At 60.8% G+C, this 115,343-nt stretch carries 91 protein-coding genes, 28 tRNA genes and 1 pseudogene (1 of these 120 running past the window's edge); 82 read left to right on the top strand and 38 right to left on the bottom strand.

The window, feature by feature from the left end; translation table 11 throughout:
• The 39 genes from ACQK2L_RS00600 to katG all read left to right on the top strand — a co-directional run.
• Positions 1-386 carry the 3' portion of a DUF6714 family protein gene (locus ACQK2L_RS00600; RefSeq protein WP_425394992.1) on the top strand. 91 nt of this gene lie to the left of the window's left edge, so only the last 386 of its 477 coding nucleotides appear in the window; its start codon lies off the left edge, out of view; the stop codon is at positions 384-386.
• 652 nt (positions 387-1,038) lie between these two features.
• Positions 1,039-1,623, top strand: coding sequence for a hypothetical protein (locus tag ACQK2L_RS00595; RefSeq protein ID WP_425394991.1), 585 nt, complete (start codon positions 1,039-1,041; stop codon positions 1,621-1,623).
• Positions 1,624-2,207: 584 nt separating this feature from the next.
• Positions 2,208-2,747, top strand: a complete 540-nt coding sequence (locus tag ACQK2L_RS00590; protein WP_425394990.1) for a sigma-70 family RNA polymerase sigma factor — start codon at positions 2,208-2,210, stop codon at positions 2,745-2,747.
• The gene (locus tag ACQK2L_RS00585) at positions 2,744-4,582 is read left to right on the top strand and encodes a hypothetical protein (protein ID WP_425394989.1); all 1,839 of its coding nucleotides are present in this window, start codon (positions 2,744-2,746) and stop codon (positions 4,580-4,582) included. The genes ACQK2L_RS00590 and ACQK2L_RS00585 overlap by 4 nt, the downstream gene beginning before the upstream one ends.
• Before the next feature lie 79 nt (positions 4,583-4,661).
• Complete coding sequence (locus ACQK2L_RS00580) at positions 4,662-5,645, top strand: LamG-like jellyroll fold domain-containing protein (RefSeq protein WP_425394988.1); 984 nt, start codon at positions 4,662-4,664, stop codon at positions 5,643-5,645.
• A gap of 111 nt (positions 5,646-5,756) precedes the next feature.
• Positions 5,757-7,979: a glycerophosphodiester phosphodiesterase family protein gene (locus ACQK2L_RS00575; RefSeq protein ID WP_425394987.1), complete on the top strand. Its 2,223-nt coding sequence runs from the start codon at positions 5,757-5,759 to the stop codon at positions 7,977-7,979.
• Positions 7,970-8,986 (top strand): DUF1559 domain-containing protein, encoded by a 1,017-nt coding sequence (locus ACQK2L_RS00570; protein ID WP_425394986.1) that lies wholly within the window; start codon positions 7,970-7,972, stop codon positions 8,984-8,986. Before ACQK2L_RS00575 ends, ACQK2L_RS00570 begins: the two co-directional genes overlap by 10 nt.
• A gap of 8 nt (positions 8,987-8,994) precedes the next feature.
• Positions 8,995-9,438 (top strand): hypothetical protein, encoded by a 444-nt coding sequence (locus ACQK2L_RS00565; protein ID WP_425394985.1) that lies wholly within the window; start codon positions 8,995-8,997, stop codon positions 9,436-9,438.
• 686 nt (positions 9,439-10,124) lie between these two features.
• Positions 10,125-10,196, top strand: a tRNA-Phe gene (locus ACQK2L_RS00560).
• A 703-nt stretch (positions 10,197-10,899) separates the two neighbouring features.
• Positions 10,900-10,971: transfer RNA gene (locus tag ACQK2L_RS00555), tRNA-Glu, on the top strand.
• Positions 10,972-10,980: 9 nt separating this feature from the next.
• A tRNA-Pro gene (locus ACQK2L_RS00550) sits at positions 10,981-11,053 on the top strand.
• Positions 11,054-11,236: 183 nt separating this feature from the next.
• Positions 11,237-11,308: transfer RNA gene (locus ACQK2L_RS00545), tRNA-Lys, on the top strand.
• A 19-nt stretch (positions 11,309-11,327) separates the two neighbouring features.
• Positions 11,328-11,400 (top strand) — tRNA-Ile (locus ACQK2L_RS00540).
• A gap of 13 nt (positions 11,401-11,413) precedes the next feature.
• Positions 11,414-11,486, top strand: a tRNA-Lys gene (locus tag ACQK2L_RS00535).
• Between the two features lie 11 nt (positions 11,487-11,497).
• Positions 11,498-11,569: transfer RNA gene (locus tag ACQK2L_RS00530), tRNA-Thr, on the top strand.
• A gap of 53 nt (positions 11,570-11,622) precedes the next feature.
• Positions 11,623-11,693 (top strand) — tRNA-Gly (locus ACQK2L_RS00525).
• Between the two features lie 130 nt (positions 11,694-11,823).
• Positions 11,824-11,897: transfer RNA gene (locus ACQK2L_RS00520), tRNA-Pro, on the top strand.
• An 11-nt stretch (positions 11,898-11,908) separates the two neighbouring features.
• Positions 11,909-11,980: transfer RNA gene (locus ACQK2L_RS00515), tRNA-Asn, on the top strand.
• An 18-nt stretch (positions 11,981-11,998) separates the two neighbouring features.
• Positions 11,999-12,070 (top strand) — tRNA-Gly (locus ACQK2L_RS00510).
• Positions 12,071-12,089: 19 nt separating this feature from the next.
• A tRNA-Gln gene (locus ACQK2L_RS00505) sits at positions 12,090-12,164 on the top strand.
• Positions 12,165-12,181: 17 nt separating this feature from the next.
• Positions 12,182-12,252: transfer RNA gene (locus ACQK2L_RS00500), tRNA-Gln, on the top strand.
• 5 nt (positions 12,253-12,257) lie between these two features.
• Positions 12,258-12,342: transfer RNA gene (locus ACQK2L_RS00495), tRNA-Ser, on the top strand.
• A 6-nt stretch (positions 12,343-12,348) separates the two neighbouring features.
• Positions 12,349-12,421, top strand: a tRNA-Val gene (locus ACQK2L_RS00490).
• A 12-nt stretch (positions 12,422-12,433) separates the two neighbouring features.
• Positions 12,434-12,507, top strand: a tRNA-Leu gene (locus ACQK2L_RS00485).
• 6 nt (positions 12,508-12,513) lie between these two features.
• Positions 12,514-12,587: transfer RNA gene (locus ACQK2L_RS00480), tRNA-Leu, on the top strand.
• Positions 12,588-12,601: 14 nt separating this feature from the next.
• A tRNA-Asp gene (locus ACQK2L_RS00475) sits at positions 12,602-12,676 on the top strand.
• A gap of 78 nt (positions 12,677-12,754) precedes the next feature.
• A tRNA-Leu gene (locus ACQK2L_RS00470) sits at positions 12,755-12,828 on the top strand.
• Between the two features lie 4 nt (positions 12,829-12,832).
• A tRNA-Tyr gene (locus ACQK2L_RS00465) sits at positions 12,833-12,914 on the top strand.
• A gap of 35 nt (positions 12,915-12,949) precedes the next feature.
• Positions 12,950-13,453: a class I SAM-dependent methyltransferase gene (locus tag ACQK2L_RS00460; protein ID WP_425394984.1), complete on the top strand. Its 504-nt coding sequence runs from the start codon at positions 12,950-12,952 to the stop codon at positions 13,451-13,453.
• A 10-nt stretch (positions 13,454-13,463) separates the two neighbouring features.
• Positions 13,464-13,534, top strand: a tRNA-Glu gene (locus tag ACQK2L_RS00455).
• 8 nt (positions 13,535-13,542) lie between these two features.
• A tRNA-Leu gene (locus ACQK2L_RS00450) sits at positions 13,543-13,626 on the top strand.
• Between the two features lie 311 nt (positions 13,627-13,937).
• Positions 13,938-14,010 (top strand) — tRNA-Val (locus ACQK2L_RS00445).
• A gap of 253 nt (positions 14,011-14,263) precedes the next feature.
• Positions 14,264-14,334, top strand: a tRNA-Ala gene (locus ACQK2L_RS00440).
• Positions 14,335-14,345: 11 nt separating this feature from the next.
• A tRNA-Ser gene (locus ACQK2L_RS00435) sits at positions 14,346-14,435 on the top strand.
• Positions 14,436-14,455: 20 nt separating this feature from the next.
• A tRNA-Arg gene (locus ACQK2L_RS00430) sits at positions 14,456-14,528 on the top strand.
• A 94-nt stretch (positions 14,529-14,622) separates the two neighbouring features.
• Positions 14,623-14,696, top strand: a tRNA-His gene (locus tag ACQK2L_RS00425).
• 7 nt (positions 14,697-14,703) lie between these two features.
• Positions 14,704-14,773 (top strand) — tRNA-Trp (locus ACQK2L_RS00420).
• Positions 14,774-15,012: 239 nt separating this feature from the next.
• A complete protein-coding gene (locus tag ACQK2L_RS00415) occupies positions 15,013-15,447 on the top strand; it encodes a Fur family transcriptional regulator (RefSeq protein WP_425394983.1) in 435 nt (144 codons plus the stop codon).
• Positions 15,448-15,507: 60 nt separating this feature from the next.
• A complete protein-coding gene (gene katG / locus ACQK2L_RS00410; RefSeq protein WP_425394982.1) occupies positions 15,508-17,940 on the top strand; it encodes a catalase/peroxidase HPI in 2,433 nt (810 codons plus the stop codon).
• 196 nt (positions 17,941-18,136) lie between these two features.
• Here the strand turns inward: katG and ACQK2L_RS00405 are convergent, their stop codons facing one another.
• The 3 genes from ACQK2L_RS00405 to ACQK2L_RS00395 are packed head-to-tail and all read right to left on the bottom strand — an operon-like array spanning position 18,137 to position 23,217.
• Positions 18,137-21,550 carry a M56 family metallopeptidase gene (locus ACQK2L_RS00405; protein ID WP_425394981.1) on the bottom strand — a complete coding sequence of 1,138 codons (3,414 nt, stop codon included), beginning with the start codon at positions 21,548-21,550 and terminating at the stop codon, positions 18,137-18,139.
• Positions 21,550-22,800, bottom strand: a complete 1,251-nt coding sequence (locus ACQK2L_RS00400; protein WP_425394980.1) for a hypothetical protein — start codon at positions 22,798-22,800, stop codon at positions 21,550-21,552. Before ACQK2L_RS00400 ends, ACQK2L_RS00405 begins: the two co-directional genes overlap by 1 nt.
• A 3-nt stretch (positions 22,801-22,803) precedes the next feature.
• On the bottom strand, positions 22,804-23,217 hold the full coding sequence (locus ACQK2L_RS00395) for a BlaI/MecI/CopY family transcriptional regulator (RefSeq protein WP_425394979.1): 414 nt from the start codon (positions 23,215-23,217) through the stop codon (positions 22,804-22,806).
• A gap of 222 nt (positions 23,218-23,439) precedes the next feature.
• On the opposite strand from ACQK2L_RS00395, the gene ACQK2L_RS00390 reads away from it, so the two are divergent.
• The 5 genes from ACQK2L_RS00390 (at position 23,440) to ACQK2L_RS00370 (ending at position 30,649) form a co-directional block, all read left to right on the top strand.
• Positions 23,440-24,171 (top strand): cupin domain-containing protein, encoded by a 732-nt coding sequence (locus ACQK2L_RS00390; RefSeq protein ID WP_425394978.1) that lies wholly within the window; start codon positions 23,440-23,442, stop codon positions 24,169-24,171.
• Positions 24,168-25,133, top strand: a complete 966-nt coding sequence (locus tag ACQK2L_RS00385) for a hypothetical protein (protein WP_425394977.1) — start codon at positions 24,168-24,170, stop codon at positions 25,131-25,133. Before ACQK2L_RS00390 ends, ACQK2L_RS00385 begins: the two co-directional genes overlap by 4 nt.
• A gap of 16 nt (positions 25,134-25,149) precedes the next feature.
• A complete protein-coding gene (locus tag ACQK2L_RS00380; protein ID WP_425394976.1) occupies positions 25,150-25,635 on the top strand; it encodes a tetratricopeptide repeat protein in 486 nt (161 codons plus the stop codon).
• Positions 25,636-25,648: 13 nt separating this feature from the next.
• Entirely contained in the window at positions 25,649-27,397 is a 1,749-nt protein-coding gene (locus tag ACQK2L_RS00375; RefSeq protein WP_425394975.1) for an asparagine synthetase B family protein, read from the top strand.
• Between the two features lie 141 nt (positions 27,398-27,538).
• Complete coding sequence (locus tag ACQK2L_RS00370) at positions 27,539-30,649, top strand: beta strand repeat-containing protein (protein WP_425394974.1); 3,111 nt, start codon at positions 27,539-27,541, stop codon at positions 30,647-30,649.
• Here ACQK2L_RS00370 and ACQK2L_RS00365 read toward each other — a convergent pair.
• Positions 30,623-31,330 carry a response regulator transcription factor gene (locus tag ACQK2L_RS00365; RefSeq protein ID WP_425394973.1) on the bottom strand — a complete coding sequence of 236 codons (708 nt, stop codon included), beginning with the start codon at positions 31,328-31,330 and terminating at the stop codon, positions 30,623-30,625. The genes ACQK2L_RS00370 and ACQK2L_RS00365 overlap by 27 nt on opposite strands.
• A gap of 481 nt (positions 31,331-31,811) precedes the next feature.
• Here ACQK2L_RS00365 and ACQK2L_RS00360 point away from each other — a divergent pair, with 481 nt between their 5' ends.
• Both ACQK2L_RS00360 and ACQK2L_RS00355 read left to right on the top strand, forming a co-directional pair.
• The gene (locus ACQK2L_RS00360) at positions 31,812-32,396 is read left to right on the top strand and encodes a sigma-70 family RNA polymerase sigma factor (protein WP_425394972.1); all 585 of its coding nucleotides are present in this window, start codon (positions 31,812-31,814) and stop codon (positions 32,394-32,396) included.
• A gap of 187 nt (positions 32,397-32,583) precedes the next feature.
• On the top strand, positions 32,584-34,989 hold the full coding sequence (locus ACQK2L_RS00355; protein ID WP_425394971.1) for a transporter substrate-binding protein: 2,406 nt from the start codon (positions 32,584-32,586) through the stop codon (positions 34,987-34,989).
• A 31-nt stretch (positions 34,990-35,020) separates the two neighbouring features.
• Here ACQK2L_RS00355 and ACQK2L_RS00350 read toward each other — a convergent pair whose 3' ends face one another.
• The 3 genes from ACQK2L_RS00350 to ispE all read right to left on the bottom strand — a co-directional run bounded on the left by ACQK2L_RS00350 (position 35,021) and on the right by ispE (position 38,194).
• Positions 35,021-36,484 carry a glycoside hydrolase family 172 protein gene (locus ACQK2L_RS00350; RefSeq protein WP_425394970.1) on the bottom strand — a complete coding sequence of 488 codons (1,464 nt, stop codon included), beginning with the start codon at positions 36,482-36,484 and terminating at the stop codon, positions 35,021-35,023.
• A gap of 154 nt (positions 36,485-36,638) precedes the next feature.
• Positions 36,639-37,253 (bottom strand): septation protein SpoVG family protein, encoded by a 615-nt coding sequence (locus tag ACQK2L_RS00345; protein ID WP_425394969.1) that lies wholly within the window; start codon positions 37,251-37,253, stop codon positions 36,639-36,641.
• Positions 37,254-37,282: 29 nt separating this feature from the next.
• Positions 37,283-38,194: a 4-(cytidine 5'-diphospho)-2-C-methyl-D-erythritol kinase gene (gene ispE / locus ACQK2L_RS00340; RefSeq protein ID WP_425394968.1), complete on the bottom strand. Its 912-nt coding sequence runs from the start codon at positions 38,192-38,194 to the stop codon at positions 37,283-37,285.
• Positions 38,195-38,434: 240 nt separating this feature from the next.
• Here ispE and ACQK2L_RS00335 point away from each other — a divergent pair, with 240 nt between their 5' ends.
• Positions 38,435-39,400, top strand: a complete 966-nt coding sequence (locus tag ACQK2L_RS00335) for a DUF368 domain-containing protein (RefSeq protein WP_425394967.1) — start codon at positions 38,435-38,437, stop codon at positions 39,398-39,400.
• A 38-nt stretch (positions 39,401-39,438) separates the two neighbouring features.
• Here ACQK2L_RS00335 and tmk read toward each other — a convergent pair whose 3' ends face one another.
• The 7 genes from tmk to panB form a co-directional block, all read right to left on the bottom strand.
• Positions 39,439-40,053, bottom strand: coding sequence for a dTMP kinase (gene tmk, locus ACQK2L_RS00330; protein ID WP_425394966.1), 615 nt, complete (start codon positions 40,051-40,053; stop codon positions 39,439-39,441).
• 64 nt (positions 40,054-40,117) lie between these two features.
• Positions 40,118-41,089 carry a helix-turn-helix transcriptional regulator gene (locus ACQK2L_RS00325; RefSeq protein ID WP_425394965.1) on the bottom strand — a complete coding sequence of 324 codons (972 nt, stop codon included), beginning with the start codon at positions 41,087-41,089 and terminating at the stop codon, positions 40,118-40,120.
• Positions 41,016-43,316, bottom strand: a complete 2,301-nt coding sequence (locus ACQK2L_RS00320) for a TolC family protein (protein ID WP_425394964.1) — start codon at positions 43,314-43,316, stop codon at positions 41,016-41,018. The genes ACQK2L_RS00325 and ACQK2L_RS00320 overlap by 74 nt, the downstream gene beginning before the upstream one ends.
• Positions 43,317-43,588: 272 nt before the next feature.
• On the bottom strand, positions 43,589-45,493 hold the full coding sequence (locus ACQK2L_RS00315) for a hypothetical protein (RefSeq protein ID WP_425394963.1): 1,905 nt from the start codon (positions 45,491-45,493) through the stop codon (positions 43,589-43,591).
• 280 nt (positions 45,494-45,773) lie between these two features.
• Positions 45,774-47,414, bottom strand: coding sequence for a hypothetical protein (locus tag ACQK2L_RS00310; RefSeq protein WP_425394962.1), 1,641 nt, complete (start codon positions 47,412-47,414; stop codon positions 45,774-45,776).
• A gap of 225 nt (positions 47,415-47,639) precedes the next feature.
• Positions 47,640-48,440, bottom strand: coding sequence for an ABC transporter ATP-binding protein (locus ACQK2L_RS00305; protein ID WP_425394961.1), 801 nt, complete (start codon positions 48,438-48,440; stop codon positions 47,640-47,642).
• A gap of 98 nt (positions 48,441-48,538) precedes the next feature.
• A complete protein-coding gene (gene panB, locus ACQK2L_RS00300) occupies positions 48,539-49,336 on the bottom strand; it encodes a 3-methyl-2-oxobutanoate hydroxymethyltransferase (RefSeq protein WP_425394960.1) in 798 nt (265 codons plus the stop codon).
• Positions 49,337-49,511: 175 nt separating this feature from the next.
• Between panB and glpK the strand changes: the two genes are divergently transcribed.
• From glpK to ACQK2L_RS00285, 3 genes are all read left to right on the top strand, one after another.
• Positions 49,512-51,002 carry a glycerol kinase GlpK gene (glpK, locus tag ACQK2L_RS00295; RefSeq protein WP_425394959.1) on the top strand — a complete coding sequence of 497 codons (1,491 nt, stop codon included), beginning with the start codon at positions 49,512-49,514 and terminating at the stop codon, positions 51,000-51,002.
• Between the two features lie 139 nt (positions 51,003-51,141).
• Positions 51,142-52,689: an FAD-dependent oxidoreductase gene (locus tag ACQK2L_RS00290; protein WP_425394958.1), complete on the top strand. Its 1,548-nt coding sequence runs from the start codon at positions 51,142-51,144 to the stop codon at positions 52,687-52,689.
• 299 nt (positions 52,690-52,988) lie between these two features.
• Positions 52,989-54,320, top strand: a complete 1,332-nt coding sequence (locus tag ACQK2L_RS00285; RefSeq protein WP_425394957.1) for a Gfo/Idh/MocA family protein — start codon at positions 52,989-52,991, stop codon at positions 54,318-54,320.
• Positions 54,321-54,365: 45 nt separating this feature from the next.
• Here the strand turns inward: ACQK2L_RS00285 and ACQK2L_RS00280 are convergent, their stop codons facing one another.
• The 3 genes from ACQK2L_RS00280 to ACQK2L_RS00270 are packed head-to-tail and all read right to left on the bottom strand — an operon-like array spanning position 54,366 to position 56,664.
• On the bottom strand, positions 54,366-55,097 hold the full coding sequence (locus ACQK2L_RS00280) for a hypothetical protein (protein WP_425394956.1): 732 nt from the start codon (positions 55,095-55,097) through the stop codon (positions 54,366-54,368).
• Positions 55,094-55,837 carry a hypothetical protein gene (locus ACQK2L_RS00275; RefSeq protein WP_425394955.1) on the bottom strand — a complete coding sequence of 248 codons (744 nt, stop codon included), beginning with the start codon at positions 55,835-55,837 and terminating at the stop codon, positions 55,094-55,096. The genes ACQK2L_RS00280 and ACQK2L_RS00275 overlap by 4 nt, the downstream gene beginning before the upstream one ends.
• 29 nt (positions 55,838-55,866) lie before the next feature.
• Entirely contained in the window at positions 55,867-56,664 is a 798-nt protein-coding gene (locus ACQK2L_RS00270) for a hypothetical protein (protein WP_425394954.1), read from the bottom strand.
• Between the two features lie 195 nt (positions 56,665-56,859).
• On the opposite strand from ACQK2L_RS00270, the gene ACQK2L_RS00265 reads away from it, so the two are divergent.
• The 3 genes from ACQK2L_RS00265 to ACQK2L_RS00255 all read left to right on the top strand — a co-directional run bounded on the left by ACQK2L_RS00265 (position 56,860) and on the right by ACQK2L_RS00255 (position 61,500).
• The gene (locus ACQK2L_RS00265; RefSeq protein ID WP_425394953.1) at positions 56,860-57,606 is read left to right on the top strand and encodes a ParA family protein; all 747 of its coding nucleotides are present in this window, start codon (positions 56,860-56,862) and stop codon (positions 57,604-57,606) included.
• Positions 57,599-58,597 carry a ParB/RepB/Spo0J family partition protein gene (locus ACQK2L_RS00260; protein ID WP_425394952.1) on the top strand — a complete coding sequence of 333 codons (999 nt, stop codon included), beginning with the start codon at positions 57,599-57,601 and terminating at the stop codon, positions 58,595-58,597. Before ACQK2L_RS00265 ends, ACQK2L_RS00260 begins: the two co-directional genes overlap by 8 nt.
• A 305-nt stretch (positions 58,598-58,902) precedes the next feature.
• Complete coding sequence (locus ACQK2L_RS00255; protein WP_425394951.1) at positions 58,903-61,500, top strand: glutaminase domain-containing protein; 2,598 nt, start codon at positions 58,903-58,905, stop codon at positions 61,498-61,500.
• 64 nt (positions 61,501-61,564) lie between these two features.
• On the opposite strand, the gene ACQK2L_RS00250 is transcribed toward ACQK2L_RS00255, so the two are convergent.
• Together ACQK2L_RS00250 and ACQK2L_RS00245 are read right to left on the bottom strand one after the other, a co-directional pair.
• Positions 61,565-61,930: a response regulator gene (locus ACQK2L_RS00250; RefSeq protein ID WP_425394950.1), complete on the bottom strand. Its 366-nt coding sequence runs from the start codon at positions 61,928-61,930 to the stop codon at positions 61,565-61,567.
• On the bottom strand, positions 61,927-62,448 hold the full coding sequence (locus tag ACQK2L_RS00245; protein WP_425394949.1) for a chemotaxis protein CheX: 522 nt from the start codon (positions 62,446-62,448) through the stop codon (positions 61,927-61,929). Before ACQK2L_RS00245 ends, ACQK2L_RS00250 begins: the two co-directional genes overlap by 4 nt.
• Positions 62,449-62,980: 532 nt before the next feature.
• Here ACQK2L_RS00245 and ACQK2L_RS00240 point away from each other — a divergent pair.
• From ACQK2L_RS00240 to ACQK2L_RS00230, 3 genes are all read left to right on the top strand, one after another.
• Positions 62,981-63,349: a hypothetical protein gene (locus tag ACQK2L_RS00240; protein WP_425394948.1), complete on the top strand. Its 369-nt coding sequence runs from the start codon at positions 62,981-62,983 to the stop codon at positions 63,347-63,349.
• 305 nt (positions 63,350-63,654) lie between these two features.
• Entirely contained in the window at positions 63,655-64,836 is a 1,182-nt protein-coding gene (gene tuf, locus ACQK2L_RS00235; RefSeq protein WP_425394947.1) for an elongation factor Tu, read from the top strand.
• Positions 64,837-65,173: 337 nt separating this feature from the next.
• The gene (locus ACQK2L_RS00230) at positions 65,174-66,040 is read left to right on the top strand and encodes a slipin family protein (RefSeq protein WP_425394946.1); all 867 of its coding nucleotides are present in this window, start codon (positions 65,174-65,176) and stop codon (positions 66,038-66,040) included.
• Between the two features lie 108 nt (positions 66,041-66,148).
• On the opposite strand, the gene ACQK2L_RS00225 is transcribed toward ACQK2L_RS00230, so the two are convergent.
• Positions 66,149-66,607: a hypothetical protein gene (locus ACQK2L_RS00225; RefSeq protein WP_425394945.1), complete on the bottom strand. Its 459-nt coding sequence runs from the start codon at positions 66,605-66,607 to the stop codon at positions 66,149-66,151.
• Between the two features lie 528 nt (positions 66,608-67,135).
• On the opposite strand from ACQK2L_RS00225, the gene ACQK2L_RS00220 reads away from it, so the two are divergent.
• On the top strand, positions 67,136-68,821 hold the full coding sequence (locus ACQK2L_RS00220) for a hypothetical protein (protein WP_425394944.1): 1,686 nt from the start codon (positions 67,136-67,138) through the stop codon (positions 68,819-68,821).
• A 9-nt stretch (positions 68,822-68,830) separates the two neighbouring features.
• Here ACQK2L_RS00220 and ACQK2L_RS00215 read toward each other — a convergent pair whose 3' ends face one another.
• Positions 68,831-69,499 (bottom strand): metallophosphoesterase family protein, encoded by a 669-nt coding sequence (locus tag ACQK2L_RS00215; protein WP_425394943.1) that lies wholly within the window; start codon positions 69,497-69,499, stop codon positions 68,831-68,833.
• A 331-nt stretch (positions 69,500-69,830) separates the two neighbouring features.
• Between ACQK2L_RS00215 and ACQK2L_RS00210 the strand changes: the two genes are divergently transcribed.
• The 11 genes from ACQK2L_RS00210 (at position 69,831) to ACQK2L_RS00160 (ending at position 79,448) form a co-directional block, all read left to right on the top strand.
• The gene (locus ACQK2L_RS00210; RefSeq protein ID WP_425394942.1) at positions 69,831-71,297 is read left to right on the top strand and encodes a nicotinate phosphoribosyltransferase; all 1,467 of its coding nucleotides are present in this window, start codon (positions 69,831-69,833) and stop codon (positions 71,295-71,297) included.
• Entirely contained in the window at positions 71,294-71,983 is a 690-nt protein-coding gene (locus ACQK2L_RS00205) for an NUDIX hydrolase (protein WP_425394941.1), read from the top strand. Before ACQK2L_RS00210 ends, ACQK2L_RS00205 begins: the two co-directional genes overlap by 4 nt.
• A 1-nt stretch (position 71,984) precedes the next feature.
• The gene (locus tag ACQK2L_RS00200) at positions 71,985-73,034 is read left to right on the top strand and encodes an ADP-ribosylglycohydrolase family protein (RefSeq protein ID WP_425394940.1); all 1,050 of its coding nucleotides are present in this window, start codon (positions 71,985-71,987) and stop codon (positions 73,032-73,034) included.
• Between the two features lie 7 nt (positions 73,035-73,041).
• A complete protein-coding gene (locus ACQK2L_RS00195; protein ID WP_425394939.1) occupies positions 73,042-73,977 on the top strand; it encodes a DUF1152 domain-containing protein in 936 nt (311 codons plus the stop codon).
• 14 nt (positions 73,978-73,991) lie between these two features.
• A complete protein-coding gene (locus ACQK2L_RS00190; protein ID WP_425394938.1) occupies positions 73,992-74,453 on the top strand; it encodes a nucleoside 2-deoxyribosyltransferase domain-containing protein in 462 nt (153 codons plus the stop codon).
• A complete protein-coding gene (gene pncA, locus ACQK2L_RS00185) occupies positions 74,450-75,046 on the top strand; it encodes a bifunctional nicotinamidase/pyrazinamidase (RefSeq protein ID WP_425394937.1) in 597 nt (198 codons plus the stop codon). The genes ACQK2L_RS00190 and pncA overlap by 4 nt, the downstream gene beginning before the upstream one ends.
• Before the next feature lie 206 nt (positions 75,047-75,252).
• Positions 75,253-75,696: an NADAR family protein gene (locus ACQK2L_RS00180; RefSeq protein ID WP_425394936.1), complete on the top strand. Its 444-nt coding sequence runs from the start codon at positions 75,253-75,255 to the stop codon at positions 75,694-75,696.
• A gap of 16 nt (positions 75,697-75,712) precedes the next feature.
• The gene (locus tag ACQK2L_RS00175) at positions 75,713-76,558 is read left to right on the top strand and encodes a TIGR02452 family protein (protein ID WP_425394935.1); all 846 of its coding nucleotides are present in this window, start codon (positions 75,713-75,715) and stop codon (positions 76,556-76,558) included.
• A complete protein-coding gene (locus ACQK2L_RS00170) occupies positions 76,555-77,514 on the top strand; it encodes an ADP-ribosylglycohydrolase family protein (RefSeq protein WP_425394934.1) in 960 nt (319 codons plus the stop codon). The genes ACQK2L_RS00175 and ACQK2L_RS00170 overlap by 4 nt, the downstream gene beginning before the upstream one ends.
• 4 nt (positions 77,515-77,518) lie before the next feature.
• Positions 77,519-78,139 carry a macro domain-containing protein gene (locus tag ACQK2L_RS00165; RefSeq protein WP_425394933.1) on the top strand — a complete coding sequence of 207 codons (621 nt, stop codon included), beginning with the start codon at positions 77,519-77,521 and terminating at the stop codon, positions 78,137-78,139.
• A gap of 481 nt (positions 78,140-78,620) precedes the next feature.
• The gene (locus ACQK2L_RS00160; protein WP_425394932.1) at positions 78,621-79,448 is read left to right on the top strand and encodes a glycerophosphodiester phosphodiesterase; all 828 of its coding nucleotides are present in this window, start codon (positions 78,621-78,623) and stop codon (positions 79,446-79,448) included.
• Here the strand turns inward: ACQK2L_RS00160 and ACQK2L_RS00155 are convergent.
• The 10 genes from ACQK2L_RS00155 to ACQK2L_RS00110 form a co-directional block, all read right to left on the bottom strand.
• Positions 79,445-82,561 carry a GH116 family glycosyl hydrolase gene (locus ACQK2L_RS00155; RefSeq protein WP_425394931.1) on the bottom strand — a complete coding sequence of 1,039 codons (3,117 nt, stop codon included), beginning with the start codon at positions 82,559-82,561 and terminating at the stop codon, positions 79,445-79,447. The two genes, ACQK2L_RS00160 and ACQK2L_RS00155, sit on opposite strands and share 4 nt — an antisense overlap.
• A gap of 186 nt (positions 82,562-82,747) precedes the next feature.
• Complete coding sequence (locus tag ACQK2L_RS00150) at positions 82,748-83,428, bottom strand: hypothetical protein (protein ID WP_425394930.1); 681 nt, start codon at positions 83,426-83,428, stop codon at positions 82,748-82,750.
• Between the two features lie 3 nt (positions 83,429-83,431).
• The gene (locus ACQK2L_RS00145) at positions 83,432-84,361 is read right to left on the bottom strand and encodes a hypothetical protein (protein ID WP_425394929.1); all 930 of its coding nucleotides are present in this window, start codon (positions 84,359-84,361) and stop codon (positions 83,432-83,434) included.
• Positions 84,362-84,457: 96 nt separating this feature from the next.
• Positions 84,458-87,487 (bottom strand): prolyl oligopeptidase family serine peptidase, encoded by a 3,030-nt coding sequence (locus ACQK2L_RS00140; RefSeq protein WP_425394928.1) that lies wholly within the window; start codon positions 87,485-87,487, stop codon positions 84,458-84,460.
• A gap of 10 nt (positions 87,488-87,497) precedes the next feature.
• Entirely contained in the window at positions 87,498-89,273 is a 1,776-nt protein-coding gene (locus tag ACQK2L_RS00135) for a M14 family metallopeptidase (RefSeq protein WP_425394927.1), read from the bottom strand.
• The gene (locus ACQK2L_RS00130) at positions 89,263-91,095 is read right to left on the bottom strand and encodes a M14 family metallopeptidase (protein ID WP_425394926.1); all 1,833 of its coding nucleotides are present in this window, start codon (positions 91,093-91,095) and stop codon (positions 89,263-89,265) included. The genes ACQK2L_RS00135 and ACQK2L_RS00130 overlap by 11 nt, the downstream gene beginning before the upstream one ends.
• Positions 91,096-91,285: 190 nt before the next feature.
• Complete coding sequence (locus ACQK2L_RS00125) at positions 91,286-92,134, bottom strand: sugar phosphate isomerase/epimerase family protein (RefSeq protein WP_425394925.1); 849 nt, start codon at positions 92,132-92,134, stop codon at positions 91,286-91,288.
• A 104-nt stretch (positions 92,135-92,238) separates the two neighbouring features.
• Positions 92,239-92,499: a hypothetical protein gene (locus tag ACQK2L_RS00120; protein WP_425394924.1), complete on the bottom strand. Its 261-nt coding sequence runs from the start codon at positions 92,497-92,499 to the stop codon at positions 92,239-92,241.
• 69 nt (positions 92,500-92,568) lie between these two features.
• The gene (locus tag ACQK2L_RS00115) at positions 92,569-94,263 is read right to left on the bottom strand and encodes a DEAD/DEAH box helicase (protein ID WP_425394923.1); all 1,695 of its coding nucleotides are present in this window, start codon (positions 94,261-94,263) and stop codon (positions 92,569-92,571) included.
• On the bottom strand, positions 94,247-94,810 hold the full coding sequence (locus tag ACQK2L_RS00110; RefSeq protein WP_425394922.1) for a hypothetical protein: 564 nt from the start codon (positions 94,808-94,810) through the stop codon (positions 94,247-94,249). The genes ACQK2L_RS00115 and ACQK2L_RS00110 overlap by 17 nt, the downstream gene beginning before the upstream one ends.
• A gap of 350 nt (positions 94,811-95,160) precedes the next feature.
• Between ACQK2L_RS00110 and ACQK2L_RS00105 the strand changes: the two genes are divergently transcribed.
• The 7 genes from ACQK2L_RS00105 (at position 95,161) to ACQK2L_RS00075 (ending at position 102,894) form a co-directional block, all read left to right on the top strand.
• A complete protein-coding gene (locus ACQK2L_RS00105; RefSeq protein ID WP_425394921.1) occupies positions 95,161-95,631 on the top strand; it encodes a hypothetical protein in 471 nt (156 codons plus the stop codon).
• A 228-nt stretch (positions 95,632-95,859) separates the two neighbouring features.
• Positions 95,860-96,972 carry a hypothetical protein gene (locus ACQK2L_RS00100; protein ID WP_425394920.1) on the top strand — a complete coding sequence of 371 codons (1,113 nt, stop codon included), beginning with the start codon at positions 95,860-95,862 and terminating at the stop codon, positions 96,970-96,972.
• Between the two features lie 306 nt (positions 96,973-97,278).
• Entirely contained in the window at positions 97,279-97,710 is a 432-nt protein-coding gene (locus ACQK2L_RS00095; RefSeq protein WP_425394919.1) for a bacteriocin immunity protein, read from the top strand.
• Positions 97,711-97,770: 60 nt separating this feature from the next.
• Positions 97,771-99,189, top strand: coding sequence for an aldehyde dehydrogenase family protein (locus tag ACQK2L_RS00090; RefSeq protein WP_425394918.1), 1,419 nt, complete (start codon positions 97,771-97,773; stop codon positions 99,187-99,189).
• 91 nt (positions 99,190-99,280) lie between these two features.
• Positions 99,281-100,396, top strand: a complete 1,116-nt coding sequence (locus ACQK2L_RS00085) for an iron-containing alcohol dehydrogenase (RefSeq protein ID WP_425394917.1) — start codon at positions 99,281-99,283, stop codon at positions 100,394-100,396.
• Positions 100,397-100,451: 55 nt separating this feature from the next.
• Positions 100,452-101,534, top strand: coding sequence for a PQQ-binding-like beta-propeller repeat protein (locus tag ACQK2L_RS00080; RefSeq protein WP_425394916.1), 1,083 nt, complete (start codon positions 100,452-100,454; stop codon positions 101,532-101,534).
• A 52-nt stretch (positions 101,535-101,586) separates the two neighbouring features.
• Positions 101,587-102,894 (top strand): coproporphyrinogen-III oxidase family protein, encoded by a 1,308-nt coding sequence (locus ACQK2L_RS00075; RefSeq protein ID WP_425394915.1) that lies wholly within the window; start codon positions 101,587-101,589, stop codon positions 102,892-102,894.
• 7 nt (positions 102,895-102,901) lie between these two features.
• On the opposite strand, the gene ACQK2L_RS00070 is transcribed toward ACQK2L_RS00075, so the two are convergent.
• The 4 genes from ACQK2L_RS00070 to ACQK2L_RS00055 form a co-directional block, all read right to left on the bottom strand.
• Positions 102,902-103,369 carry a hypothetical protein gene (locus tag ACQK2L_RS00070; protein ID WP_425394914.1) on the bottom strand — a complete coding sequence of 156 codons (468 nt, stop codon included), beginning with the start codon at positions 103,367-103,369 and terminating at the stop codon, positions 102,902-102,904.
• Between the two features lie 76 nt (positions 103,370-103,445).
• Positions 103,446-103,991, bottom strand: coding sequence for a hypothetical protein (locus ACQK2L_RS00065; protein ID WP_425394913.1), 546 nt, complete (start codon positions 103,989-103,991; stop codon positions 103,446-103,448).
• A gap of 77 nt (positions 103,992-104,068) precedes the next feature.
• Positions 104,069-105,646 carry an amidophosphoribosyltransferase gene (locus ACQK2L_RS00060; RefSeq protein ID WP_425394912.1) on the bottom strand — a complete coding sequence of 526 codons (1,578 nt, stop codon included), beginning with the start codon at positions 105,644-105,646 and terminating at the stop codon, positions 104,069-104,071.
• A 211-nt stretch (positions 105,647-105,857) separates the two neighbouring features.
• Positions 105,858-106,208, bottom strand: coding sequence for a hypothetical protein (locus tag ACQK2L_RS00055; protein WP_425394911.1), 351 nt, complete (start codon positions 106,206-106,208; stop codon positions 105,858-105,860).
• A 159-nt stretch (positions 106,209-106,367) separates the two neighbouring features.
• Here ACQK2L_RS00055 and ACQK2L_RS00050 point away from each other — a divergent pair, with 159 nt between their 5' ends.
• The gene (locus ACQK2L_RS00050; RefSeq protein WP_425394910.1) at positions 106,368-106,928 is read left to right on the top strand and encodes a GNAT family N-acetyltransferase; all 561 of its coding nucleotides are present in this window, start codon (positions 106,368-106,370) and stop codon (positions 106,926-106,928) included.
• A 72-nt stretch (positions 106,929-107,000) separates the two neighbouring features.
• Here ACQK2L_RS00050 and ACQK2L_RS00045 read toward each other — a convergent pair whose 3' ends face one another.
• Both ACQK2L_RS00045 and ACQK2L_RS00040 read right to left on the bottom strand, forming a co-directional pair.
• A complete protein-coding gene (locus tag ACQK2L_RS00045) occupies positions 107,001-107,258 on the bottom strand; it encodes a hypothetical protein (protein WP_425394909.1) in 258 nt (85 codons plus the stop codon).
• Positions 107,259-107,419: 161 nt separating this feature from the next.
• Positions 107,420-108,241: a tetratricopeptide repeat protein gene (locus ACQK2L_RS00040; protein ID WP_425394908.1), complete on the bottom strand. Its 822-nt coding sequence runs from the start codon at positions 108,239-108,241 to the stop codon at positions 107,420-107,422.
• Between the two features lie 243 nt (positions 108,242-108,484).
• Here ACQK2L_RS00040 and ilvN point away from each other — a divergent pair, with 243 nt between their 5' ends.
• The 6 genes from ilvN (at position 108,485) to rph (ending at position 114,372) form a co-directional block, all read left to right on the top strand.
• Positions 108,485-109,018 carry an acetolactate synthase small subunit gene (ilvN, locus tag ACQK2L_RS00035; protein WP_425394907.1) on the top strand — a complete coding sequence of 178 codons (534 nt, stop codon included), beginning with the start codon at positions 108,485-108,487 and terminating at the stop codon, positions 109,016-109,018.
• Positions 109,019-109,156: 138 nt separating this feature from the next.
• Positions 109,157-110,194: a ketol-acid reductoisomerase gene (ilvC, locus tag ACQK2L_RS00030; RefSeq protein ID WP_425394906.1), complete on the top strand. Its 1,038-nt coding sequence runs from the start codon at positions 109,157-109,159 to the stop codon at positions 110,192-110,194.
• A gap of 208 nt (positions 110,195-110,402) precedes the next feature.
• Positions 110,403-111,293: an acetylglutamate kinase gene (gene argB / locus ACQK2L_RS00025; protein ID WP_425394905.1), complete on the top strand. Its 891-nt coding sequence runs from the start codon at positions 110,403-110,405 to the stop codon at positions 111,291-111,293.
• A 134-nt stretch (positions 111,294-111,427) separates the two neighbouring features.
• Complete coding sequence (locus tag ACQK2L_RS00020; RefSeq protein WP_425394904.1) at positions 111,428-112,624, top strand: aspartate aminotransferase family protein; 1,197 nt, start codon at positions 111,428-111,430, stop codon at positions 112,622-112,624.
• A gap of 31 nt (positions 112,625-112,655) precedes the next feature.
• Positions 112,656-113,576, top strand: a complete 921-nt coding sequence (gene argF, locus ACQK2L_RS00015) for an ornithine carbamoyltransferase (protein ID WP_425394903.1) — start codon at positions 112,656-112,658, stop codon at positions 113,574-113,576.
• Positions 113,577-113,652: 76 nt separating this feature from the next.
• Positions 113,653-114,372, top strand: a complete 720-nt coding sequence (gene rph / locus ACQK2L_RS00010) for a ribonuclease PH (RefSeq protein ID WP_425394902.1) — start codon at positions 113,653-113,655, stop codon at positions 114,370-114,372.
• A gap of 82 nt (positions 114,373-114,454) precedes the next feature.
• On the opposite strand, the pseudogene ACQK2L_RS00005 reads toward rph, so the two are convergent.
• Positions 114,455-115,343 (bottom strand): annotated as a pseudogene (locus tag ACQK2L_RS00005) (hypothetical protein); the annotation flags it as partial.

Below are 115,343 nucleotides of genomic sequence, written 5' to 3'. Positions count from 1 at the left end.
TGGAAGGGGAGGGAATGGACTCTCATGCCAGTGCAGCAAAGCTGGCAGAACTAAGAGCAATGGACGAGAAAGAAGACTGGAAAGCGATTCCCCATGCCCGGCTAAATCAATATTGTACGGGGTTGTGTTTCATGGACCCTGCTGGAATGCGTTTTCATCTGCCCGCTTTCTTGGTTGCGCATCTAGAAAGGTCACTGGACCAGGATATCCTTTTTCACCTAATCTACTTAGACAACGATGCGACTTCACGCTTTGGATTGCTGAGCACCGAGCAACGAAAGGCTGTAGCGAAGTTTCTTGAGTTTTGCCTACAGGATGACCCTAGGACGGAACCTATTCGAGATTCCATTCAGTCAGCTCTAGATAACTATTGGGAGAGGACTTAGTAAGGGCGTATGGTGCAGAAACTCAGCCGACCCGGAAACAACTGGAATTACAGGGGTTGCGAACACAACCAGGGCTGACACTCAGACAGTTTCGATTGGCCCACAGAAGCGAAGAACCGCTGAACGATAACACCGAAGCATTACGAAGCATGATTCAATAGAAGGCATTTTCATAATCACTTTCAAACACCCCGGCTGTAACCGCCCTCTTCCCAGGCTTTCGACCGATGATTTCTCTAATCGGGAATGCGTCAAGGCCATAGCGGTCCCCTGCCAACGTTTTCTGGCTGGTATTTTCCCTAAGTATTGTTGGACTAAACCGCTCCGCGGTGGGATGGAGTGGATGCCTTTGATTCCAGGAGCGCGGTCGTTGGTCACTCAGGCCGGATTTTTCATATCGCCGAGCGTTCCAAGCGGACGCAATTGTAACTGAATCAGCAGGTTGCGTCCCCCTCTTTTCCGAAATGTTGATTATCACACAAGAAGACTTAAAACAATCGAAGCGTACTTCTACTCCGTTGCATCTCCCCACCGGTGAGGTCTCGTCTTCACAAAAAGTATAGGTATCAAACATCGACTCAAGTGGTCCACTGTCGCTCTCATTTAGCCGGCTTCAGTGACATATCGCACCGCACTTCTGAAAGACTCAGACATGGACCCCCTGAGAATAGAAATCGGCGGACAGCGAAGTTTAGAAGGGTGGATTAATCTGGGCGTCAGAGACAATGGTTTTGACATCATCACGGATGAAATACCGTTCGACGACGTCACAATGTTCTACTGGGCACATGTGATAGAGCATCTACCGTTCGCTTGTGTCAGAATCGCCGTTCAAAGAATGTATGACAAGCTTGTGCCAGGAGGCATACTTCGAACCATTACTCCGGACCTACACCAAATATGTGTGGCCTATGTCAATAAAGACGTTCACGCGTTCACGAGCGGGGAGAATAGATGGAGCACCTTCAGTGAAGAGTATGAGCAGCTCGGAATTGGAGGAATGTTCATTGCCCAAATTGTAAACTCACAACCTCCTGGAACCAGAGATGAGAACAAGGTGCACAACAATAAAGGCATCAATGTTGCTGATCTAAGTCATGTAGGTGGATATGATTTTGAGATGTTGGAGAAGTTGTTCTTAAGCGTTGGCTTTTCTCGCGTCGAAAGGACAGGCTTTATTGAAATAGACCGATACCAGAACAGAAAAGGACAGCTCCTGGTGAATGCCATTAAATGAATAGCTGTCAGGTGTCCAGGCTGGCTACGCTCCCAGAACGGACGAGGCACCTCGATTGCGATGATAAACCTTGAGCGAAACTCGATAGCGGGCCATTGGGATTTGACAGCTTCTGGGTGCCACAGTTTCCAACTGTCCAGTTCAAGACTGAGAGAATCTGTGCACGATTTAATGCACGAAACGAGGCAGAATAGCGTGCATTCCATGGAAACAATGGAACTAGAATGTGGCAAACCCCCGATAAACAGGCCATTTGTGCCTAGAATGGCTGCGTTCCCAAGCTGGACGTCGCGGGTTCGAATCCCGTCTCCCGCTCTCCTTTTTTCCGAGAGTCTCTCGGCTTTCTCGACTCAGCTCCACCCTTGCCGTCGTCGCATGCGCGAAATGGAGCCCGAGTCTCGCGTTCGCAGCCGCTGGATCTCGTCGCCAGACGGCCATTGCAGTCGGATAACCCGCCATGGCAGGGGGGTTTTTTCGTCTACCTGCGGATCCCCAGCGATAAAAACCAACTTTGTCGTTAAGAACCGTGGGCCAAGTGTGCATTGTATGACGGAGGCTCGCCAACCACCTCTTTGTCTATAACTATGTCCACTGTACCAGATCACGACAGCAGCTTTTCGATGCTTTGGGCTACCCATTATGCGCGGCTGCGCGCTTACGTGTATCTGTTCATTAGCCCCCAGGCGGATGCCGACGACGTCATTCAGGAAACGGCATTGGCGGCGGCGCGCGACTTCTCCAAATTTGACCACAAACGCCCGTTTCTCGAATGGGTCGTCGGCATCGCGCGCAATCGGGTGCGGCAACACTTTCAATCGAAGGGCCGCGATCGCTGTTTAGTGCTCGACGCCGAAGCGCTCGAGGCGCTCGAAGGCGCTTACTACCGAAATGATAGTTACCATGACGACGTGCGCGATGGTCTCAGTTTCTGCCTGCGGAAGCTGCCGGAGAAATCTCGCAAGCTGATCGAGGCGCGCTATCTGCTCTGCTTGACTCCCGCATCCATCGCCGAGCGTTATGGCACTACACCCGCCACGGTTTACACACGGCTCTCGCAACTGCGAGTAGCGCTGCGCGGCTGCATTGAGCGAAGGCTGCGACTTCGAGAGGCGGGTGGTCAATGATGGATCCATTGCAGCTCTATAGCGCTCACCTGGATGGGTACCAGTTAACCCGTCCCGAGACGATGCGGCTTTCGAAGTGGATTGCCGCCGACCCGAAGAATGCCGACGCGATCGTGGGACTATCCTACCTTCACGAAGGCATCGACAGTCGGATGTGCCTGCCGGAGATGCTCGACGAGCTAGCAGACGCAGAAGATCCGGAGCTTCGCGCTGAGATTACTCAATCGCTGGGTCAACTCTGGGACACCATCGAAGAAACGGGACGCGTCTCACTGGACGCCGCGCCGTCGAACACGCGAAACACTGCCATGTGGGCGTCGCTGGCAGCCGTTGCCGCTACGGTGGTGGTCTGCCTGACCGGCTATGCCTTGATGCGGCCCAAACAACCGCAGATAGGGAACGTCCCCGTCGCCGCGGCGCCCTCGGAGGCAGCGCCCCAACTAGAACCAGATGCCACCGATCGGGCGAGTGAGCAACCCACCGAGCGACCGGCAAGATTGGTCGCCACCATCGAAGCATCGCTCGACGCGGTCTGGTCGCGAGACGAACCGCCCGAGGTTGGTGGAATCCTCATACAGAACGAAGCGATCGAACTTCAGCAGGGCGTTTTGCAGCTTCGCACCAACGTGGGACATACGCTGGTGCTGCAGGGTCCCGTGCATGTGAAGCTCGAATCGGCCCAGCGCGCACACGTGCTGCGTGGCAAAGTGTCGGGCCTGGTTGGGGAGCATAGCGGCAGCTTGGAGTTTGTTACCCCCACCGCGCACGTTGTCGATCTCGGAACGGAGATCGGTGTGGGCGTTGATGAACAACTACGTACTCTCGTGGCGGTTTACGACGGTGCGGTGGAGGTTTCCAGTCGCAATCAACCGGGTGGGGATAAACTGACTGTGTTGGCGGGGTACGAAACCGAGGTCGACCACGACGGCGTGCTGCAAGACTCGCCACAACGCTCTCGGCACAATCGGGCGTTTGTTCGCACCGACGAGGTGGCGTTGATGCAGGGAGCCGCCGTTGGTCAGCGCGACGCGGAAGCCCAAGCCCGGTTCTTTGCTCTCTTGCGTTCGGAAACGCTCTTGGCTTACCAGTCGTTCGACGCGGCTTCCGATGGGCAACTCCACACCTTTGGCTGGGCCGAGCCTGCGATGCGCCGGTATGGCGGGCGGTTCATTGCCACCGACCTGACCGAGGATCCCACGGCTGGCCGTGGATCGCTGCGGATGGGTCCAAGCAGCCGGGCCTTTGCCAATCTGGACCTCTCCGACAATAGCCGCATTGCGGACGCCGAGTTACTCTCCGACGACGGACTGGTGGGTGGTCCGGGCACCGAGATCTGGGTCGCCTGGCGCTCGCAAGCTACCACGCCTGCTCACGACAGCGAGACGTTTGCTGGTGTATCGCTCACCGTGAGCGACGAAAGCAACTCGTTCGAGACCTTTGTCGGCCGCATCCACCAGCGCCAGGCGATTGGCCTGCAGTTGAATCAAGGTGGCGATCCGCCCATCCGTCTGAAGTACCCCATCGACTTCGATAGCGGGACGCCCGACACACAAACCAGGGATGTGGATAGCGAGCTACACCAATGGGTAGTGCGCGTGGTGTATGGCGAGAGCGAAAGCCACGTGTCGATGTGGTTCGATACGCCCATTGCCGACGTGGCCGACCAACCACCAGCGGTCGAACAGCGAGAGATGGTTCCTGAGTTCGACCGCATCCGACTAGCGCTTGGCAACGATGTGGGCCACTGGCTATTCGACGACTTAATGGTAGCCGAGTCCGCCGAGAAGCTGGCCGAGGCGGCCCAGTTGCTCGCGCAGCCGGTTGCGCAGCAATAGCATACCTACTTTGATTGAGAACGTGTCAATTCCGAAGAAGTCCTTCTCCTGCAACTTTGATTTGAAAGGTTTGAGTCTAATGTCCATCAAGAGATTGCAATTGGCAGCCGCGGCGATGGTCGCCATCGGCCTGAGCATCCAGGGAGCCCATGCTGGCTACATCGATGAACTGCAGAACACTGCTGGTTTGATTTCCCATTGGGGCATGGAAGAAACTACGGGCAACACCGTCGCCGACTCGGTAACCACCGACAGTGTCGATGGCGACAACCCAGGGACTTTTAATGCAGGCAAGGGTGCATCGTTGGGTGCTTCGGGCCCCCGCCCCAGTGATGGCTTCCTGGGGTTCTCGCCCAGCAACAATGCAATCAGTTTCGCTGGCGGCGCCGGCGGAGCAAACAACACCAGCCCTTACGTCGACCCCGACCACCAGGGCTTGCTGATGGACCCTACGGGGTACACCGGTGCGAGCGGCTTGAATGCAGCTACGCTCATCATGTGGTTCCAGATCACCGATAGTACCGAGCAACATTACCACCTGGGCGGCATCCAGCGCGACAGCTCGCTCGGCAGCGGCGGTCGTTACGGGCTTGCGATGAACCACTACGACGACGCTGGCGAAGGGCTTCGTCTGTTCTCCCGCGTGGGTGATCCACAGGCATCCGAGCAAGCAATGAGCACCTCCAACGGTGCTTCTCCCGACTACTATGCCCCGTCGTCAGGCGCTGCCTCCTGGCACATGGCCGTTGCCACCATTGGCAATGACGGTAGCGACAAAGTCATGAAGCTGTACGTGGACGGGGTGCTGCTCGATACAGAAATGTCGGCGGGCAACGCGGGCCTCAACCTGTCGACTCGCGACTCCATCATCTTCGGCCAGGACTCGGACCTCGACAACGGCCGTCAGATGGTTGGCCAACTCGACGAAATTGCGTTCTTTGATCGCGCCTTGTCGGGTGAGGAAATCACCCACCTGTACAACGCAGCCGTCGTGCCCGAGCCAGGTACTGGGGTGGCAATGCTGCTGGGTCTTAGCCTCCTGGCATTGCGCCGACGGGTTTAGTTTGATTTGCGGGCAGCACGTCCAGCTCTGCCGCGCCGTGTGCAATGCGGCGCGGCAGGCACGGCGTGCAGGGCATCCCGCTGGCGGCATCGAATAACATTGAGGACATCTATGATTTGCCACACACAATCGCAGTCCATCGCCATCGCACTCTGCCTTGCGTTGGCAGTGGGTTCCAGTGCGAGTGCAGACTACAGCGACTTTCTCCTGAACCTCCCTGGGGTCACCTCGCACTGGGGCATGGAAGAGACCTCCGGCAACACCGTGTCGGACTCCGTAACGAGCGACTTGGTCGACGGCAACAACCCAGGCAGTTTTGCTGGCGGCGCCGGGGCTTCGCTCAATGTCGCCGGCCCCCGTGCGGCGGATGGCTTTGCAGGTTTCGCCGCCGACAACCGTGCGATCGACTTTGCCGGCCTGGCTGGGCAACGACTCGACATGTCGCCTGGCGGCTACACAGGAACCACGGGGCTCGATGCGTCCAGTCTCACCATGTGGTACCGAATCACCGCTACCGATACCACCCAACACGTCCATCTCGGCGGCTTGGAAGAGGAAACCGATGGCGCCAGTGGCCGCTATGGCCTGGCGCTCAATCACTATCCAACTCGGACCAACACCACGTCGAGTAGCAAGAACGGCGGCCTGCGCGTGTTCGCAAGAACCGCCAACCCGGCCGCCAGTGAAGTGAATTTTCAGACGGGGTATTCCAGCAACAGCAACCCCACGGAAGTGAGCTATTGGGACAGCACCTGGCACCAAGCGTTCGCAACGTTCGCACCGTACGGTCCCGACCAGTGGCGGCTACGCCTGTTCGTCGACGGAAAGCTCAAGAAGCAGGACATAACGGGGCAGGATAACAACAACGACCCCACCACGGTCCCCTCCGGGTCGACGCTGTCGCTCCGCAATGCACTGACCTTCGGAGAAGACGCCGGCGACAACGCCCGCCTGATGGTCGGTCAGTTGGATGAAATAGCGCTGTTCAGCCGCGACGTTACCCCTGCCGAGATTGGTGCTTCGTACCTCGCTGCCAAAGGCATCACCGCCCAGCATAGCCTGCTTCCCGCTCAAGGCATCGTGGCGCACCGCGGAGCTTCCGACACCCACCCAGAAAACACGCTTGCCGCCATCCAAGAAGCGGTCGACTTCGGCGCCCACCAGGTGGAACTCGACGTACAGATCACCAGCGACGGCGAACTCGTCTTGATGCACGACGACACGATCGACCGCACCACCGACGGCACCGGCAGGGTGCAGGACCTTACGCTCGCACAACTGAAGGCCCTCGACGCGGGGTCGTGGAAAGGCGCCGAGTTCGCCGGCGAGCCGATTCCGACACTCCAGGAAGCACTCGCGGCGATCCCGCTGAACATGTGGGTCAATGTCGAAGTGAAAGGCGTGGACGGCAACGACGCTGCCACCGCCGCCAAGGCCGCTGAGATCGTGCACCAGATGCGCCGCACCAGCCAGGCGTTCGTAGCGGGAGGAGCCGACTCACTGGCAGCCGTTTCCACCTACGAATCTACGGAGGGTGTCGACATCCTGACGAACAACCTGGATCGCCAAGATGGAGACACTTCGGCCTACGTTGCCACGACCATCTCCAGCGGGGCGGACTTCATTCAGCTTCGCCACAACCACTCGTTTCCGACGCCCGCCGAAATCCAGTCGCTGGAGAACGCCGGCGTCCAGATCAATTACTTCTTCAGCGACGATGCCGACGATCTCCCGGGACTGCTGAGTGGTGGAGTCGAATTCGTGCTGGCAAACGACCTGGCCGAGATGATGGGGGCCGCGGTGGATGAGGGGATCGTGCCGTTGCTTGCCATCTACCATGGCGACTTCAGCGCCGACGGCGTCGTCGACCAGCAAGACGTAGGTCTCTTCCTCGAAGCGCTCGCGGATCCCGCTGCATACGAATCGAATCACCCCGACTTCCATGTGGACATCTATGGCGACTTCAACTTGGACGGTTCGTTTGGCCTGGAAGACTACGAGGACTTCGAAGACCTAATTACCGGGGGCGCTGGCCCCATAGCTGGCGACTACAACCTGGACGGTATCGTCGACAGCAGCGACTACGTGGTGTGGCGCACCTTCTTCAGTGCAACCGGCGCCGCCGTGCTGCCAGCCGACGGAAACGGCGATGGCAGTGTGAACTTGGCGGATTACACGGTGTGGCGCAACAACCTGGGTGCGACGGGGACAACGATGGCCGCCTTAACCGGCACGAGTGTTCCTGAACCAGCCACCGCTGTCCACTGGCTACTAGCAACCCCCTTGGGCAGCATGGTACTGCGTGTTCGATACGGAGCCAAAGAATGCGAGTAAGGCGACTCAACAACATCGCACTCACGGCGAGCCACCCCGGTGCTCCCGTTCGCGGGTTCACTCTGGTAGAGCTACTCGTCGTGATTGCGATTATCGGCATCCTGGTAGCCCTGCTGCTCCCCGCGGTACAAGCTGCCCGCGAAGCCGCACGGCGCACGCAGTGCGTAAACAACCTGAAGAACATCGACCTGGCCATCTTGAATTACGAGGATACCCACAAGGCCTTGCCTCTAGGCACACCGAACCGTGACGCCCAGTCGATCAACGACCGCACCACCGGTTGCATGCGAGGCGACGACGACACGATCTACAACTCCCATCGCATCAGCGCATTCGTCCTGATCCTGTCGCAGGTGGAACAACAAGCGTTGTTGGATCGGTTTCAGCTCGACAAAACCCCGCTGATATGGAAGTCCGGCGCCGCAGGAGTCGACTGGGAGAAACTGCCTGGACGGGAAGGCCTTGCGGAGTCTCGCCCCGATATTTTCGTTTGTCCCAGCGACAACTCGGTACCCTTGCATCCCGACCCCGACCCAGGCCCCATTCGCGGCCAGCACCCAGCCACTGGGAGCTACGCTTTGTCGAGTGGTACGCTCGGCCCGCCATCGACGAACTGCACGGTCAAGAGCGACAACACCGGTGCCTTCCGGTATCGACGAGAAGTGAAACTGGAGCGCATTGTAGATGGACTGTCCAACACATTCTTCATTGGCGAGGTGCAAGCGGCCGACACTCGCGAAAGCTCTAACATCTGGTCGTTCGCGGCTCGCAACGCCGATTCGCTTCGCAATACGCGAAACGCGTTGAACACTCCACCTGGGCAGGGCCTCGTTGTTACCAAGGGAGCAACGGCCGGCAGCAATGGAGCGTTTGGCAGTTACCACGCCGGTGGCGCCAACTTTGCCATGGGAGATGGGAGTGTCCGTTTCATTACGGACGAGATCGACAGCATCAGCTACGATGCCTACGCAACCATTGCAGGCGAAGAGATCATCAACAAACCATGAGGGTCGATTTGAAGTCACCAACGTGCTTTGCAAACGCCGCCGGCTGGGCTCTGTCGTTGGCTATCCTGCCGGCCGTGCTGGGGTGTTCGGACGGCAAACCCGAGCGGGTGCCCGTGTCGGGCACGGTGCTGATCGACGGCGAGCCACTTACCTATGGTTTCATCAAGGTGATCCCCACCGATGGACGATCCGCCTACGGGCGACTGGACGCCGAGGGCCGTTTTGAGCTGACCACTTACGAAGTCGGCGACGGCGCGTTGCTGGGCACTCACCCCGTTGAGATCCTGGCCGAAGAACCGCTGAGCGACACCAAAAGCAAGTGGCACGCGCCCAAGAAGTACGCCAGCCATCAGACGTCGGAGCTCACTGTCGACATCGATGGCCCAGTCGATGATCTGACGCTCGAACTCACCTGGGACGGCGGCAAACCTTTTGTGGAACACGTGCAGTAGCAAGCCCCGACCTCAATTCTCTGGAGTATTGAGGTCGCCTGCGGTACCATAGCAACTCGTCATCACGCAAGTGCGAAAAAAAGCGGGCCGCGGAATGGGGAGTGGTCTGCGCGTTTCTTTCAAGCGGTGGCTGCGGCAGTGGTTAAGAACTAGAACGAGATCGCAGCACCTGCGGTGACCCACCAAGCCGGCAAGATCACTGGGCATAGCTGGTGCGATGGCATCGTTTCGATTGCCGTCGCCGAACAGCTTCGGGTCCTCCGTCGTGATTTCGGATCGAGAGTTCGTGACAAAATTCACGGACTCTCGTTTTCAGAAGTTTCTAGAATTTTGCACGAACCATTTGCCGATTTGTCCCTCTAATATCAGAGACCGCGAAACACTTCACCGATTTCGGGGTATACTTAACTCAGAAGGTGAACCAAATGCTGAAATTCATATCCAAACACGAACAACCACTGTCGCTCCAGCGGCGATTACCCGTCGCTGCCGAGCCGAACTGGATCGCATTTGCCTATCCGGCGAATGATCGGCCAGGTTGCGCGCTCCCCGGCGAACAGTTCCTGCAAGATCAGCGGCGTTTATGACGCTCGGCCCTACTCCCTCGTGAGTCCCAAGGCCCGGTGTCATAGCGACACGCGGGCCTTTTTCTTTGGCCGAGACGAAAACCCAATACCCCAATTTTGGGGCTGGTAGCTGAGACGGTATAGCAACTGGTTGAAGCCCAGACGACGAGGATTCGAGCGCCTCCCAGCCCACTTGCGCACCCGGTGCGCGCTGAACTTCCCCTAAATCAAGGAGAACGCCAAGTACATAGTCCGTGATGTCGCCCGGACTTCAAACCAACTTGCCCAGCACGGGCAGTTGGCTTCCTCCTCGCGAGGGAGATAGACGAAAGGCTGGCCAGTGCGCGGCGTTCACCCGCTGCAATACCTGGCGGTGAAGCCGGCGGAGACCTGTGTAGGAGCAGGGAAGCCGCCAAGTAACTGAGGGTGTGAGTCGCCGTCCTACCGGTGGAACACTGCCCGAAAGATTGCGAATTAAGTGCGGTTATCGCGAAACGTGCTGGACGGTGGCGAAAGCCACGTCGGACTACGAATCCGAAGTGTCCGGGAAGTTGCCAATCCCTCGGGAGCGGCAGCAAACCGTGCGTGCGACAGAGTCGAAGTGCCTACTGCGAACGCCGCAAGGTGTTCGTGCTGCCCGCAAGGGGATCGGCAGACTACTTCCCGGAGTAGAAAACCGATCGAGCGCGGCGAGAGTGTCCGACGGGCCGCTCGAACCAACCCCAGAAGACTCGTTGCACTACGGCCTGCTGTTGGGCGATGGAGACATCAACAACAGAGGTGAAGGTGATGAAGGGTCTAACACGCCCGTGTGCAGACTTCGCCGAGCCCTGCTCGCGCGGAGGGTCATCACCAGTCGGCATAGAGCTTGCGCTAAGACCGACTTTTACAACACGCCCCGTTGGTCTAACGGTGAGGATAGCGGGCTTTCAATCCGCAGATGAGGGTTCGATTCCCTCACGGGGTGCTGACAATTCGGGCGGAGGTGCAGATGGAAGCACGCCGGTTTTGGGAACCGGAAGCTCTGGGTTCGACTCCCAGGCGCCCGACTGATTTGAGGTAGTCGAGGGCTGGTGGCCCAAGTGGTTCTGATAAGGCCGCGGCGCTGAGTTCGATTCCCAGGACTACCACTGGAGAATGACGAATGTCGAAATACCCAATGACGAATGAACCATCTGGAGAGTGACTATGTCAATGCAACGGCGAAGCAAACGCTTGCACCCAACCTCAATGGGGCTGTGGTGTAACGGTTGCACATCGGACTTTTAATCCGAACGGTGAGGGTTCGAATCCCTCCGGCCCCACTACTGTTGCTCGATGCTCTGGCGTGTAGCTCAGTGGTGAGAGCGGCGACCTTATAAGTCGATGGTCGGAGGTTCAATTCCTCCCACGCCAACTACCAGAAACGCGGGACTGAAGTGTTAGCGGCAGCATCCCTGGTTCTTACCCAGGCGGGTGAGGGTTCGAGCCCCTCTGGTCCCACTTACAACTTGGCACTGGTCGTCTAGCGGCCAAGACCCCGCTTTCGTACAGCGGCGACGCCGGTTCGAGTCCGGCCCGGTGCTCTAGAGAACGCTTCGGCGTTCATGATCTTTGACAACTTACTTTGCACTTATTTGCGCCCATGATGTAGTGGGAGCCTTCCTCGTTGCCATCGAGGGTGTGTCGGTTCGATTCCGGCTGGGCGCATCCGTTGTGCGTGCCCAACGACAGAAGCTTACAAACTAGTTCTTTTGGTAGAACGCCAGACTTGGAATCTGGAAGTACGGGTTCGAATCCCGTGTTTCATGTCGCTTTTGTGACTTGCACGCACACGACTCAGAACGTGGGAAAGCTTGGCATTCCGCGTGCTTCGGGCGCACGAGACCGCTGGTTCGAATCCAGCCGTTCTGACTGAGAAATGATCCGGTGTGGCCAAATGGTAAGGCGGCGGCCTGTTAAGCCGACGAGTGGAGGTTCGAGTCCTTCCGCCGGAGCTTTAGAAGATCGAGCAAGTGCCCTTGACCGAGCGGCTTAGGTGTCAGCCTTCCAAGCTGAAGAGGTGGGTTCGATTCCCACAGGGCACTCTCCGAATTAAGCAACCATTCCGGGGTCGTCGCTGTTGGTAGTGATGCCTGGCTTTGAACCAGGAGTCCGTAGGTTCGATTCCTACCCCCGGAACTAAAGAAAACAAATACTGCGGGGTCGTCTAACGGTAGGACGGGGCACTCTGAATGCTCTGATGTTGGTTCGATTCCAACCCCCGCAGCTTACGGAAGTCATCCGGCTGGATGAGGACGCTGTCTTGAAAACAGTTGGTCGCACCGGCGACTTGGGGGTTCGAGTCCCTCGGCTTCCGCCTTGCAGTCCTGTGGCCTAGCGGCAAAGGCAGCTTCCTTACAAGAAGAGGATCGGTGGTTCGAGTCCACCCAGGACTACTTTACTGTGATGCCCAGATACGCCAACTGGCAGAGCGACTCGATTTAAACTCGAGTGTTTGCAGGTTCGAACCCTGCTCTGGGTAGTAATCGGCTCGGTAGGCAACTGGCAGACCATCTTGGTTTAGAACCAGGAATGCTGTGGGTTCGAATCCCACCCGAGCTACTGAGATGAACATTGTCCTCGTGGAGCAGCTTGGAGTGCTCGCCACCCTGTCACGGTGGAGGTCATGGGTTCAAATCCCATCGGGGACGCTTGACTGAGACCGGAGTTCGGAATGCGGAATCACAACTTTCATTCTGCATTCCCGATTCCGAACTCCGCATTCGCACGGCACGGTACGCAAACTGGCAAAGCGGCGAAGTTCAAACCTTCGTGCTTGTGGGTTCGACTCCCACCCGTGCTACTACGCGTCGGCTGGGCATTGGCGAGCCCCAGTGGCTGTAACCCACCCGCCTTCGGGCTGTGGCGGTTCGACTCCGTCCCGGCGCACTAACGATCCCCAATCGGACCAATGAATACCCAACATGCCAAAGGTCAGAACCCGTCGCGGTTATCGCTACGTCAAGGAACTTGGCGGCGCGGTCCGCCGCGCCCAACCGAGCGTTGGCGCCCGTTGGCTTACCAACCATGGCATGATCAAGGGACGAGTGCTCGACTTTGGCTGCGGGTTTGGTTTCGACGCCGATCACTACGGCTGGGAAGCGTTCGATCCACACTACCGTCAGGCGTTGCCCGAGGGAGCGTTCGACACCGTCGTGTGCAATCACGTGCTTAACATGTTGACCAGAGCAAGTCGTCTGCAAACGCTCGCGATCATACAACGACTACTGGGTGAAGAGGGAATCGCGTACTTGATCGTTCCACGAAACATCCCCGAACGCGGGAAACTGGCACTACGAAAGAGAATCCAGAATTACGTGCGACTATCGCTACCCACCATACATGAGGACCAATGCCTGGCGGTCTATGCGATGACCAGGCACGTAGCACTTACCGACCAAACAGACGAGATCGAGAATCGAATGTGACACGCGACACGGCCCGTTAGTCTAGAGGCAGGATGCGAGACCCTCAATCTCGCGGCAGGGGTTCGATTCCCCTACGGGCTACTAACTACAGCCAAGTGGTGAAACTGGTAGACACGCGACACTCAGAATGTCGTGCCCTTCGCGGCGTGGGAGTTCGACTCTCCCCTTGGCTACTTGAACGAGGAAACGGGACTCAAAAAAAGGGATCGCGTTGCGAACCCAGCTATGGGTTTTGGACTCTCATAAGCATGAGACACATTAGCGCGGGTGAGCCAGTGCTCAGCCGGGCCTCATAAGCCTGGACAGTCGGGTGCGACCCCCGAACCCGCAAATTGAATTGACTGGGTACGCAAACCGGCAAAGCGGCCAGGTCGAGAGCCTGGTGGTTGTGGGAGCAAGTGTTGCCGCCGAGCGATAGCGAGGAAGGAAGGCAACACGCGGTAGTCAATCGCGCAGCGACGGACTCCCACCCTGGTCACTGAACGATCCCGTGGTCCAACGGTTACGACGCCTGGATGACAGCCAGGAGAGCGATGGTTCGACTCCATCCGGGATCACTGAGGAGAGGGGTGAGGGATCAGGGGTCAGGGGTCAGTTTGGTTCCCTGACCCCTGATCCCTGGATCCTGACTCCTCCGACTGGTCTGTAAGTGTTTCGGCGGCACACGTCCGTGGTAAGGACGAAGACCGGGTTCAACTCCCGGACGGACCTCTTAAACGATAATTCGGGCTGGCATGTTCCAAGGGGGCGACTGACTCTTGCAAAGTCGGTGCGTAGGGTTCGATTCCCTTCCGGTCCACTCGATACTAAGGGCTCATGGTCCAACGGGACGACACTGGCTTGGCTGGCCTGAGATCTGGGTTCGATTCCCAGTGGGTCCACTTAAAGATACGGAAGGTAGCCGGATACGGCTCGCCGGGTCGCACTGCTAATGCGAAGCCGCTCAGAAGGTGGCATGTGGGTTCGAATCCCACGCCTTCCGCTCCACTGGATGACAGTGATAGCTCGATGGTGAAATGGACGATCATGCTTCGCTTCGAACGAAGAGTTCTGGGTTCGAATCCTGGTCGAGCTACTTAGAGATTGATGACGAACGACGAAGTACTCAATGACGAATGCTACAGCCCGAGCTGTGCGTTCGTCGTTCGGGACTTCGTCATTTGCTTATGGTGTCCGTAGTGTAATGGTCGCGCACGCCTGTTTGTGAAGCAGGAAGCGGTGGGTTCAATTCCCCCCGGATACCCTTTTACGCGAGTGTGCTCCTGGGAGAGCAGTCAGCCTCCAAAACTGACGGACAGGGTTCGAATCCTTGCGCTCGTGCTTCAGGAGTCGGAGGGCAGGCGGCTGCGCCGCCGGCTCCTGAAACTTCTAATAGCCTGTAGGTGTGGCGGACTGCATACGACCGTGCGAAGGTCGAGGGCCAGGTTCGATTCCTGGACGGGCTACTCTTCACACCTGGCAGTTCGGTCAACCGCGGCCAGAATGCGGTGGACTGCAAGCCCTGAGATTAGCCTCACGCCAATTGTTGACAGGGTCCAGAATTGGTGTAGAGTTAGGGCGTGTCTACTAATCCTGCCAATCTGCTTCGCGAGCATGGTCTGCAAGTAACGGCCCAACGACTGGCTGTTTTGCGGGCGGTTTCCGCGCGTCCCCATTCGACGGCCGACTCCGTGGCCGAAGAAGTTCGTGCGGAGATCGGGACCATTTCGCGTCAAGCGGTATACGACGCCCTGGGAATTCTGGTCGAGAAAGGCCTGATCCGACGCATCCAGCCTGCTGGTTCACCGGCTCTGTACGAGGACCGCGTCGACGACAATCACCACCACGTAATTTGTCGCACTTGCGGCAAGACGGTCGACGTCGATTGCGCGGTGGGCGAGACGCCGTGCCTTACTGCGGCCGACGATTCCGGTTACCAGATCGACGAGGCGGAGGTCATCTACTGGGGAACCTGCCCCGAGTGCCGCGCCGAGTTGCAGCAGTCGGAACCGTAGACACAAAGCGCTTGAGTACGGGAAACACAAATCACTTTCAACCAGGTATAGGAGACCCACATGCCCGCCCTTCCCATCCCACTCGAAAGAGTAGGCAAAACCTGCTTTGCTGCCTTGGCAGTTGGTTGCCTGCTAATTAGTGGCAGCCAGTCTGTTGCCGAGGACACCCAACAACAAGTCGCCAATACCCCACAGGAGCCCGCCGTGAGAAAGTGCCCTTTCGATGGTGCGATGAAAATGTTCGCCGACATGGGCGGTGCAACGCACGTCAGCACCGACGCCGCCGCTGCGAATACCGAAATCTATAGCGAGATGGCGGGCCAGCCGATGTCGGTACAAGACTGGTGGCCCAATCAACTGAACCTGACAATTCTGCATCAGAATTCGGTCAAGAGTAATCCACTCGGCCAGGACTTCGACTACGCGGTAGAGTTCGAGAAGCTCGACCTGGCCGCGGTGAAGAAAGACCTCGAAGAGCTGATGACCACCTCGCAAGACTGGTGGCCCGCCGACTACGGTCATTATGGTCCGCTGTTCATTCGCATGGCATGGCATAGCGCAGGCACTTATCGAGTGTCCGACGGTCGTGGCGGTGCTTCGGATGGCACGCAGCGGTTCGCGCCGCTCAATAGCTGGCCCGATAACGCGAACCTCGACAAGGCGCGGCGACTGTTGTGGCCCATCAAACAAAAGTACGGCAACAAGCTCTCGTGGGCCGATCTGATGGTGCTCGCCGGCAACGTGTCGCTCGAGTCGATGGGCTTCGAGACCTACGGATTTGCCGGCGGTCGCGCCGACGTGTGGGAACCTCAAATGGACGTGTACTGGGGACCTGAAAACGAGTGGCTGGGCGGCGAGCGTTTCCGCGGTGGCAGCGACCTGGATAACCCACTAGCCGCCACGCAGATGGGTTTGATTTACGTCAATCCCGAGGGACCCAAAGGCAAGCCCGATCCGATGGCTGCCGCACAAGCGATTCGCGAAACGTTCGGCCGCATGGCAATGAACGACGAAGAGACCGTGGCCTTGATTGCCGGCGGCCACTCGTTCGGCAAAGCCCACGGCGCGGCCAGCCCTGAAGATTATGTCGGACCCGAACCCGAAGCAGCCGGCCTCGAAGAGCAAGGACTCGGCTGGAAGAACACGCTGGGCAGTGGTAACGCTGGCGACACCATCACCAGCGGATTGGAAGGCGCGTGGACAACCACGCCGAACCACTGGTCGCACGATTACTTCAAGAATCTGTTCGAATACGAGTGGGAACTTACCACAAGCCCAGCCGGCGCGCAGCAGTGGACACCCACCGACCCATCGGCCAAGGGCACCGTGCCCGACGCACACGACGACTCGAAGTCGCATGCGCCGATGATGTTCACCACCGACTTGGCACTGAAGTTCGACCCGGCGTACGCCAAGATCTCGCGGCGATTCTATGAGAAGCCCGAAGAGTTCGAGCTGGCCTTCGCCAAGGCGTGGTACAAACTGACGCACCGCGACATGGGTCCTCACGCACGGCTGTTGGGTCCGGAAGTTCCGGAACCGCAGCTGTGGCAAGACCCAATGCCTGAGGTCGATCACGAATTGGTCAACCGGCAAGACGTCGCCGAACTCAAGGGCCAGATCCTCGACTCCGGCCTGAGCGTGTCCGATCTGGTTTCTACTGCCTGGGCATCGGCTTCCACGTTCCGTGGTTCCGACATGCGTGGCGGAGCCAACGGCGCGCGAGTGCGCCTGGCGCCGCAGAAGAGTTGGCAGGTCAACGAACCGGCGCAACTTGCCAAGGTGCTCGGCGCGCTGGAAAAGATTCAGCAGGACTTCAATAGCTCGGCAGCGGGCGGTAAGAAGGTGTCGATGGCCGACCTGATCGTGCTGGCCGGCTGTGCTGGCGTGGAGAAAGCTGCCAATGCAGCGGGCCACGACGTGAAGGTTCCCTTCACGCCTGGCCGCACCGACGCCACGCAAGAGATGACCGACGTCGAGTCGTTCGCTCCACTGGAGCCCACCGCTGATGGCTTCCGCAACTATCTGGCCGAAGGCCACGGCCGTCCGGCCGAGCAGATGTTGGTCGACAAGGCGCAGCTCCTGGAGCTGACCGCGCCGGAGATGACCGCGCTAGTTGGCGGAATGCGAGTGCTGGGCGCCAACTACGGCGAGTCGAAGCACGGCGTCTTCACCGACAAGCCCGGTACGCTCACCAACGACTTCTTCGTCAACTTGCTCGACTTGGGCAACGATTGGGAGAAGAGCACCGATGGAGTGTACAAGGCGGTCGACCGCGAGTCGGGCGACGTGAAGTGGACCGGCACACGGGTCGACCTGGTGATCGGCTCGAACTCGCAACTTCGCGCCATCGCAGAGGTCTACGCCTCGGAGGGTGCGGAGGAGAGGTTTGTCAAGGACTTCGTCGCCGCCTGGAGCAAGGTGATGAACCTCGACCGCTTCGACGTTGAACGAGCCAAGCGCAAGGCTTCCCGCGCTGTGGCGGCTCAATAGCAAACGCAACAAGCAGTAGAAATTGATGTGCACACTAGCCCCGAGCAAGCTTGCTCGGGGCTAGTTTTTTGTTGCGCGGTGCGGAACTACCTCACGGCGTATTCACCGCCGAATTCGCCCGCTCGGTATTCTACCGCGGTCGGAACGCCTACGCGAAGCAGAAACCTGCGGAGCTCGATGAGCATTGAGATCCCGATTACTCCCTCGCGTCGAGGTCTTCGGGCAGTTCTCGGAGTGCGGGGTCGAAGACGATGCGGATGTCCTGCTGGTTCATCTTGGGGTTAGTGTGGCTGGGATACCGAATCGACCCACCCGCCTGATTCGCCTGGTAGGTCATTAAGGACAGGGGTTCTTCGGGAAGTTGCGATAAGCGGAAGCGGCCCTGCGCGTCGGTCTTGGTCCATGGTGGAGGACCACGCTGGGGCCTCGAAAGGCTCCTGCCCGAAGCCATGTGCGTGCTAACCGTAACGCCCTCGACAGGATTGCCGTCGAGATCGACCACTATGCCGGCCAAAGTTTGACCGTGGCTCTTGAGTTCTGCATCGGGCAGTTCCAGTGTCGAGCCATCCTCCAATTCCATGGTATGGAAGTAGGGCGATTGATAAACCCAGTCGCGGACTTCGGCATCCGCTTGCGGTTCGATCTCCAATTGATAGCGGTCGCCCTTGTGAAGTCCACCGAGTCTATACGTCCCCTCTTCGTCGGTTTCCGTTTCGCCCCACAAGTCGTAGCGAGTCCCCCGTTCGTCGGGTTGGCGAGGTCCTGCGCGGCGCAGTCGGACCTCCACGCCGGCAACCGGCTTGCCGCCACGCACGACGCGACCGACCACCGACGTGCCGGCTGACAGCTTGAGCATCATGACTTTGTGGAGCGATTGGTCCCAGGCATGGCCTTCCGCCGCCGGGATACTTTGCTGCGCGGTGCCCGTGTCGGACCACGCGGTCACGCGAGTTGCCACGTATGGCGAGAGTCCCGCCAGCTGGAATCGCCCTTCGGCGTCGGTCACGCCGGCCACTTGTTGGTAGGGTGAGGCCTCGTTCTGCGCCTGCACGGCCTTGCCCGCCAATGGATTTCCGTTTTCGTCCATTAGAGTGCCGTCGATCACTAAGCCGCGTCCGATGCGAATCACGATGTCGTCGGGCACCGCGTCGGCGGTAACCGTTGCCGTGGGATAGTCCGGTTCTAGTTCCACCTTATGTCGCGCCGAGTAGGTCGGAACGAAATAGCCGACTACTTCGTGACGAATCGAGAACGTGTAAGTTCCCTCGATCACTGGCATCTCGAAATGTCCATCCGCGTCCGACACGCAGATGGCTGAGGTTATGTCGGGCATCGTGTTTTCTTCCGATTTTCGCACTCCGCGAACGTAGACACCTGGAACAGGCTCCCCGGTGTCGCTGTCCACCACTCGCCCTGTGAGCAGACGAAAGGCGGGTAACTTCAATTCCACCGGTTGGTTGTCGCCGGGCTGGATATCCATCGTTTGCTTCATGCCTGGCACCGGGTGGAGTGGATCGCCCGCGTAGTACACCGTATGGACACCCGGCTTGTTGACAGCCAGCACTGCGACGCCATCGGGACCGATCGCGGCCGCGCCGCCGTATTGGCGGTCTTCGTTCACCGCTTCGACACCGCCTTCGTTAACGGGATTGCCTTGATGGTCGACCACCCGGATCTTCACGCATGGATTCTGTTCGATGGAAACTCGCATCGGTGTGCGATGGAGTGAGAATTTCCCGCCACCCCCATTCGAATAGGTCACGCTGTCGTCTGACCCGTTGGTTGTGTCTACCAGAAAGAAGCCGTTATGACCAACAGGGCTTTCGCAACGCACGGAGATGCGATACCCCTCCGGCATGTTCGGCAACTGGAACTCGCCCTGAGCGTTGGTGCGTGTATCGAACTGGAGTTCGGAACGAATGAGGTTCAAGTCGCCGGGCGCGCGCAGAAACGCATCGGCGGTGTTCACGTGATGCGTGAGACCGACAACTCGCAACCTCGCATTCGGCACGGGCTGGTCTCCCTGATCGACAATCACCCCCGCCACGTCGGCTGCGGCTGACAGCTGGAAGTGCTTGTCTGTTTCTTCGAACGCATCGATGGGCAACCACTGGAGGGCATGGTCGTTGCTCCAACACAAGAGCTGCGCGCCGGCATCGCCCCGACGCAACTTGTTGATGATCTCGTCCATGCGAGGCGGAATGCCGACATTAGTGAAGCGAAATTCACCTTGGGAGTTGGTCGTGGTGCGGGCTAGCACGTCACGTGCATGAGGAAAGGCGGCCGAAGCGTATTGGATGCCGCCGAGGTTGGCCCGCAAGACAACTGGCACATCGCTCATCGCCTGGCCGTCGGCATTGCGAACCGTCCCGGCGACCGAAATAGTCGGTTGCGTTGGCGAAGGGTCTTCGCTCAGTACGACAGGGTTCATGGCTGCCGATTCGCTCGCGGCAGAGGCCACCGGACGCGTCGGTTCGGCGGTGGCGATTGCCACGGCCAAACCAAGTACCGTTGTCAGAACCATCGCACCTGCGAAAGGCAAACCACCTTGCTTGTGAGACTTTGCCATGAGCCACTTTAGCCGCGACTCGAAACCGCGCTTGTCGGCCATCGCGCAGGCAATGCGATGGTTGGCCGCCTGGCAGCGATCGACGACTTCGAGCAATCCGAGTGCGTACTGCCGGGCGTCGAGACCGGAGTGCGCGAGCGACCACTCGTCGCAAGCACGTTCGCGCAGCCGGCGGACTTCACCAGCGGCCAGCCACACCGGCGGGCTGGGCCATAGCAAACACGCGGCCAGCTGAGCGAGCAGGTCGCTCCAGGCGTCGCGCCGTGCGATGTGCCCCAGCTCGTGCAGCAATGTCGCTCGCTGCAATTGCGGGGGCCAGTCGTCCAGGTTCTCTGGCACCACAACGACCCACCGGCCCAGCCAGCAGGCCATCGGCATCGAGTCGGCTGCCGACAGCTTCACTTGCACTGGGCGCTTCAATCCGCACTCTGCTGCCAACTGGCGAACTCGCACCTGTAGCGACTCGGGAGCTTCGTCACATCGCGCGACATGCCGAGCGAGTCTCGCCAAGCAGAATACTACACGCAGTAACAAAGCGCATGTCACGCCAATACAAACTGCGAGCACCCACCCACGCCAGCCGACTCGAGCGGAAGCAGGATCGTTATCGGTGGCCGCAACCAGCGGGGCTTCCGGCGAACTGGAACGATGGACCTTCGACGCCTGCGGATCGATCGTATTGGTGGCCACTTCGCTGGCTGGCGCCGCCGCGATTGGTTCGTCGGCGACCCGAAGCTCATCTTGCTCGCGGAGTTCGAGCGCTTCCGTGTTGGCCGCTGGTAGAGAAGCAACTGGACTGGTCGTTGACGAGCCGTTCACCTCGATCGGCTGGGATGAACTTGCCGCTAGCGGAAGCGTGCACCGCCAAGCGGGAACCACTAACGCGACAACCGGCAACAGCAGCGCGCAGGCGAACGTGGCGATCAACACTCGATGCGCCGCAGCCGCCGAGCGTCGTTCGACCAACCGGGCGATCAACAACGACACGGCCACGAGCAGCGTGGCGCGGAGAGCCCAATCCACTAGTGTGAGAGCAAACATCAATCTTTGCCTTTCACAGGAATCTTCAGGTCGTTCATCGACTTGTGCAACCGCAGGCCGAACGAGCTATCACGCAGCATCTGGTACCTCACGCGCTGGTCGTCGACCACCAGGCTGCGGTCGCCGAGGCGTACGGCGTACGTCTCGGGCGGCAAGCCATTGATTTCGAACCGCCCGTCCTCGCCCACCACAACGCTCACCAAATCCCACGCCGGATCACGACCGAAGGCCAGCTTCAAGTGCTGTGGAAGTGGCTCGCCATCGGTGCGTTCGATCCGGCCGCGGATCGAGAGCGGATCGACAACTCCCAGCGTGCCCACATCACGAGTCTCGCCCGACACTGGAACCGAAAACGTCTTGGTAGTAATCACGTAAGGACTCTCAGAACGCTTGGCTTCGCCAACCACCGAGTAAATGCAGTAGCGTTGGTCGGGCGGGAGGTGATGGAACTCGAACCGCCCCGCTTCGTCGGTCACATCGCCCACCGCAGCAATGAAGATGCCATCGTCTGTCCCGCGGTCGAGTTGTGCCACTGCCAGGCTCATACCACCGACCGGTTGGCCTTCGTGCTCCACTCGACCAACCACACTGGCGCCGCTTTGCAGTTCGACACTCACCGGCTTCGCTCCCGGCTCGAGCAGTATCACTCGCGCGCCACAGGATCCGTAACTGGTTATGGTCACGTCGAGACCCAAGAAGTCATCGGGCACTGCCAACGCGAACCGTCCCTGGGCGTCAGTAACAGTCGGATCGACGTCGACACGCCCCCACCACCGCCGAGTAGGAGTCTTTGCCCCGTGCGGCGAGACCAACGCGCCCACCACCGGCGCCCCATCCTGCGTCACCACGCCCGATATCGTGCGACTTGGATCGATGCTCTCGGGTAGCGGCTGGAGACTCAGTTCCAGCGGCCCATCGCTGGGATCGACCAGCTCAGTTTGCAGGGCGTTGCGACCTGGCAGGGTGAGCACCAAGCGAAACTTGAGACTCGGATCGAGTTCCTCGATCACGAAATCGCCCGACTCGTCGGTCATGGTCCACTTGCCGCAATCGAGATAGCAGCTGGGGCAGAAGATGCCTCGCCCCACTTTCGGCGCTGCGGTGGAGATGTCCACCCGCACGCCAGCCAGCGGCTCACCTCCCGGTGACGTGACCTTGCCGGTAATCGCCGGACTCTGCGCCATGACCGCCGGCGTTGCACACGCCAGGGCGAGCATCATTGGCACGACGAACAGCACTTGGTGTGGCATCGATCAGTTACCTTTCTGGTGCTTTGGCCGCTTCCCCTTCTTCGAGGCTTGCTCGGCCTCGTCGATCATCGCCCGCAGCCGAGCGAGGTCGTCGCTGCTTAGCCGCATGCTGGGATCGCTGAGATGCGCAGCCAAGGCATCTTCCAGCGACCCACCAAAGAACACTTCCAGCACACGCTTCATGGCCGAACGTCCCTCGCTGGCCGGAGACTTGCTGGGCGCGTAGATGTACCTGCGACCTTCGAGCCGATGTCGCAGCAAGCCCTTTTCTTCCAGCACCCGCATCATGGTGCGAACAGCCGTGTAAGTCGGCGCGTCGGGCAATCGCTCGTGCACCTCCGCCGCCGAAACCTCTCCCGCCTGGAACACGATGTCCATGATCTGACGTTCGCGTTTGCTAAGCGGAGACTCGGGCACGGGACGGGTTTCTCCCAAGAGCGCGGTTGCGGCGGCTCGCAAGTGTTGGTTTTTTAACACATGCCGTTTTTTTAACACCTCGAGCCAAGATGTCAACAGCCGATGCGAAAAAGTGGGAAACAGATCCGAACTGGTGCACGTCACTCGCAGCGGTACAATGACGCAAGTGCTTTGGAAACCTGGAGATCCAACTTGGCGAAGCACCTGCGTTCGAGCCAACACATGACAGCCATCTACCACGACGAAACATTCACCAAGCACGCCCTCGCCGCTGGCCTGTTGCAGCAGTTGCACGACGTCGGCGGGCATTTTCAAGTCTCGGCTTGGAGCGATTCAGCGCTGTCGCTGCCGGCGGGTGCCACGCATTTTGGGTTTATTCTCGAGGGCGACGCACATTTGACGGGCGGGTCGGGCGCGTTCGCTCTAAAGGCCGGCATGTACTTCTCTCTGCCAGGCTCCGGCAAGGTGGGCGGCGCCGGCGCCGGCTTGGTGATTACGCAGTTCGAGTACCAGGGACTCTTCCAACTCGGCGGGCCAGTCGAGTCCACCGGGCGACTTCAGTACATCGACGGCTGCAGCGACACGCTGCTCATCTCGCCCGTCGTACGGGGCGAAGCGTGCCTGAACCTGTTAGTCATTCCCCCTGGCACCGCGCAGACCGCGCACACGCACCCTTCGTTTCGCGCGGGACTCATCTGCGGCGGTAACGGGCACTGCCAATTGCAGCGAAAGCGCGTGCCGCTCGCAGCGGGCGACGTGTTTGTGATAGAGCCCGACGGTCTGCACAGCTTCCACACCGCCGAACAGTCGCTCGCGGTGATTGCGTTTCATCCCGATAGCGACTTCGGCCCTCATCGCGACGATCACCCGATGGTCAATCGCACGATTGTCGAAGGCGTATCGGCCGCCAAGCTTTCGCCTGCTGAGCGGCGCATCTGCGAGCATGCCCCATGAAGTGCCCCGAATGCGGACACGACCAGAAACACAAGTACGGCATGACGTGCTCGTGCGGATACCAGTTCACGCTCGATCCCAAGCAAGATAAGATCAGCGACGGGAAGTTCCTGGCATTGGTGCGGAACGCCAGCAGCAACGACACTTATTACTTCACCAAGAACCAACTCGTCGCGGCCTACTGCCGCCGCGAAGTCAAAGGCCGCATGGGCGGGGTAGTCGTTGTTGCCATCATTGGTTTGGTCATGTCGTGCGTGGCATGGTTTGGTATCCGTCCAGAAGTCGACGTTGTGTGGATATTTTTGCTGGCGGCAGGACTCCTGATTCTGTTTGGCGGAACGTGGGCAGTGCTTCAATGGCGTCCGAACCAAGCACGCATGGAATCGGCGATCGACAAGTGGCTTGCAGAAGGCAAGCCGATTCCCCGTTTGCTGCTTCATCCCAGCTTGCAAGAGCCGCCGCCCGAGTGGGACGAACCCGACATCTACGACTACGGTGTCGAGTCGATTCTGATCGTCGAGCACGACCTGCTGGTCGACTTGCTGGTCAAGAACGGCTTCCACGCCAGCCAGCGGTGTTTGATCGTCTCCGAGACCGGCTACCCGGGCTACATCGCCAGTCGCATCACAGAACTGCTGCACGAACGGCCGGATCTGCCGATCTACCTGCTGCATGACTCGACGCGTAAGGGGGAGCGGATGATCGAACGCATCGATCAGCAACTCCGTTTGCCGCACCATCGCGAGTTCATTGATTTGGGTTTGTTCCTGGAAGACGTGAAACGAATCAAGCGACTCCGGCCGATGCTCTCGGCGAGAGACGACTACGCCATCGCGCTCGACTATATTGGCTATGGAATGTTGGTCGGTGGACTGAGCCAGGCGCTCGACGAGCAGTTGACGCTCGCCGCGGTGCTCGACGCTCAAGCCGCCGGTGGTTACGAAGCTTCAAGCTTCGGCTGATCGAAAGGGATGGGCCATGAACTGGAAGAACTCACAACGTCTGCTGTTAGTCGCCGCGGTGGTCCTGGGGTGCACTAGCTGCGGTAACGGCGCCGGCACCGCCCAGCGCGATCAATTCCTCGCCGCGCGGCAGTTGGTGGTCGATGGCAAATACCAAGAGGCTACCGCGCCGCTCGAAGCGTTTATCACTCAACATCCGGGCAACAAGTTCTGCAGCCGCGCGGGATTATTCCTCGGCAAAGCGTATCTCGCGCAAGACGACATGGCGCAGGCGAAGAAGTGGTTCCAATGGACCGTCGACAACCACGCCCAAACGCTCGAAGGCCACAAGTGCAAGTACAAGCTTGCCATGTGCGCTGTTCTGGAAGAGCAATACGACAAGGCGAGTGATCAATTCGCTACGCTGGCCGAGAAGCCCGACGGACCTTTGGCCGCTGAGGCGACCGCGTGGCAGCGGTGGTTGAAGAAGCAAGCCGCCAAACCTGAGGCAGGAAACGAGTAGGGCGGCCCTGCGCATGTCGGCATTGTTCGGTTTCACTGGCACACCCGAGCGCGACTGGCTCGCGGCGATGGGGCGTGCACTCGCGCACCGTGGCGGTGGCAAGCCACAGTTGGTCGAGTTGCCAGCAATTTCAGTTGGATACGACTACGCCGACAACACCAAGCAACTCGGCATCGGCTGCGGCGGCGTACACCGCCAGGGCGATGCATTGATTGTGGCCGCGGGATTCTTCACCGCGCTGCTGCCGGGCGATGGCCCTCCGCTGGCGCGTCTGCTCGATGCTTACCTCACGCGCGGCTCTAGCTCGCTGGAAGAGGTCCACGGCGACTTCGTGTTCGTGGTGTTCGACGGACGAGCGATGCATCTGGTCCGCGATCCGGCAGGCGCGCGAAGCGTCTACTACGGCCAGCTTCATGGGCGGTGGTTCTTTGCTATCGAGCCGAAAGGCCTCTTGGCGGTGCCGGAGTTTCCACGTCGCTTGCGCGCCGCATCGCTCGCCCAGTACCTTGCGTTCAGCTTTGTGCCCCCGCCGCATACGATGCTCAAGAACGTGATGGCGCTGCCCGCTGGTCATGTGGCGGTCTTCGATGGCTATGCCCCGCCACGCGTCGAGCGGTACTTTCAACCCGAAAAGCGGGAAGCCAGCGACCATCGCGACGAACGAGAGATCGTCGCCGACTTTCGAAGTGCCATGTCGCAAGCGGTATCCGAGCGACTGCACTCCACAGGCCCCGTTGGTGTGTTCCTGTCAGGCGGGCTCGATTCGAGCCTCGTCGCGGCCGAAGTCGCACGCCAAGCACCCGGCCGTGTGAAGACCTACGCTCTGCACTTCGGCCCGCGCTACCCCAATGAGTTGTCGTTTGCGCGCGAGGTGGCCGATCGCGCAGGAACGGTACACCGCGAAGTACTGCTGCGCCCTCGCGACTTCCTACCGCGGATACGCGAAATGATCTGGCAGTTGGACGACCCGATCGGCGATCCGATCACGATGCCCAACTACGAACTTTCGCGGCTGGTTGCTCGCGACCACCGCGTTGTGTTCAACGGCGAAGGGGGCGATCCCTGCTTTGGTGGCCCAAAGAACCTGCCGATGATGCTGCAACATTGGTACGGCGGTGTCGAACGCGGTGAGATGTTTCGCGAGCGAGCCTACCTGGCGTCGTACCGCCGGGCGTACGAAGAGGTCTCGCGGCTGCTTGCACCGGAAGTGGCTGCCGAGATCGACTACCACCGCGACTTGGAACAAGTGCTCAGCCCCTACTTTCAAACCGACCAACCGCGGAACTTCTTGAACAAGCTCATGGCGATCAATATTCGCCTAAAAGGCGCTCAACTCATCCTGCCCAAAGTCGAGCGCATGACCGGAGCGGCAGGTCTGGCGCCGCTCGCTCCGCTGTTCGCAGGACAGATCATTGCGCTCAGCATGCAGCTTCCCCCGAGACTAAAGCTGCATCAGGGTATCGAGAAGGTGATTCTCAAGCGGGCGTATGCCGACCTGCTGCCGCAGTCGGTCATCGAGCGACCCAAAAGTGGCATGCGAGTTCCGGTGAATTTCTGGTTCCGCGGCGAGATGCGCCGCTACGCCCGCAAAGTGCTCAGCCGCAGCGCGCTCGAAGAGTCAGGCATCTTTCAACCGCAGCGAGTAAAACAGCTGCTCGACTACAGTACCGAAGAGGGGCCCGGACGGTACGGCCTGCGGCTGTGGATGCTGCTGACGTTCGAACTTTGGCGACGCATCGTGCTGGAGCGGGAATCGCTTTGACGTCGAAGCTGCGCACGCCCTGCGCGAAAGCCCGCCAAATACTTGAAGAAACGAACTATCACCTTCCGTCGGCTGTTACAATGGTCGGTATCTCGTCTATAGGCTCGTCTGGCTAACTGTTCGCTTGGGAGGGCTCCGAAGATGAAACCTTCGTCCCAGCTTCTTGCGCTTGGTACACTCTTCTTACTGTGTCGATTCGCGATAGCAATCGACTACAGTTGGACCGGCATCCCGAACCCTCCCAATCCCCCGCTATTCGATGGTGATTGGTCCAACGTGACGCGGTGGGACCATGGCACGTTCTATCCTTCGACTAGTGCCGATTCGGCGTCAATTGCTCCGTTGGGCGATCCGTTCTTTACCGTGGTGATGGACGAGCAGGTTCACATCGGCGCAATGAATTTTAACTCGCCCAACGCGTTGCTCGATCTGACCAACCGTGTTTTCCGAGTCGACGGAGCTAACGATTGGCTGGCGGGCACGGTCATCTCGCACAACACGCAAGTTCTCGACAGCGGCGCCGGCACTCTGACTCTCGGCCCCGATGCTACGGCCACGTTCGATCGCACCACGCTGATCGACACTGCGACGGTCGACCTGCAAGGCAATCTGAAAGTCGAGGCGCTCACCAACAACACGCAACTCACCATCACCCATGGTGCAACCAACACGGGCTTGATCGAGGTGCTTACCGACAGCACCGCCAGTTCGAAGCTAGTACTCAATAGCGGACCGCTAACGAACAGCGGTGGTGGCTCCGTTGGTGAACTCCACTTCAACGGAATCGGCGCCGGCGTGCGAGAGTTTCAAGGAGACCTGATAAACGATGGCGTGGTCCGCGTGATGAACGACGCCCGATTCAGCAAGTTTGGAACCACTGTCACAAATGCCGGGGCGTGGGTGATTGATCCTGACGTTACGTTGTCCTTGAATGGCAGTGGGCAGACGTTCGATCACAACGGAAACGACATTAACGTGCTAGGCGATTTTGAAGGGTTGGGACTGACGTTCAACTTCAACGATGGCAGCATCTCAAACAATGGGCTCACACTTACCAACTCGACGCTCAACATCGGCGCGGAAGCGGGCGATGGGTCGTTCACCATTCTCGGAAACAGCGGATACAGCGGCAACTTGAAAGCAGTTCACGAGCTCACGGTTCTCTCGACCACGCATGCAACCAACGTGACCGCCGCCAATGGGTTCACCAACAATACTCAACTGAAAATCGAAAGCGCCGGGACGAACCTGTCTCGTCTGACCGTAACTAGCGGGGCCCTGGAGAATCTCGCCGCTGGGACGATCACGCTCACCAGTGACAGTGGTCTTACGCGTCTGAACAGCGATCTGACCAACGCCGGCACGGTGGTTATCGAAGGCAACGCTGCGTTCGAGAAGACTAATGGAGTTGTCAGCAACAACGGAACGTTCACCATCGCAAGTGGATCCAACTTCAGCAACAGCACCCAGATGGTGTGGAATAATGATGGTGGAGTGCTCGATGTCCAAGGCGAGTTTAGCCCAGTATTCATGACGCTGAACTACAACGACGGAATGATCACCGGGCAGCCAATCACGCTCACCAACTCCAACCTTAACCTCGGACCAAATGCTGGCAGTGGCACCTTTTTGCAGCGCGGAAGCAGCACCTATAGCGGTGACATTCAAGTCAACCAGTCGGTCACCGTGCTCTCTGATACTGTCAACACCGCGATAGTGGCTGCCGATGGTTTCACCAATGATGGGGAACTCATCCTCAATAGCACCAACACCGCCGAGGCCAAACTCACTATCTCCAGCGGGTTGCTCACCAACGCGTCCACCGGGACACTGGGGTTCGAGGGCGCGAATGGCCTTCGGACTTTGGTCGGCGACCTCACCAACGCGGGCTTGATGCAGGTCAACGGCGATACGGCGCTCTCCGGCATTGGCTCGTCCGTGGTAAACTCCGGCCAATTGAATATCGCTTCGAATGCCGCGCTCAGAATGACCTCCGGGGGCAATCAGTCGTTTTCCCAGCAGGGCGGCACGCTTGCTAACGATGGCGAGTTTGTCGCCGACTTTGTTATCGTCAACTTCACCGGCGGCAACATCGCCGGCAATCCGATCGTGATTTCGATCGGCCAGCTGCACATTGGTGCCTCCGCGGGCACGGGAGCCTTTATCCTGCGTCGCGGTAGCGTTTACAGTGGTGACCTGCTGGCCGGCCAAACCGTCACGATGCGAGGTGATTCACACAACACAGTCGTCTCGGCTGCCAGTCCTTTTTCTTCCAGTGGTTTGTTGATTCTGGAAACCTTGGGCGCCAGCTCTCGGTTTGACGTGAATGGTGGGCCGCTAGTAAACAACAGCGATGGCGAGATCCGTTTTACTGGCACTCCCGGCCTCCTCGAACTGCGGGCCGACATCAACAACCAGGGACTGATCACAATCGAAGACGACGCCTCACTCGGCACCACTGCCAAGAACATTGTGAACTCGGGTGTCTTCCAAGTCGACGCGGTCGGCAAGATGATTGGCACTTCGTTCGTGAACGAAGCATCGGGACTGATAACCGGCAGCGGTGGACTCGACGTCACGCAATCCAGCTTCACCAACTCTGGCGAGTTGGCCCCTGGAAACGGTATCGGCAGCTTCGAGATCACCGGCAGCATGGGCTCGACTGCCTCGGCGCTACTCTCGCTAGAGATTGGCAGTACAGCGGAGTACGACCAGTTGCTGGTAAGTGGTAACGTTCTGCTCGACGGGAATCTGGCCGTGCAATTGGTCGATCTGGGAAGCGGCCTGTTTATTCCGTCCGCCATCGACACGTTTACCGTGCTCACCGCCGGTAACATCGTCGGCGGCGCACTGGCCAACGTCGCCAACGGGACGCGGCTCTCCACCTTGGGCGGCGAAGGTTCGTTTCTCGTAACTTATGACGAGGTGACCGATGCCGTAGTATTGTCGGATTTCGCCACAGAACTGGTCGGTGACTACAACGACGATGGCGTGGTGAATATCGCCGACTACACGGTGTGGCGAAACAACCTGGGCGGCCCCGGCGGTACGCTGCCCAATGATACTACCGCCGGGGAGGTTGGTGCCGCCCAGTATGATCTTTGGAAAGCCAACTTCGGCAATGCTCTGCCCGCAGTGGGGACAGCTTTAGCAAACGTTCCAGAGCCGACCACCGCCGCGCTGCTCGCGCTAGTGGCCGGATCGGTGCTTCCGTGGCGACTGAAGCTAGTTTTGTTCCGCCGCACCTTGTAGCAACGCCAGCGTCGATCGGCTGGGTGCGTCGTGGCACGAATCTGTGCGAACCGAGAGCCCCTTCAGCAGCTTGAGTTCGGTCGCCTTCACGGCCAACGCAGCGGCGTTCGAGACATTGAACTTCTTGAGAATTCGCGAGCGATCGACTTCGATCGTGCGTTGCGAAACGTCCAAGTCTAGCGCAATCTGCTTGTTGAGCTTACCTTCAAGCAGCGACTCCAGCACCTCGCGCTCGCGAGTTGTGAGCTGATTAAGAGAGGACTGTAGCTTTTGCACATGTTCGGAAACGATGCGCGATGCCACGTCTTTTTCAATGGCGTGCTTGACCGCCGCCAGAAAATCGTCGGGGGAGACAGGCTTCTCCAGCAATGTTGTGGCTCCCAACCGCATGCAATCCACAGCGGTCCGCACGTCCGCATAGCCGCTGATCACAATAGTGGGGATATCGATCTCTCGGCGCTCGAGTTCCGACTGCAGCGCGATCCCGGTAATGCCACCACTTAGTCGAATGTCGATGACAGCGCAACCAGGACGATCGTAAGGAGCTGCCTCGAGGAACGCTTCGGCCGAGTAGAAGCAAACAACTCGGTATCCCGCCTCCTCGCAACACCATCTTAGCGCTCGTAGAGTATCGAGGTCGTCTTCGACCAAGTAGACAACTTCTTCATTCTTGTCATTCATCGCACTAGACTCCACATACATACCTCGACCCTTGAATGCCTCCGCTTTTTTCCGGCCCTGCTACCCCAAACGATCGACCCATTTTCGTTCGAAGCGCTGCCTTCGAATCCCCCATTAGTGGGGGGCGATGGCTGTCAGACGACATCAGAAGACGCTGTACCAAGTAGTTGTGGCGTACCCACCGCCAGCGTTCAATGGGAGCCTATTAGACTCTGTTTTGGGGATTCTGTTGTGGCCTGACAAAAACAAAGCAGACCCAAGGCGGCAATTATTACAGGGTAAGCGCAATAATCGGTCGATTTTGCGTGCGCGTGCCCGCAAGCTGGACGTAATGTATTGCTTGACAACAGTTTATGCGCGATACTGGCTGTTGGTCCGAGGCGCAATTGTCGCCTTGCGCTCTTCGATTCCTCCGCCAGCACGTGGCCTGGACTGGCAAGGGGGTACCCGCAATGAGCTCGACCAAGGGGGACTGCAATCCATGTCGAACCTTACACGATTGACTCTTCTCGAACGTGTCCGTGACACGACCACCGGCGAGTCGTGGCAGGAATTCGCACACGTCTACGAAGCGCTCGTGATGTCGTGGCTGCGAAGCCAGCAAGTTCAAGCACATGACATCGATGATGTTCGCCAAGAGGTCCTTTCGGCCGTCTATCAAGAGATAGGCTCATTTGAGCATAACGGGCGCCCGGGAGCCTTTCGCAACTGGCTTCGGAAAATCACATCCAATCGGCTACACCGCTTGTGGCAAAAGCGGGGCTCTGGGCCACCCCAAGCAGGGCCCGACCTTTCGGAGCTGGCCGACCAGCTGGCCGACCCCGACAGCCCTCTCGCCGCGGCGTGGGATCGCGAACACAACCGCTACGTCGTCGAGTTCCTGCTCGACCAGATCGCAGATCGTTTCAGCACTCAAAGCATGGAGGTATTCGAACGAATCGCACTTAATGAAGAACCCGCACAACAGGTGGCAGACGAGCTAGACATGACTCTAGGTGCTGCCCGGGTGGCGCAGCATCGGGTACTCAAAGCTCTGCGCGAAATGGGACAAGGATGGATCGACTAGTTGTCGGCTCGCACTCTCATCTCAACTTATCTCATCTATATGTCCACTCCAGCGCTAGCAAATTGGCCATGCCGGCGAGCAGCAGGGGGCGCTAGATCGGCCTTTACCGTTGGTTTTTGTTTGCGAACTACCAGAGAACTCGCCATCACCGCTACACGCTTTCGCGGGACGCACTAGAATCTAGTTAATGGCAACGAACCTGAAACATGTTCGCGATCTTGAACTGGCCGCTTGGGTGAACAGCGAGCTCACCCCTGAGCAATCGCAAAAGGTGGAAGAGCACCTGGCGGAGTGCGAGGAATGCGCGCGGAAGTTGGATGCGTTCGACAGCGCCAAGGATACCTTCCTCGACCAGGTTCGCAGCTCGAACGAAACCAGCCGCGACTCAGGAGTTCGTATACGCCGTCATCGATTCATGCAAAAGGCCCAAGCCTGGGTAGGGGAGACGCTGGGGCGGTACAAGGTGACCAAGGCGCTTGGGGCTGGTGGCATGGGCATCGTGCTCGAAGCTCAAGACACGGCCATCGGCCGGCACGTCGCACTCAAAGTGTTGCATGAGGAGCTGTCGAATGATGCTGTCAGGTTGCAACGGTTCGTCACCGAAGCGCGCGCTGCCGGCAAACTGCACCATCCCAACGTGCTCACCCTGTTCGATATTGCCCAGGCGCGCGGTCTGCACTTTCTGGTGATGGAACTTGCCGAACAGGGCAGCACGGACGACTTGCTGAAACGCAGCGGCGCCCTCAAGCCAGACCAGGCTACACAGATCATCACGCAAGCCGCCAAGGGCCTAGGAGCTGCCCACGACGCAGGTCTCATCCATCGTGATCTCAAACCAGCCAATCTGCTCATCAAGTCCGATGGCCTCATCAAGGTTGCCGACTTCGGAGTCGCCAAGTACGCCACCGAAAGCTCATTGCAACTTACCAAGCAAGGACAAATCGTCGGCACGCCACACTTCATGAGCCCCGAGCAATGTGCCGGCAAAGATGTCGACGTGCGGAGCGATATCTACTCGCTCGGGGCAACTTACTACAGCTTACTGGCAGGCGAGCTTCCCTATGCCGATTCGGAGAGCCTGGTCGCCATCATTCACGCCCACTGCTTCTCAGCCCCCCCCGATCCCCGCAAGTTGGTGTCGAGCGTGCCCGGCGATTGTGCGGCGATCGTCGAGCGGGCGATGTCCATCGAGCCAGACGATCGGTATCAAACCGCCGCAGCGATGCTGGACGATTTGCAGCGTTTGAACTCACTACTCACACAGCAGCAGCCACTACCGGCCACCACCCCGCGCAAGCTACTCACGCGCCGCACGGCCATCGCCGCGGGTCTGGCAGCCACCGGAGGCGTGGCGGCCACGGTCTTTTGGAACCGCTCCGGCGACGAAGCGCCCGCTCCTCAACCAAGCCCGCCTCCTGTCGCACCTGTTGCATCGAAAGTCAAAATCGGGTTCCTGCACTCGCTGTCGGGCACCATGCGACAGGCCGAAGAAGTGCTCATTGATGCTTTGCGGTTGTCAGTGGATGAGTTGAACGCGGCAGGAGGCGTGCTTGGCCAGACGATCGAATATGAGATCGCAGACGGGCGAAGCGATGAGGAGACTTTTGCTGATCGTGCGCGGGACCTCATCCAAGGAGCAAATGTCGTCACGATCTTCGGCTGCTTTACCTCCGCCAGTCGAAAAGCGGTCCTCCCGGTCGTCGAGTCGCTGGAGAATCTGCTTGTCTACTCTGTCAACACCGAAGGCCTCGAGACCAGCCCGAACATCATCTACCTAGGCGGCGATCCAACGCAAACGATTATCCCGTCCCTGGGTTGGGCCTACGTGAAGCAACGCAGCCGCAAATTCTTCCTGATAGGTTCCGACTACGTCTATTCCCACATAGTCAACGAGATGGTCAAAGACGAGGTGGAACACCTCGGGGGAACTGTGGTTGGTGAAGCATATCTGCCAATGGGCTCCACGCGGGTGCGCGAACTCATGGACGAGTTAGAAGCTTCGGGAGCCGACACGGTGGTCAACACCATCAGCGGCGACTCGCAAACGGCTTTCCTGCGTGAAGTACAAGCGAGAAACTTGAGAATTACCCAGCTGGCTACCGGCTTGGATGAAGAGGACATTCGCAACGCAGACTACTATCGAAGCGCTCGCGATTACGCCGTGGGTAATTACTTTCAGTCAATCTACACTCCCGAGAACCTGGAGTTCATCGAGCGATTCCACGCTCGCTACGGGCCCCAGCGTGTCATCAACGACGCCATGCACACTTCGTACGCAGCGGTGAAACTGTGGGCCAAGGCGGTGACCGAGGCGGGGTCGTTGGAGCCAATCGAGATCCGCGACGTCATGCGGAGATCCGTCTACGACGCGCCAGGCGGAGAGATCAGAGTTAACTCTGAAACGCAGTATGCCTACCGCCGTCCCCTCATCGGGCGGGTGACCAAGACCGGGCAATTCAAACTCGTGTATCGCGACGTGAGTACGATCGACCCCTCACCGTTCCCCAACACGCGAACGAAAGAGGAATGGCTGGAACTCCTCGACGGTTTGTACCAACGTTGGGGTGGACGCTGGTCGGCGCCACCTCGATAGTGTTGGGCAATAGTGCTGGCTATTCGGAGAGTTACTCGGCCGTCCTCGGCTTCAAACGCACCACGTCCAACACGAACGGTGCATCCGATTTCAAATAAAGGCTGCCCGATCGCTCCGGCGTGATCTTCACGGTTCCCACGGCAGAGCCGCTGGGGGTTGTAGCGTCCCCTTGATCAATTCGTGCAACCACGTTGCCGGGTTGATCATGCAACTTCACCTCCACGTCGTACGTTGCCGGTGGTAGATCGGGCAAGGAAAGTTCCACCCACTCGCCTGAACTCGCAATCTGAAGCAAGCCCCCGCCAAACGTATCGCGGTGGCCGGTGGTAATTGCCTTCACTTCGACCCCCGCATCTCGCAGCGCTGGTTCGAACTGCGTACCGCACAGATTCACTGGCTTGACCGTCGGATTCGCTTTCGCATCCACATGCAGACGGGGGGCATTCTCGCTGCGGCTGAGGAGCGGCTCGCGCTCGGCGGCCGGGGAGGTCTGATACCAATAGGCGACGCTCGAGTAGTCGTATGTCTTGTTGCCGGGCCAGGAATGTTCCAAAGTCACGCGTATCCGCTTCGAGAATCGTACTGGATCGGGAACGTGAAGCCGATAGACCGATGTTTGGGTCCAACCGTCCGGTTGCCGCTCCAGCAGTGGGACTCCGTAGAACAGATGATTGGCCACTCCGTCGAATCCCCAAGCATTGCCAAAGTAGTCCTCGGTGCCGGTGCCGACGATTGAAGGCTTGGTTTCGCCATCAATGAAAATCATCTCGTCCCCTTCGCCCCACCATCCCCCTGGCGCGGAGTCGATGTACAGAAAGCAGCCGACGTACTGCCCCTTGCCGGTGGTGTCGAGTATCACGTAGTTGTCTTCGCCGTGCGTATTGGCGGCCATCGACTGGGAATGAAGGTCTCGCACGCGCCGGTAATTGGCATGAAACAAACCTTGCCCTGGCTCAACGTCTCCTAACTCGTAGTCGACGTTGTAGTAGATCCTGCGGATGCTGCGGTCGCCGGTATTTACCAGTTCGACACGGGCGTGCTTGTAAAATGGCATCGGCCAGTAGCAGTTCAGTGCTGTCGTGTTCGACCCGACATTGATCGGCAGCGAGCGGACTTTGTACTGCTTGCCGTGCCCGAGACCGAAGAAGTCGCCCAACGGTACCTCCACCGAGGGCACTACGGAGTTCTCCCAGTACATGCGAATCACCAGGTCGCGTAGCATGGCTTCGGTGCCGGCGTACGAGCTGACCGTCATCCAGATATGCGTAATCTTGCCCGGCCCGTTGGTATCGAGCATCTGGTGCACCGCTCCCGGCGCCAGGGCGGTGACGTTGTCGGTATTGGCGCCCGAACGATCGAAGGACGAAGCGCGGTGCGATGTGCGGTTGGAAACCTTCGCCAAGTCGGATAGATCGCCAATCGACTGGCCATCGGCAGGAATGGTCGCACAGCAGGGGCTAAGAATCGCCAGCAGTAGGGCAAGAACGCGGGGCATGTTGCTAATCCAAGGTGACGTACACTCCTGGCAAGCAACTTCCGGTCACGTACGCTTCTCGGCCCGCCAGTTGCTGACCATTCTAGACCGGCAACTTCACAGCATCAAAACGAGAACCGCAAGGATCAGCAAAAGCGGTATCGACTCCGCATGACTACAGAATTCCAGCTCCGAAATCGTTGGAAGGTGGTTCCTTCTTTTCTTGCTCGATCGGGGGCGACTGATGCCCACCGCTGGCGGGAGCGTTTGAACCCGAAGCATGAGCTGGGGTGTTGGGTGGCGGATGGTGCGGCGCATGAGTGCTTTGCGCCTTGTGCCCATCGTCGACGCGCGACGTGCTGCGCGACGAGTAGTCGTCGTCGAAATCATCGTACCGCGACACATAACCCGGCTCTTTCGCACGTTCGATTTCGGCTTCGAACTCTCGGATGACCACATCCTGAATCTGCTCGCGGCAATCGGAGTTGATGGGATGCGCGATGTCGGCGTATAGCTTCGCACGACCATCCGGTTGGCGCACCGCCTGGTTGGAATCGAGTTTGCGGCCACACTGATTGCAGAAGTTGCTCCGCAAGTGATTCTTCATGCCGCAACCAGGGCAGTGCGAGGTCAGTTTGCGGCTGGGCATTGCTACAAACGGCCCCGTTGACCCTTCGATAATCTTCAGGTCGCGCACGACGAAACAATCGTCGAACGTGATGGAGCAGAACGCCTTGAGGCGTTCACCCGGTTCTTCCATGAGTTTGATACGAACTTCGGTGATTTCCACTGCAAGGTCTCCTTGCGAACCATCGCCAACTACATGCTGGTGCGAGTTGCCAACACACACCGCCAAGGCCCCCCACGTAAGCGCGACGCGGTAATGCGTGCATCGCGCCAACTGTGGCACACAGCAAAGTAGGCGCTACCACTGCCGGTCATCTGATGGACCAGGACAGGTAAACGCTCCATAGCTCCAACTACTCGATCCACCCAGTCGGTCGCATTGCGTGCTGCCTGCTGCAACGAGTTTCGCACCAAGTGCGTGCAGGCAGAAAGGGGACATCCCCGCGACAACCGGTTAGCTAACTCACGGCACCAACCCGTGGCCGACTTCACGCGCTCTCCAGCCGCCAGCCCCAGGCCGGCGAACACCGTTGGCGTCGAGAGTCCCACAGGTGGTTGCACGAGCACAATGGGCAACGATCGGCGCAGCGAAACTCGCTCGAGCCGTTCACCTCGCCCGGTGCCAATCGCGGCGCCACCTGCGAGGAAGAACGGAACATCGGTGCCCAACTGCTGTGCGATGCTGGACAGTTTATCGCGATCGTAGCCAAGTTTCCAAGCTGCGTTGGCGGCCACCAAGGCGGCGGCTGCATCACTCGATCCGCCACCGAGACCTGCCTGGGTGGGGATCCGCTTAGTGAGCGTCAGCCGACCAGTAGCCGGACGCCCAATCATCTCGGCCAACAACTGCACTGCCTTTACGGCCAAGTTCTCGTTTGGGACTTTCCGAAGCGGTGCGGCCGCGGACGAATAGGAACCGCAGATTTCGAGGCTCAGCGGCTGGGTCGAGGGCGAGAAAACGAGCCTATCGAAAAGACGCACAGGAACCAGTAGCGTCTCGAGTTCGTGATAACCGTCAGGCTGACGTCCTAAGACTTCCAACGCCAAGTTGATCTTGGCGGGTGTGTGGACGACCCATCCATTCTTGATGCGCTCGACAAACATGCTTTCCACTGAGGGAACGGACTGTCCAACATCGGATGCAAGCAAACCGGGGGGGTACTTAAGCTATCGCGCCGCTACCGGCGCCGGACTTTTACTTTTCGATGAGCGTAAACTAATATGGCGTCAAATTTTATAGCGTTTTGCGAAACGGGTCAATCTAAAAGCTGCGGGAAACCACCCTGCAGGGGAATTTTATAGCGACCTCAAACAAGCCAACCTGCATATCTGACAAAGCTTACGATGCCCGACCGTAAACAACTTGCAGTGGACCTTTTGAATGCCGCACGCGGCCTGCTCATGGGTGCGGCTGACATCATTCCGGGCGTTTCCGGCGGCACCGTAGCGCTGCTCTTGGGTATCTATCCCCGACTGCTCACGGCAATCAGCCATGTGGATGGCGAGCTTTTGCGGCTCATCGGACGGGGGGGATGGCGCGAAGCCGCAAAGCACATCGACCTACGGTTTCTGGTGGCGCTCGGCGTTGGGATTCTGACCGGTGTGGTCACCTTAGCTGGCTTGTTGCATTTCCTGCTGCACGACTATCGCGAGCAAACCTTGGCGGCTTTCTTCGGGTTGATCCTCGCATCCAGCGTGATCGTCGTGCGGATGATCAAACCGACATCACCTCAGCAATCCACCACCTGCTGGATACTCGGCTTGGCTGCAGCAGGGCTTGCCGCATGGCTGGTTCTGAGCACGCTGCTCGAGCCGCGTGAGGGACTGCTGTACGTATTCATCTGCGGCGCCGTGGCAATCTGCGCTATGATCCTGCCAGGTGTAAGCGGCGCTTATATCCTGGTGCTCTTGGGAAAGTACGAAGACATCACTGGCATCATCCATCGACTCAAGTCGGCGGACGTTACCGGCAGCGACCTGTTGACGCTGGTGGTGTTCGCCTCCGGTTGCGTGGTGGGACTGCTAATGTTCAGCAAAGTGCTCAAGACGCTACTCGTGCGGCAATACAATCCGACCATGGCTGTGCTGGGAGGATTCATGCTGGGATCGCTGGTCAAGGTTTGGCCATTTCAAGTTGCCGCCTCCGGCGAAGCAGAAATCACCAAGACCACCATCACCAAGCCAGTGTGGCCTGAGCAGTTTGACTCAACCACCATCCTGTGCGCGGTCATCGCATTCGTGGCGTTCGCCATCGTGATTGCGGCCGACTATTTCGCGCAGCATTCGAGTGCTTCGTCAAGCACCGACTGACGCACGGCACTCGGCAAGACGAGCCATCGCCATGCAGCTCACTCGCGGCTGCTAACCAACTTGGCGGCGATGTCCGCAATCGATTCGTGCACCTCGTCGATCGAGCGCGATGCATCGATCACGTGAATGGCCGGATCGACGGCCGCCTCGGCCAAGTATCCCTCGCGGAGCCGGCGGCGGAATTCCGCCCCTTGTTCCTCCATGCGATCCAGCTCGCGGGCCATCCGCGCATCGGCCGCTCCGACGCTCATGTCGAGCACGAACACCGCATCGGGCGCGACGCCGTCGATGGTGACTTGGCCGACGGTGCGAACTTGCTCAAGCGGCAACTGTCCTGCGTGCCCTTGGTAGACGATGTTGGCCAACAGATAGCGGTCCGAGATCACCACTTCGCCTCGGTCGAGCGCTGGTCGGATGATCTCCTCGACCAATTGCGCGCGGGCGGCCATGTACAAGAGCATCTCGCTGCGGCGATGGATCGAAACCGAGTCGTCGTGCGTCAGCAGTAGATCGCGAATCCGCTCGCCCAGCGGTGTACTGCCTGGGTCGCGGCACTGCGTCACCGTGCGGCCCTGGGCACGCATCCACTGGCAAAACAGGTCGATTTGCGTCGACTTTCCTACGCCATCAATACCGTCGAACGAGAAGAACAATTTTTTGGTGGGGGCTGGGGGACCAGGGAGCAGAAGTTGCTAAGCATACCCCATTTCCGGCCGTTTATCGATCGTACATCTTGGCCATCATGCGAGCCCGGTCGCCCACCAGCTTTCGCAATTTCGCCGGCTTGAGCACTTCGGCCTGGTCGGCGTAGCCGAGTATCCACCAACTGATTTCGTTCACCCCGGACACGGTGGCATGAAACACCAGCGAGCCATCGGGCTGTGGCTCGAGCTTCTGCGTTGGATGCCAGAGCACCTCGGCCACGTTGGTGGCCACGAGCGACGAAAAGCGAATCGCCACGTTCATGTCGGCGCCCCGCTCGGGAATGATCCGCCAGGCGTTGCCCAGGTATCTGCGCAGGCTGAAGCCACGCGGCAGCTTGTACGATTCGTCCATCAACTCCAGCGACTCGATCCGCGAGAGCTTGAATGTCCGCACTTCGCGATGCACGCTCGAGCGGCCAATCACGTGCCAGCTGTGGCGGGAGTAGATCAACTGGTACGGCCGCAGCTTGGTTTCGATGGTGTCCCACTCGGTCAAGCTGGCGTAGTTCATTCGCAGCACGCGCCGCCCACGGCGAGCTTCCAGAAGTTGGCGGAACAGATGCGCCTTGGCGTCCAAGTCGGCCACGCCGTTGGGCACCAGCGTAATGGCGGAGGCCAACTCGGCGAGCTGCCCTTTCTCTTTCGCTGCCATGTTCGACTGCAGCTTGCGAGCCGCCGCGCCCGCAGGCTCGAAGAACGGCACATGCTGGTCGTTGCCTACCTGCTCGGCCAGTACCACCAGCGAGACCAACTCATCGGAACTCAATGCGCCGGCCGAGAAACCACAAGGCTCCGCCAGCTGATACCCGCCTGCACGGCGGTTGTAGTTCACCTCGATGCCGGCTTCGCGTAGTGCATCCAGATCGCGGAACAAGGTTCGCCGGCTCGAACCCGATGCCTTCATCAGCTCCTTAGCGGAGCGGCTGCCCTCCAACTCCAGCACCCGCAGCAGGCGGACCAGACGCGTGATTGGCTTGTCCTTCATTCGGAGTACTGGCTGCGTAAGTAATGCGTCCCTGAGGAGTTGGCGACTGGTAGTCGGCCGTTTGCAAGTTGCCGTACTGCGACGAGTGGTTGGTCTCGTAGCCTGCCGGCTGCACCGGCGATGCGTGCATCGCTGCGGCGCTGGTGTCGGCAGGTTGCCACTCTTCGCCGGCGTCCTCCGCCGGAGTCGGCTCATTCGTGGGCACCACTTCGCCTTCGTAGTAGCCGTCGGCGGCAGTGGCACTGCTATCGCCCATCGACTGGATTACCGGTCCGCGGCTCATCACGTTGGGACGCGTGAAGCCATAGTCCAGGTACATACTGGCGTCGCGCTGGCGTGCCCGACGCAGTGCGTCGAAGTACGCTTTGCCAGGCCACGGGCCTTCCGCCAGATACACACCGTTGTAATCTAACAACGACCCTTTTCGATAGTGTACTTCCAGGATAGCCAAGTTGTAGTCGACAAGCGAGCGGTAGTAGGAACTTTCGGCGTCGGCCCGGCGACGCTGTGCGTCGAGCAGCACATTGATGCCAATCAGGCCCCGCTCTTCGGCGAGCTCGATGGCGGCAACTTCGTGGTCGGCAGCAACTCGGTTGTTGAACTGAGTTTGCGACAACTGGTAGTTCAAATCGATGTCGCGGAACGCGTCGCCCAGTTGGTGCGAAACTTCCAACTCGAGGTCCTGCAGCACCGCTCGTTCGCGAGCCAGCAGCAGTTGAACGTGTCGCACTCCGTCGAGCTGACGGCGGAATCCGATCGGAATCGCCAGTTGAAAACCGAGTTCCCACTCCTGAAAATCGCCCGAGGTAAGCGACTGGAAAGCACTAGTGCCTTCGGCGAATCGGCCCGGGCCAACCTGAGGACCGTAGTCCACCAGTTCGTCACCCGCACCGACCCAGCGATAGCGGCCAACCGCATCCAAGCGTGGCAACAGGTGATTGCGGGCGGCGATCAGCTCCAACTCGCGGCGCTTGATCTGCCACTTCTGCTTCCGCACTTCCACACGACGAGCCAGTGCTTCGCAGTGCGTGGCTGCCCAATCGAAGTCGACTCGGGCGACAACCGGTTCGTCGATGGGTCGAATCAGCCGCCCGTCGGAAACCGCCAGACCCATGATGTACCGCAAACGAGCTTCGGCGCGAAACACTTCGGTCAGAGCCTGCTCGACCTGAGCACGGAACTGGAAGAATTGCGACTCCGCCTGGGCCTTATCGCCGGCGCGAGCCAGGCCGTTGATCAGCAACTGGTTCGTGCGGGCCCATGTGCGGCGGACGCTATCCAGACCTTTCTTGCGAGCATCCAACTCGCGATACGCAAAGTACAACTCCCAATAAGCCTGTTCAACGTCACGCATCAGGTTGCGGATACCGCCTTCGAAGTCGGCCAGTGTCTGGTCGGTTCGAATACGGGCGATCATCACGCCGTCGAAGCTGTTGGGCGAGTTGGCCGCGTATTGGTCGAACGTGTACGTACCAGCAATACGCGTGTACTGCGTGCCACGACCCTGCAACAACGGTTGATTGAAGAACGCTTCGAAGTTGGTTTCCCAATCGCTCGGCGTTTGCCGGCTACCGTTGTTGTTGCTGTCGTAGTTTGTTGTATTGCGGAATCCCAAGCGGCCACCGTCGGCGGTGTTCTTGGTAATGCCAAGGTTGAAGTCACCCAAGTCCTGTTGAAAGTCCTGAGCGAACAGCGAACCGGCCGCAGCACCGAAGTTCACGGGCCGGTCGTTGCGTTGCCAGATAATGCTGCTCTGCAGTTGTGCGTCGAACTCGCTCAAAGCCGACTCGACACCCAGTCCGTCGAACTGCGAACCGTACGACTGTCCGTTGCCCGTCTCCACGAGCGCCGGGTCGTAGGTGGTAGTCACCTGCGCGGCGTTGATAATAGTGCGCGAGATGGTGTCGGGCGCACTGGTTGCCACACGGCCACCGAGTTGGCGCATCACCTGACTGTTGCACAACGTGATGCGGGTGGCTTCCTCGAGCGTGAGGTCCCACATCTCGTAGTCGTCCATGTTCTTCAGCGACAACGGTCGCTGTGCATGGGTCACTTCGTCGAGCGCTGGCTCGTCGACATCCGGATACTCGATGTCGGTCGAGATATCGATGAAGTGCGACAGATCGCCATCTTCATGGAAGAAGAAGGGCTGAGTCGGCTGGCAGCCAGTGGCCAACATCAACATCGCCAGGGCGAGACTCAGGTTGCTGCGAGTATTCCGACTCATGTCAGTTCGGGGGGTAAAGCCTAAGGGATACCGTTCATCGAGCCGACCGCCCCTGCGAATTGCCAGCATCGCTTGCAATTCGCAGGGCACAGTCGCTCGAATCCTCACCCCCCCGTGAGCATTCAGCACAATTGGTATCGTCGACCTAATCGTCAAACTTTGACAAAACGAGGTCGAAGCGCAAGAAGTGCGCAGAAAAAGTCGCGGAGCGAGTAGCGTCAGTGCTAGCACCGACCTCTGGCCAAACACCTAGAAACGTCTCGCAGCCTAATTCATTCCGGCAAGAGCCAACCTAGTTGCAGCCAGCCCGATTCGCTGCTGGCGTCCTGCATCAGCAGGGGACCATGCTCTTGGATGTTCTCAGGCAGGTCGATCATTGGGATTTCGATCTCTTCGGGGAAGCCTCGCCCCGAGTCGGCCTGGCGATTGAGTTCCTTCGCCAGCACGCCTCGTGTGGCGACCTGGCGGCCACTCAAGCCACCTCCATCGGCCGGATCGAACGACGAGGGGACGACCTCGATCTCACCATCGCGAACCAGGATCAGACCACCATTCTGCACGTGTAGTCCATAAGTGACCTCGATGTCCCAACCATCGTAGGTGTCGTCCTGCACCTCGATGCGCGCCGCATGAACGCGGATCACCACCTTTTGATCCTGGAAGTCGAGCGTCACCGGACGGAGGCGACGGAACGTGAGCGACCACGGCTTGAACTCCCGCCCGTCGTCCTCGTCGGGCTCGTCGTCGGCCTCTTCGCGGGCTTCGTCGATTGCCTTGCGAAGCGCCTTGGGCAGTTCGACGTTTAACTTGGGATGCCCGTCTTTGGTCTTCTGCGATAGCGTTGCCCCCGCCAGGATGACCGAGGCCATGTTGGCCGCGCCGGTCTCGTGCACTCGCACAGCAAGGTCGTGCCCTGTGGGGAAAGCAGGCGGTGTCGCCTCGGCGCCCAACTCGCCTCGCCCCGCTTGCAGCAGGTCGAAATTCAGACTGTGGTCGGTGGTCGAAAAGGCGACCATCCGCGGTTCGGCGTTTCGAACGGCCAGTGGCTTCTTGAACTGATTCTCGTACTCGTACCGAGCATCCTGCAGCTTCGGCAGCAGCTCTTCTTCCAAGTTATCCGAGATGCGATCCTCGGCATGGCGGGCGGCGATGCGGTTGGCCTGGGGCTTTTTCTCGGCCACCTGCTTCTCGCCAATCCGTTCAATCAGCCGGCTGCCAATGCCACCGCCCTGTTTCTTCACGCTACGCGTCACGGTGCTCGTGGTGGCGCTCACGCGCGTGGGGTAGTTCCAGAAGTCGCTATCTTCCATCGCGATTCGCTTCGTCGCTGTGAACGGGGTGGTGCCACTGCTGCGAATCACCACCGGATCGTTGTAGCCATTGGTCTCCGAGCGTGTGACTCCGTCGAGAGTGAGCAGCAGTTCGGCCTGCCGGCTGTTGGGCACCGTGGAAAGGCTCACCGAGCCGGTGGTATGCCCCGTGCCGCGGATCGTCGTGCCCAGAATGCAGTCGCGCACCGGCGAGACGTCGTCCACGGGCTTGGAGGCCACGCGTTGGAGGAACCGCTCGGAGATTTCCGCGCGGAAGTTGGGGTGATTGAACTCATTGCGCAGCGTCGAGGTTAGTTCCGTGGCTCGGCCGATGCCGCTGAAGAAGTCGAGTCGCCGCTCGATCTCGAATCGGGCGCGCGTCGATCCATCTTCGGCGTAACGGTCGAGGTACTTCACCAGCAGCTCTAGCTGGCGGTCGATAAACGCCTGCTGGTCGCGAGCGCGGGAGATGGTCGACAAATCGAGGTACTTCTCCATGGCCGTCGCCACACGCTGGTACGGAGTCAACTCCAAGCCGGCTGCGCCGGAACGGAAGCGATTGAGCGACTGGGCAATCGCACCCAGGTTGGGGCGATCGGTGTCGGCCAGGCTTTGCTGTACGCCATCCCACTTCAGGTAGCGCTTCCAAGCCTCGCCGCGCTGGCTGCCGGGCACCAGAAACGTCTCCAACTGCTGGGCGGCGTCGACCAGCGACTGGCGGGCGGAGGCTACCTCTTCGGCAGTCACCGGGTCGAACCCACTTTTGGCCTGCTCGATCGTAGCAGCCATCTGCTCGCTGACCGCTTCGGCGGGGCTGCTGCACGTGAGCAATATGGCCACCGCTAACCCTACCCAAGCGCACTTCATCGAGTGCATTGCGCAACACATGGGAAGTCTATCCTTCGCTCGTTTGCGTCCGAAGCCATATGCCGGGCGGACAACGCCACCGCCCTGGCAGAGGGGGCCCTTAAAGTCACCCCAATCTACCTTTGCCAGTGCAGGTTGTCTACGCACTGCCAGAGGCGCTAAAGCTGCTATCTGCCGTAAAATAACCGTTAGAATCGGTACAGATGGTGGTGGGCAGCAGAACTCTGCGCCGCGCGCTTCAGAATCAGAATGTCACGAATCACGAGTTGCCGAGCTTCGATTATTCCCGCAACTGCTTGAAATACTCTTCGGCGTGTTGGCCGTGAGCGCGGGGCAGGCGTTGGCTGGTGAGTGGGTCGGCGGGTTCGGCGTTGATGCCTTCCAGCTCTTGTTCTGCGGCGATGCCCGTTTGGCCCGCCACGTTGGGACCATCGACAAAGCCGCCAAAGGTCGCCGCTCCCTGGCCCGGGTTCTGACGAACCTGGGTGTCGCGGAACTGCGTGGGATTTTCTTCGTCGGGTCGCGGACCGTAGCCGCGGCCGGCGCCCATGCCCATGCCGCCCTGTTCGTTGAATTGGTCGCCCATGCCACCCATTCCGTCCTGGAACGCCTGGTCCATGTTCATGCCGTTCATGGCGTTCTTGGCTGCTTCGAGTTGGGCCAGCGCTTCGTCGAGCATTTCGAGTTCTTGGCCTTGCTGCTGCATTTGCTGCAGTTGGTCGGCCAGCTCCGACATGGCGCGGGCGGCGCCCTCTTTGTCGCCGGCTTTCATGCAGTTCTGACACTGGCCTAGTTTCTGGGCCAGTTTGTCGAGGTTCTGCATCTGCGGTTGGTTCTGCTGCATCTGGTCGAGCTTTTGCTGCAGCTCGCCGGCCTTAGCCAAGTCGCCCTTCTTGCGTTGCTCTTCAATCTGCTTCTTGAGCTGATTCATCGCCTCGCGGTTGGCCTGCGTCGCGTCGGCAAGCTTCTTCTTCAGCTGATCGAGCTGCTTGTCGAGTTTGTCTTTCTCGGACTTGGTTAAGTTGTCTTTGCCAATCTTGTCCTGCAGCTGCTTGAGTTCATCGATCGCTTTCTTCCAATCGCCCTGCTGCATCGCCTTGGCCATTTTGTCGGCAGGACCCTGGCTCAGCTCCTTCATGTTTTCCATTTGCTTCTTCAGCGATTCGGAAGTGCCGAGCTTCGCGCGGCGCTCTTCGAGCTGCTTGGCCAAGTTGTTGAGCTTGACCGTGGTCTTCTTGCGCTCTTCTGGATTGTCTTTGTTCAGCTCCTTGGTTTCCTGCTCGAGTTCCTTCAGCAGTTCTTCGGCCTCTTTCAGGTCCTTCTGCTCCGCCTTCTTCTTCATGTCCTGCAACTTCTTCTGCAACTCTTCGTTGGCCTTCTTCACCTTGGCGCGGGCGGCGTTGGTAGGAGTTGGTTCGACGCTGCTGAGTGCCTCCTTGTTGCTGCCGAACGTGATCAGGCAGAACACGATCACTGCGGGCACCAAGGGTAACCACGCGCGGCGGTCCATGTGAGGGCGGAACTTCTCGCCGATGTCGATGCGGTCGATGCGGTGCGAAGCGTCTTTCAGCAGCGCTTGACCCGCTTGCGAGTCCAGATCCGTCGGCGAGAGTGCCAGGCTGCTGGCGACTCGCTCGCGAAGTTGGTAGCGACGGTCGATCTCGATGGCCGCGTCGAGCGTACTTTGACGAGTGACGTATGTGGCGATCAACGCGCCTAACACGCAACCACCACCAGCCAGCCACAGCCAAACCTGTGTCCAATTGGCCGGCAGGTTATCAATCGCCACCAGTTGCGGAGCGGCAATCGCCACAGCGGCTACTGCCAGAGCAATGAATGCCGACCACACCAGATAGTGCAAGAACTTCTCGACCAGCAACCGGCGGTGAGCGCGACGCACTTGGGTGAGCAATTTGTCCATGACCAATGTCCTACGGAAAGTGTCCGATGTGGGTGGCGATAGCTACGCGTAAGTATATCGGCTTCAGGCTGCGGGGTCACGCACGATTGGCGGGGGGTGGGAAGAAATCTGCTCCCCGCGAATCTACTCCAGCCTCAAGAAACGCCCAGGCCTCAGGTATTTCGACGCTTGGGGCTTGGTATTGGTTCCGTAGATTCTGGGGGGCTTATTCCGGCAAGGCGAAGCTCATTGGCTACCAGGACCCCAGATTGGCCAGCGACGGCATCCCGACTCGCGCAATTCTGCGAGCTCAATATTATAGGCCGACTGGATCACCTCGTGCGTCACTACCTCGGCGGTCGTGCCTTGGCGGACGATCGTCCCCTCGCGCATCACGAGCGTACTTTCGATGTGCGGCATGATTTCCTCGACGTGGTGCGTCACTAGCAGCGTCGAGGGACCATCGCTGCGAGCGAGCTGACTGTCGAGCCAGGCGAGGAATCGCTCGCGCACGCCTGGGTCCATGCCGGCGCACGGTTCGTCGAGCACCAGCAGCACCGGTTCGGCCATCGTCGCGCGGGCGAACAGCACCTGCTGGCGCTCGCCTTGCGAGAGCACGCCCCACCGCTTCTCGGCGAGCGCGGCGCAGCCAATCGCGTCGAGGCGCTCGCGGGCTTCGACAAACTCCTCGTCGGTGGGATGAAATGTCGGCAGGTACCGTAAACCGACCTGCGCGGTGCGTCCCGTGACCACGGTTTCGACCGCCGTATCGCCCTTGGGAACCAAGTCGACCAGGTCGCACGAGATCCAACCCACGCGTTTGCGCCACTCGCGCAGGTCGATCAACTCTTCACCATTGCGGAGCACGGTTCCGCTCGATGGCCAAACGTAGCCGCAGGCAATCTTCAACAGCGTGGTCTTGCCGGAGCCGTTCGGACCCAACACGGCCCAATGCGCACCCGACGCGAGTTGCCAAGAGACATCGCGGAGGATTTCGGTCGAGCCCTGCGTGTAGTCGACGTGTTTGATTTCAATCAGAGGTGACATAGCATCCAACGAATGACCAATATCCAAATCTCAATGACCAATACATGGGAGCCCCAGCCTGCGGCGGGAGCCGAGGGTTCTACGCCAAGCCCCGCGCACTACTTGTACCCATGCTCGTCACCCGGGAACGTTCCGTCGCGCACCTCGTCGCGATACCGAGTGGCCGCGTCGACGATGTCCTGTTTCAGGTTGGCGTACTGCTTGGCGAACTTTGGCACGTGCCCGCTGGTTAGGCCGAGCATGTCGTTCACCACCAGCACCTGGCCATCACAGTCGGGGCCCGCGCCAATGCCGATGGTGGGGATCGGCACTTTGGAGGTGATGTCGGCCGCTATGTCGCGCGGAACGCACTCCAGCACCATGGCGAACGCGCCGGCCTCGCTTACCGCGCGGGCGTCTTCCAGCAGGTGATCGCCATCGCGCTGCACGCGGTAGCCACCCAGTTGGTGAACACTCTGCGGCCGCAAGCCACAGTGGGCCATCACCGGAATGCCGGCGCAGGTGAGCGCGCGAATCGTTTCGGCCTGCTCGCTCCCGCCTTCGAGTTTCACCGCTTGAGCGCGGGTGCGTTTGAGCATCTCGCCGGCGGTTTCGATGGCTTTGTAACGCCCCAGGTAGTTGCTGGGGAACGGCATATCGACCACCACCAGCGCACGATCCACCGCGCGGCCCACCATTTCGGCGTGGTAGATCATCTCCTCGACCGTGACCGGCAGCGTGTTCTCGCGGCCCTGCACCACCATGCTCAACGTGTCGCCCACCAGAATTCCCTCCACGCCCGCTTCGTCTAGCAACCGCGCGGTGGGGTAGTCGTAGGCAGTGAGCACCGAAATCTTGTGGCCCGCTTGTTTGAACGCGGTAAACTCGGGCACGGTGATACGCTTAGGGCGAGGCATTGGGTTGAGTGGTCGAGGGCCAGGGTTCGCAGGGTCACACCTTCGGTGGCACTCCACCCTACACAAAGTTATGGACCAGGTGCCGCCTGTGGTATCTTACGTCGATGCATTGTAACTTGAACGGGCGGCCTTTTCGCGGGTGGCTCCGACACATCTAACTGGGAGGAAACAGGCGATGCCCCACATTCTGGCGTTCGATCAGGGTACTACATCTTCCCGAGCCATCGTGTTCGACCACGCTGGCAACGTGGTGGCAATCGCCCAGCGCGAATTCCAGCAGTTCTACCCCAAGCCCGGCTGGGTGGAGCACGACGCAGCGGAGATTTGGCAGTCACAGCTCGACGTGGCGGTCGAAGCGGTCGGCAAGGCGGGCCTTGCACCCTCGGACCTGGCGGGCATCGGCATCACCAACCAGCGGGAAACGGCCATCATCTGGGACCGCGCGACCGGCGAGCCAATCCATCCGGCCATCGTATGGCAAGACCGCCGCACCGCGGACACGTGCGACCAACTACGCCTCGGCGGGCACGAGGCGCGAATCACCCAACGAACGGGCCTGGTGATCGATCCTTATTTTTCGGGAACCAAGTTCGCCTGGATGCTCGACCAGGTGCCCGGCGCGCGGGAGCGAGCCAGCCGTGGCGAGCTGGCGGCCGGCACGGTGGACAGTTGGCTCGTATACAAGCTCACCAGCGGCGCGGTGCACATCACCGACGTGACGAACGCGGGCCGTACCCAGTTGATGGACATCCATCGCTGCGAGTGGGACGATCAGTTGCTTGCGCTGTTGGGCGTGCCGCGCGAGTTGCTGCCGGAGATTCGCTCCTCCAGCGAGGTATACGCCACGGTGGCGAGCGACCTGCCGCTGGCCGATGTTCCGATTGCCGGCATCGCGGGTGACCAACACGCCGCGCTGTTCGGTCAGGCCTGCTTCCAGCCGGGCATGGTGAAGAACACCTACGGCACTGGCTGCTTCGCCTTGATGAACACCGGCACGCAGGTGAAACCTTCGGAGCACAAGCTGCTATCGACACTCGCTTGGCAAATTGGCGACACCACCGAGTACGCCCTGGAAGGGAGCATTTTCGTCGCTGGTGCGGTAGTGCAATGGCTCCGCGACGGGCTGGGCATCATCAAGAGTGCGGCCGAAATCGAAGCGCTCGCCACGTCGGTCGACGACACCGGCGGCGTGTACTTCGTACCCGCCTTGGCAGGTCTCGGCGCGCCGCACTGGGATGCTTATGCACGAGGCACCATCGTCGGGCTTACTCGCGGCACGTCGGCTGCGCATATCGCTCGGGCGGCGCTCGAGGGCATTGGTTACGAGGTGGCCGACATCATTGCCGCCATGCAAAGCGACTCGGGGCTGCCGCTCGCCGAGCTACGCGTCGACGGCGGCGCCAGCAACAACAACTTGTTGATGCAGATGCAAGCCGACCTGCTGCAGGCCGAGGTGGTTCGCCCGGCGGTCACCGAGACCACCGCCCTGGGCGCAGCGTACCTGGCGGGCTTGGCCACCGGGGTGTGGTCGGATCGCAGCGAGCTGGAAACGCAGTGGCAAGTCGACCAACGATTCGGCCCACAGATGTCCGCCGACCAGGCCGCCGAGCGACGAGCCCAATGGAACCGCGCCGTCGAACGATCCAGGGAGTGGGCCCTCGACTAGTATCTCGTCAAGCCGAACTTTTCGGATAGCGATCGCAGTACTATGGCCGCCTCGGCTGTAGAACCAGAAGGAAGACGTATTAGCTACCCTGCTACGGCCGGGGCGGCCATACTACATCGCCACAAACCGAGTCTTACCAATGAATGCCCTTCCCCCCAACCCGAATTACTCCCGCCAATCGCAGATCGACTTGCTGGCGAAGGGACAAGCATTCGACATCGTGGTAATCGGTGGCGGGGCGACCGGCATGGGCATCGCGCTCGACGCGGCCTCGCGGGGGTATCGCGTGGCGCTGTGCGAGCGGTACGACTTCGGCAAAGGAACCTCGAGTCGCAGCACCAAGCTGGTGCATGGCGGGGTGCGTTATCTGCAACAAGGTAACGTGTCGCTGGTGCGCGAAGCGCTGCACGAGCGCGGGCTGCTGTTGAAGAACGCGGCGGAAATCGTCTATCCGCTGCCTACGATCGTGCCGGTTTATTCCACCTGGGAAGTACCCTACTACTGGACTGGGCTGAAGACATATGACCTCTTGGCCGGCAGGCTGAACATCGCCAGTTCGGGCTATCTCTCGCCTAGCGCCACGCAAGCGGCGCTGCCGACCATCAAGACCGCCGGACTGAAGGGCGGCATTCGTTACTTCGACGCAGGCTTCGACGACACCCGACTGCTAGTCGCTCTGATGCAAACGGCCATCGACGAGGGAGCTACCTGCGTGAACTACATGACGGTCGAGCGCCTGCGGCGCCTCGAAGGACGAGCCTCTGGCGTGGTGGCTCGCGACACGCTGACCGACATCGAGTACGAACTGAGCGCCCAGGTGGTGATCAATGCCACTGGCCCGTTCAGCGATCACTTCCGGCAACTGGACGATAGCTCGCGCGGCGCCCGCATCCAGCCGAGCCAAGGCGCGCACATTGTGCTCGATCGCCGATTTCTGCCAGGCGACTCGGCGATGATTGTTCCCAAGACATCCGACGGTCGGGTGATCTTCGCCATCCCCTGGCACGGGGCAACACTGGTCGGCACGACCGACACATCGCTCGAGTCGACACCGATCGAACCGGTGCCCATGGAAGAAGAAATCGCGTTCCTGCTTTCCACGGTGGGCGACTATCTGAGCGAAGCGCCCACCCGCGGCGACATTCGTTCGATGTTCGCCGGCGTCCGGCCGCTGGTGTCGGGCGACGAACAGAACACCTCGAAACTCGCCCGCGATCATGTGATCGAAGTCTCCGAGTCGGGCCTAATCTCAGTGATGGGCGGCAAGTGGACCACCTATCGCCGCATGGCTGAGGACGCGGTCGATCGCGCGATCGAAGTCGCCGGTCTGCCGACGCTGGCGTGTCGTACCGAGACGCTCGAGCTTCGCACGCAGGACAAGCAGGCGATCGGCGAGCTGTCGCACGACGATCCCTCGCTGGCCGAGCCGCTCGACCCGTCGCTCCCCTACTCCACCGGCGAGGCGCTGTGGTCGATTCGCAACGAGATGGCCGTTTCGGTCGAAGACGTTTTGGCCCGCCGCACCCGCGCGCTGCTGCTCAACGCGGCTGCCGCCCGCCGCTGCGCCCCTGCGGTGGCGCAGATGCTCGCCAGCGAATTCGATTTCGACGACGCCTGGGTTGCTTCGCAGCTCGCGGAGTTCAACCAATTGGTCGAAGAGCACCTGCCTGCTAAGCCTGATAAATAATCCGGAATTCTTCGCCGCTGCTGGTAGGAATCTTACACGGGCAAGGGGAAAATGGGGCTCACAACCCGCTGGAATGAGCCGGTTGCCGTGTTTCACATGAAACGACGAGGTAGAAATGGCAGCGGGGGAGTTTCACGTGGAACACGAAGAATACGGGTTGTGGGTAAGGTGTTGCACGTGAAACGAGGTTCTGCTCCTCCTGCACGTTGCCGCAAGTCGAAAAGTTGCAGCGCCGCGCGGCGGCTGGTATGAACTACACGTAGTTCTGGCCCCGCGATCTGCCCCCTTGGAGATGCATCATGTCCACCCGCGCCATTCGTCGCCGCGAGTTTCTCACCACCAGCGCCACGGCCCTGGGGGCCTTGAGTCTGGCGCCCCGCACTGCTCGTGCGTTGTCGGCCAACCAGGTGCTCCGCACCGCGCACATCGGTGTTGGCGGAATGGGCCGCGCGGACCTGCGCGACGTCGCCTCGCATCCTCAGGTGGAAGTCGCTGCGTTGTGCGACGTGGATGCTGGGCGACTAGCCACCGCGCTGCAGGACTATCCCCAGGCCGAGTCGTTCGCCGACTACCGCGAGCTGCTGGACCAACTGGGCGACAAGATCGATGCAGTGGTGGTCTCCACGCCTGACCACACCCACGCACCGGCGGCGCTCAGGGCGATGAAGGCCGGCAAGCCGGTGTACTGCCAGAAGCCACTGACCCACGAAGTGTCGGAGGCGCGCCGCATGCGCGAAGTGGCCGAAGAGAAAGGACTGGTCACTCAGATGGGTGTGCAGATCCACTCGGCCGCCCCCTATCGCCGCGCGGTGAAGATGATCCAGTCGGGCGCGGTCGGCAAGGTGAGCGAGGTGCACGCCTGGTCGAACAAGAACTGGGGAATGGACAGCAGCGAGTTGCCTCCGGTTGCCCCAGTGCCAGAGACGCTTGATTGGGATCTTTGGCTTGGCGTTGCCCAGGAGCGGTCGTTCGTGCCCGGCATCTACCACCCGGCGCAGTGGCGGCGGATGATCGATTTTGGCACCGGCACACTTGGCGACATGGGCGTGCACATTTTTGACACACCCTACTGCGCGCTCGAATTGACCGCGCCCAATTGGGTGAAGACCACCTGCCGCCCGCCCACCGGCTTGGGCCACCCGACCAAGAATCTGGTGGAGTACGAGTTCCCTGGCACCAAGTTCACTACCGACACGCTCACCTGGAAATGGTACGACGGTCAGTACGCCCCGCCCGCCGATCTCGAAGTTCCCTTGCCACCCGAGTCGCAGCTCCCGGGACAAGGCTCGTTGTTCATCGGCCAAGAGGGCATGTTGCTGCTGCCGCACGTCGCAGAGGCGGTGCTGCTGCCGCAGGAGAATTTCGCTGACTACCAGCCGCCCGAGGCCGGGGGCGCGAATCACTACCACCAATGGGTCGACGCCTGCCTGGGCAACGGTGAATCCAGCATGCCGTTCAGCCTCGCGGGCCCACTCACCGAGGCCCTGCTGCTGGGCGTGGTGGCCAATCGCTTCCCCGACACGAAGCTCGTCTGGGATGCCGAAGCGATGAAGGTCACCAACCTGGAGGAAGCCAACGCGCTGTTGAGTCGCGAATATCGCCAGGAGTTCGGCGGCGTACCCACCACGTGAAATAGGGTGAGTGCGCGAGGTAGGTAAACTGTTCCACGTGGAACGCTACTTTTGGTTGGTTCGCATCGCACCGAACAACTGCGCGAAGCCTTCGATCACTCCAGCACATGCCAGGGATATCGCCAAGATGATCAAAGCTCTCGACCACGGCATCTGCACAGAGAGAACGCCGATTCGTACAAGGGTGAGGAAGATCGCTGTCCAGCCGGTCAGGAGCATCAGGTCGAAGATGGAAAATCGTCGCGCCGAGCGTGTGCCGAGGCCTTCCTTCAGCCAATAGCGTCGCAGGCCGTGGCGCGTTGTCCATCGCGCACCCACCGCCCCGCATAGTCCCGCCAGTGCCGCGAATTGCCAGAGGGGCTCATACGGCGACATACCGGCGACGCACCCAACACCCGCTGCGGCGCCAGCGCCACCCATGGCGAACTTCGGCGGCACGTGGCCCCGGCTCATGGCGTACAGCAGCGCCGCGAGCAGGCAGGGGACGATGCCGCCAAGTAGGGCGAATGCACATCCCACAAAAGTCCCAACGATGGGAAAGATCAGCGTACCGAACGCGCCACCCGCCAGTGCGGTCCCCATCCATCCCCACAAAAATGAGCTTATAGCCACCGTGCTCAGTGCTTGGATCTCCGTTGGTCCGGCGGGTAGTGGTGGATAGACGTCGCGCTCGAGTTCCTGCTTCTCCGCGTGCAATCGGGCGATGGCGTCGAGTGCTTGTTGGTCTGGCGACTGCGACTCGCTAGCCAGTTCCTGGGGTACTGGTTCGACGCTCATTGGTGATACCTCCTTGCCACGAGGATCACCAGCGGAAGCGTCATGCCTTGTAGCACCAGTCCGCCGAGTACCACGATTGCCAACCCCGGGCCCAGCGCGCCGAGCAGTTTGAGCAGCGCCAGAATGCCTGCGAGCCAGGTCGTGGCGATCAACAACTGGCGGATGTTGAACTGCCGGGCGGTGGGTGTCTCGTCTTGCTCAGGCGAGTAGCGCTGACGGGTCATCTCGCGTGCGACCGCGTCCCAGCAGCCACCCGCCTGGCCAAGGAGCGTGGCCAAAATTGGCCCAAACAGTAGCGAGAGCAACCAACCAGCGTCATTAGCTGTCCAGCCGAGTTGCCAGATCGTCCCCAGGTAGCCTGTCAGTCCTCCGGCCAAGCCACCGACCAATGGCCAGTTCACCTTGCTGGAGAGTGAGCGTGCGGCGAAGAAGCAGAGACCCAGCAACAACAGGGCGAGCGGTGCGACTCCCAGAACCAGGCAGGCCAACGTGATGGTGAGAAAAATGGCTGCCGCGGAGAGGACGCCACAAAGCAATTCGCCAAACGGCTGGCCATTTGCGCCGACGTAAAGTATGGACATCAAGAAGGCGAACAATCCCAGCACCACCGCGTAGATCAGTGCTGCTGCAAGGATACCAATCAGCGCCGCGCCAAAGTCTGTTACCGGTCTGCGAACGTAAGAGCCAACCGGCCGAGGCAGCGGCTGCGTTGCAATGTAGAGGTCGTCGTGGTTGAGCATGGGCCGCATCCGGTGGGGGTGCATCGACACTATTCTACCGGCGATCGTGGTCCCGTACCAAGTCGCGGGGTTCGCAGCCCCTGCCACGCGAGCATCTGCATCACCAGCCAGGCCGTGCCGGCTTGAAATACCACCCACACTAGTGGCGGGCCGAACCAGGGCGCGTCGAACTGAAATCCCCACCGCGCGATGCCAAAAAACGCAGCCATCCAAGTCGTAAGCAGAAACGCACCTTGTAGCCGAAAACGCAAAGGGCGACCTGCAGGTGGCTGAGATGGTCGATTCCTGCAAATGCCCCATCCACCACCGATTTGTCCACACAACGTCGCCAGCCCGGGAAGAAACAAGAACAGGCGAACGTGCTCGGCAAGGTTGCTCGACGAATAGTCGGCTGGGTAGGCAATCAGCGAACACACCGCCCCCGCCAGACCGCCGACCAGCACTCCGAACAGTGGGGCGTGGCGATGCAGCCCGAGGTACAACACGGGTAGGCTCGCCACTAGCAGCAGGATGCCGCCGGCGGTGAACATGGCGATGCCCGCCGCCACGGCGATAACCAGCATCGACACCCCAGCGCATAGAAGTGAGTCAACGCTTTGGAAGAATTCCGAGTGACCCGTGAGCAAGACTTCCGTGGCGACGCCGATCACCGCAGCGATCAGCACGTAGCAGGCGCCGGCCAGTGAGATCCCGGCCCAGGCGGAGAAAAGACCGTCGTCCCAGGTCCATTGCTCGCGGTTCCACCGGTCGAGTGTGTAGCCCTCGGGACGCGTCGCATGCAGCGGCGGTGGGCGAGTGGGCGGGTCGCCGACTTGGGAATTATCCATGCTGCAGCTCGCCGGATCGGGGACGCTAGCAAAGGTTCTACGTCTGCGGCCGCGGTTCCGTTCGCCGCGCCGCCCGTTTTTGCTAGCAGTAACTGCCATACCACGAGTCACCCAGGGTGCCTACAATCCGCCGCTCCGGGCGCTGACGCTTCCGGCTCCCCTAGTCCCCAGCCCCTAATCCCTAGCCCCACATCTATGGGTCGCGTCCTCACCATTGCCAATCAGAAAGGCGGCGTCGGCAAGACTACGACGGCCGTGAGCCTGGCGGCTGGCTGCGCGCTGGGTGGACAGAAAACGCTGCTGGTGGATCTCGATCCGCAGTGCAACGCCACGAGCGCGGTAGGCTGTGCGCCAGTCGAGCGGCACCCGCTGGTCGACGCCCGGCCGATTCGCGAGGCGGTGCAGCCAACGGAAATCGAACATCTGGAAGTGCTGCCAGGCAGTCAGAGTTTTCGCGACGTCGACGCGCTAGCAACCGCGGCGGACACCGAGTCGATGCGCGTCGCCGAACACCTGGCGGCCAGCTTGAGCGTGTACGACATGGTGCTGGTGGATTGTCCTCCATCGTTGGGTGGTTTGACTCGCACGGCGCTAGCCACCAGCGACGAAGTGCTGATGCCGATCCAGTGCGAATATTTCGCCATGGAAGGGCTCACGCAGATGATCGAAGTGATCCGCCAGGTGATGAGTACGGACAACGCGCGGCTCGAGTTCGGCGGAATTCTTTTGACGATGTACGAATCCGAGTTGGAGCTGACGCGCGAAATCGACCGCGAAGTCCGGGAATTTTTCGGCGACGTGGTATTCACCACCGTTGTTCCACGCGATGTCGCCTTAGCCGAAGCGCCGAGCCATGGCGTGCCGATAATGAACTACGCACCACGTTCGCAGGGAGCGCGAGCGTACATCGAACTATGTCTGGAGGTACTCGATCGTGTCTAATCAACGCCGTCTGGGACGAGGGCTGGAAGCACTGCTAGGACGTTCGCTGGACGAACCATCCACCGAAGCGGTGCCGCTGGAAAACGATTTTGTCAACGACAACGCTGCCAGCGATGCCAGCACCCACGATGGGATGGACCGCGACTACAACGGCCAGTTGTGGTTGGACGTGGTGTCGATCGACACGAATCCGAATCAGCCGCGGAAAGAATTCGACGAAGTCGAAATCGCCGACCTGGCCGACAGCATTCGCGCGCATGGCGTGATCCAACCACTGGTCGTTCGCCAGGTAGATGAGCGATTTGAACTGATCGCCGGCGAGCGCCGATTGCGGGCGGCGAAGGCGGCTGGTTGGGAGCGCGTGCCGGTGCTGGTTCGCGAGGTGAGCGATCAACAACTGGCCGAGTTGGCGATTGTCGAGAACATCCAACGCAAGGATCTCAACCCGTTGGAGAAAGCCGAGTGCTTCCAACGCTACTTGGCCGAGTACAACTGCACGCAGGAAGATCTCGCCTCGCGCATTCACATCGACCGCTCCACGATCGCCAACTTGATTCGCCTGCTGGAACTGCCTGAGCAAGTGAAGAAGCTGCTGGCCAAGGGAGACATCTCGCAAGGCCACGCTCGGGCGCTGTTGCCGCTGGGCGACGAAGAGCAGCAGATCGACTTCGCCTATCGCATCAAAGCCGAAAGCATGAGCGTACGGGCGACCGAGCAGGCGGTGCAGGACACGATGCACTCCGACGCCGAACTTCTAGGACCCATCGGCGGCGTTGGGTCGCAGCCGACTGCGAAGCCCACGCGGAGCGAGCAACTCGCGCACTTGGAACAGGAACTCAAAACGGCGCTGGGTACCAACGTCAAGCTGACGCAAAATGCCAAAGGCAAAGGGAAGGTGACGATTCACTTCGGCGACGCCGAGGAGTTCGAGCGACTGCGGTCGATACTCACTGCGGGACAGATGCCGCAGTCTTTGCCACAAGCCGCATAGGCCGCGCCGCAGACGACAGTCTTTTACAAGCACCTGACGAGCTACTGGACGTCGCATGACGTGGAGTAGCTCGTCTTTTTTTGCCCGCCCGCAGTTTTCTGGCGTTTCATTCGACCTTGCGCTGCTATGGCTTGTTCCGGATGTTGGTGCGAGTACAATGATGGTTGCCTTGCCACCCTACGGTCCGGCACGGCTTCTGCCCGTTGTTTATTGTTCGTGTACGACCAACCTCAGACAGAGTCTGAAAAGTTGTGGCGTGCGCGAGTGTCACAAACAACTTTCTTCCGATTCGAGCAGAGGCTGTGATGCGTACCAAGATGTTGGACATGGGCAAGGTGTATCTGGCGGTGGTGTTAGTGGCAATGAGTGGCGCCGCCACCTCACATGGCGCGGAAACCGAGGAGCAATCCAACTGGACTCCGCCCGCTTATCCGCTGGTGGCGTGCGATCCGTATTTCAGCATTTGGTCGCGCGGCAAGTCGATCACCGACGTCGACACCACCCACTGGGCAGGCAAGCCGCACCGCCTGTCGAGCGTCGCCCGCATCGATGGCAAACTCTACCGATTGCTGGGCAACACACCGAGCGACATGCCGGCGCTCGAGCAAGTTTCGCAAAAAGTTCTGCCAACGCGAACAGTGTTTCATCTGGAGGGAGCTGCGGTCGAAGTGCAGCTCACCTTCACCACGCCGGCGCTGCCAGAAGACATCGACCTGCTGAGCCGCCCGATCACCTACGTGAGCTACGAGGTCCGTTCGCTCGATGGCAACCTGCATGAAGTGCAGTTGATGTTTGGCGCCGCTGGCGAGTTGGCCGTCAATACGCCCGAACAGCAGGTGACCGCCGAGACCGTTTCGAGCGACGAAAACACCGTGCTGCAGCTTGGCTCGGTCGACCAGTTTGTGCTCGGCAAGTCGGGCGACGACTTGCGCATCGACTGGGGCTATTTCTATCTGGCCGCCCGCAATTCGATGGTGCAACAGGCCGGCATGGTGGAGATTGACCTAGCCGATCAGTTGGACCTATCGCAAGACGATGCGCTCAAGGCCAAACAGTCCGAAGCGATCGCCGGAGAAGACCTGGGCTTGTTGATGGTGCTCAAGCCGATGATGGTGGGCAACACCGCGAAACAGCAGTGGATGCTCTTGGCGTACGACGACTTGTATTCCATCGAGTTTATGGGCAAGAAGTTACGCCCGTACTGGCGCCGCAATGGGCTGGATGGGCCGGGTCTGGTGAACGAGGCGCTCGGCGACTATGAAGAACTCAGCGAGCGCTGCCAGAAGTTCGACGCCCAGTTGGTGAAGGACCTCGAAGCCGCGGGCGGCGCGAAGTACGCCGATATCGCCTGCCTGGCCTACCGCCAGTGCTTTGCGGCGGGCAAATTCGTGGCCGATGACAACGGCCAGCCGCTGCAGTTCTCCAAGGAGAATCACTCCAACGGCTGCATCGCGACTTCCGACGTGTTCTACCCGATGGCGCCGCAGTTCTTGCTGTTTGGACCGTCGTTGGCCAAGTCGTTTGTCGTGCCGTTCATGGAGTACGCCGAAAGCGATCGTTGGAAATTCCCCTTCGCTCCGCACGACTTGGGCACCTATCCCAAGGCCAACGGCCAGGTGTACGGCGGTGGCGAGACCAGCGCAGAAAACCAGATGCCGGTCGAGGAGTGCGGCAACTTGCTGTTGCTGATGGGAGCCATCGCCAAGATCGAAGGCAACGCCGACTTCGCCGGCGAGTATTGGCCGACGCTAGTGGAGTGGGCCGAGTACCTGAAGAAAACCGGCTACGACCCCGAATCGCAACTCTGCACCGACGACTTCGCCGGTCACCTGGCGCACAACGTGAATCTTTCGGCCAAGGCCATCTGCGCGTTGGGAGCGTTCGCCCAACTCTGCGAACTGCGGGGCGACACGAAACTGGCCGAGGAGTATCGACTGATTGCCAAACAGTACGCCGCGCAGTGGATCGAGGAAGCCGACGACGGCGACCACTTCCGCCTGACGTTCGATGGTCCCGACACCTGGAGCCAAAAGTACAACCTGGTGTGGGACAGCATTCTGGGGCTCGATTTGTTCCCGGACGCGGTTCGCGAGAAGGAGATGACCTATTACCGCCGAGTGCAGAATCGTTACGGGCTGCCGCTCGATAATCGTCGCGAGTACACCAAGCTCGACTGGGTGCTGTGGACTGCCACGCTGACTCAGGACCAGGACGACTTCCGTGCGCTAGTGCGTCCGGTGCATCGCTTCCTGAACGAAACCCGCGACCGCGCACCGATGACTGACTGGTACGAAACCAAGAGTGGTCGCAAGGTGGGCTTCACCGCCCGACCCGTCGTGGGCGGTGTATTCCTGCAGATGTTGTACAACGATGCCGCGTGGCGAAAGTGGTCCGAGCGCGACACGACCAACGCCAGCGGCTACGCCGACCTGCCGGTGCCACCGGTGGTTACCAGCGTTGTGCCGGCGGCCGATACCGAGTCGACCCAATGGCGCTACACGACCAGGAAGCCGCAGGGCGATTGGCAACAACCTGACTACGATGACTCGTCGTGGCGCGAGGGTGCGTCGGGGTTCGGCACTCGGGATACTCCCAGCGCGCGGGTGGGAACCCGTTGGAACGGCTCCGATATCTGGATCCGCCGCACGTTCGATATGCCACCAGGAGAGCATGACTCGCTGTTTCTGCACGTGCATCACGACGAGGATGCGGAGGTATACATCAACGGAGTGCTGGCGCGGAAGCTCTCGGGATACACGACGACCTACAGCCAGGTGCCGATCCTCGAGGCGGCGCTAAAATCGCTGGAGCCCACCGGCAACGTGATCGCAATCCACTGCCACCAAACCGACGGCGGGCAGTACATCGATGCGGGGCTAGCGTCGGTGGAAGAGGCCAAATGACCAACGCCGCGGCCCAAGGGGCGCGCGGCGCTGGCGAGGTTGCAGGAGGTTGTGTGGGCTTGGACTACACCAGGTTGGGAAGGTGCTTGGCGACCTTCTCTTTCAGTGCATCCGCCTCGAATGGCTTGAGAATGTAGTCCGACACGCCGGCCTTCACGGCCTCGAGCACATGGTTTTGCTGTCCTTCGGTGGTGATGATGATCACCGGGACGTCGGCATTGGCTGCGCGAACTTCCTTCAGGACGTCCAACCCAGTCTTGTGGGGCATGTTCCAATCGGTCAGCACGATGTCGAACGTGTCGTTGCCAAAGGCTTCGATAGCCTGGGCACCGTCCTCGGCGTCGACAATCGTATCGACACCCATGCCTTCCAGGGTGCGACGGATAATCGTGCGCATCATTTTTGCGTCGTCGGCAACCAAAGCTTTCATGTGTTTGCTCCCGTAAGAAGGTCACTAATTTCGTTTGAGGTTTCGGAGTTCTCGTCGCTGGACGACTCCTTAATGCTCGCGTCCACGCACATTGGTCCCCAGTCGGTTTCGAAGGGAATCGAAATGGTCGCTACGCCACTGGGGTAGCTGATGACGTGGTTCTTGCCTGACACGACCGACGGCAAGCCAATCTTCATCTCAAGGTGTTCGAGTCGGTTGTTGGCTCCGCCAGCCACCATGTTCGTGATCTCGCACACGACGTCGATTACATCGGCATCAATCGTCGTGGCGGTGTGCCCCATGATTTGTTCCGCCGCGGCAATGGCAACCTTGCGATCGACACTCACCACCACGATGCCCCGCGCCTTTCCTTCCAGCGACATCAGACCGCTAACTTCGTAGTTGGGCTGGTGGTCAGTCTTGATCGAGGGCGCTCCACGTTTGATGCCACAACAGAGCATCGTCTCGAAGGTCGAGACGGTGGAAAGGACAAAGGGATTGATCCACTCGGCTTGCATGGTGTTTTCTCCGGCGACGGCGCCTCCGCAAACCGATGAGCGGGGTGCCTTGTTCGAGACTTGTACAACTCTAGTTTGCGTTCTGCGCCCCGCTGCTTGTTGTTGCGATCTTTGCAAGGAATTGTGGACTCCTCGCACTGTTGCCAGAGAGGCTGTGTTTTACGGGTGTTTTTGCGTTTGCGAAGTCAGCTAAAAGTCTGCGCGTTGCATGGCAATTGCCGCGTTGTAGTGAGTGTGCTGGATATAAAAAGTGAAGAGCAAGGGTGTGCATTGCAGCGGCGAGGCAAAGAAGAAAAAAACTACCGCGCACGCGAACCCAAACACGCGTCGTGGGTCTATACCCACAAGTCAACGGAGGAAGCGGTGCGCTTGCTCGCGTTGAGATTCGCATTCCCGCAGTTGGGAGAGAACCATTGCGCGCACGTTCGATTCAATTCGCGACTCGGCAGTTTACGGCCGTGTAACCACGCCCCGTTAGGCGCTGAATCTACGTACGCAACCGTTCTTAAACCCAATTTGGGAATGTGAAATCATGGACACACAAACCGAATCGACAATCGGCACCACCGTTGCTGCGCGCGTGGCCGGGGAGGACATCCAACCCGGAGACTACTTGGCGGTGCTCTACGAGTTGATCGAGTACCCTTCGTTCCTATGGTGCTGCTCGGCCGTAGCGCTGGAGGAGGACCAACCGGTCCGCATCCGTTACCTGCCACGCGGCGCCGGCGAGCCCCGCAAAGTAGTCGCGGTCTGCCTGCCGTTTGTCTACGTCGAAACGACCAAAGGCAACGTCACCGGTGTCGACACCCGCCAGCACGAACTGGTGAGGCTTGACTCGGAGGTCAGCCAGCAAGTTTGGCAGCGGATGGCGAAACCCTCGAAAAAGAAGAAACGTAAGTAACCAAACCGTGAACACAAGCGCCTCCAGCATGTCGTCCTCATTCTCCTCGTCGTCCGACGAAGGAGCGAGGCCGGTGCATGGCTGAAGTGCGAGCGAAAACACGCAACACTCCAGCCCGCCCGGCCACGCAGCCGGGCGGGCTTTTTTGTTTTCCACGCTAACGAGGTTTACCTCACCGTCATTTTGACAAGTCGCAACTGCTGCTCTGGCGATGCACGGGCACAAAAAGGCTGGGGAGACTGCTCATCTCTCCGGCTGGTCGGCGGTAGCGGCGAACTTTCTGTTTCGAAAGGAGTTTTAGAGCAATGGTTCAGAAGATTCACGTTAACGTTGGCACGATTGGTCACATCGACCATGGCAAGACAACCCTCACCACGGCCATACTGCGCGTGCAGTCCGAGCGCGGACTCGCCCAGTACCAGTCGTACGCCGAGGTCGCTAAAGGCGGCATTGCCCGCGACAAGAACAAGACGGTCACCGTCAACGTGTCGCACGTGCAGTACGAAACCGACGCGCGCACCTACGGCCACGTCGACTGCCCGGGTCATGCCGACTACATCAAGAACATGATCACGGGCGCAGCGCAGATGGACGGCGCGGTGCTGCTGGTGTCGGCCGTCGACGGTCCGATGCCGCAGACTCGCGAGCACATTCTGCTGGCGCGACAGATGGGCGTGCCCCACCTGGTTGTGTTCATGAACAAGTGCGACTTGGTGGACGAGCCGGAACTGCTCGACCTGGTGGAGCTGGAGCTGCGCGAGCTGCTTTCGCACTACGGATTCCCCGGCGAGGAGATTCCGTTTGTGCGCGGGTCGGCGAAGCTGGCTCACGACCACCCGACCGATCCCGAGGCGAGTGGATGCATCGCCGAGTTGCTTGCGGCGCTCGATAGTTACATCCCCGACCCTCCGCGGGTAGTCGATCGGCCGTTCCGCATGTCGGTTGAGAAGGTGTTCTCGATCGAGGGACGCGGCACGGTGGTCACCGGCGTGGTCGATCAGGGCGTCATTCGCCCTGGCGACTCGGTCGACATTGTCGGACTCGCCGAGGCGCCCCGAACGGTGGTCTGCACGCAGATCAAGACGTTTCGCGACGTGCTCGACTCCGCGTCGGCCGGCGACAACGTTGGCTGTTTGCTTCGCGGCGTCGGTCGCGACGAAGTAGAGCGCGGCCAGGTAATCGCCGCCGCGGGCACGCTCGCACCGCGCCTGCGGTTCGAGGCCGAGGTGTACGTGCTGGCCAAACAGGAAGGCGGGCGGCATACGCCGTTTGTCGACGGCTACACGCCGCAGTTCTTCCTGGGCACCACCGACGTCACCGGCGAAGTCCACCTGCTGGACGGCGCCGCAGCGGCCACGCCCGGCGACGGAGCCAAGCTCGACGTACGGCTGCAAAAGCCGATCGCCCTGGAAGCAGGCTCGCGTTTTGCGATCCGTGAAGGGAACCGAACCGTCGGCTCTGGTGTCGTGACTAGAGTTGTGGAGTAGATGTTTCGCCCGGAGGCCGAGGGCAATCTCGGCCTCCGGGTATTTCAAACTCCTCGCGAACCTTGGGTGCCTGGGGACGAGCTCTGCGAGCCCCCAGCACGTTGCGGCCTGTGGGCTCGCAAGACTCGACTACAGCCACCCTAGGCTTTGCGGGCAATTCAAATCACCCCAAATGGTTTGCGTATTGTGGCCCCGGCGGGGTTAGGAGCGACTAGTACATGGTTGCTGCGACGCCCGTAAGACCCGTCGCTCAGATTTGCCAAATCTGCGAATTCGTTCTCCACATCGACTCCGCTGCGGGGCCTCCTTTTTCACTCTTTCGATTGTTGTACGAACCATGTTTGCTCAACCCGGACAAGAACTGATTATCAAGGACACGCACCGCGCTCTGTGGTACGAGGACGGCAAGCTCGCGCGCACGCTGGAAGCCGGCAAGTACGCGATTCCCAAGCAGCCGTGGTTCGGCAAAGGCCCGAAGGTCGAGGTCGTACTGGTCGACATGCGCGAGCGCGATCTCACGATTAAAGGCCAGGAAATCCTCACGGCCGACAAGGTGGCCATCCGGGTGAGCATCCTGGTGCAGTTCCGCGTGGTCGATCCGCAGGCGGCGATTCACACCGTGAGCGACTATCAGGACCGGCTCTACAGCGACGTGCAACTGGCAGCACGGCGCTCACTGGCGTCGATGTCGCTTGAGGAAATTCTGACGAATCGTAACCGCCTGAGCGAAGACATCCTGCAGGAAGTCAAAGAAGCCGCCACCGGCTACGGCGTGACGATTCGCCGCGCCGACGTGAAGGACTTGGTGTTCCCGGGCAATCTGCAGGAGATCATGAATCGCGTACTGGCGGCCGAGCGAAACAGCCAGGCCCAGTTGGTCGAAGCGCGGACTCGCGCGGAGGTCGACCAGATCGAAGCGGCGGCCCGCGCCGACGCGCATCGCACGACGGCCGAAGCCGAAGCAGAAGCCCGCCGCCTGAAGGCCGCGGCCGACGCCGAAGCGGCCAAGACCCAAGCGGAGACTGAGCTGGCCACTTTCCAAGCCCGCCGAGAAATTGGCGACATCCTGGCCCAGAACGCCGCGCTAATGCGATTGGAGGAACTCGAAACGCTCCGCGAGCTGGGCACGAACGCCAACGCGCGGCTGTATGTCGACTTCGATCGGCCAGAACGGCGTGAGGTTTCTGCGAGCGTAGTGGAGTGATCCGCGGGTAGCAGTTTGGATGGGTTAGAGCTCAGCGAGCCCTCAGTACTTGTTGCTGGGGGCTCGCGAGTTCCGCGCAGTGTTGCGCGTCTTTATCCATCACTCCCGCTAGAGTTGCAAGTCGATACAGGCTTGGCCTCCTCTTTGAAGATCGAACGATATCTCACGTGGCCGCAATACCGCTCGCTCCTTTCCCTTTTGAGCAAGCGAGATCGCTGTACCACCAGGCGCTGTAGTTTGAAACTCCAATATTTGAATTGCAGACATGGAGAATCCATCGAAGCCGTGAAGAAAATCACCAATCACTCTCGCGATGACTTTGTATGCGTCTCGGCGAGGAAGCGACTCTGCCAAGTCGGTGAGTTGTAGAGTCAGATGCACACCATCCTGCGAAAACTCATGAACCGCGATGTTGCCGTTCTCGTCTGCTGGGCTGACAATCGGAGTATTCTTCTCCGGGCGAAAACGGCAATAGTACAGGAGCCATTGTCTGTTAGCGGTAGCTCCCGTCCAACATATTTCATTGTCCCCGTTTATTCTGAGACAGCGTCGACTTTCGATGGTCATGTAGATAGCGTCTGTGTTACTGACGTTTCAAGGGTTTGCAGCCTGCGCAAATCCTCTGGCAAGGCAAATCGCGGCTGGTTGCGGTCTCGGTCGCGCTGCGACTAGTAGAGAGCATTCTCCTCGACCGCCGTTAGCGACACTTCTTCAACTCAGGGCGGCGCTTCGCTCGTTCCTCGCTGCGCTCTGCCCTGGGCTACCATATTTCGCTCCTTCGGAGCTGTCTTGGTGCGATCCTTCTCCGTTAAAATCCGTGTCCATCAGTGTTCATCCGTGGCTAAATATCCAGCGTGACCCTCGCGAGCGGCTCTGTACTCTCTGTTCCCTCTGCGGTCTCCTGTTCAAATCGCTTTGGTTGTGGCTCCGCCGTACTGGGCTTTCAGCGGTCCAGTGAGTCTGTGGTCCCAAGTCGCTTGATCTCCCACATCCATCCTACCGCACCACCCGCCCGCTGCAATAATCCGCCACCACGCCTGCGAATCATCGAGCGAGCCAGGGGATGATGGGGCCTGGACCAACCGGAGCTACCCTATGCAAGCTCGCGCCGAGGCGTGGTTGTCGCGGATCTACCCGCACAACCCGTTGTATCTCGTCAGTGCTACGTTCGTACTCTATGGAATTCATCTCGCTTCTCAGGGGAGCCACCCGGCTGCTAACGACCTGAAGACGTCGCTGTTGTTTGCGTACGTCGTGATGCTCGCGGGCGCCGGGTGGCTTGTTGTTCGCTTTGGCCGAGTGTGGGAGGACGCGCGCACCATTCTGCTGGTCGTGCTCCTGATGTTCACGGCCATCTCCACCAGCTACGACCGCTTGTGTCTCGACAATCCTGCCGAGGGCGCGTTGCGGCTCGCGCTGGCGATGGGCTTCTGCTGCGTGGTGGTCGAAGGGACGCTCGCGATGCTGCGGATTCGCTTGCCGCTGGCGTACCGCGCGGTGTTTTACGTGCAGCTCGCGCTACTCTTTGCGTTCCCGGCGGTGCTGGGGCAACTCTCCATCGACGGGCATGAAGATCACATGTGCCTGGGCGTGCTGCTGTTCTCGGTGGCCGCGGGCGGGTCGCTGCTGTTATTGCTGCCCACCATCGGCCCGGCTCGATTGCGCCACTTCGACAGCGGCACGCCCTGGCCTTGGCCCTACTTTCCGTGGTCGATCTTCGTTTTCATGACCCTGGCGATGGGCGTGCGACTCTGGATGCTGAGCGTCTCGTTCACCGACGCCAAGGGACTGAGCCCGGCGTTCCATCCGTACTTTCTCACGCCGCTACTGTTGGCAATAGCGGTACTCCTGCTGCAATTCGGCATCGTCTATCGTTCGAAAGTGCTGCAGCGGATTGCACTAGGCAGTTTGCCAGTGATCGTGGCGCTGTCGTTCCCGCTGCACGTCTCGCGGGCGCAGGCATTGTCGCTCGACATCCTCATGCAAGCGCTCGCCGGCCCGCCGCTGATCACCACGGTCGTGGCCACGTCGGTCGCCGCTTACGCGTGGCTCCGCGGTGCATCGTGGGCCAAGCCAATCACGCTGGCAGGTGTGCTCTTGCTGTCGTGTCTCGACCCACGCACGTTGTCATTTGAACAACTGCACCTGCCGGACGCGTGGCTGCTGGTGGTGCTGCTGGTGTGGCTCGCAGCACAGGGCGTTTGGAAACGGAGTATGCCGCAATTGTCGGCGGCCGCGGCCGTAGCGTTGGTGCTGGCGCGTTTTCAGTTCGAGCAGTCTTGGGTTACCGACAACAACGCGTGGCTGGCGGTGATGGTGTGGACGAGCTGGACCCTGCTGTTGCCGCTGGTGTGTACCGACCGACTGGCGCAACTGATGAGGGTGTTCGCGCCAGTGCTGCTTGCCGTGCTGGGCGCGATCGTGGCCTTTGCCTTCCCGCCTAAGTGGTGGATCATGCCCGAAGTCCATGTGATCATCCTGCTGGCCATGCTACTGGCGCTGGCCATTGCGTATGGCTTGCGGCAACGCATCCGCTGGCACCTGGTGCCGATGGGGTTGCTGGCCGCGCTGATGTTCGGTCGCGGGCTGAGTACGTTGGTGCAAGGAATCGGCGACGCGATGACCCGCCGCGGGCTGGCGTGGTACGCGGTGGGTTGCGCGGTGCTGCTGCTGGCGCAAGGTGTGAGCCTATGGAAGGCAGGCGTGCTGCGGCGCGTGGTCGATTGGCTGCTGCATCGCGCCGCGGCGGCGGAAGTAGAATTCGAGAGCCCCGAACCCTAGTACACACCACTACGCCAGGCTGCCGCGCTCGATGAACGCGCTGCTGCCCGACTCGTCGTGCTCGATCACCTTGGTGCGGCGCTCGGCGAACGCCTTCTCGCGCGGCGCCATGTAGCGGCGCAAATCGTCGATGCTTACCGGTTTGTAGTCGCACGAGTCGACACCCACGTCCCTGGCGAGTAGCCATGGCGATTGCTCGTTCTCTTGATCGAGCCGGCCGTGCACGTGACCGTACAGGTGCCAACTGCCATGAAAGCTCTTATGCCAGCTTCGCATGGGGTAGTGGTTGAGCCAGATCTTGTGCCCGTCGACGCGAACCATGCCTTGGTCGATCGGTTGCCGGAAAGCCGCGCCCACGGAACGATGATCGTGATTGCCCCACACCAGGCGGACGTCGCGGCAGGCGATGCGATTGCGGTACGCCTGCGCTTCTTCCAGCTTGCCCCAACAGAAATCGCCCAAAACCCACAGCGTGTCGGCTGGTTCGACCACCGCGTTGATCGCGTCGATGATCGCCGCGTCGTGTCGCGCGATCGACTCGGGCGACACCTTCCACGCGCCGCGCGGGTCCTCGGTCGCCTGCTGCTTCTCGGTCTCGCTGAGAAAAGGCCGCAGGCAGAATTTCACAATATTGCCGTGCCCCAGGTGCGTATCGGCAGTAAACCATGTCGTTGGCATTCCATGCTCCAGTCTCTCATTTTTTTCGTTCGTTAAGTCTATTCCCGTAGCAGACAGCCGACTCGCCCGTCAGGTTCACCAAGGTACTAGAGCGCTTTCAGAATTAGCGTGCCGACTTGGCTTGTTGTGTCGTCCCGCTGCTTTGTCGGCCTGCATCGACGGATACCAATTCGCCTGCTTCGGCCTTCGCGCATCGTGCCAACACCACGGCGCCAATCCGGCACGCTAATTCTGAAAACGCTCTAACTTCGCCCGATTTGGCGATTTCCTCAACTCCTCCGCTTGACCCCTCCGAGGATAGTGTCATAATTACACTAACAAGGAGCTCGCCATGCACACCAACCTCGCTTTGCTCACCGATCTGTACCAGCTCACCATGGCCTACAGCTATTGGAAGCTGGGCCGGGCGGATCGTGGGGCCGCGTTTCACTTGTTCTTCCGTAACCCGCCGTTCGCCGGTGGGTACGCGGTAGCCGCTGGGCTGGGGCCGGCGGTCGAGTTCCTCCAGGGTTTTCAGTTCGACCAATCGGACGTCGACTACCTGGCCACGCTCACCGGCCGCGATGCCCAGCGGCTGTTCGACGACGACTTCCTGCACTACCTCCACCGCCTGCGTCTCACGTGCGACGTCGACGCCATGCCCGAAGGCACGGTGGCGTTCGCTAACGAGCCGCTAGTGCGCGTCACGGGACGGATGCTCGAGTGCCAGTTGCTGGAAACCGCGCTCTTGAACATCATCAACTTTCAAACCTTGGTCGCCACCAAGGCCGCGCGGATCACCAGCGTAACCGGCGGCGACTCGGTGATCGAGTTTGGCCTGCGACGCGCTCAAGGCGTCGATGGCGGGCTGTCGGCAAGTCGCGCGGCGTACATTGGCGGTTGCGACTCCACGTCGAACGTGCTGGCCGGCAAGCAGTACGGCATTCCGGTCAAAGGCACCCACGCTCACAGTTGGGTCATGTCGTTCGACGACGAACTCACCGCCTTCGACGCTTACGCCCAGGCGATGCCGAACAACTGCGTTTTCCTGGTCGACACCTACGACACGCTGCAAGGTGTTCGAAACGCGGTTGAGATCGGCCGCCGCTTGCGCGAGCGGGGCCACGAGATGGTTGGCATCCGCTTGGACTCCGGCGACCTGGCTTACCTGAGCATCGAAGCCCGTAAGATCCTCAATGCCGGTGGTTTCCCCGAAGCGGCGATCGTCGCGTCGAACGACCTCGACGAGAGCATCATCGAAAGCCTCAAGGCCCAGGGCGCGACGATTAGCGTGTGGGGCGTCGGCACCAAGCTGGCCACCGCGTACGACCAACCGGCGCTCGGCGGCGTCTACAAGCTCGGCGCGACGCGCGACGGTCACGGTCCCTGGGAGCCGAAGCTCAAACTCTCCGAGCAGACCGCCAAGATCAACATCCCCGGCGTGCTGCAGGTCCGCCGGTATCGCAACGGCGAAGGCCTGGTTGCCGACATGATCTACGACGAGAACCACGCGATCGATCCCCGCGGCACGGTGGTCGACGTGAAAGACACCCACCGCCGCAAGTCGATCGCCGACATCTCTGCGGGCGAGGACCTGCTGACGCCCGTCATGCGCGGCGGCGAAGTCGTGGAGCCATTCGCCGCCGGTGGTGAGGAAACCCTCGACGCTGCTCGAACGCGGGCACAGAAGCAACTCGCAGAACTGCACCCGACGATCCGCCGATTGCTCAACCCGCACGAGTATCCAGTCGGTATGGACATCGGACTGTTCGAGCGGCGTGACAAGATGATTCACGAAGTGAAGGCAAGGCTGACATGAAGTACTCCTACGAATACCCCCGACCAGCACTCACCGTCGACATCGTCGTGTTCGCCCTCGACGAGGACGACTTGCAGGTGATGTTGATCCAACGCGACCTTCCGCCGTTCGAAGGTGGTTGGGCGCTGCCGGGTGGATTTGTGCACGTGGACGAAACGCTCGACGAGGCCGCGCGGCGGGAACTGAACGAAGAAACCGGGCTGGCGGACATCTACCTCGAGCAGCTTTACACGTTCGGCCAGGTCGACCGCGATCCCCGCGAGCGGATCGTCACCGTGGCCTACTACGCCCTGGTGAACCTCGAAGGTCACGACGTCCGCGCCAGCACCGACGCCCGCAATGCCGCGTGGTTTCCGGTGAGCGACTTACCGCCGCTGGCGTTCGACCACCCAAAGATACTAGCGATGGCGCACGAGCGGCTGCGGGGCAAGGTCCGTTACCAGCCGATCGGTTTTGAGCTGCTGCCCGAGCGTTTCACGCTGCGGCAACTGCAGCACTTGTACGAAGTGATCCTCGACCGCGAGTTGGACAAACGAAACTTCCGCAAGAAAGTGCTGGCGATGGGCATTGTGAAGGAGACCGGCGAGATCGAAAAAGACGTCGCCCACCGCGCGGCGCAGCTTTACCGCTTCGACAAACGCACGTACGACCGGCTGACGAAACAGGGTTTTAACTTTGAGATTTGAGATGATACTACGCTCGCACATCCTGGGCTGCTTGCTCGGCACGGCCGTTGGCGATGCTGCCGGGCTGCGGTGCGAAGGGCTCTCGCCGCGGCGGGCGCGGAGGTTGTACGGCGACGAGGTCGCACCCACGCTACTGCTGGGCCGCGGCATGTGCAGCGACGACACCGAGCACACCGCCATGGTCGCCAGGGCGTTGGCCGAGAGCAATGGCGACCCCGAAACGTTCGAAGCGCTGTTCGCCCGCCAACTACGACCGTGGCTATTGACCATGCCAGCGGGCATTGGGCTGGCGACGCTACGCGCCTGTTTGAAGCTGCTGGTGGGCGTCGGTCCAAGCCGCAGCGGAGTGTTCAGCGCGGGCAATGGGCCGGCGATGCGGTCGGCGCTGTTGGGAGTTTGTACGAACAACGAAAACGAATGCCGCGAACTGGTGCGACGTTCGACTCGCGTCACTCACGTTGATCCAAAAGCCGAAGAGGGAGCGTGGGTGGTCGCCGAAGCTGCCGCGCTGGCCGCACGAGGTAGTCGGGCGACGCCGCTGGAGTTTATCGAAAACATGACGACTAAGCTGCAAGGTGGCGAACTTCGTGAGCGCCTCGACGCTCTATGCCAAAGCCTGCGAGCGGGGCACGCACCAGCGGAGTTTGCCGAGTCGCAAGGTTGGACGCGCGGGGTGAGTGGTTACATTAACCACACGGTGCCGGCCGCACTATGCTGCTGGGCCGCCACGCCGGACGACGTTCGCCAAAGCGTCACCAGCGCCGTACTGCTGGGAGGCGACTCGGATAGCGTCGCGGCCATCACCGGCGCCATCGCAGGAGCGAACCTTGGCGACGCGGCGGTGCCACGCGAGTGGATCGAGCGACTAGCCGAGTGGCCGCGGACCGTGAAGTGGCTCGAACAGTTGGCCGACACACTAACGGCCCAACTGGTCGGTGATCGAGCACCACAACTACCATCGATGCACTGGCCCGCCACGGCAGGGCGCAACGCGGTGTTCGCTGCGGTGGTACTGGCAATGGGATTTCGGCGGTTGCTTCCACCTTATTGACTGAATCATGTTTACCAACCCCCTCCAACAACGCCTCAGCAATTCCAAGCGCGTGCTCGTCGCAGGTGCGGGGGGTGGGTTTGATATTTACTGTGGTGTGCCGTTGAGCCTGGCGCTCGCCGAGCAGGGCGTTGAGGTACATCTGGCGAATCTGTCGTTCACTCGGCTGGGATACGCGGTGTCGCCGGAACCGGTGAAGGTTACCGCGGATACTGAGGGTCCTAGCGAGTACTTTCCGGAGAAGTGGCTTGCGCAGTGGTTTCGTTCTCGTGGCATGCAGCAACCGGTCTACGCCTTTCACCGCACCGGCGTGCGACCCTTGGTCGAAGCGTACCGGCAGCTTGTCGAGGAGTTGAAGCTCGACGCCATTGTGTTGGTCGACGGCGGCACCGATAGTTTGATGCGCGGCGACGAAGTGGGGCTGGGCACGCCGGAAGAGGACCTTGCCAGTCTCGCGGCGGTCGACGCACAGGATGTCGCCACCAAGTTGCTAGTGTGCGTGGGGTTCGGCGTCGACGTGTTTCATGGGGTCTGTCACGCGCAGTTCCTCGAGGCAGTTGCCGCGCTCACGGAAACTGGCGGCTGCTTGGGCAGTTTTTCATTGAACAAAGAGAGCTCACACACGTCGGCCTACCTGGAGGCCGTTGAGTTTGCGTGCCGGCAGAATCCGATCGTGGCCAGCATTGTGAATACCTCGATCGCTTCGGCCATTGAGGGCAAGTTTGGCGATTATCACCGCTCGCACCGCACCTCCGGAAGCAAACTGTGGATCAACCCGTTGATGAGCCTCTGCTGGTGCTTTGATCTTCCGGCGGTGGTTCGACGATCGCTGATCCTTCCCCACGTGATGGACACGGTTACCTACACCGACATGTCGCTCGCGATTGAAACGGCTCGCGATCGGATTGAAGCCATAAAGAAATGGGACGAGATTCCGTTGTAGGTTGAGAGGTTACCATGCTCCACATTCCAGCCCCGCTCGAATGCGTCACCGATGGACTCACGGTCTTTCTGGCTGGCGGTATTTCGGACACGGCGGATTGGCAGGCGCAGGTGGTTGCGCAGCTGGCGGAGTTGAGGTTCACCTTGTTCAACCCGCGACGCGTTGAGTTTCCCGAGGGGGACGAGCGCGAGAGCGAGCGGCAGATTGAGTGGGAGTGGAGGCACCTGCAGCGGGCGGATTTGGTGGCGTTTTGGTTTCCGCCGGAGACCATGTGTCCGGTGGCTTTGTTTGAACTCGGCGCGTGCTCGGCCGCGGATGTTCCGCTCGTGGTGGGGACGCACCCGGACTACTGTCGCCGGTTCGACGTGGTGCAACAGCTGAAACTCCGCCGACCGGAAGTCGAGGTGCATTGCTCGCTCGACGCGGTTGTGGATGACATCAAACACTTTGTCACATGGGCTACGAGCCAACGATGAGAGCATTGATACTGGTCGACATTCAGAACGACTTCCTGCCCGGCGGGGCGCTGGCCGTGCCGGAGGGCGATGCGGTGGTGCCGGTGGCCAATCGGTTGATGCCGGACTACGACCTGGTGGTCGCCACGCAGGATTGGCACCCGGCCGATCACTTGTCGTTCGCCAGCCAGCACGCGGGCTGCAACGTGGGCGAGTTTGTGGAGGTGGATGGCTTAGAGCAAATCCTCTGGCCCGACCACTGCGTGCAGGATTCGCGCGGAGCGGAGTTTGCCGCGGGGCTGAACATCGGCGGGGTTGATCATGTCGTGCAGAAGGGGACCAATCGCCGAATCGACAGCTACAGCGGCTTCTTCGACAACGCCCGACGCCACGCGACCGGCTTGGAGGAGTTGTTGCGGAGCCAACAGGTCGACGCGGTCGACATCGTCGGCCTGGCGACCGACTACTGCGTGAAGTTCACCGCGCTGGACGCAGTGAGCTTGGGCTTCACGACCCGCGTGCTCACCCAAGGCACCCGCGGCGTGGAGTTGGACCCCGGCGACTGCAATCGCGCGGTGCAAGAAATGCAAACTGCGGGTGTGGACGTGATTTGAACCCACAGAGTGTAGGCCGTAACAAGCTATGCGCAGTTACGGCGGTCGTCTACAAGCAGAGCCATTTGAACAGGAGGGCACAGAGTGAACAGAGAGAGGATGCCGCGACCGGTCGGTGCCGCGGAGAACTGCCCGCGAATCCACGCGAATGTCGCGAATCGAACTTACTTGTATTAGCCACGAAAAGGAAGAAAAGGCACGAAGAAATGTCTATCGAATTCTATGCAACCGGTGACGCCTTCGGTGAGTTCTCGAACTTCGCCGCGTTCCCATTTGCGCTGGACGGCGTGACGTGGCCGACAAGCGAGCATTACTTCCAGGCAGAGAAATTCGAGGATCAAGAGTATCGCGAGAAGATTCGCACGACCGCCAGCCCGATGATCGCGGCTCGGCTTGGCCGCAGTCGCAAAGTGCCTATTCGCTCCGACTGGGAATCGGTGAAGCTCGACGTAATGCGGCGCGCGGTGCGAGCAAAGTTCGCTGCGCACGAAGCCCTAAGAGAATTGCTCCTTTCGACCGGCGATCAATTGCTTGTAGAGGCGGCCAAAGGCGACGCGTTCTGGGGAACCGGCGACGACGGCAGCGGCCAGAACTGGCTGGGGCGCATCCTGATGGAAGTGCGCGACGAGCTGCGTGAGGGGAACGAATAACGAGTAGGAAGAGACAATGAATCGAAGCAAACGAGCAATTATCGCCACAGAGACAATGCAGATTGTCGACCAAGGTTGGTATGAATCAGAGAGTGCTGGACGCATAGAGATCAAGCCGCAGGTCGATGCGTGCCTGGCTGGAACGAGGCTCTATTGTCCAGAGGACTTTGACTCGATCGACCTTGGTCCTGCGAGCAACGGACCGACGGCGTTCGAGGTGGGCAACGAAACCACGCTCGCCGCGGGCCATCGACTGGTGGTGGAGCGTGGCGAGCCGCGGACCTTGTTGCTCAACTTCGCCTCGGCCAAGAACCCGGGCGGCGGCTTTCTGGGCGGCAGCCAGGCGCAAGAGGAAAGTCTCGCCAGGTCATCGGCGCTGTACGCTTCGCTGCAAACGCAGATGGAGTACTACACGATCAACCGCGAATGCAAAACGGCGTTCTACACCGACCACATGATTCTCAGCCCCGCCGTGCCGGTGTTTCGAAACGACGCGACGGACCTGCTGCCAGCTCCCTACGTGGTCGGCATGCTAACCTCGCCCGCTGTGAACGCCGGAGCAGTGCTCAATAGTGAACCGGAAAGGGCCGAGGAGATCGCACCCGTCATGGCTGCGCGGATTGCCAATGTATTGTCTGTGGCTGCCAGCGAGGGCTATGAGCAACTGGTCCTGGGCGCGTGGGGATGTGGTGTGTTTCGAAACGAACCCGAGACGATCGCCGACCTGTTCGCAGAGGCCTTGCTCGGTGACTCACCGTTTGCGGGGCGGTTCAAGCGAGTCGTGTTCGCCGTGCTGGACAACACGGCCGACGAGTCCATCGTCGGGCCATTCCGATGTCGCTTCGCGGGAGGGACGGGATGAGCACCGAACCAACACTCGAAGACCGCTTCGTCGGTTGTTTGCTAGGTCTCGCTGTCGGCGATGCGTTGGGCGCGCACTTCGAGGGGCAGCCCGTGGCGTTCATGGAGCGGAAGTACAGGTCGGCGCGGCAGTTGATTCACAGCCCGCCGCCGGGTGAGTTGTGGTACACCGACGATACGCAGATGGCGATTGGCGTGGCCGAGACGCTCGTCCGGTGTGGAGAGGTCGACTTCGATGTGCTGTGTGAGCGGTTCGCTGCCAACTTTCTGCCGCAGCGTGGTTATGGCCGCGGTGCTCGGATCGTGTTGGAAGCCATGGGTGCGGGGCACGACCACAAGTACCTGGCCGAGAATCTGTTTCCTGGTGGTTCGTTTGGCAACGGGGCAGCGATGCGCGTGGCCCCGGTGGGCGTGATGTTTCGCGATGATCCATCGGCCGTTTGGAAACAGGCTCACACTTCGGCGCTGCCGACGCACGTGCATCCGCTGGGCATCGAAGGTGCACAAGTGCTGGCTTTGGCGGTCGCCCTGGCGTCGCAGGGTGAGGAACTCAACCGCGAGTCGTACTTCGAGACCTTAGCCGAGCGATGCGGCGCGCCAGAGTATAGCGGCGCGCTTCGTCGTGCAGCGCGGCTCGACACGGTTCGCGATCTGGGACTGTTCGGCAACGGCATCGAGGCCACCGCTTCGGTCGTGACCGCGATCGCGGCCTTCGGACTCACGCCTGACTCCTACGGCGAGACGATCGGCAACGCCATCCTGCTTGGCGGCGACACCGACACCATCGCCGCCATGGCCGGCGCCATCAGCGGTGCGTACCTCGGCGTTGGTGCGATCCCCAGCGACCTGCTCGCGAAACTCGAAGACCGCAAACAGGGTAAGAGCTACATCGAGCAGCTTGCGCGGGATTTGTACGGTGCGTACGAAGCTGCGCGCGGATTGCCGACGAAGGACTAACTAAATGCCACTACCAATCCAACTCCTACTGATTCATCCCAACCCGGACGCCATCGACGCGTTTGCGCATCGCTTCGCGCACCTTCCCTCGGTGCGGACGGTTCAGACTTCGTATGAGGAAATGGAGTCGCACGATTGTTTCGTCACTGCGGCCAACTGTTATGGCATTATGAATGCAGGCATCGATGCGGCGGTGGTACGGGTGCATGGAGTGGAACTGTGTACCGCGATTCAGCATCGCATTCTCGACGAGTTTCTGGGCGAGCAGCCCGTGGGTACCGCCATCGTTCAGCCCACTCGCCAAGCCCACAATCCCTTCGTCTGCCATGCACCCACGATGCGAACGCCCGGCTCGATCACTGGCACGGACAACGTGTACCGCGCGACGTTTGCGGCGCTCACGGCCATCTACCGTTACAACGTCGCCCACGACCATCCGATCCACTCGGTGGCCATGCCCGCGATGGGTTGCGGGTTTGGAGGGATGACTTACTCGGAGTCCGCGCGGCAGATGGCGGCTGCCTACAAGCACTATCTCGAGCCGCCGCACGCGATGAACTGGGACACGGTCACCCGTCGCGAGAAGTCCATCCGGTACGACGGGGACAGGTGCGTGATCACCTGATCGGCTGTCCGCGGAGCTGTAAGAAAATCGCCGTTGAATTCACCCGTCGGCGTGATCTAATGGAATCGCGTGGCGGTGTGCATCGGGGCTTGATTCCTCTACGCAGCACACTCTGGGTGCTGACGCTTCCGGCTCGCCAGATTGGCTTGCCGAGGTTTTGTAGCACTGCAGGGGTTTTGTCCCACCATCGGGGTTTTGGGCCAACGGCGTGAAATGTGGGGAACAACCCGTGGGGTTTTGTCGCACCCCCCGATTGGTTTTGTCGAGAAAACAAGGGGTTCTGCCACGTTGGTGGGACCAAAACGCTTAGGGTTTTGGGCCAATGGATCGTTTTGTCCCCAAGGTGGGGCAAAACCCTCCGACTGAATTGGTGCGTAGCAGCACTGGCAAACTCCCCACATGGGTGGGATGCGGTTATGATCGTCCCAGGTGGCGATGGGTGATCGTAAATCGACCAAACGATGAACTTAAGGAACCCTCGATGAAGTACCTACTGACTGCATTCCTGCTGGGAGCTTGTGCCATGCCTGCGACGGCTCAGTTGATTGTCGCACACCGGGGGGCGTCGCATACGGCGCCGGAGAACACGCTGGCCGCGTTCCGCCTGGCGTGGGAAGAAGGGGCCGACGGGGCGGAGGGCGACTTCTACCTCACCGCCGACAACCAGATTGTCTGCATTCACGACAAGGACACAAAGCGAACCGCCGGCAAGAAGCTGATGGTGGCCGACTCGTCGTTCGATGAGCTGCGCAAGCTGGACGTGGGAAGTTGGAAGGACAAGAAGTACGCCGGCGAGAAGATTCCGACGCTCGCTGAGGTGCTGGAGACCGTTCCCGATGGCAAGCGGATGGTGATCGAACTAAAGACCGGCCCCGAGATCGTCGAGCCACTCCAAGAGGTGCTGGCCGATAGCGACGTGCCGAACGACAAGCTGCTGATTATCGCATTCAATGCCGACACGGTGCTGGCGTGCAAGCGGAAGCTGCCGGAGATCAAAGCGCACTGGCTCACCGGTTACAAACGGAACAACAGGGGCGCCTGGACTCCCAGCCTGGTGAAGGTCGTGCAGACCATGAGGGCGACCGGCGCTGACGGGCTTGGCAGCAATGGCAAGCCGGACATTTTCGACCGCGAGTTCATTTCGAAGCTCAAGCGTGAAGGGCTCGGCGAGTTCCACGTATGGACGATCGACGACCCGGAAGTGGCCAAGTTCTACATCGAGCAAGGCGCGTACGGCATCACCACCAACCGCCCAGGTTGGCTACGCAAAGAACTGGGCGACGCACTGAAGAAGCCCGAGGAAGGCTAGCTGGAGAGCTCCGACGTCTTTCCAGCAACGACGACTTGCTCCACGGGGATCTCTCCGTGGCGGACGTCGAGTGACACGTTGCCATCCTTCATCTCTACGGTTCCGTAACCGGTGGCAGTGGAGAGGAAGCTGCGGAAGTCGCCCACTTGCGAGTCGACGTACAGCGTCTTGTCGATCGCGTCGTATCGCACGCCGGTGAGGCCTTGCAGCAAGGCGTAGCTCGACATGGCGCGGGCGTACCAGTGGCCGCACTCGAACTCGTTGAACGGGTTGCGGACGCGGCCGTCGTAGCGGTCGCGACACGCCCGGACGATGTCGAGTCCCTCGTCGACCATCCCTTCCATCATCATGTGCGAAGCGGCCTGGTACTCGATGCCGGTCCAGACTTCGTTGCTATACACGAAAGGAATACTGAGTTCGCCGCCCTTGGGCCACGAGCAGAGCAGCAGTCCGCCTTCGCTGCCGAAGGCGTAGGTCGGTCGCTGCGGGTTGGCGTGGTCCATCAAGCTGGGCTTGAAGTTGTACTTGTGAATCGCCTTGAGGTTCGAGCGAAGCTTCTCGCGATCGATGGTCGGTTCGACACCGCACACTTCGGCCATCCAGAAACCGAGCACGCCGTCCGACAGGCAGCCGGTGCCGTACTGGTACTTGGGACCTTGCTGGTTTAGGTCCTCGATCAACTCACTATAACCTTCGCCATTGTTGCTCGATGTGATCGGGCGGAACTTGGCGTTCAGACCATCGACCTGGATCTTGTGGAAGAAGTACTCCCCGTCGTACAGCTCTTCTTCCAGGAACTGCGTTCCCTTTTCGACAAGCTCTTCGTACAGCGAAACATCCTTGCCCAACTCGCGTCCCATCGCGGCTGCGGCCGCCAAAGCGCTGAGGTAGAAACTACCGCAATGCCCGTCCGGTCCCCAGTACTCGATGTCGTACGTGTTGTGATGCGGCTCCTCGAGTACGCCCTTGTGTCGCGGATCCCACGAGTGGATGCAGTAGTCGAGGCTCTGCTGAACTTGCGGCCACATGTCGCGCAGCCAATCGGTATCGGCCGAGATGCGCCATTCGCGATAGACTTTCAGGATGCCGCCGAGCTGACCGTCGGACGCCGCGTGGTAGTTGTGCGCAACCGGGCGGATGGGCAGTGCCGAGCGGAAAGTCTGATGGCCTTCGGGCGATTGGCTTTCGTGGAACTCGGTCTGGCGGAGCGTGCGTTCCATGTCGGGGAACAGGTGGCACATCGCCTGGGCGTAGTTCCATACGTGCGTGCAGGAACCGCTGCAGCAGCCGCGGCTGTCGGAGCAACCTTCCCAGCACCACATACGACCGTCGGCCTGGCGGAGCACGGTGGGCGACTTGAGGATCGTGAGGTTGGCGGCCACCGCTTCGACCACCTCGGGCGGCAACGTGGTGTCGTAGAACGCGTCGCTGAACCGCTTGCTGGCGGTGCGCAGCTCGTCGTAGTTCTGCTTCCAGTATTCGGCCGTTTGCTCCACGCTGTCGAACCGCCCCGCGTACCATGGTGTGTGGTGCTGGGCGACGGGCGCCGATTCCGGCTTCTTATCGGGACCGGTAGCGACCCAGTCGCCGAAGTCCTTGCCTTCGAAGTCGGCGATCAGGATGGCGTCGGTCAGATCCGCTTTGCTCTTGGCCACCTTGTCGGTCTGCACGATGTGATCGACGTTGATGTGTCCCCAACCGCCAGTGGCGTTGTCGACAATCTTCAGTTGCGCCGGCTTCCCGCGCCAGTCGCTAACGTTCCACGATTCCCATTCCAGTTGCTCGGTGTCCTTGCCGGTGGCGGTGCGGACCGGTTTGCCTTCGACCAGCAGTTGCAGCACGGTTTTGCGGGAGTTGTTGCCGCCGCCGATGAGGAACTGCAAGTGGTTCCGCTGGATGGTGAATTCAGGCGAAGTGAGTGTGCCCACGGCAGCGTCGCCGGAGGGATGGAAGGTGTTTACCAGGCCCTTACCTTCGTAGCCGGAGACGGGGTTCTGACCCGAGGCGGTGCCTTGGGCTGGTCCCGCGGCAAAAGCGGGATCGCTGCCCGCTGCCGACTCGCCGGAGCGAAGACGCGTGTTGGGCACGTACCAGGTGAACATCAACCGCACCGTCTCCGAGTCGCCCGGCGCGACCGTCAGCGGTACGAACAGCGAAGCGCCGCGGCCACCGCCGCCGACTGGCGGATTCTCGAGCAAGCGGGCGTTGGCAATGTTTTCCCACGCCAGGGTGAGCGAGTCGAACCAACCGCCGCGGAACCAGCAGTGGTCGACCACCGTCTCGGGGCGATCGGTGTAGATGGCGCAGTCGCCTTGCAGGTCTTCGCGGGTGGCGGTTGGGCTTTGCGAGAGCAGGAAGCCTTGCGGGAAGGCCTTGATGCTGGCGCCCGAGTCGCCCGCGGCCATGAAGTTGGCCGAGTTGTAACTGAACACGCACTCGACCGGCTTGTCAGTGTTGTTGGTGAAGGTGTACTCGAGCGCACCAACTGGCAGCGACGAGTTATCGGCATCGCCCGGCGTGAAGGGGTTCCAGCCGGTGATCTTCACGTCGAGTGGCATCTCCTCGTCCGACAGTTCGATCTCAGCGAAGGGGAAGCGGGCGACGAACTCCGCGTTTTCGAAGCGAGGAAAGCCGGCGCTGCTCTGCCCTGCGCCGTTACCGGTGCCGGGGCGGCCGAACATCTTCCATTCGGGCACCTGACCTTCGAGCACCTTGGCGACGTTGCCGTCCTGGCCCTTGATGCACAGCGCGGCGAAGCAGTTGGGCGCGTTGAACGCTTCCATCTCGTTACGCATCGAGACGTGCGAGATGGCGCCGGTCCCTTCCAGGCAGAACATGCCAGAGCCGAGGCCGCCGATGGGGAAGGCCACGCGGTCGAGGTACTTGCCGGTGTAGGAGCCGTTGTAGTCGCGGTCTTGCCGCTTTTCGTAACGTCCGTTGGCGTCGAGGCCGGAACTCGAGGCGGCACTGGCCGCTGCGCCGGCAATTGGTGTCAAAGCGGCGGCGCCCAAGCCCATCACTTGTACGAACTCTCGCCGTCCCAGCGGTCCGCAACCACAAGAGGAAGAATCACAGTTTCCGTTGTTCGCTACTTCCGCCTGCCGCTTGCTCATCGAAAGACTCCTGGTAGTGCAAAACTCGTGATGGACCTGCAAGGACTCATGATACTAGATACGGTGCGCGGAACCACCACGGGAGCCACAAACCAGAGGCCAATTGTCCGGTTGCAGGAACTCGTTGGCGAAAAAGTGGATGGTGGTGCGCATGGTTTGTGCGATTGGGCGCTGGGAGCGGACACGCTACCAGAGGACGCGGACGATCAGCTCCCACAGTTTCAAATAGGCGTTGTCCCACGCTTCGGGACGGAAGAACGTGACCGGGTTGTGGGGCGAGCCGATAAACGGCCGCAGCAGCCATGCCATCTGGATCGCCACCAGCGCGTACAGACCAGTCCACACCCACAACATCCGGCGATGCCGCGGGCGGTGGGCGATCAGCGGGCGGTAGTAACTGCGGAGCAGGCGCTGCGAGCCAAGACTGGCCGCGGCGAACATGATTCCGTTCACCACGAGCGCCTGCTCGTAGCCCGTATCCGAGGCGTACCAGAACAACGTGAGCGGTGCGAACGACACCAGCAGGATGGTGAATCCCACCTGCGTGGCGAGCAGGCTCCGCAGGGCGACTGCGAAGTCGCTGCCCAGCCCGAACAGCGCGTTCAGCACGTAGAAGCTCGGCAGGCTGATGGCGAACGTCGCTCCCAGCAGCAGCGGCACTTTGGCGGCCGAGTACAGCATCTGCAGCGGCCAGTGAGTGCTTCCCGCCACCGCGCCGTACGATCCCATGGCCGCTCCGTAGAGCAATCCACACGCGGTCATCGTGACGAGCAGCTTGGCAAAGGTCCGCTGGCCACCCGCTGGCGAGTTGGTCCAGGCGGCGCGGCGCAGCACTTCGTCGGGCCAGTGAAGCATCGAGCTGTGCACGGCTCAACCTCCCCCGCTCAGCAGCCGCCACAACGCTCCCAGCACGCTGGCGAAGAAGTTCGATTCCCGCGCACGAAACAGCGTGAACTCCATCTCGGGAGTGCCAATGAACGGTCGCAGCACCCAACCCATCTGCGCACCGACCACCGAAAACAACACCAGCCAGCAGCGAAACACGATCCTGGTGTGCCGCGCGAACACTTGCCCTTGTGGCATGTCGAGCGCCGCAGGCCAGGCGGGGCGATCGATGGATGGCGGTGCCGTGTCGCCATTGTCCGAGGTACTCTCTTCGGGCGATTCGTGCTGGTCGTCGGGCTGCAGCGTCACTTCGGATTCCGATTCACGCGCAGGCTCGTCACCAGGAGTCTCGGCCGCGGCGGTGGCGTCTTCCGCTTCGGCGTATACGGACGTCATGCGGTGCAACGTTTGCAGCAGGAACATCAGGCCCAGCGCGCCCGACACCGAGAACACCGCCACGTTCAACAGCACGATGAACGGATAGCTGCTGGTGCTGAGCGAAAAGAACGCCACGATCAAACCCAGCGACGCCAGCACGGCCACGTTTACCGCCAGCGACGCAATCAACAATCGCAGCAAGTTCAACAGCCGCAATCGCGAGCCCACCAGTGCATTGAACACGTAGAGCGAAGGAAACGTGACCAGCAGGGTCAGAAAGAACAGGGCAGGGACCTTAAAGGTCGTCGCGATCAACTGCAGCACACGATCGGATGTGCCAATGGTCTCTTGGAGATCGGGAGGGATGTCCTTGAGCAACGAGTAACAGCCCATGCACAGGCCGTAGATCATGGCCAGGATCAGCACGATAATGGCCAACCCCCGGGCGCTAACGCCCAAGAGTCCATCTCCCAGTTTGTCCTCGGTGGTGGCCTCACCGCGCAGCAGACCATCCAGTTGCAGCAACCACTCGCGCATAGCAACCCCTCGCGTTATCGACAGAGTATTCCAGGCGTCCGTTCACGAACAGTTCGCCTCGAATATTCGGCGATCCATGGCAACCTTGCCAGCGGGCTACAACGCGAGGTCGCGCCACGCAATGTCGGCCTTGTCAACGTCCCAATCTTCCGCGAAGTATCCGGCCGCGCGGATGCCGCCATCGCCTGTGGTCAACGCTTCGGGTCCGATGATCAGCAGGTCGGGGTAAGCGGTGCCAGCCCAGAAGTAGCGGAGACGATTGGTCAACCGCATGCCCTCGATGCCGGTACCGCCAACCACAGCAACCAGGCGGTCGTCGTTGCCGGAGCGGGGGCGTACCACCACAAAGCCGATGTCGTCGCCGCTCTCCGGACGCGTGTCCACGCGGATTCGATTTCGGAACGCCTGCACCGGCGACGAAGACAGCAAGGCTGCCTCGGCGCGATTGGTATCAACATTACCGTAGACCACTACGTTACGGTCACCAGCTTGGTTCGCGTCGAAATCGGTATCTGCCAAAACTATCAGCGAGCCACCAGCGCGATAGGCGAACGTCTGGGCGTCGAAGTGCGCCTTGGCCCGCGACCAGGCATTTTCCTCTTCGTTGCCGATGGTTCCGTAGACCAGTACCACATCGTGGTTAAACACGCCCTTCATGCCGCCGTAGCGGTCGGGGTTCTTGTTCTCCGAGTCGGGCACGGGGCGTTGCATCCAGCGGTTGCCGGCTCGTTCGAGCCACAGTTTGCCATTGCGAGGCATCTGGCGGACCATCACCGGCCGCCCGCCATCGAGTCGCAACACAAACGGCTTGCCTTTGGGCACCACCGAGCTGTCGATCACCATGCGCTGGACGTTCTTGGTCGTGCCGACGATCGACAGCGGGCTGTCTTTCACCTCCAGGTCGACGCTACTCGTTTCGAACGGCGTCTGCTGCGCGGCGATCGTCAGCCAGTCGCGACTGGCGAGCGTACCCAAGTCGGACGTCGAAAGCTTGAGTCGACCCGCGTTCTCAGTCTTGCGAGAACGCGCGGCGAGGAAGTCCATGATCACGGGATTGTCGACCGTGCCGGCGCCCCACCAGTTGCCGGTCTCCGGCTTCTCGAAGTAGGCGAAGTCGTTGTGCCAATTGGCCAAACGTTCCACAACCAGTCGGCTCTGCTCGGGCGGAATCTGATCGTCGTCCGCTCCGTGCAGCATCATCACGCCGGTGCCCCACAAGTTGGGCAACTGAGCAAGGATGTCGCTCGGGCTCGCTGCGCGGTTCAGCATCGACTGCACCGGCGAGGGATCGTCGTAGTCGGGCATGCCGCCGCCGTAGGTCCACAGGCTTGGCCACGCGGCCGAAGTTGCCACCGCGGCGAAGCGGCCGGGCAGCGAAGTGGCGAGCACCAGCGCGCCGTGGGCGCCCATGCCGTGCCCGGTGACGTACAAGCGATCTTCGTCGGTTTCGAAGTGCTCGAGCGCGTCGGTCATGGCTTCTACCGCGTCGGCCCGCGACCACTCTTCCCAGTCGAGCGGGAACTCGCCGCGGCCGCCGGGCACGATGATGTGCGCCCAATCCTTCGGCTGGTACAGTCCGGCGAAGTCGCGCGCGGTCATGCCATCGGTGTGCAGGGCGACGATTGCGCCGGGCGCGTTGGACTTGTCTTCGTTGTCGCTCTCCTCCTCGTCGGAAGCCTTGGCCACCAGGTGAGTTTTGCCGGCGGAGGAGGAAGCCGGCACCACCACGTACGCCTGCACGCTGCCATCGATGCCGCTGCGGAACGTACGCGTTTGCGTGGCCGAAGCACCGACCACTTCCAGATCGAACCGCTGTACGGCCAGCACCTGGCTGTCGCGCACCACGCGGACGTACAATTCGGCCATGTCCTTCGGCAGCTCCTTGGGCACGGCGAACTGGAACCCGCAGCTACGCAGTGTCGCGCCGTCGAGCCAGGTGAGTGGGGTGACTGTCGGCTCGAGTTCGCCCAGCTGGGCTTCGATCGACACGCCGTCGAGAGCCTCGTCGGTCGTGTTGGTCAGCGTGACCGACGCCCACAACGGAGCGGCCTCCTGTCCTTCGACCAGCGAAGGCAGCGTTGTGCGGAATGGCGAGAGCAGCAGGTCGGCCGATGGCTTGACCAGCTTGGCTTTCAGTTGACTCTGGGCGACATGGAACACCAGCGTGTTCTCGCCCTTGTTGATCCGCACCGGCAGCACAAAGTCGCCGTAGGCGTAGGGATCGCCGGCGTAGGGCAGACCGTTCACGTACACCATCGCGTGCCCAGTGGCCTCGAGCAGCATGATGCCTGCGGCGGGCGAGTCGAAGCTGGTCGCCGCGTATCCGCCACGAATCGAACGAGTGGAGAGCACGCCATCGCTTGCGGCCGACGCGGAGCGCCAGGTGACTTCACGACTGCCCGTGGTGGCAAGCTTGTCTCCCGCCTTGGGCATCGAGAACTTGCCTTCGGCGATGGCCGCATCCACCGGATCGATAGAAACCGTCGCCCGACCGTAAGTCCCCACGCGGGGGATGGTGACGAACTTCTTCAGCACCACCTCGTCGGGCAGCACCGCCGGCTTTTCCGGCTCGGGCTCCGGCTGGGGTTCTTCTTTCGGCTCTTCCTTGGGCTCAGCCTCCTGCTTGGACTCTTCCGGTTTCATCTCCGGCTGGGCCTGTGGCTCTTCCGCCGGTTTCTCCTCGGCAGGTTTTTCCGCACTTGGCTTTTCCTCCGCCGGCTTCTCCTGCGCGGGTTGTTCCTCCGCCGGCTTCATCTCAGCTTCGGCTTTGGGCTCGGTCTTTTCGGCAGGTTCTTCCTTGGGCTCTTCTTTTGGCTCTTCTTTGGGAGCCTGCTCTTCGGCCTGTGGCTCTTCGCTGGGTTGCTCCTTCATCTCCTCCTGCTGGGGAGCTTCCTCGGCAGGTTTCTCTTCCGGAGTTTCTTCAGGCTTAGGCTCTTCCTTCGGTGCAGATTCCGGCTTGTCGGCCGGCTGTTCGGGTGGGGCCTGCGGCTCGGCTTTTGGCTCTTCGGCAGCTGGCGGGGCGGGCTCGGCGGGGGCCTGTTCCTGCGACATGGCCAGCGGTGCGCACAAGGCCCAGGTGAGAACCAGAACCGAAAGCCCAACTTCGAATCGCCCTGCGCGAGTCATCGTGTTTGCCTCAGTCTTCTTTCGAGTCGACAGAATCTACCAGCGGCACCTTGGTATTGGCCGTGCCACCTTTGGTTGATTGAACACTCACTTCAACTTCGCCATTTCCAGCGACCAGCCACCGCACGTATTTTGGCCGCCAGGAGGGAATAACGTCCAGCCGCACCTGGTGGGGGTTGCGACCTGCATCCTGCACGCGGTCGAACAGCCGGTCGTCCGAGGTCATGGCTGCGATCACCTTCGCTCGCTCGCCGGCGATGCTAGCGATGTCTGGCGGCGTGACCTTGTGCTCGATGTTGAACGCCGAGCGGGTGGGGGTCAGTTTGCGGTTCATCAGCGTGGCGGTTACTTCGAACAAACCGTCGTCCACCGAACGGACCACGACTTCGTCGATCTCCACCTTCGGCATCTGGTCGGCGTGCCACATGGTGAACGCCATGTTGCGGTGGCACTCTTCTTCCAGCAGGAACGAAGGAGGTTGCCGTCCCCAGTTTTTCTTCATCCCGCCCACTTCTATCTTACCATACGTGGGGTGGTCGACCTCGTGCCACTCGACAAACCCGTCGCCCAGCAGCAGCAGGCGGTCGAACTTGTGACGGCTGTCCTGGCGGGCGAAAAAGCCGGTTTCGCCCGACTCGCGGAACAGATTGTACGGAGTGTTCAACTCGTTGACGAACGCGAACGCGCCGACCATGGTGTGGAACCAGTCGGTCTCGCCGCCCCACACTTCGTACAGGTCGTCGGCCGTGTTCATGTAGCGATAGCCCGGCAGCATCTCCTCGCCCCGCTTGCCCAACTGGTCGTACACGGCGATGTCGGCGCGGGGCCAGCGATCGTCCTTCGAGCCCGGCCCGCGGAGGATCATGCCGCCCGTGTTGTGGTACGACTGCGCGCCAGCGATGTTCGCGTGGGCCATCACGAAGTCGGCCACCAGGCGGTTCTCGTGAACACTGAGCGGATAGTGATGCGCGCCGCGCTGCACGTAAGCGGGTTGCCATTGCCAAGGCCAGTCGCGGTTGGGGTCGTAGTAGCCATCGCCATCTTCGTTCACGGAGCCGTCGCCATCGTTGTCGATGCCTTCGGCGCCCAGCATGGTGTAGGTGCCGGTTTCGTCGGGGTCGACTCGCACCATCATCGCCGGGTATTCGTCGTGCGGCTTGTATCGGCCCAGCGGGTCGCGGACGCGCATCTGCGTGATGTGCCCGTCGCCGTCCAGGTCGTCGGCCGGATCCTCGTCCACCCGCCCATCGCGATCGTCGTCCACCGGGCGCTGACCGCCGCGGGGGCCGTTGGTGGTGTTCGGCTCGTGCATGTGAGCGTCGCGCGAGTCGGGGCTCATCATCGGCATCAGGTAAAACACCCGCTCGTCGATCAATCGAGTGATCGTCTCGTTGCGGCCGTACATCTCGGTCATGTACCAAGCGGTGTACAGCACCACATCCACGGCTTGTACTTCGTTGGCGTGGATGCCACCGTCGATCCAGAAGGCGGGCTTTTTGGCTTCGTCCTTCTCGTCGCCCTGCGCCTGATTGGTGATGGTCATCACCCACATCTCGCGATCGCCGTACGACTTGCCGAGGCTCTCCAGCCGACAAATGTCGGGATGCGCCGCCGCGATCTGCTTCAAGAGCCCCGTCGCTTGGGCGTAGTCGCGGTAGAAGTTCCACCGCGCGGGTACGTCCGGGTCGGCCGGCGCGCCGAGCGGCTGGTAGATCGGCTTCTGCTGGGCCACCGCCGTAGTGGCGAGGGCCAGGGCCAGCGTCAACGTTGCGAGTTTACTTTTCAACGTTGGCCTCCTTGGCGCGCTTGGGTTGTGTCGCTTCGCTCATGTCGATGGTTTGAGTCGTGTACCCCACGGAGGGCTCGCCGGCGCGTAGCTTGAGGCTCTTCACACCGCTGGGCAGACGCACCAACCACGTGGCCTGGCCGCTACCGCCGTTGCCGTCGAGCACGCCCAGGCGTTGTCGGCGGTCGCCCACCAGCAGTTTGCTCCCATTGGGCATTTGAAATTCGACTTCCAGCCGCTGCAACTTGTTCGACGTGCGGCCCATGCTGCTGGCAGTCGGCAGGTAGCCTTGATTGATCACGGTTGCTTTCAACCGGTAGATGTCCTCGCCCAGCGCTTCGAGCTTCGCGTCGCCGAACACCAGCTTCGCCCGCAGGGCGATGGCGTCGGCCAGGAACTCGCCGTGGCGGGTGGCCAGCCGATCGAGTTCGCTGGCGGGCGGATGCGAGCGCAGTAGCGGCTTAAAGCCGCCCACTTCGACCTTCTTGCCTGGGAAGTCGGGATGCTCGACTTCGGTCCAATCGACGAAGCCATCGACTCCTTCTTGTTCGAACCACGCCAGCGCGTTCACTTCGTCAGCGTTGCGGCTGTCGGGCTTTTTAGAGTCTTCTTTATCCTCGTCTTCTTTGTCCTCGTCTTCTGCTTTGTCGTCGTCTGCTTCGGATTCCTCGTCGGGCGCTGCTTCGGATTCGCCGCTCTCTTCTTCCTTTTTGTCTTCGTCGGGCTTGGCTGCTTCGACTTTGGGGATCCACCACCCGCGCGTGGCGAGCGACCAGCGGCCGTAATGGAAGTAGGCCCAAGGAGCGAACGCCCCATCGTACTCGGCGGCTGTGGGGGCGTTCTTGTTGCCAATGTTCTTGGCGTACATCTTGGCGATGTGGTCGAAGTAGGGACCATCGTCGGGCAGCACCTGACGTTTGATTCGCCCGCCGTTGTTCTTTGCGACGCTCCACGGTTTGGCGAGGTTGTCCTGCGGAGCGAACGAGAACACCAGGAAGATGTTCGGCTGCGTGAACATCCAGTCGACCACCGCCCGCGTTTCGGGTTCGGAGACTTGGTGACTGCCGGCGCCGGGTTGGAAGTAGGGGTATTCGAACGTCAGGTTGCGATTGAAATCGACGCCGCCGGGGCCATCCTCGTTCCACGCATCGTCGAGATCGTCGTCGGTGCCTTCGGAGTACAAGCGGTACTGGCCCGCTTCGTTCTTCTTGGCGTCTGCTTTCACCATTAGCCGCGGATCGTCGGGATGCTGCATCCACGGTCCGGTCGGATCGGCGACGCGCATCATGGTGATCACTTCGTCGCCGTTCAGGTCGTTCACGGGATCTTCGTCCGTGGCGCCGTCGCGGTCGTCGTCGGTCGCACGTGTGTTTGTCGCGCGGTCGGTCGTTGGGCCGTACAGCAATTGGGCCGAAGCGTCCGGGTTGGGCCGGGGAATAAAGTACAGGGTGACCGCGTCCAGCAGTTCCACCGCGGCCTCGTCGCCCTCGGTGTAGCGGTCGGCCAATTGCCGCGCCATGCGGATGGAGAGTTCCGAGCCCACCAGGCTCGACGCATCGACGCTACCGACCACCAGCACGGCGGGCTTGTTGGCCCAGTCGCCGGCGCCGAGTGTTACCAGGTGAATCTCACGCCCTTCGGCCGACTTGCCGAGCGACGCGACCGTGGCGACGTCGTGCTCGCCGAGTGAACGGATCGCCGCCTCAAACTGATTAACCGCCTGGTAGCCCGATAGCTCCACCGGCGCGCTAGTGGCCAGCGAGGCACAAAGAAGGTGCAGGGCGAGACAGGCCGTCGTCCACAGGCGAGGCGAAGTGGGCATGCGGGAGGGGTTCCGAGGGCAGGGGCAGACGGGGGGCCGTCGCCGGGAAGGGCAAACCCTCAGTTTAACCAGCCAGCCTAATCTTTTCAGCTACCGCTATCCGGATTTTTGGCCTCGCAATTTAAGTAGTATGGCGGCCCCGGCCGTACCCCAGGCAGTTGTACGGCCGAGGGCGGCCATACTACGCAGCTTACAGCCCATAGTCGGCTTTTAGCGATTTGAGCAATGATAAGGCCCCGCCGATTTCGGCCTTCTGCCGCTCCGGTTCCTGGGGAATCTCCCGCTCGATGGTCAGCGGGCCGGTGTAGCCGATTTTTTCGAGCACGGCGACGAACTTGCCAAAGTCCACATCGCCCTCGCCCAAGGGAGTTTCGGTTCCCCAGGTCTTACCTGGTTCGTCCGACCAACGGGCGTCTTTGCAGTGGACGCTGCGGACCCAGTTGCCCAGTTGCTCCAGCGCGGGCAGTGGTTCTCCACATCCGTAGAGAATCATGTTCGCCGGATCGAAGTTGATGAACAGGTTCGGGCGATCGACCGCCTTGAGGAACCCCTCCAGCACATCGGCCGGCTCCTGGCCAGTCTCCAAGTGAACGTTCTGGCCATCCGCCGCGCAGGAGTCGCACACCTGCCGGGTGATGTTCAGCAGTTCGGCGAAGTCGGGATCGCTGGTGTCGTGCGGCACGAACCCCAGGTGCAGCCCTACCGTGTCGACGCCCAACTCGTTGGCGAACTTGGCGATCTCCATCAGTTCGGCCGTCCGCGCCGCGCGGGTCTCCTTCGGCACCAGGCCGACCGTTTTCTCAACGGTGGGAATATCGGCGTAGCTCTCGCCTTCGAAGCCCGCAAACACGCAGGAGACGCGGATGCCCAGGTCGTCGAGCGTCTTGCGGAACTCGGCAATCCGCTCCGGCGTACGCGACTCGGCGTGCGGTGTGTGAAGATGCACCGTGGTGACGCCAAGCTCCTTGGCAACCTGCAAATCAACGCCCAGCCCTGCGTCGATACTCGCGAACACACCAAGCGGCCACTTTTCATCCATCGTGCAGTTCTCCCAAACCCAGAAAGCCCGAAACCTCAAACCACCGAGGCTATCGGCTGGAAGGGAAAACGGCAACCGTGCAGCGAGCTAGAGCTGAAAACGCACTAGAACTCGGCCTTCGTGTAGACACGCATCCCTTTGCGGTAGCCATGCACCGCTGGAACACCGCAGCAGAGCACCACCGTTGCGGCGACGAGGCAAGCGGCGTGCTGGACCACCCAGTTTGAGATACTCCTGGCGATCGCCAGATCGGCGAGCGCGAGAATACTGAGCGCAAACCAGGCAATCCACAGCACCAACAGCACCAAGGCCGCGAGCATTGCTCCCAGCAACAATCCGATCACCGCTCCACCGACGCGCTGCATTCGAAGGTCTCCCCGTGGCAACTACAAGTGGCCCCACTGAAAGCATAGCACACGCGAAATTGCGGGGGCTCAAGCCGCCTTCATGCGGCCTTCGGGCGTGGAGAGGTCGAACAGCGAGAACAGCTCTTCGCGCGACAGGCTCAGGTTCCTCGGCGAGCGGCCTTCGCTGAACACCGCGTCGAACAACTCGCGCTTCTCGGCCAGGATCTGGTCGATGCGCTGCTCGATAGTGCCGGCCGCCAGGAAGCGGGTGACGGTCACCGGGCCTGCGCAGCCGATGCGGTGGGCGCGGTTGATCGCTTGGTCTTCGACGGCCGGGTTCCACCAGCGATCGAACAGGAACACGTAGCTGGCGAACTGCAGATTCAGCCCCACCGCGCCCGCCCCGTAGCTCATCAGGATCACGCTGCACTGGGGGTCTTTGCGAAACTGCTGCAGTACAGAGTCGCGGCGGCCGTGCGGCACTTTGCCGTGGTACTGCACGGGGTGGAACTGCGCGAGCGACTCGCCGAGCTTTTCGATCGTATCGACCCACTGGCTGAAAACGATCGCCTTCTGCCCGCTGGCGGCCACTTCTTCCAGTTCGGCGGCCAGTTGGTCGCGTTTGCTGCTCTCGCCGGTCGCTGGGTCGAAATTGCAGATTTGCTTGAGCCGCAGCACCAGTTGGAACACGTGCTGCAGCGTGATCTCTTCGCCCAACTCGCCCAGTTCCACGACACCGTCGTTCTCTGCCCGCTGATACGAATCCCACTGCTCCGGTGTGAGGTCGATTTGCGAGTCGCGGACCAGCTTCGGCGGCATGTCCTGCATCACCGTGTCCTTGGTACGCCGCAACACCACGTCCGACACGGCTCGTCCCATCTCGCGCGGCTTCATCCCTGTGCGAAGGCTGCCCGGCGATACGAAATCGAAAATGCCCACCAGGTCGTCCACGCTATTTTCGATCGGCGTTCCGGTCAGCGCCCAACTGCGCTCGCGCACCAAGTTGCGGACCACGCGGTTGGTGGTGCCGGATCGATTCTTGATGCGCTGCGACTCGTCGAGCACCACCAGATCGAAATTCAGGTCCTGCTCTTCGACAATCGCTTCGTCGCGGACCAACGTTTCGTAGTTTACCAGCGACACCACGGCCCGCTGCCGCCACAGGAATTCGCGTCGCGCACCTGGACCCGAGATCACGGTCACCGGAATTTCCGGCGCCCACAGCGCGAACTCGCGTTGCCAGTTGGTCACCAGCGGCTTGGGGCACACCAATAGCACGCGCCGCGCCTGCTTGCTCCGCACCAACAGTCGCGTGGTGGTCACCGCCTGCATCGTCTTGCCGAGCCCCATCTCGTCGGCCAGCACTGCGTGGTTGCGCGGGAACAGAAACGCGATGCCGTCGAGCTGATAGTCGAACGGCGTAAACGGCAGCTCCACCAACTCGTCAGCCAGCAGCGTTTCGAGCGGTGGCTGCAACACGTAGCTCAAGCGGTCTTCCAATCGCACCACATCGCGCGGCGCGCGGATGCGGGTGTGCTTGGCTCGCTTGGGCCGGGGCCGCGGGCGACTGGGTCGCTCGCCCGCGGGCTCCTCATCGCGTGGTGCAAAGTGAAAGCTCTTGACCTTCACCTTCTCGAACTCCAGCGGCAGCGACACAGCCTCCGCCAGCGCACCTAACAAGTGGGTCGATGCCACGCGGAACTCGCCTGCACCACTGGCGAGATTCGCCATCGACAGCGCTACCTCGGCCAGCGGAGTTGTCGACTCAAGCGGCCTCGGCATGTTGCTCCTCGTCCGTACTGGGTTCGGCTTCACCAGAGCCCAACAGGCCCGCTTCGCGAATCGCTTCGGTAATGCGCTCGAAGGGTTCGGACAGATCGACGTACCGCGACAGCTCGCCGAGCAGCCGCTCGGCCTCCGGACGCTGCACCGGGTCGAGTTGATCCAAGCACGCGGCGCTTCCGGAAGACGACTCACCAGATGGGCTGCTCGTCTCCACGCGACTTGGGTCGACCAACACCACCGGCTTGGCGGTCAACTCGGCCACGGGCCAGCAGTCGAGTTGATTCACCACCACTAGCGCCACGTCGGTGGTGAGCTTCGCCAGCAGCGCTGCTCCGATTCGCTCGCAATAGAAGTGCGGGCGCAGCGTGGGTCCGAACAAGATCTCTTCGGCGCGGCTGAACGCGATCGGCGCGGTGCAGTGAAACTCGACAGGCCGTCCTCGGCGGTTCACCACCAGCAGGCCTCCGAGCATGCAGGCCGCTGGGTCCTCCAGCACGGTCAGAAAGGCAAAGGCAGAATCGTCGGGCTTGCTGGAGTTGCTCATCGGCGTCGGTCGGCGGGGGGGCACAACGGGAAGTGCTAGCGAATGGGTGCAGGGGGAGTAGAGTCCCACGTAAAGCAGAATCGGGACGCAGCCACGGGCCACTTGAATCCGGAAGAATCATTACAGATTTCGCCATCTACCTGGTTGATAGATGTTTACGGGAAACCTGTGGGAATCGAACGAAAAACCCGTGTTCAGATTCTGGAACCGTGCGCGGTTTTCCGCTAAACTGAAAGACTGGTGTGGGGGCAAGGGACTCGTCCATCCTTGGTGCAGTGTTTACTCGCTTGGCCACGCCATAGTGACCTTCCTTCGATTCTTAGCGATATCCCAAGAGGACTTAGGGCCCGATGAGCAACCCTCACCCCTCCGTATCTTCCATGTTTTCCCAGGTCGACGTCACGGCCTCCAGTCAGCCCCGTCCCGTGCTTTCGCAGAACGAAGAGCAGGTGGAACTGCTGCGTGAAGTGCTGGCTGCGCAGGACCGCACGAACGAACTGCTGGAGGAGTTGCTGGGCACGATGGCCGCCGCGCAGAAGCAGCGCAATCAGGAACTCAACCAGTGGAAGAAGGCCAACCCCGACCTTGCCGATGGCTGCCGCGAGGCCGCCGAGGTGCTCAGCAAGGTGCAAGTGGAGTACCTCGATCGACTGACTGAAGAGGTGAGCGATAGCCAGGAAGACTTGGTCGAGGGCGAGTTCATGCTCAACGAGTTTATCGACCGCTACGGACCGCGGCTCGCGCACCTCAACGGCGTGATCCAGGTTCTCGCTCAACTCGGCGCCAACGGCGCTCAGAACACAACCGAAGCTCAGCCGTAAGACGCGAGCACATCCCATATTCCAACACGAATAGCCCCGAGCAAACTTGCTCGGGGCTATTCGTGCTTTAGAGACCCCCAAGTCCCACAAACTTGCCACGCGGCGCCACGTCCGCTATCGTTCAACGTCGAGGCTCGAATGGCTCGCCGCGAACTTATGCACCATAGCTAGGTCCGCTACGGCATATTCCCTCCCTTTCCCTCCCCCCACCAGGCATCCCTCCCCGCCATGTCCGATTCTCTGCAAGCTGCTGTCGATCAGGCACAGGAACAACTCGATGCTCATACGGTCGAGATCGTGCGCTGGCACTTCAGCGACGATACTGGCTGCCCCTTCTGGCTCGAGAAGAAGGGCGAACTGAACTTCGACCCGCTGACCGAAATCAAGTGCTTTGCCGACCTCGACAAGTTTCCCGACTTCGAGGACGAATGGCTCCGCGGCGGCCCGGTGCGACGTTGGGTACCGAAGGGGCTCGCGCACGAGCCGGTCTACGTGTTCGAAACCGGCGGCACCACCGGTGTGCCGAAGAGCCGCATCGCCATGGAGGACTTTCGTACCGATTACTCCAACTTCAGCGACACGCTGCCCGACGAGTATTTTCCGCCAGGAAGCAACTGGCTGATGCTCGGCCCGAGCGGTCCGCGTCGGTTGCGACTGGCGGTAGAACACTTGGCTCAACATCGCGGCGGCATTTGCTTCTGCATCGACCTCGACCCGCGGTGGGTGATCAAGCTCATCAAGAAAGGGTGGATGGACCATCTGGAAGAGTACAAGAAGCACTGCATCGATCAGGCGGTCACCATTCTCACTGCCGGACATGATGTGAAGTGCATGTTCGGTACGCCCAAGCTGATTGAGCAACTGTGCCTGGAACTCGAGAACCGCGGCACCTCGCTGGCCGAGTGCGGCATCACCGGCATCTTCTCTGGCGGCACCGAGTTCACTCCGCAGTGGACCAAGTTCTGCGTCGAGGAGTTGTTCGGCGGCCCACCGGAGGAAAGCGGCATCTACATGACCCCCACCTACGGTAACACCCTGATGGGCCTGGCGTGCAGCGAGCCGGTGACCAAAGAGAACAAGTACAAGATCACCTACCACGCCCCCCAGCCCCGCGCGGTGCTGCAAGTGGTTGACTTCGACGACACCGACCGCGTAGTCGGCTACGGAGAAACCGGCCGTTCGAAGCTCACCACGCTCACCAAGGAGTTCTTCGTGCCGGGCTTCCTGGAACGCGACGAAGGCGAGCGCGAACCGGCCTGCGAACAATACCCTTGGGACGGCATCAGCGGCGTCCGCCCCTTCAGCAAACTAGCCGGCGGCACAACGGTCGGGGTGTATTAACCACGGAGGTCACAGAGAACACAGAGTAGAACGTGTCATTCTGAGGGAGCCTAAGCGACTGAAGAATCTCGTTGGCCACCGAAGCGATTGCAGTTTTAGCCACGGATGAACACGGATAAGCACGGATAAGAAACAGGTCGCAGTATGGCTGCGATTACCCCGAAGGGGTTCCGACAACGTAGCCCAGGGTTGCGAATGGGCGAGGCACGAGCCCAAACGCTACCCTGGGTTATAGCGTTGCAAACATGGCGGTCGAGAAGGGAGTTTGCCACTAGCTGACTTGAGGTTAGTAGCGGATGCACTGTGATGAAGGTCGACTCTGAAAAGCGTACCCAGCTCATTGAATTGGCCGCCGACATACGCGACGCCTATGAAAGAGGAATGGACGCACCGGAGTTGATTGCAGAATTTGCGGCGGTACTGCCACATTCAGATATTGCAAACCTTTGCCACTCAGATATGGATGCTGAAACGGTCGTTGACATTTGCCTGGGATCTAAAGATGCAGAGAAAGTGCTCTCGCGAGATCAATTGCTCGATTTAGTGAGAAAGTTGTGCAATCCGGTTCCCGGCGAGTTCGCTTCCGAGTCAGAGACTATCAATGCAGTCCGTTTGTTCGAATACAACTGCAAACACACCGATGGAAGTGACTTGATCTTCTTCCCCGAGGATCACTTCGATGGTCGAAATGACCCCACCCCCGAAGAGATCGTCGAAAAGGCGATCCGCGGCTCCTAATGCATCGCCGATATCGGCGGCTGACTGTCCCCCGCTCACCACCCCCCAACCCCTCTCAAAATGATCGAACTACAAGCCATCCGCTGGGGCGAACCTTACGAGTCGCTCGACATCGACGAAGTGAAGCACTTTTACACTGGCGAGCCGGTTGCCAAGGTGCATACGGTGGGTTCCGGGATCGTGCAGCGGGATGCCAAGAAGGCGAAGTTCGCTCGCCGCGCGCTCCAGGCGATGTCGCCGGCCGAGTTGATCGAGAAGTGCAAGAAGGCCGGCGAACTGTTCGAGTCGGGCACGCTCCAAGTGGGCGACTCGCAGCAATCGCCCGACGATTTCATCCACCAGCAGTCGGCCACTACCGGAATGCCGATCGCCATGTGCCAGGCGAACGTGACGAAGAACGCCTTCGTGCTGAAGAATATCGACACGATTCTCGACGCACTCACGCGCGGGCTCGACCTGAACATCCTGGCCCGCGGCTACGGTGAAGAGGACCGCGGCGTCACGGTCAGCTATCAGGCGCAGTGCGACGCGCTGGGGGCGGTGCTGCCGTCGAACTCGCCGGGCGTGCATACGCTGTGGATTCCGGTGATCGCGCTGCAGATGGGGCTGGTGCTGAAGCCGGGCTCGTCGGAACCTTGGACGCCGTACCGGGTTTATTCAGCTATGGTCGAAGCCGGCATCCCACGCGAGACGTTCTGCCTATACCCCGGCGCCGGGGCCGATATCGGCGGGGCGATCCTCTCGAGCTGCCGCCGCAGCATGATCTTCGGCGGCCCCCAAACCGTTCAGCAATACTCGGGCAATCCCAAAGTGCAGGTGCACGGCCCGGGCTTCTCGAAGATCGTGTTGGGCGACGACTGCGTCGACGACTGGGAACAATACATCGACATGATGGCCGACAGCGTCTACCGCAACGGCGGGCGAAGCTGCCTGAATGCCTCGAGCATCTACGCCTCGCGGCATACGAAAGAAATCGCCGAAGCGCTGGCCGCCAAGCTCGGCCCGATCGAAGTCCTCCCGCCCGACGATCCGAACGCCGGTCTCGCCGCTTTCACAATCGAAGGCGCGGCCAAAGCGATCTGGGGTGCAATCGAAAACGACGCCGAAGCTCCCTTGGTGACCGACATGACAAGCAAGTATGGCAAGCGTCTCGTCGAGCGCGACCCAGTGGCCTACATCCGCCCGGTGGTGCTGCACCATGCGTCGATCGAAAGCGAATCGCGCAACAAGGAATACATGTTTCCGATGGTGAACGTGGTCGAATGCCCGCAAGCAAAGATGATCGACGCCATCGGTTACTCGCTGATTTGCACCGGAGTTACCAACGACGAAGAATTCCGCCGAGACCTAATTGCCTGCACCGAGATCGACCGCCTGAACCTCGGCCCAATCCCCACCCCCCAAGTCGACTGGCTGCAACCGCACGAAGGGAACTTGACTGAGTTCCTGTATAAGAACCGGGCGTTGCAGGTTGGTTGAACCTCCATACAGCCACTGAAGAACACGGATGAGCACGGATGAAATCGGATGCTTGTCCGTGTTTATCAGTGTTCATCCGTGGCTAAGAACAATGGCATTTGACTTCCACTGCCCCACACGAATCATCTACGGCCCTGGGCGAATTGCCGAGTTGGGTTCACTCACCGCTGCGCTCGACGTGCAGCGGGTGCTGGTGGTATCGGACCCTGGCATCGAGAAGGTGGGTCACACGCAGCGCGGGGTCGAGTCGCTTAGCGCGGCGGGGCTTGTGACGCATGTGTTCGATGGGTTGCAGGAGAATCCCACCACCGAGAACGTCGACGCCGGGCTGGCGGTGGCGACCGATTTCTCGCCCGACGCCATTGTGGCCATTGGCGGTGGCAGCAGTATGGACTGCGCGAAGGGGATCAACTTCGTCTACTCGTGCGGTGGGCGAATGCAGGACTACTGGGGCGTGGGCAAGGCTACGGCCGACATGTTGCCGATGGTCGCGGTGCCGACGACCGCCGGCACCGGCAGCGAAACGCAGTCGTTCGCCCTGATCTCCGATGCCGAAACGCACATCAAGATGGCCTGCGGCGACAAGCGGGCCGCGTTCCGCGTGGCATTGCTTGATCCGGAACTCACACTCACCCAGCCAACGCGCGTCACCGCGCTCACCGGCATCGACGCCTTGGCGCACACGCTCGAGACGTTCGTCACCAAGAAACGCAATGCCATGTCGGTCGCTTACAGTCGCGAGGCGTGGGCGCTCCTGGCGCCCGCCTTGCCGCGCGTGCTCAGCGAGCCCGACAACTTGCAGGCGCGGTGCGACATGCAGCTTGGTGCGATGTTCGCCGGTTTGGCGATCGAGAATTCGATGCTCGGCTCGGCACACGCGTCGGCGAACCCGCTCACGGCCGAGTACGGCGTCGTGCACGGCGAGGCGGTGGGGCTGATGCTGCCGCACATCATTCGCCACAACGGCCAAACTGTCGGGGCGTGGTACGAGGATTTATCGTCGCAAACCCCGGGCGACTTGGCCAATTTCGTCGCCCAGATCGCCCGCCAGGCGGGCCTGGCAGGTACACTACAGGAACGCGGAGTCGACCGTGCCCGGCTGATCCATCTGGCCGCGGCCGCTACGCAGCAGTGGACCGGCACGTTCAATCCCGTCGAACTGAGTGAACAAGATTACCTCGTGTTGTATGAGGCTGCATATGAGTAACGGCAGGATTCAGAGGTCAGGGGTCAGGCGTCAGGGACTCGCCCTTCTGTGTCTGTTGGCCTTCGCTGTGCCGCATTGCAGCGCCGAAGATTGGCTCATGGCGCGGGGCAATCTCGAATCGACCGGCGTCGCTACCAGCAAGCTACCCGCCACGCCCGAAGAACTGTGGCGTTACGAGCTGGAAGACGGCGCGTTCGAAGCCACGGTCGTCGTGAAGGATGGCATTGCCTATCTGGGCGACGTCGATGGAAAGTTCCACGCTGTGGACATCGCTACCGGCAAAGGTGTGTGGACCAAGGAGTTCGAAGAAACGGGTTTCCTCTCACCCGCGGTGATCGACGGCGATCAACTGTTCGTCGGCGACTACAACGGAGAGCTCCGCTGTTTGGCGCTAGCTGATGGTGAGGAGCGTTGGAAAGTGACGCTGCAAGCCGAAGTGATGGCCGGCCCGCTGGTCTACAAAGGCAAGCTGCTGGTCACAACTGAGGCCGGCACCTTTACCATTCACGATCCCAAGACCGGCAAGCAAGAAGCCGAGTTTGTGATCGATGCCCCGCTGCGGTGCATGCCAACCATCGTCGAGGGCAGGGCGATGCTCGCCGGCTGCGACGGCAAGCTGCACGGTATCGACGTTACCACGGCCAAGGAGCTCTCGACGCTCGAGATCGATGGCCCCACCGGCAGCACGCCGGCCGCACGCGGATCGAAGGTGTACTTTGGCACCGAGCAAGGAACGTTCTACGCCATCGACACCGCCAAGGAGCCGATGGAGGTGTTGTGGGACTATGTCGACTCGCGCCGCAAGCAAGGCATCCGCACCGCTGCCGCGGTGACCGACAAGCTCGCCGTGTACGGTAGCCAGGGCAAGGCCGTGTTTGCGGTCGACATCGAGAGCGGCGAAAAAAAGTGGACGTTCCCCACCCGCACCCGCTTGGAGAGTTCGCCGTTGATCGCGGGTGGCGTGGTGATCGCCGCCACGCAGCGCGGCAAGCTGCACGCGATTGAACTCGAGTCGGGCGAAGCGACCTGGACCTTCGACGCCGGCGGTCACTTTGTCGCCTCGCCGGCGGTGGTCGACGGCAAGCTGCTGATCGCCAACACCGATGGCACGCTGTATTGCTTTGGAAAAAAAGACTAGCCGCAGTGGACCTGCAAGTCCGTGCGATAAGTCGCGAATAGAAACTAGCTCGATGTCTGAATCCACCAAAACCGAAGTCGGCTCCTACTTCATCAGCAACTACCCGCCATTCTCGCAGTGGTCGCGGAATAACGTCGGCGATGCGCTCGAGGCGCTCGCCTCGCCGCCCGCCGAGGTGCCGCTGGGGCTGTACCTGCACATTCCGTTCTGTCGCAAGCGGTGCAAATTCTGCTATTTCAAGGTGTTCACCGACAAGAACGGCAGCGAGGTGGAAGACTACCTCGCCGCGTTGTCACGCGAGATCGAACTGGTGAGCAAGCTACCGGCGATGGGCGGGCGGCCGTTTCGCTTCGTCTATTTCGGCGGCGGCACTCCGTCGTTTCTCTCCAGCCGGCAATTACACGGACTGGTCAATCGGCTGCGCGAGAACATCGATTGGAGCCTGGCCGAGGAGGTCACCTTCGAGTGCGAACCGGGCACGCTCACGGAGGCTAAGGTCAAGACGCTCAAGGAGATTGGAGTCACGCGACTGAGCCTGGGCGTAGAGCACTTCGACGACAAGATCCTCCAGGAGAATGGCCGCGCGCATCAGTCGCCCGAGATCTTCAAGGCGTGGCCCTGGATCGAAGCGGCCGGGTTCGACAGCGTAAACATCGACCTGATCAGCGGTATGGTCGGCGACACCACCGACAAGTGGCAGGACGCCGTGCAACGTGCGATCGACATGAACCCCGACAGCGTGACCATTTACCAGATGGAACTGCCGTTCAACACGGTTTACTCCAAGGACATCCTGGGCGGCGAAATCGAGTCGCCCGTGGCCGATTGGGAAACCAAACGTGACTGGCTCACCTGGGCGTTCGACCAACTGGCCGACGCCGGCTACGTGACGTCGAGCGCCTACACCATGGTGAAGCCTGGCGTTGAGTTCAGCTACCGCGACAACCTGTGGCAGGGAAGCGATTTGCTCGCCACCGGCATCGCCAGCTTCGGCCACGTCTCGGGCGTGCACTACCAGAACGAGCCAGAGTGGGACAAATACGTCGGCCGCCTCGACGCCCACGGCGATTCAAGCGAACTGCCCATCGGCCGGGCGCTCCAGATCACGCCGCACCAGGCTTTGGTGCGAGAGATGATCCTGCAACTCAAAAAAGGCTGGCTCGACCCAGCCTACTTCCAGGACAAGTACAACGTCGACATTGTCGACCACTGGAAGGAAACCTGGGTAGACTACATCGAGTATGGTCTCGTCGAGCTACGAGACGAGAAGCTGTTCCTGACCCGCAATGGACTCATGCGCGTCGACAGCCTGCTGCCCGCGTTCTTCGAGCCGGAGCATCAGGGAGTGCGGTATACTTGAGAATTGTCTACTCTTGATACGTGCAGCCTAATAGTTGCAGTTCCGCGTCGTACGAAGGGTTGTCAATCCAGTGCCAGTAAGGACGCGCAGCTACGATAAACTCCCGATCTTGGTCTGAGAATGACTGCAGAGCGCTGAAGACTTGAGACATTTGCCGAACGTTCTCGGAATGGTCGTAGTCACCTGCGATTTCGTGCGGATCAACGACCAATAGCCTGCCGTCCATGCCACAAACCGTATCGGCGAATTTCCGAAAGACATTTTCGTCGACCAGATGGCCGTATTGGCGAACAACTATCTCCAATTGATCGGCGAATCGATTGACCGCCAAGCGCTTTTCGGCGCAAAGCCATGTCTCTAACCAGTGATAGGCTCCACTATGCGTCTCGCGACCGACGATGTCGTCTGCAGTGAAGAAAAGGAACCAGGCAAGGGGTATCACATGGCGTGAATCATAGTATTGCCGATCGAGCATTTCCTCGTGCGATGCGCCCACTGCAGAGTCACAGCAATATAGGTATGCTCGATTCGCCATGTCTGAACTCGGCCATTCACACCCGCCAGCTCTGCTTACTCTCGGCATGCCCCACGAGAATCGCGGGCCGCTCTTCGCCTGCGGTAAGCTGGAAGGTGAATGGGATCACTTGGCTGCTAAGGGTATAAGCTTTCTCTAGACTCGAAATCCCGACGGACTGAAGCTTGCCATCGGCCAGGCGCAGCAGTTCGAGTTGCCAGGGATCGCGGTCGACGATCAGAAGTTCACGAGTACCGAGCTTGGCGTGAAACTCAATTCTCTCAGTCAAGGGTTCATTCGGACTGACAATTTCGCATCCGAAGTCGGGACCTCCAAACCAGCAGGGATCAATCAGTTGTGCGCTGCAATCTGTTAGAAAAATACCGATGTCCACGCAGCGGTAGTTGTATTCTTGATCTTCCGGGGTGTCGGTGATGTAGCAACTCAGTCGCACCTTCTGCGGGATTTCCAAGCCCCCCATTCCCAAGGTCAAGGAACTCGCGATTCCCATGGCGAGTTCTTGATTCTGATTATCGCGAACAGGCGTAATTACATAGCCGCCATTCCATACTTCGTCGAACATGCAAGCGCGGGAGTCGAGGCGCCGTTCGCGGAGATCGTCGGCCCACATCTCGTCTTGCACAATGAGCTTCATAGGTATCACACCTGAGCTTCCGCGCTCTCATACGCACGGATATTTGTCCCGCTGGCGTCGTTGGTCACCGCGATGTCGTACAGCTTCTGGCCCGCGGGCGTGGGGTATTGGCCGGTGATGCACGCTTGGCAGAGTTCCGTTTGGGGGCGGTCGACTGATCGGGCGATCGACTCGACCGGCAGATAACGCAGCGAGTCGGCGCCAAGTTCTTTGGCCATCTCGGCGTAGGCCTCTTCGGTGTTGCGGCCGGGTGTCATGAATTCCGGCGCGAACAGTTCGCTAATGGTCGACATGTCGATGCCGTAGAAGCAGGGAGCCACGATCGGTGGGCAGGCCACGCGGACGTGGATCTCTTTCGCGCGGCCGACTTCGCGAATCTTGTCAATCAGCACACGCATGGTGGTTGAGCGGACGATCGAGTCCTCGACCAGCAGGATGCGTTTGCCTTCGAGCACCTCGCGTAGCGGGGTGTACTTGGCGGCTGCCTTGTCCTTGCGCCCTGCGCCGCCTTCAATGAAGGTCCGCCCCGTGTAGCGGTTGCGAATCAGCCCCTCGATGCTCGGCACGCCAAGCTGGTAGGCCATGGCGTCGGCGGCGCCTTTGCTGGTGTCGGGTACGGGGACCACGATGGTGTCGTCGTCGATCTGCACGTCTTCCAGCCGAGCGAGTTCCTCGCCCAGCGTTTTGCGCGACAGGTAAACGCTGCGGTCGTCGATATTGCTGGCGACGTTGGCGAAATAAATCCACTCGAAGAAACAGTGCGCCCGGCGGGGGCTATCGGCGAAGCGTTCGATCTTGATTTCGTTGTCGACGATGGTGACCATCGTGCCCGGTTCGAGAGAGTGGATGTTCTCCGGCTCGAAGCCGAGGTTCAATAGGGCCACGCTCTCGCTGGCCGCGGCGAACAGTGGCCCTTCGATGGCGTAGCTCACCGGCTTGATGCCCAACGGGTCGCGGGCGACCATCATTTCGCCCAGGGCGTTCACCAGGGCGACGCTGTACGCGCCGTCGAACTTCTGCGACACGTTGTGCATGATTTCGACCAGCGACGGGCGCAACTCGCCCGACATCTCGCGGCTGATCTCGTGCATCATGATCTCGGTGTCGGTGGTTCGCGCGAGATGATGATCGTCGTCGGCCAGCAACGCCTGGCGCAGGTCGGCGTAGTTGGCCAGTTGGCCGTTGAAGCCGAAGCTAAACCACTTGCGCTTCTGCAGGTGATGCCGCTCGAATGGCTGGGCGTAGCTGCGATCTTCTTCGCCGCACGTGGCGTAACGGACGTGGCCGATCGCCGCGCGGCCTTCGTACTGCTGCATCAACGCTTCGGCTTTGCCGCGGTGGCTCAGTCGAAACACCTCGGCCACGCTGCCCAGTTCGCGGTAGGTGTCGATGATCTGCGACCGTGTGGGCGCGTAGCTGGTCATGCCGGCCGACAACTGGCCGCGGTTCTGAATGTCCAGCAGCATTCGCGGCATCAATCGCGAGATGGCCTCCGGCCCTTGCTGCGGACACAAGCGACTCGGCTCCGACGATGGAAGGTGGTAGATCGCGGCAATGCCGCATTCGTGACGTAAGTCGCTCATCGAGACAGGGGCTTCCTTACAGGTAGGCGGGGGCGGCGCGCTAGGGGCCCGCTAACGAATGCCGGCCACCGCCCGCCAGGCGGCCTGAGAGCTTCGCTACCCGCATTGTAGAATTTGCCCGACAAACCCTCAACCGACTAATCGAGTGCCGAATTCCTGCGGTGCGCCTACGGCTTACCCGCAAAATCGGTACGCACTCTTCACGTTCCGATCAAAACCGCCCGCGTGCATGGATCAGGTCGAACAGGTCCTGCTCCAGACACTGAAGTCCGAGGCGCGCTTCCAAGAGTTGCAGGCGGGTCCGCTCGATGTCGAGCATCACGGGCCGGCCGGTGCTGAAGCGGTCGAGAGGTTCCCACTCTTTGAGCATCCGCTCCATTGCCGCGATTTCTGCTTTGCGAAGTCGAATGGCCGCGTCGAGGCGAGCGACTTCGCGGTGATACACAACGTGCTGGTAGCGATAGGTGGACAGCGGTGCTGGATGGTAGGCGACTGGTGGGTAGGCCATGGCCGTTGGGGATAGCATCAGGCCGGCGAGCACAACGAGGGCGGCGCGCATCATGGTGGGAGGTCTCGGCAAGCGGGGAGGAGGGGATCGAGAAGCAGCAGGGCCCGTCGGCCACTATTCCATGGTAATTAGCCGAAGTTGCCTCTTCAAATCGCGAACCGAAGCCTCGGAAAACCGGTCCTTGGGGCACCGTCTTCTCGCAGGAGGTGCGACATGCTGCCGAGTCAAATAGAAACGGAGCGTCTGATTCTCCGCCGGCCCAAGATGGAGGACGCCCAGGCCATTTTTGAGAATTACGCGAGCAATCCTCGCGTAACACGGTACCTGAGCTGGCCCACGCATCGCTCGGTGGCCGATGCCGAGGAGTTTCTGCGGATGCTTGAGGAGTCGATGCGCCGCGAGGAGCAGTGCACCTGGCTCATCGAACATCGACAGCAACACAAGGTGTGTGGATCGATCGGCGTGGCCTTTAAAGCCGGTAAACACAGTGAAGGCAAGCTGGCCGCGCTGGGCTACTGCCTGGCCGAAGAGCTATGGGGCCAGGGGTACACCACCGAGGCCGCGCGAGCAGTGGTGCCGCTGGTGTGGTCGCTGCCGGAGATCGAGCGACTCGAAGCGATCTGCCACGCCGAGCACATGCGCTCCGCCCGCGTGTTGGAAAAGTCGGGCCTGCGGTACGTGGGGCTCGATCGGGCGCACATGGTGCTGCCGTCGCTCGGCCGGCACCGCCAGGACATGCTCCGCTACGGCGCGAGCCGCCCGGCGGGAGTTTGAACTAGCGCAAAAAACGAGCCCCAGGCGCAGCGCTTGGGGCTCGTTGGCTTTAATCGTTCTGGCAGCCGGCAACTACTTCGAGTAGCCGAGCGATTTCACTACGCCCAGCACCTCTTCGTAGTTGATAAATCGGCGGCGGTGGCGCGCCTTGTATTCGTCGATGGCCCGCGCTAAATCGGCAGCTTCCGGCGACAGTTCCGAGTGACTGTTCGTAAACTGACGACGCTCGCGCACCGGCGAGTCGCCCCGCGGCGCGCTGCTGCGGCGATCGACGAACGGTGTTTCTAGATCGTGAGCGGTGGTGGGGGCGGGCAGGGTCGAGGTATCCATGTCCAAGGCCTTTCGGAGGGGGCAAGGCAATCAATCGGCTTCTAGTTGGTAGAAATCGCTACGCAATAAAGCCTAGGTCACCGCTTGGCACAGTATGCAGGGTGTTGCCCTACGATTCGCTGATTCGGAAGGCCGCTACCGACTGTAACGGTTGTGCCGATTCACTGGACCCGCGAGCCTGGAGCAAGGGGGCGGCTCGTGACTTCGATGCCCAAAGCCTTCTGCGTTTCGGCTTGCAGGCTTGCCAATGGGGCCGTGGGGCCGGACAGCTCGATGGCCAGGGCCACACGCTGGGCGGCCATCTGGGGGCGACTGAGGGCCAGGTAGGTGTGGGCTTCGAGCTCGAGAATCTCCGGCATCCGTTCCGCCGGCGGCGCAGCGTCGCGCAATCGGTGGAGCGTCGCCAGGCAGCGCTGATCCTGGCCGCGCTGGCGATAGAGCCGCGCCGATTCGAGTAGCACGTCCGCGTCGTTGGGCGAAAGCAGCAGCGCCCGCTGCATATCGGCAAGCGCCCGATCCAGGTCGCCGTCGGCTGCGTAGGCCCGTCCTCGAAGCGTCCAAGCGGTGGCTAGGGAGTTGTCCAGGCGAATGGCTCGATCGGCCTGGCGGATGGCCTGTTTTGCGTCGCTGGTGGCCAGCAGCATCTCACCCGCTCGCACGGCGGTCGCGGCGTCGTGTCGGTCGTGGTGGGCGGCAATGGCCATGTGGCGCATCGCCTCGTCCTGGGCGCCCCGCCGCCACAGGGCCTCGGCCAGGTACCGCTGGGCCTCGGGATCTTCGGGCGACTTTTCCGCCGCTTCGGTCAGCAGCCGCTCGGCTTCCTCCCACTGCTGGACTTCGATCGCCGCCACGCCCTGCCGAGCCAGACGCCGTCCGGCCGCCACCGAGGGAGGCACCGGCTGCAGCGACCGCCAACTCACACAGCCAGGCAGCACCACCAGGGCTGCGGCTATGGGCAACAGGGTTTTGTAATAGGTGGCCATGGCAAGCGGAAAAGCAGCGGAAAAGAGCAGCGGAGGGTAGCAAACCGCCCGGCGGGGGACAATGCCGGCCACTGGGCTGCGGGCACCCGAGTGAACCTGCGGTGGGGGCGAACGACCTACAGGCGTGATCCCGCTAGCAGGGCCGCCCAGAAGGCCACGACCACCCGCCGCCGGTTGCGGGGCGAGCGGGGGCTGGATACACTCGTAGATTCCCTTGATTTTCCCTAAAAAACAGAGACTTCCATGCGTCACGTCCTGTCTGCCGTGGTCCAGAATGTCCCGGGTGTGCTGTCCAATGTGGCCGGCATGCTGGCATCGCGCGGCTACAACATCGACAGCCTCGCGGTGGGTGAAACCGAAGACCCCCAACTCTCCCGAATGACCTTTGTCGTCGTAGGCGACGACAGCGTGCTGGAGCAGGTGCGTAAGCAACTGGAAAAGATTGTTACGGTCGTCCGCGTCACCGACGTGAGTGCCAAGGACTTCGTCGAACGCGACCTGATGCTCATCAAGGTCGAAGCGAAAGGCGACGACCGCACCGAAATCCGCGAGCTGACCAACATCTTCCGCGGCCGCATCGTGGATGTCTCGCCCGAAGAGGTAATCATCGAAATCTCCGGGCAGGAACGCAAAGTCGAGGCGTTCATCGATCTGATGCGTCCGTTCGGCATTCGCGAGCTGGTCCGCACCGGCCGTATCGCCATGGTCCGCTCGATCGACCGCCCGCAACGCGGCGGCAACATCCGCCCCGCAGTTGGCACGATGAAGCAAGCCTGACCAAGGAGGTGAATGGGTGAGCAGGTGAGAAGGTTAGTAGGTGCAAGCCACTTTCCAACCACCAACTTCACCAACCCTTCACCCCTACCGCTTACATAATCACTTACTCACCTATTCACTTACCAACCTCCCACTACTATGCCAGCAAAAGTTTATTACGACGCCGACGCCGACATGGCGCATCTCAAGGGCAAGACCGTGGCCATCATCGGCTACGGTTCCCAAGGTCACGCCCACGCCCAGAACCTTCGCGACAGCGGTGTCAACGTCGTCGTAGGTCAGCGCCCCGGCAGTGCAAACTACGAGTTGGCCAAGTCGCACAGCTTCGATCCCGTCTCCGCGGCCGAGGCTGCCAAGCAGGGCGACGTGGTGAACATCCTGCTGCCGGACGAAGTGCAGGCCGATGTCTACAAGAACGACATCCGCGCGGGTCTCGAGCCCGGTAACATCTTGATGTGCTCGCACGGCTTCAACGTCCACTTCGGCCAGATCGAACCGCCCGAAGGTGTCGACCTGCTGTTGGTTGCCCCTAAGGGACCGGGCCACTTGGTCCGCAGCGAGTTCGTCGCCGGCGGCGGCGTTCCCTCGCTCATCGCCACCCGCGTGGCTGGTAGCAAAGCGAGCGACGACGACATGTCGGACGAATCGTCCACCGTGTTCAAAGTGGGCATGGCCTACGCCAAGGGCATCGGGGGCACCCGCGGCGGTGTGATTCGCACCACGTTTGCCGAAGAGACCGAGACCGATCTGTTTGGCGAGCAAGCCGTGTTGTGCGGCGGCCTGAGCGAGTTGGTAAAGGCTGGTTTCGACACGCTGGTCGAGGCCGGTTATCAACCCGAGATGGCCTACTTCGAGTGCCTGCACGAAGTGAAGCTGATCGTCGACCTGTTCTACCAGGGCGGCCTGAGCTACATGCGTTACAGCGTGAGCAACACCGCCGAGTACGGCGACTACAGCACGGGCCCGCGGATCGTTACCGACGAGACCAAGAAGGAAATGAAGCGCGTGCTCGAAGAAATCCAGAACGGCACCTTCGCCCGTAACTGGATCCTCGAAAACAAGGCTGGCGCGCCGGGCTTCAAAGCCACACGCCGCCGCGAGAAGAATCTGCCCATCGAGCAAGTGGGCCGCGAATTGCGCCGCATGATGAGCTGGATCGACGAAAAAGAAGTTTGAGGCTTCCTGTCATTCTGAAGGGAGTAACACGACCGAAGAATCTATGTCGCCAACCCTCTGACTTCCGGATATTTCGAGGAGTTTGAAGCATCGGTCATTGGAGCATCTGAAGTGGTATTCCGCTTCGATGTGCAAACCAGATTCTTCAGTCGCTTAGGCTCCTTCAGAATGACACAGCGCGAAGCCATTACGCAACGAAATGTGAGCCGTGCAAGAAGCGATTGAAAAAGCCGATACCCTGATCGAAGCGATGGGCTGGATCCGTCGCTTTCGCGATAGCATCACCGTGATCAAGCTCGGTGGCAGCGTGATGGAGGACGCCGACGCGCTGCGGCACTTGCTGGTCGATATCGTGTTCATGGAAACCGTTGGCATGCGACCCATCGTGGTCCATGGCGGCGGGGCGGCTATTTCGCGGGCGATGGCCGAGGCCAAGCTCGAGCCGAACTTCATCCAGGGTCGTCGCTACACCGACGAGGCCACGCTCGACATTGTCCGCCGCGTGCTGGCGGGCGACGTGAACGAGATGATCGCTCAGCGGATCGAGGAGTTCGGCGGCCGCGCGATGCCGCTGAACCCCAACGGCGAGACCGACAACAACGTGTTGTTCGGCGAGAAGCTCGCCCTCGCCGCCGACGATGGCAGCCAGATCGACCTTGGCTTCGTGGGGCAGGTGACCCGCGTCGATCGAGATACGCTCGACAACCTTTGCTATGCAGGGCAGGTGCCGGTGATTCCCTCGGTCTGTAAGACCGAGGACGGGCAGCTGTTGAACGTGAACGCCGACACCGCGGCCATGGCGGTCGCCCAAGCGATGGGCGCCGAGAAGCTGGTGTTTCTGAGCGACGTGAACGGGGTGCGTTTGAACAAGGACGACCCCGAGTCGTTGATTCATACGCTCACCGCCGACTCAGCAGTTGAGTTGATCCAGCGTGGCGTGATCGAGTCGGGCATGATTCCGAAGGTCGAAGCCTGCCTGGAAACACTCAGCAAGGGCGTGCAGAAGATTCACATCATCGACGGCCGACTCCGCCACTCGCTGCTGCTGGAAATCTACACCAACCGCGGCATCGGCACCGAGATCGTCACCGAGATTTAGGCGAACCGCTGACGGGGGCAGTTTGTCGCTATTACTCACGTAGCCGGATTCGCAAGAATTCGGACGCGGCGCGATGGAACCGAATTCTTGCGAATCCGGCTACGACCTATCTCAAAACTTGGAGTACACAACCCGTGTCCACATCCACCAGCATGTCGCCTGCCACTCTGGAATTGTTCGAGCGGTACGTGGTGCCCAACTACGGCCGGTTCCCGGTTTCGTTGGTGCGGGGCGAAGGCTCCTGGGTGTGGGACGATCAGGGCAAGCGGTACCTCGACTTCTTCCCCGGTTGGGGCTGCAACCTGCTGGGCCACTGTCCGCCCGCGGTGGTCGAAGCGGTGCAGGAGCAGGTGGCCAAACTGATTCACGTGCCCAACACCTGGCACTTCGAGTCGCAGGGCCAGTGGGCCAAACTCTTGAGCGAGCGGAGCTTCGGCGGCAAAGCGTTCTTCTGTAACTCCGGGGCCGAGGCCAATGAAGCGGCCATCAAACTCGTCCGGCTGCACACCCCGGCCGGGCGATACAAGATCATCACTTTCCGAGGGGGCTTTCACGGTCGGACGTTCGGCGCGGTTTCCGCAACCGCGCAGCCGAAGTACCACGAAGGAATCGAGCCGATGCTGCCCGGCTTCGACTACGCCCCGTTTGGCGACCTCGAAGCGGCCCGGAAACTTATCGACGACAAGACCGCGGGCATTCTGGTCGAGCCCATTCAAGGCGAAGGCGGCATCCGCATCCCGCCCGCTGGTTTTCTCGAGGGGCTCCGCCAGCTGGCCGACGAGCATGAACTGCTGCTGGTGTTCGACGAAGTGCAGGCAGGTTGCGGGCGGACTGGCGAGTGGTTCGCCTACCAGAACTTTGGCGTCACGCCCGACGTCATGACGCTAGCCAAGAGTGTCTGTGGCGGCGTCGCCGGCGCGGCCATGCTGACCACCGCCGAGATCGCGCCCAGCTTGCGGCCCGGCATGCACGCGGCCACATTCGGTGGCAACCCGATCGCCGCCCGGGCGGGCATCGCCACGATCGAGACCATCGAGCGCGAGGGCCTGCTGGCCCGGGCCAAGCAAATCGGCGATCGCTTCGCCACGCGGCTTGCTCCGCTTGTGGACGAACTCGATATCGCCAAAGAGCTGCGCGTCCAGGGCCTGATGATTGGCTTGGAACTTACGGTCGACGGCACCAGCGTGGTGGGCGACTGCATGGACAAGGGGCTGCTCTTGAACTGCACACAGGGCAACGTAATCCGGTTGCTACCCGCCATGACACTCACCGACGAGCAGGTGGACGAAGGTTGCGATATCCTCGTCGACGTACTTCGAAACTTGAAATAGCTGCCTTTTGGGCAAGGAACATGGAACTGCCATGCGACACTTGATCACTCTCGAAGATGTTTCTTCCGCCGAGATCGAGACGATCTACGCGATCACCGAAGACTTGAAGACCAAGTTCCTGAGCGGTATCCGCGAGCCGATCCTGCCGGGCCGGATGATGGCGCTGTTGTTCGAGAAGCAGTCGCTAAGGACGCGCGTGAGCTTCGAAGCTTGCATGACGCACCTCGGCGGCGGCAGCATTCTGCTGGGCGACGATGCCGGGTTTGGCAAGCGAGAAAGCATCGCCGACTTCACCCGCGTGCTGAGCGAGATGGTCGACGTGATCGTGGTGCGATCCAAGAAGCACAGCACGGTGGAAGAAGTCGCCAAGTACTCCAAGGCGGCGGTTGTGAATGGACTGACCGACCAGTCGCATCCCTGCCAGGCGTTGGCCGACTTGTATACGCTGCGCGAGCACGTGGGCAGCCTCAAGGGGCGGAAGCTCACCTGGGTGGGCGATGGCAACAACGTGGCGATGAGCCTCGCCCGCGGGTGTGCGAAGCTGGGCATGGCGATGAGCGTTTGCTCGCCGCCGGGTTACGAGTTGCCCGCAGCATTCCTCGAGCGACTCCTAAAGCAATCGCCCGATGCCGACGTGACGATCACCAACGATCCCACCGAAGCGGTCACCGATGCCGACGCCATCTACACCGACGTGTGGGCCAGCATGGGCCAGGAGGCCGAGCAGGCGCAACGCATGAAGGACTTCGCCGCCTACCAGGTGAACGCCAAGTTGATGGCCGCCGCGCCGCAGGGTGCTGTGTTCATGCACTGCCTGCCCGCCAAACGCGGCGAGGAGGTCACCGACGAGGTGATCGACAGCCCGGCAAGCGTTGTGGTGCCGCAGGCAGGCAATCGCATGCACGTGCAGAAGGGCATTCTGGTGTGGCTGTTGGGCAGCCAGGCGGGTTAAGTGCCTTGGCGTTAGCTGCTAGGATGTGCGTTTCCAACGACTTCCTGGCGTCCAACCTCCAAGGCCATTGCTCTCCATGTCCACTCGCAACGATGGCCGTACGGCCGATCAGCTTCGCCCTGTAACCTTCCAACGCGGCTTCGCCGCTAACTCGCCCGGCAGCGTGCTAGTGTCCGCCGGCAACACGGTAGTGCTTTGCACCGCCAGCGTGTCGGACGACGTACCGCCATGGATGGCCGGCAAGGGCAAAGGTTGGGTTACCGCCGAGTACAACATGCTGCCCGGCAGCACTTCGCCTCGCAAACCTCGCGATCGCAAGAAGGTGGACGGTCGCACCACGGAAATCCAGCGCTTGATCGGGCGCAGCTTGCGCGCGGTGGTCGATCAGGCCAAACTCGGCGAGCGGATGGTCACTGTCGACTGCGACGTATTGAGGGCTGACGGAGGTACACGCACCGCCAGCATCACCGGGGCGTATGTCGCGCTGTACGACGCACTGTTGTCGTGCGAGGACCTCGCGCCCGACGGAGCGTGGCCGCTCGTCGATTCAGTGGCCGCGGTGAGCGCTGGAGTTGTGGGTGGCGAGGTGCTGCTCGACCTCGATTACTCGGAAGACTCCACGGCCGAGGTCGACATGAACGTGGTGATGACCGGAGGTGGCCAGTTTATCGAAGTGCAGGGCACTGGCGAAGGCGGCACGTTCACCGCCGCGCAATTGCAGGGATTGCTAAGTTCCGCCGAGTCGGGGATTGCACTGCTCACCGAGAAGCAGCGGCAAGCGATCAAAGAATCTTAAGGTGAACGAAAAAAGCCCCGACCAAAGTCTGGTCGGGGCTTATTCGATTCAGAACACCACGGTGGTTCTAATGAGGGAACCACTACTGGTTGTTGTTATTATTGTTGTTATTGTTGTTATTATTATTGTTGTCGTTGTTGTTATCGTTGTTGTTGTCGTCATTCTGGTCGTTTGCAACACCGGCAAACGTGAAGGTCGCCACGTCGCCAATGGTCGAGAAGAACGGGATCGTCGTGATGCGGACGTAACGACGATCGGCCGAAACCACGCCGGTGGCGTAGAAGTTCGTACCTTCGGGCAGGGCGGTCACCACGGGCTGGAAGCCCACGGCGCCTTGATTGCCAGCCAGCAACCGGCGACGAAGTCGGGCGTCGCGGGGATCGAGGTTGCGCCGAGGCAACGCCCGCGGGTCGGACACGGCTTCGAGTTGCTGAGCGAGCACCGCACGGCCCACGGCTTCCTGCCGCTCGATGGCTCGGGCGACGTGCTGTAGTTCGAGTGGTTCGGTCCGGCGGCCATTCTCGAGCTGCACCTCGACCAGTGCGCCGTCTTTTCCGAGTTCGATCACCTTGGTCTTGTGCGTGACCTGGTCGGTGTTGAAGTGCTCGAAGACATCGATCGTTACCTTGCCAGCGGTCACCTTGCCCCACACCGGGGTAATCTTCGCTCGATAATTGCCAGCGAATCCGCGGGGGCAAACGTAAGTTTCGCTCAGCACGCCGGTGTTGGAGTTCTTCTCGACGCCGGTAAATACGTCGCCCATGTTTACGCCGCCACCTGCCGAACGGGGATCGCCTGGTGAGCAGACCGAGCCACCCGGTTCTTCGACGCTCAAGTCGACATCGGCGTCGCCCGTCCAGGAAACTCGAATCACGCAGTCGCGCTCGATGGCTTTGCCGAGTTCGTCACGAAACGCGCGGGCTTCGTCGTTCTGGCCGGCTTTGACCATTTGCTCGATCGTGGCCGATGCC

The organism is Aeoliella sp. (assembly GCF_965227375.1).
In the GTDB taxonomy this organism is placed as follows: domain Bacteria; phylum Planctomycetota; class Planctomycetia; order Pirellulales; family Lacipirellulaceae; genus Aeoliella.
Note: the sequence above shows the minus strand (reverse complement) of the source record. Positions and strands in the feature narration are given on the sequence as shown.

Coding starts and splice junctions, on each gene's coding strand:
- ACQK2L_RS00595 (WP_425394991.1), top strand. CDS start 1,039: ATGGACCCCCTGAGAATAGAAATCGGCGGACAGCGAAGTTTAGAAGGG.
- ACQK2L_RS00590 (WP_425394990.1), top strand. CDS start 2,208: ATGTCCACTGTACCAGATCACGACAGCAGCTTTTCGATGCTTTGGGCT.
- ACQK2L_RS00585 (WP_425394989.1), top strand. CDS start 2,744: ATGATGGATCCATTGCAGCTCTATAGCGCTCACCTGGATGGGTACCAG.
- ACQK2L_RS00580 (WP_425394988.1), top strand. CDS start 4,662: ATGTCCATCAAGAGATTGCAATTGGCAGCCGCGGCGATGGTCGCCATC.
- ACQK2L_RS00575 (WP_425394987.1), top strand. CDS start 5,757: ATGATTTGCCACACACAATCGCAGTCCATCGCCATCGCACTCTGCCTT.
- ACQK2L_RS00570 (WP_425394986.1), top strand. CDS start 7,970: ATGCGAGTAAGGCGACTCAACAACATCGCACTCACGGCGAGCCACCCC.
- ACQK2L_RS00460 (WP_425394984.1), top strand. CDS start 12,950: ATGCCAAAGGTCAGAACCCGTCGCGGTTATCGCTACGTCAAGGAACTT.
- katG (WP_425394982.1), top strand. CDS start 15,508: ATGCCCGCCCTTCCCATCCCACTCGAAAGAGTAGGCAAAACCTGCTTT.
- ACQK2L_RS00405 (WP_425394981.1), bottom strand. CDS start 21,550: ATGTTTGCTCTCACACTAGTGGATTGGGCTCTCCGCGCCACGCTGCTC.
- ACQK2L_RS00400 (WP_425394980.1), bottom strand. CDS start 22,800: ATGCCACACCAAGTGCTGTTCGTCGTGCCAATGATGCTCGCCCTGGCG.
- ACQK2L_RS00390 (WP_425394978.1), top strand. CDS start 23,440: ATGACAGCCATCTACCACGACGAAACATTCACCAAGCACGCCCTCGCC.
- ACQK2L_RS00385 (WP_425394977.1), top strand. CDS start 24,168: ATGAAGTGCCCCGAATGCGGACACGACCAGAAACACAAGTACGGCATG.
- ACQK2L_RS00380 (WP_425394976.1), top strand. CDS start 25,150: ATGAACTGGAAGAACTCACAACGTCTGCTGTTAGTCGCCGCGGTGGTC.
- ACQK2L_RS00375 (WP_425394975.1), top strand. CDS start 25,649: ATGTCGGCATTGTTCGGTTTCACTGGCACACCCGAGCGCGACTGGCTC.
- ACQK2L_RS00370 (WP_425394974.1), top strand. CDS start 27,539: ATGAAACCTTCGTCCCAGCTTCTTGCGCTTGGTACACTCTTCTTACTG.
- ACQK2L_RS00365 (WP_425394973.1), bottom strand. CDS start 31,330: ATGAATGACAAGAATGAAGAAGTTGTCTACTTGGTCGAAGACGACCTC.
- ACQK2L_RS00360 (WP_425394972.1), top strand. CDS start 31,812: ATGTCGAACCTTACACGATTGACTCTTCTCGAACGTGTCCGTGACACG.
- ACQK2L_RS00355 (WP_425394971.1), top strand. CDS start 32,584: ATGGCAACGAACCTGAAACATGTTCGCGATCTTGAACTGGCCGCTTGG.
- ACQK2L_RS00350 (WP_425394970.1), bottom strand. CDS start 36,484: ATGCCCCGCGTTCTTGCCCTACTGCTGGCGATTCTTAGCCCCTGCTGT.
- ispE (WP_425394968.1), bottom strand. CDS start 38,194: ATGTTTGTCGAGCGCATCAAGAATGGATGGGTCGTCCACACACCCGCC.
- ACQK2L_RS00335 (WP_425394967.1), top strand. CDS start 38,435: ATGCCCGACCGTAAACAACTTGCAGTGGACCTTTTGAATGCCGCACGC.
- ACQK2L_RS00325 (WP_425394965.1), bottom strand. CDS start 41,089: ATGAAGGACAAGCCAATCACGCGTCTGGTCCGCCTGCTGCGGGTGCTG.
- ACQK2L_RS00320 (WP_425394964.1), bottom strand. CDS start 43,316: ATGAGTCGGAATACTCGCAGCAACCTGAGTCTCGCCCTGGCGATGTTG.
- ACQK2L_RS00315 (WP_425394963.1), bottom strand. CDS start 45,493: ATGAAGTGCGCTTGGGTAGGGTTAGCGGTGGCCATATTGCTCACGTGC.
- ACQK2L_RS00310 (WP_425394962.1), bottom strand. CDS start 47,414: ATGGACAAATTGCTCACCCAAGTGCGTCGCGCTCACCGCCGGTTGCTG.
- ACQK2L_RS00305 (WP_425394961.1), bottom strand. CDS start 48,440: ATGTCACCTCTGATTGAAATCAAACACGTCGACTACACGCAGGGCTCG.
- panB (WP_425394960.1), bottom strand. CDS start 49,336: ATGCCTCGCCCTAAGCGTATCACCGTGCCCGAGTTTACCGCGTTCAAA.
- glpK (WP_425394959.1), top strand. CDS start 49,512: ATGCCCCACATTCTGGCGTTCGATCAGGGTACTACATCTTCCCGAGCC.
- ACQK2L_RS00290 (WP_425394958.1), top strand. CDS start 51,142: ATGAATGCCCTTCCCCCCAACCCGAATTACTCCCGCCAATCGCAGATC.
- ACQK2L_RS00285 (WP_425394957.1), top strand. CDS start 52,989: ATGTCCACCCGCGCCATTCGTCGCCGCGAGTTTCTCACCACCAGCGCC.
- ACQK2L_RS00280 (WP_425394956.1), bottom strand. CDS start 55,097: ATGAGCGTCGAACCAGTACCCCAGGAACTGGCTAGCGAGTCGCAGTCG.
- ACQK2L_RS00275 (WP_425394955.1), bottom strand. CDS start 55,837: ATGCTCAACCACGACGACCTCTACATTGCAACGCAGCCGCTGCCTCGG.
- ACQK2L_RS00270 (WP_425394954.1), bottom strand. CDS start 56,664: ATGGATAATTCCCAAGTCGGCGACCCGCCCACTCGCCCACCGCCGCTG.
- ACQK2L_RS00265 (WP_425394953.1), top strand. CDS start 56,860: ATGGGTCGCGTCCTCACCATTGCCAATCAGAAAGGCGGCGTCGGCAAG.
- ACQK2L_RS00255 (WP_425394951.1), top strand. CDS start 58,903: ATGCGTACCAAGATGTTGGACATGGGCAAGGTGTATCTGGCGGTGGTG.
- ACQK2L_RS00250 (WP_425394950.1), bottom strand. CDS start 61,930: ATGAAAGCTTTGGTTGCCGACGACGCAAAAATGATGCGCACGATTATC.
- ACQK2L_RS00245 (WP_425394949.1), bottom strand. CDS start 62,448: ATGCAAGCCGAGTGGATCAATCCCTTTGTCCTTTCCACCGTCTCGACC.
- ACQK2L_RS00240 (WP_425394948.1), top strand. CDS start 62,981: ATGGACACACAAACCGAATCGACAATCGGCACCACCGTTGCTGCGCGC.
- tuf (WP_425394947.1), top strand. CDS start 63,655: ATGGTTCAGAAGATTCACGTTAACGTTGGCACGATTGGTCACATCGAC.
- ACQK2L_RS00230 (WP_425394946.1), top strand. CDS start 65,174: ATGTTTGCTCAACCCGGACAAGAACTGATTATCAAGGACACGCACCGC.
- ACQK2L_RS00225 (WP_425394945.1), bottom strand. CDS start 66,607: ATGACCATCGAAAGTCGACGCTGTCTCAGAATAAACGGGGACAATGAA.
- ACQK2L_RS00220 (WP_425394944.1), top strand. CDS start 67,136: ATGCAAGCTCGCGCCGAGGCGTGGTTGTCGCGGATCTACCCGCACAAC.
- ACQK2L_RS00215 (WP_425394943.1), bottom strand. CDS start 69,499: ATGCCAACGACATGGTTTACTGCCGATACGCACCTGGGGCACGGCAAT.
- ACQK2L_RS00210 (WP_425394942.1), top strand. CDS start 69,831: ATGCACACCAACCTCGCTTTGCTCACCGATCTGTACCAGCTCACCATG.
- ACQK2L_RS00205 (WP_425394941.1), top strand. CDS start 71,294: ATGAAGTACTCCTACGAATACCCCCGACCAGCACTCACCGTCGACATC.
- ACQK2L_RS00200 (WP_425394940.1), top strand. CDS start 71,985: ATGATACTACGCTCGCACATCCTGGGCTGCTTGCTCGGCACGGCCGTT.
- ACQK2L_RS00195 (WP_425394939.1), top strand. CDS start 73,042: ATGTTTACCAACCCCCTCCAACAACGCCTCAGCAATTCCAAGCGCGTG.
- ACQK2L_RS00190 (WP_425394938.1), top strand. CDS start 73,992: ATGCTCCACATTCCAGCCCCGCTCGAATGCGTCACCGATGGACTCACG.
- pncA (WP_425394937.1), top strand. CDS start 74,450: ATGAGAGCATTGATACTGGTCGACATTCAGAACGACTTCCTGCCCGGC.
- ACQK2L_RS00180 (WP_425394936.1), top strand. CDS start 75,253: ATGTCTATCGAATTCTATGCAACCGGTGACGCCTTCGGTGAGTTCTCG.
- ACQK2L_RS00175 (WP_425394935.1), top strand. CDS start 75,713: ATGAATCGAAGCAAACGAGCAATTATCGCCACAGAGACAATGCAGATT.
- ACQK2L_RS00170 (WP_425394934.1), top strand. CDS start 76,555: ATGAGCACCGAACCAACACTCGAAGACCGCTTCGTCGGTTGTTTGCTA.
- ACQK2L_RS00165 (WP_425394933.1), top strand. CDS start 77,519: ATGCCACTACCAATCCAACTCCTACTGATTCATCCCAACCCGGACGCC.
- ACQK2L_RS00160 (WP_425394932.1), top strand. CDS start 78,621: ATGAAGTACCTACTGACTGCATTCCTGCTGGGAGCTTGTGCCATGCCT.
- ACQK2L_RS00155 (WP_425394931.1), bottom strand. CDS start 82,561: ATGAGCAAGCGGCAGGCGGAAGTAGCGAACAACGGAAACTGTGATTCT.
- ACQK2L_RS00145 (WP_425394929.1), bottom strand. CDS start 84,361: ATGCGCGAGTGGTTGCTGCAACTGGATGGTCTGCTGCGCGGTGAGGCC.
- ACQK2L_RS00140 (WP_425394928.1), bottom strand. CDS start 87,487: ATGACTCGCGCAGGGCGATTCGAAGTTGGGCTTTCGGTTCTGGTTCTC.
- ACQK2L_RS00130 (WP_425394926.1), bottom strand. CDS start 91,095: ATGCCCACTTCGCCTCGCCTGTGGACGACGGCCTGTCTCGCCCTGCAC.
- ACQK2L_RS00125 (WP_425394925.1), bottom strand. CDS start 92,134: ATGGATGAAAAGTGGCCGCTTGGTGTGTTCGCGAGTATCGACGCAGGG.
- ACQK2L_RS00120 (WP_425394924.1), bottom strand. CDS start 92,499: ATGCAGCGCGTCGGTGGAGCGGTGATCGGATTGTTGCTGGGAGCAATG.
- ACQK2L_RS00115 (WP_425394923.1), bottom strand. CDS start 94,263: ATGCCGAGGCCGCTTGAGTCGACAACTCCGCTGGCCGAGGTAGCGCTG.
- ACQK2L_RS00110 (WP_425394922.1), bottom strand. CDS start 94,810: ATGAGCAACTCCAGCAAGCCCGACGATTCTGCCTTTGCCTTTCTGACC.
- ACQK2L_RS00105 (WP_425394921.1), top strand. CDS start 95,161: ATGAGCAACCCTCACCCCTCCGTATCTTCCATGTTTTCCCAGGTCGAC.
- ACQK2L_RS00100 (WP_425394920.1), top strand. CDS start 95,860: ATGTCCGATTCTCTGCAAGCTGCTGTCGATCAGGCACAGGAACAACTC.
- ACQK2L_RS00095 (WP_425394919.1), top strand. CDS start 97,279: ATGAAGGTCGACTCTGAAAAGCGTACCCAGCTCATTGAATTGGCCGCC.
- ACQK2L_RS00090 (WP_425394918.1), top strand. CDS start 97,771: ATGATCGAACTACAAGCCATCCGCTGGGGCGAACCTTACGAGTCGCTC.
- ACQK2L_RS00085 (WP_425394917.1), top strand. CDS start 99,281: ATGGCATTTGACTTCCACTGCCCCACACGAATCATCTACGGCCCTGGG.
- ACQK2L_RS00075 (WP_425394915.1), top strand. CDS start 101,587: ATGTCTGAATCCACCAAAACCGAAGTCGGCTCCTACTTCATCAGCAAC.
- ACQK2L_RS00070 (WP_425394914.1), bottom strand. CDS start 103,369: ATGCTCGATCGGCAATACTATGATTCACGCCATGTGATACCCCTTGCC.
- ACQK2L_RS00065 (WP_425394913.1), bottom strand. CDS start 103,991: ATGTTCGACGAAGTATGGAATGGCGGCTATGTAATTACGCCTGTTCGC.
- ACQK2L_RS00060 (WP_425394912.1), bottom strand. CDS start 105,646: ATGAGCGACTTACGTCACGAATGCGGCATTGCCGCGATCTACCACCTT.
- ACQK2L_RS00055 (WP_425394911.1), bottom strand. CDS start 106,208: ATGATGCGCGCCGCCCTCGTTGTGCTCGCCGGCCTGATGCTATCCCCA.
- ACQK2L_RS00050 (WP_425394910.1), top strand. CDS start 106,368: ATGCTGCCGAGTCAAATAGAAACGGAGCGTCTGATTCTCCGCCGGCCC.
- ACQK2L_RS00045 (WP_425394909.1), bottom strand. CDS start 107,258: ATGGATACCTCGACCCTGCCCGCCCCCACCACCGCTCACGATCTAGAA.
- ACQK2L_RS00040 (WP_425394908.1), bottom strand. CDS start 108,241: ATGGCCACCTATTACAAAACCCTGTTGCCCATAGCCGCAGCCCTGGTG.
- ilvN (WP_425394907.1), top strand. CDS start 108,485: ATGCGTCACGTCCTGTCTGCCGTGGTCCAGAATGTCCCGGGTGTGCTG.
- ilvC (WP_425394906.1), top strand. CDS start 109,157: ATGCCAGCAAAAGTTTATTACGACGCCGACGCCGACATGGCGCATCTC.
- argF (WP_425394903.1), top strand. CDS start 112,656: ATGCGACACTTGATCACTCTCGAAGATGTTTCTTCCGCCGAGATCGAG.
- rph (WP_425394902.1), top strand. CDS start 113,653: ATGTCCACTCGCAACGATGGCCGTACGGCCGATCAGCTTCGCCCTGTA.